General features: G+C 70.9%; 112 protein-coding genes (2 of these 112 running past the window's edge). 65 read left to right on the forward strand and 47 right to left on the reverse strand.

The window, feature by feature from the left end; genetic code table 11:
• On the reverse strand, window positions 1-1,989 hold the start of the coding sequence (locus tag H6G99_RS16625) for a translocation/assembly module TamB domain-containing protein (RefSeq protein WP_190611720.1). The gene continues 2,301 nt to the left of window position 1, outside the view; only the first 1,989 of its 4,290 coding nucleotides appear in the window; its start codon is at window positions 1,987-1,989; its stop codon lies off the left edge, out of view.
• A 113-nt stretch (window positions 1,990-2,102) separates the two neighbouring features.
• On the opposite strand from H6G99_RS16625, the gene H6G99_RS12070 reads away from it, so the two are divergent.
• From H6G99_RS12070 to H6G99_RS12110, 9 genes are all read left to right on the forward strand, one after another.
• Window positions 2,103-2,567, forward strand: a complete 465-nt coding sequence (locus tag H6G99_RS12070) for a DUF2518 family protein (RefSeq protein WP_094585084.1) — start codon at window positions 2,103-2,105, stop codon at window positions 2,565-2,567.
• Between the two features lie 6 nt (window positions 2,568-2,573).
• Window positions 2,574-2,975: a DUF4332 domain-containing protein gene (locus H6G99_RS12075; protein ID WP_094585083.1), complete on the forward strand. Its 402-nt coding sequence runs from the start codon at window positions 2,574-2,576 to the stop codon at window positions 2,973-2,975.
• Between the two features lie 63 nt (window positions 2,976-3,038).
• Window positions 3,039-3,401, forward strand: a complete 363-nt coding sequence (locus H6G99_RS12080; RefSeq protein ID WP_353615214.1) for a DUF8664 family protein — start codon at window positions 3,039-3,041, stop codon at window positions 3,399-3,401.
• A gap of 5 nt (window positions 3,402-3,406) precedes the next feature.
• Window positions 3,407-5,095, forward strand: coding sequence for a CocE/NonD family hydrolase (locus tag H6G99_RS12085; protein WP_190611722.1), 1,689 nt, complete (start codon window positions 3,407-3,409; stop codon window positions 5,093-5,095).
• Between the two features lie 22 nt (window positions 5,096-5,117).
• The gene (locus H6G99_RS12090) at window positions 5,118-5,888 is read left to right on the forward strand and encodes a DUF3887 domain-containing protein (RefSeq protein ID WP_094587146.1); all 771 of its coding nucleotides are present in this window, start codon (window positions 5,118-5,120) and stop codon (window positions 5,886-5,888) included.
• A 51-nt stretch (window positions 5,889-5,939) separates the two neighbouring features.
• Window positions 5,940-8,234, forward strand: a complete 2,295-nt coding sequence (gene glgB, locus H6G99_RS12095) for a 1,4-alpha-glucan branching protein GlgB (RefSeq protein WP_190611723.1) — start codon at window positions 5,940-5,942, stop codon at window positions 8,232-8,234.
• A 96-nt stretch (window positions 8,235-8,330) separates the two neighbouring features.
• A complete protein-coding gene (gene hemE, locus H6G99_RS12100) occupies window positions 8,331-9,389 on the forward strand; it encodes a uroporphyrinogen decarboxylase (protein WP_094587142.1) in 1,059 nt (352 codons plus the stop codon).
• Window positions 9,386-10,396 carry an NAD-dependent epimerase/dehydratase family protein gene (locus H6G99_RS12105; RefSeq protein WP_190611724.1) on the forward strand — a complete coding sequence of 337 codons (1,011 nt, stop codon included), beginning with the start codon at window positions 9,386-9,388 and terminating at the stop codon, window positions 10,394-10,396. The genes hemE and H6G99_RS12105 overlap by 4 nt, the downstream gene beginning before the upstream one ends.
• A gap of 98 nt (window positions 10,397-10,494) precedes the next feature.
• On the forward strand, window positions 10,495-10,836 hold the full coding sequence (locus H6G99_RS12110; RefSeq protein WP_015107789.1) for a c-type cytochrome: 342 nt from the start codon (window positions 10,495-10,497) through the stop codon (window positions 10,834-10,836).
• 94 nt (window positions 10,837-10,930) lie between these two features.
• Here H6G99_RS12110 and H6G99_RS12115 read toward each other — a convergent pair whose 3' ends face one another.
• Window positions 10,931-11,137, reverse strand: coding sequence for a DUF8662 family protein (locus tag H6G99_RS12115; protein ID WP_190611726.1), 207 nt, complete (start codon window positions 11,135-11,137; stop codon window positions 10,931-10,933).
• 52 nt (window positions 11,138-11,189) lie between these two features.
• Here H6G99_RS12115 and H6G99_RS12120 point away from each other — a divergent pair, with 52 nt between their 5' ends.
• On the forward strand, window positions 11,190-11,555 hold the full coding sequence (locus H6G99_RS12120) for a hypothetical protein (protein WP_190611728.1): 366 nt from the start codon (window positions 11,190-11,192) through the stop codon (window positions 11,553-11,555).
• A 159-nt stretch (window positions 11,556-11,714) separates the two neighbouring features.
• On the forward strand, window positions 11,715-14,345 hold the full coding sequence (clpB, locus tag H6G99_RS12125; RefSeq protein ID WP_190611729.1) for an ATP-dependent chaperone ClpB: 2,631 nt from the start codon (window positions 11,715-11,717) through the stop codon (window positions 14,343-14,345).
• A gap of 4 nt (window positions 14,346-14,349) precedes the next feature.
• Here the strand turns inward: clpB and H6G99_RS12130 are convergent, their stop codons facing one another.
• From H6G99_RS12130 to H6G99_RS12150, 5 genes are all read right to left on the reverse strand, one after another.
• Window positions 14,350-15,123: a Coq4 family protein gene (locus tag H6G99_RS12130; protein WP_190611731.1), complete on the reverse strand. Its 774-nt coding sequence runs from the start codon at window positions 15,121-15,123 to the stop codon at window positions 14,350-14,352.
• Window positions 15,124-15,220: 97 nt separating this feature from the next.
• On the reverse strand, window positions 15,221-16,951 hold the full coding sequence (locus H6G99_RS12135) for a hypothetical protein (RefSeq protein WP_190611732.1): 1,731 nt from the start codon (window positions 16,949-16,951) through the stop codon (window positions 15,221-15,223).
• A gap of 140 nt (window positions 16,952-17,091) precedes the next feature.
• Window positions 17,092-17,391 (reverse strand): 4a-hydroxytetrahydrobiopterin dehydratase, encoded by a 300-nt coding sequence (locus tag H6G99_RS12140; protein ID WP_094587128.1) that lies wholly within the window; start codon window positions 17,389-17,391, stop codon window positions 17,092-17,094.
• Window positions 17,392-17,410: 19 nt separating this feature from the next.
• Window positions 17,411-17,863: a secondary thiamine-phosphate synthase enzyme YjbQ gene (locus H6G99_RS12145; protein ID WP_190611733.1), complete on the reverse strand. Its 453-nt coding sequence runs from the start codon at window positions 17,861-17,863 to the stop codon at window positions 17,411-17,413.
• 19 nt (window positions 17,864-17,882) lie between these two features.
• Window positions 17,883-18,986 (reverse strand): fatty acid desaturase, encoded by a 1,104-nt coding sequence (locus H6G99_RS12150; RefSeq protein ID WP_190611734.1) that lies wholly within the window; start codon window positions 18,984-18,986, stop codon window positions 17,883-17,885.
• A gap of 194 nt (window positions 18,987-19,180) precedes the next feature.
• Between H6G99_RS12150 and H6G99_RS12155 the strand changes: the two genes are divergently transcribed.
• Entirely contained in the window at window positions 19,181-20,722 is a 1,542-nt protein-coding gene (locus H6G99_RS12155) for a phytoene desaturase family protein (protein WP_190611735.1), read from the forward strand.
• On the opposite strand, the gene H6G99_RS12160 is transcribed toward H6G99_RS12155, so the two are convergent.
• Window positions 20,719-21,168, reverse strand: a complete 450-nt coding sequence (locus tag H6G99_RS12160) for a DUF2721 domain-containing protein (RefSeq protein WP_286191130.1) — start codon at window positions 21,166-21,168, stop codon at window positions 20,719-20,721. The genes H6G99_RS12155 and H6G99_RS12160 overlap by 4 nt on opposite strands.
• A gap of 79 nt (window positions 21,169-21,247) precedes the next feature.
• On the opposite strand from H6G99_RS12160, the gene H6G99_RS12165 reads away from it, so the two are divergent.
• Entirely contained in the window at window positions 21,248-21,664 is a 417-nt protein-coding gene (locus tag H6G99_RS12165; protein WP_190611738.1) for an OsmC family protein, read from the forward strand.
• On the opposite strand, the gene H6G99_RS12170 is transcribed toward H6G99_RS12165, so the two are convergent.
• A complete protein-coding gene (locus tag H6G99_RS12170) occupies window positions 21,606-22,283 on the reverse strand; it encodes a hypothetical protein (protein WP_190611739.1) in 678 nt (225 codons plus the stop codon). The genes H6G99_RS12165 and H6G99_RS12170 overlap by 59 nt on opposite strands.
• 77 nt (window positions 22,284-22,360) lie before the next feature.
• On the opposite strand from H6G99_RS12170, the gene H6G99_RS12175 reads away from it, so the two are divergent.
• The 4 genes from H6G99_RS12175 (at window position 22,361) to H6G99_RS12190 (ending at window position 25,565) form a co-directional block, all read left to right on the forward strand.
• Window positions 22,361-23,887 (forward strand): carboxypeptidase M32, encoded by a 1,527-nt coding sequence (locus H6G99_RS12175; protein ID WP_190611741.1) that lies wholly within the window; start codon window positions 22,361-22,363, stop codon window positions 23,885-23,887.
• 81 nt (window positions 23,888-23,968) lie between these two features.
• Window positions 23,969-24,556 carry an inorganic diphosphatase gene (locus H6G99_RS12180; RefSeq protein ID WP_094587112.1) on the forward strand — a complete coding sequence of 196 codons (588 nt, stop codon included), beginning with the start codon at window positions 23,969-23,971 and terminating at the stop codon, window positions 24,554-24,556.
• A 46-nt stretch (window positions 24,557-24,602) separates the two neighbouring features.
• Entirely contained in the window at window positions 24,603-25,247 is a 645-nt protein-coding gene (locus tag H6G99_RS12185; protein WP_094587110.1) for a L,D-transpeptidase, read from the forward strand.
• A gap of 147 nt (window positions 25,248-25,394) precedes the next feature.
• Complete coding sequence (locus H6G99_RS12190; protein WP_190611742.1) at window positions 25,395-25,565, forward strand: DUF8633 family putative protein; 171 nt, start codon at window positions 25,395-25,397, stop codon at window positions 25,563-25,565.
• On the opposite strand, the gene H6G99_RS12195 is transcribed toward H6G99_RS12190, so the two are convergent.
• The 7 genes from H6G99_RS12195 to rpoD all read right to left on the reverse strand — a co-directional run bounded on the left by H6G99_RS12195 (window position 25,511) and on the right by rpoD (window position 34,041).
• Window positions 25,511-27,550: a chloride channel protein gene (locus tag H6G99_RS12195; protein ID WP_190611744.1), complete on the reverse strand. Its 2,040-nt coding sequence runs from the start codon at window positions 27,548-27,550 to the stop codon at window positions 25,511-25,513. The two genes, H6G99_RS12190 and H6G99_RS12195, sit on opposite strands and share 55 nt — an antisense overlap.
• Window positions 27,525-28,478 carry a hydroxymethylbilane synthase gene (hemC, locus tag H6G99_RS12200; RefSeq protein WP_190611745.1) on the reverse strand — a complete coding sequence of 318 codons (954 nt, stop codon included), beginning with the start codon at window positions 28,476-28,478 and terminating at the stop codon, window positions 27,525-27,527. Before hemC ends, H6G99_RS12195 begins: the two co-directional genes overlap by 26 nt.
• Window positions 28,479-28,585: 107 nt before the next feature.
• Window positions 28,586-28,987 carry a DUF1824 family protein gene (locus tag H6G99_RS12205; RefSeq protein ID WP_190611747.1) on the reverse strand — a complete coding sequence of 134 codons (402 nt, stop codon included), beginning with the start codon at window positions 28,985-28,987 and terminating at the stop codon, window positions 28,586-28,588.
• Window positions 28,984-29,646 carry a phosphatase PAP2 family protein gene (locus H6G99_RS12210; protein WP_094587102.1) on the reverse strand — a complete coding sequence of 221 codons (663 nt, stop codon included), beginning with the start codon at window positions 29,644-29,646 and terminating at the stop codon, window positions 28,984-28,986. The genes H6G99_RS12205 and H6G99_RS12210 overlap by 4 nt, the downstream gene beginning before the upstream one ends.
• Entirely contained in the window at window positions 29,646-31,460 is a 1,815-nt protein-coding gene (locus H6G99_RS12215) for an ArnT family glycosyltransferase (RefSeq protein ID WP_190611748.1), read from the reverse strand. The genes H6G99_RS12210 and H6G99_RS12215 overlap by 1 nt, the downstream gene beginning before the upstream one ends.
• 78 nt (window positions 31,461-31,538) lie before the next feature.
• Window positions 31,539-32,648: a glycosyltransferase gene (locus tag H6G99_RS12220; protein ID WP_190611750.1), complete on the reverse strand. Its 1,110-nt coding sequence runs from the start codon at window positions 32,646-32,648 to the stop codon at window positions 31,539-31,541.
• Window positions 32,649-32,727: 79 nt separating this feature from the next.
• Window positions 32,728-34,041, reverse strand: coding sequence for an RNA polymerase sigma factor RpoD (rpoD, locus tag H6G99_RS12225; protein WP_190611751.1), 1,314 nt, complete (start codon window positions 34,039-34,041; stop codon window positions 32,728-32,730).
• Window positions 34,042-34,503: 462 nt separating this feature from the next.
• Between rpoD and priA the strand changes: the two genes are divergently transcribed.
• Window positions 34,504-36,852 (forward strand): replication restart helicase PriA, encoded by a 2,349-nt coding sequence (gene priA, locus H6G99_RS12230; protein ID WP_190611753.1) that lies wholly within the window; start codon window positions 34,504-34,506, stop codon window positions 36,850-36,852.
• Between the two features lie 57 nt (window positions 36,853-36,909).
• Here priA and H6G99_RS12235 read toward each other — a convergent pair whose 3' ends face one another.
• From H6G99_RS12235 to H6G99_RS12245, 3 genes are read right to left on the reverse strand one after another with little or no spacing between them, the layout of a single operon-like run.
• The gene (locus tag H6G99_RS12235; protein WP_190611754.1) at window positions 36,910-38,040 is read right to left on the reverse strand and encodes a DUF3153 domain-containing protein; all 1,131 of its coding nucleotides are present in this window, start codon (window positions 38,038-38,040) and stop codon (window positions 36,910-36,912) included.
• The gene (gene argB / locus H6G99_RS12240) at window positions 38,033-38,929 is read right to left on the reverse strand and encodes an acetylglutamate kinase (RefSeq protein ID WP_094587090.1); all 897 of its coding nucleotides are present in this window, start codon (window positions 38,927-38,929) and stop codon (window positions 38,033-38,035) included. Before argB ends, H6G99_RS12235 begins: the two co-directional genes overlap by 8 nt.
• The gene (locus tag H6G99_RS12245; RefSeq protein WP_094587088.1) at window positions 38,926-39,513 is read right to left on the reverse strand and encodes a DUF2854 domain-containing protein; all 588 of its coding nucleotides are present in this window, start codon (window positions 39,511-39,513) and stop codon (window positions 38,926-38,928) included. Before H6G99_RS12245 ends, argB begins: the two co-directional genes overlap by 4 nt.
• Window positions 39,514-39,572: 59 nt before the next feature.
• On the opposite strand from H6G99_RS12245, the gene H6G99_RS12250 reads away from it, so the two are divergent.
• Window positions 39,573-39,824 (forward strand): DUF8666 family protein, encoded by a 252-nt coding sequence (locus H6G99_RS12250; protein WP_190611902.1) that lies wholly within the window; start codon window positions 39,573-39,575, stop codon window positions 39,822-39,824.
• On the opposite strand, the gene H6G99_RS12255 is transcribed toward H6G99_RS12250, so the two are convergent.
• Window positions 39,825-40,346, reverse strand: coding sequence for a single-stranded DNA-binding protein (locus H6G99_RS12255; protein ID WP_094587084.1), 522 nt, complete (start codon window positions 40,344-40,346; stop codon window positions 39,825-39,827).
• A 14-nt stretch (window positions 40,347-40,360) separates the two neighbouring features.
• Here H6G99_RS12255 and H6G99_RS12260 point away from each other — a divergent pair, with 14 nt between their 5' ends.
• A complete protein-coding gene (locus H6G99_RS12260; protein WP_286191131.1) occupies window positions 40,361-41,239 on the forward strand; it encodes a precorrin-6A/cobalt-precorrin-6A reductase in 879 nt (292 codons plus the stop codon).
• Between the two features lie 21 nt (window positions 41,240-41,260).
• Window positions 41,261-41,638 (forward strand): divalent-cation tolerance protein CutA, encoded by a 378-nt coding sequence (gene cutA, locus H6G99_RS12265; RefSeq protein WP_190611756.1) that lies wholly within the window; start codon window positions 41,261-41,263, stop codon window positions 41,636-41,638.
• Here the strand turns inward: cutA and H6G99_RS12270 are convergent.
• From H6G99_RS12270 to H6G99_RS12285, 4 genes are all read right to left on the reverse strand, one after another.
• A complete protein-coding gene (locus H6G99_RS12270; RefSeq protein WP_190611758.1) occupies window positions 41,574-42,572 on the reverse strand; it encodes an adenosine kinase in 999 nt (332 codons plus the stop codon). The two genes, cutA and H6G99_RS12270, sit on opposite strands and share 65 nt — an antisense overlap.
• Window positions 42,573-42,648: 76 nt before the next feature.
• Complete coding sequence (locus H6G99_RS12275; protein ID WP_094587394.1) at window positions 42,649-43,962, reverse strand: adenylosuccinate synthase; 1,314 nt, start codon at window positions 43,960-43,962, stop codon at window positions 42,649-42,651.
• Between the two features lie 74 nt (window positions 43,963-44,036).
• On the reverse strand, window positions 44,037-44,450 hold the full coding sequence (gene psb27, locus H6G99_RS12280; RefSeq protein ID WP_094587393.1) for a photosystem II protein Psb27: 414 nt from the start codon (window positions 44,448-44,450) through the stop codon (window positions 44,037-44,039).
• 25 nt (window positions 44,451-44,475) lie between these two features.
• A complete protein-coding gene (locus tag H6G99_RS12285) occupies window positions 44,476-46,275 on the reverse strand; it encodes a proline--tRNA ligase (RefSeq protein WP_190611759.1) in 1,800 nt (599 codons plus the stop codon).
• Between the two features lie 168 nt (window positions 46,276-46,443).
• Here H6G99_RS12285 and H6G99_RS12290 point away from each other — a divergent pair, with 168 nt between their 5' ends.
• Window positions 46,444-46,917: a DUF8631 domain-containing protein gene (locus tag H6G99_RS12290; RefSeq protein WP_254948825.1), complete on the forward strand. Its 474-nt coding sequence runs from the start codon at window positions 46,444-46,446 to the stop codon at window positions 46,915-46,917.
• Window positions 46,918-47,458: 541 nt separating this feature from the next.
• On the opposite strand, the gene H6G99_RS12295 is transcribed toward H6G99_RS12290, so the two are convergent.
• A complete protein-coding gene (locus H6G99_RS12295; RefSeq protein WP_094587391.1) occupies window positions 47,459-48,145 on the reverse strand; it encodes a class I SAM-dependent methyltransferase in 687 nt (228 codons plus the stop codon).
• A gap of 132 nt (window positions 48,146-48,277) precedes the next feature.
• On the opposite strand from H6G99_RS12295, the gene H6G99_RS12300 reads away from it, so the two are divergent.
• Complete coding sequence (locus tag H6G99_RS12300) at window positions 48,278-48,640, forward strand: 2Fe-2S iron-sulfur cluster-binding protein (RefSeq protein ID WP_094587390.1); 363 nt, start codon at window positions 48,278-48,280, stop codon at window positions 48,638-48,640.
• A 5-nt stretch (window positions 48,641-48,645) separates the two neighbouring features.
• Window positions 48,646-49,014, forward strand: coding sequence for a Spx/MgsR family RNA polymerase-binding regulatory protein (locus tag H6G99_RS12305; protein ID WP_190611760.1), 369 nt, complete (start codon window positions 48,646-48,648; stop codon window positions 49,012-49,014).
• Here the strand turns inward: H6G99_RS12305 and H6G99_RS12310 are convergent.
• The gene (locus H6G99_RS12310) at window positions 49,011-50,528 is read right to left on the reverse strand and encodes a hypothetical protein (RefSeq protein ID WP_190611762.1); all 1,518 of its coding nucleotides are present in this window, start codon (window positions 50,526-50,528) and stop codon (window positions 49,011-49,013) included. The two genes, H6G99_RS12305 and H6G99_RS12310, sit on opposite strands and share 4 nt — an antisense overlap.
• Window positions 50,529-50,595: 67 nt before the next feature.
• On the opposite strand from H6G99_RS12310, the gene lepB reads away from it, so the two are divergent.
• The gene (gene lepB / locus H6G99_RS12315; protein WP_190611764.1) at window positions 50,596-51,342 is read left to right on the forward strand and encodes a signal peptidase I; all 747 of its coding nucleotides are present in this window, start codon (window positions 50,596-50,598) and stop codon (window positions 51,340-51,342) included.
• On the opposite strand, the gene H6G99_RS12320 is transcribed toward lepB, so the two are convergent.
• On the reverse strand, window positions 51,296-52,567 hold the full coding sequence (locus H6G99_RS12320) for an amidohydrolase family protein (RefSeq protein ID WP_190611766.1): 1,272 nt from the start codon (window positions 52,565-52,567) through the stop codon (window positions 51,296-51,298). The two genes, lepB and H6G99_RS12320, sit on opposite strands and share 47 nt — an antisense overlap.
• Before the next feature lie 27 nt (window positions 52,568-52,594).
• Window positions 52,595-53,920, reverse strand: a complete 1,326-nt coding sequence (locus H6G99_RS12325; RefSeq protein WP_190611767.1) for a histidine phosphatase family protein — start codon at window positions 53,918-53,920, stop codon at window positions 52,595-52,597.
• Between the two features lie 83 nt (window positions 53,921-54,003).
• Between H6G99_RS12325 and H6G99_RS12330 the strand changes: the two genes are divergently transcribed.
• The 5 genes from H6G99_RS12330 to H6G99_RS12350 all read left to right on the forward strand — a co-directional run bounded on the left by H6G99_RS12330 (window position 54,004) and on the right by H6G99_RS12350 (window position 59,516).
• A complete protein-coding gene (locus H6G99_RS12330; protein WP_353617243.1) occupies window positions 54,004-55,422 on the forward strand; it encodes a CPBP family intramembrane glutamic endopeptidase in 1,419 nt (472 codons plus the stop codon).
• A gap of 57 nt (window positions 55,423-55,479) precedes the next feature.
• Window positions 55,480-55,932 (forward strand): hypothetical protein, encoded by a 453-nt coding sequence (locus H6G99_RS12335; protein ID WP_190611770.1) that lies wholly within the window; start codon window positions 55,480-55,482, stop codon window positions 55,930-55,932.
• Window positions 55,932-57,776, forward strand: a complete 1,845-nt coding sequence (locus tag H6G99_RS12340; RefSeq protein ID WP_199297164.1) for a peptidoglycan D,D-transpeptidase FtsI family protein — start codon at window positions 55,932-55,934, stop codon at window positions 57,774-57,776. Before H6G99_RS12335 ends, H6G99_RS12340 begins: the two co-directional genes overlap by 1 nt.
• Window positions 57,777-57,873: 97 nt before the next feature.
• Window positions 57,874-59,043 (forward strand): transaldolase, encoded by a 1,170-nt coding sequence (locus H6G99_RS12345; protein ID WP_190611772.1) that lies wholly within the window; start codon window positions 57,874-57,876, stop codon window positions 59,041-59,043.
• Window positions 59,044-59,126: 83 nt separating this feature from the next.
• Complete coding sequence (locus H6G99_RS12350) at window positions 59,127-59,516, forward strand: Crp/Fnr family transcriptional regulator (RefSeq protein ID WP_094587380.1); 390 nt, start codon at window positions 59,127-59,129, stop codon at window positions 59,514-59,516.
• 33 nt (window positions 59,517-59,549) lie between these two features.
• Here H6G99_RS12350 and H6G99_RS12355 read toward each other — a convergent pair whose 3' ends face one another.
• Genes H6G99_RS12355 through pyrH form a run of 3 tightly spaced genes read right to left on the reverse strand, consistent with a single transcriptional unit; the run spans window position 59,550 to window position 61,974 of the window.
• Window positions 59,550-60,689 carry an NAD(P)/FAD-dependent oxidoreductase gene (locus H6G99_RS12355; RefSeq protein ID WP_190611774.1) on the reverse strand — a complete coding sequence of 380 codons (1,140 nt, stop codon included), beginning with the start codon at window positions 60,687-60,689 and terminating at the stop codon, window positions 59,550-59,552.
• Window positions 60,686-61,225, reverse strand: coding sequence for a ribosome recycling factor (gene frr, locus H6G99_RS12360; protein WP_094587378.1), 540 nt, complete (start codon window positions 61,223-61,225; stop codon window positions 60,686-60,688). The genes H6G99_RS12355 and frr overlap by 4 nt, the downstream gene beginning before the upstream one ends.
• Window positions 61,226-61,254: 29 nt before the next feature.
• Window positions 61,255-61,974, reverse strand: a complete 720-nt coding sequence (gene pyrH, locus H6G99_RS12365) for a UMP kinase (protein ID WP_094587397.1) — start codon at window positions 61,972-61,974, stop codon at window positions 61,255-61,257.
• 100 nt (window positions 61,975-62,074) lie between these two features.
• Here pyrH and H6G99_RS12370 point away from each other — a divergent pair, with 100 nt between their 5' ends.
• Complete coding sequence (locus H6G99_RS12370) at window positions 62,075-62,278, forward strand: hypothetical protein (RefSeq protein WP_146134609.1); 204 nt, start codon at window positions 62,075-62,077, stop codon at window positions 62,276-62,278.
• Between the two features lie 24 nt (window positions 62,279-62,302).
• Here the strand turns inward: H6G99_RS12370 and cobO are convergent, their stop codons facing one another.
• Entirely contained in the window at window positions 62,303-63,007 is a 705-nt protein-coding gene (gene cobO / locus H6G99_RS12375) for a cob(I)yrinic acid a,c-diamide adenosyltransferase (RefSeq protein WP_190611775.1), read from the reverse strand.
• Window positions 63,004-64,245 carry a site-specific integrase gene (locus H6G99_RS12380; RefSeq protein ID WP_190611776.1) on the reverse strand — a complete coding sequence of 414 codons (1,242 nt, stop codon included), beginning with the start codon at window positions 64,243-64,245 and terminating at the stop codon, window positions 63,004-63,006. The genes cobO and H6G99_RS12380 overlap by 4 nt, the downstream gene beginning before the upstream one ends.
• Before the next feature lie 161 nt (window positions 64,246-64,406).
• Between H6G99_RS12380 and hemH the strand changes: the two genes are divergently transcribed.
• From hemH to ppsA, 6 genes are all read left to right on the forward strand, one after another.
• A complete protein-coding gene (gene hemH / locus H6G99_RS12385) occupies window positions 64,407-65,582 on the forward strand; it encodes a ferrochelatase (protein WP_094586840.1) in 1,176 nt (391 codons plus the stop codon).
• Window positions 65,583-65,619: 37 nt separating this feature from the next.
• Entirely contained in the window at window positions 65,620-66,177 is a 558-nt protein-coding gene (locus H6G99_RS12390) for a M23 family metallopeptidase (RefSeq protein WP_353617244.1), read from the forward strand.
• A gap of 191 nt (window positions 66,178-66,368) precedes the next feature.
• Complete coding sequence (gene ilvB, locus H6G99_RS12395; protein ID WP_190611893.1) at window positions 66,369-68,168, forward strand: biosynthetic-type acetolactate synthase large subunit; 1,800 nt, start codon at window positions 66,369-66,371, stop codon at window positions 68,166-68,168.
• The gene (locus H6G99_RS12400; protein WP_190611779.1) at window positions 68,150-68,506 is read left to right on the forward strand and encodes a hypothetical protein; all 357 of its coding nucleotides are present in this window, start codon (window positions 68,150-68,152) and stop codon (window positions 68,504-68,506) included. Before ilvB ends, H6G99_RS12400 begins: the two co-directional genes overlap by 19 nt.
• Entirely contained in the window at window positions 68,503-68,742 is a 240-nt protein-coding gene (locus tag H6G99_RS12405; RefSeq protein WP_190611780.1) for a GIVxVP protein, read from the forward strand. The genes H6G99_RS12400 and H6G99_RS12405 overlap by 4 nt, the downstream gene beginning before the upstream one ends.
• 75 nt (window positions 68,743-68,817) lie before the next feature.
• Entirely contained in the window at window positions 68,818-71,286 is a 2,469-nt protein-coding gene (gene ppsA / locus H6G99_RS12410; RefSeq protein WP_190611781.1) for a phosphoenolpyruvate synthase, read from the forward strand.
• A 42-nt stretch (window positions 71,287-71,328) separates the two neighbouring features.
• Here ppsA and H6G99_RS12415 read toward each other — a convergent pair whose 3' ends face one another.
• A complete protein-coding gene (locus tag H6G99_RS12415) occupies window positions 71,329-71,484 on the reverse strand; it encodes a hypothetical protein (RefSeq protein ID WP_158219578.1) in 156 nt (51 codons plus the stop codon).
• 152 nt (window positions 71,485-71,636) lie between these two features.
• On the opposite strand from H6G99_RS12415, the gene H6G99_RS12420 reads away from it, so the two are divergent.
• Window positions 71,637-73,325, forward strand: coding sequence for an NAD(P)/FAD-dependent oxidoreductase (locus H6G99_RS12420; protein WP_190611783.1), 1,689 nt, complete (start codon window positions 71,637-71,639; stop codon window positions 73,323-73,325).
• Here H6G99_RS12420 and H6G99_RS12425 read toward each other — a convergent pair.
• The 3 genes from H6G99_RS12425 to H6G99_RS12435 are packed head-to-tail and all read right to left on the reverse strand — an operon-like array spanning window position 73,285 to window position 76,294.
• Window positions 73,285-74,103, reverse strand: a complete 819-nt coding sequence (locus H6G99_RS12425; RefSeq protein WP_190611785.1) for a purine nucleoside phosphorylase YfiH/LACC1 family protein — start codon at window positions 74,101-74,103, stop codon at window positions 73,285-73,287. The genes H6G99_RS12420 and H6G99_RS12425 overlap by 41 nt on opposite strands.
• 5 nt (window positions 74,104-74,108) lie before the next feature.
• Window positions 74,109-74,993 carry a Tab2/Atab2 family RNA-binding protein gene (locus H6G99_RS12430; RefSeq protein ID WP_094586856.1) on the reverse strand — a complete coding sequence of 295 codons (885 nt, stop codon included), beginning with the start codon at window positions 74,991-74,993 and terminating at the stop codon, window positions 74,109-74,111.
• Window positions 74,990-76,294 (reverse strand): S1 RNA-binding domain-containing protein, encoded by a 1,305-nt coding sequence (locus H6G99_RS12435; RefSeq protein ID WP_190611786.1) that lies wholly within the window; start codon window positions 76,292-76,294, stop codon window positions 74,990-74,992. Before H6G99_RS12435 ends, H6G99_RS12430 begins: the two co-directional genes overlap by 4 nt.
• A gap of 72 nt (window positions 76,295-76,366) precedes the next feature.
• Between H6G99_RS12435 and H6G99_RS12440 the strand changes: the two genes are divergently transcribed.
• The 6 genes from H6G99_RS12440 to folE all read left to right on the forward strand — a co-directional run bounded on the left by H6G99_RS12440 (window position 76,367) and on the right by folE (window position 81,580).
• Entirely contained in the window at window positions 76,367-77,173 is an 807-nt protein-coding gene (locus H6G99_RS12440) for a creatininase family protein (RefSeq protein WP_190611788.1), read from the forward strand.
• 35 nt (window positions 77,174-77,208) lie between these two features.
• Window positions 77,209-77,949 (forward strand): aldehyde oxygenase (deformylating), encoded by a 741-nt coding sequence (locus tag H6G99_RS12445; protein WP_094586862.1) that lies wholly within the window; start codon window positions 77,209-77,211, stop codon window positions 77,947-77,949.
• 83 nt (window positions 77,950-78,032) lie between these two features.
• Window positions 78,033-79,082 (forward strand): long-chain acyl-[acyl-carrier-protein] reductase, encoded by a 1,050-nt coding sequence (locus H6G99_RS12450; protein WP_190611789.1) that lies wholly within the window; start codon window positions 78,033-78,035, stop codon window positions 79,080-79,082.
• A gap of 19 nt (window positions 79,083-79,101) precedes the next feature.
• Window positions 79,102-80,091: an acetyl-CoA carboxylase carboxyltransferase subunit alpha gene (locus H6G99_RS12455; protein WP_094586866.1), complete on the forward strand. Its 990-nt coding sequence runs from the start codon at window positions 79,102-79,104 to the stop codon at window positions 80,089-80,091.
• 26 nt (window positions 80,092-80,117) lie between these two features.
• Window positions 80,118-80,828, forward strand: a complete 711-nt coding sequence (locus H6G99_RS12460) for an SDR family oxidoreductase (RefSeq protein ID WP_190611791.1) — start codon at window positions 80,118-80,120, stop codon at window positions 80,826-80,828.
• An 8-nt stretch (window positions 80,829-80,836) separates the two neighbouring features.
• Window positions 80,837-81,580: a GTP cyclohydrolase I gene (gene folE / locus H6G99_RS12465; protein ID WP_094586870.1), complete on the forward strand. Its 744-nt coding sequence runs from the start codon at window positions 80,837-80,839 to the stop codon at window positions 81,578-81,580.
• A gap of 6 nt (window positions 81,581-81,586) precedes the next feature.
• Here the strand turns inward: folE and H6G99_RS12470 are convergent, their stop codons facing one another.
• Entirely contained in the window at window positions 81,587-82,120 is a 534-nt protein-coding gene (locus H6G99_RS12470) for a hypothetical protein (protein WP_190611793.1), read from the reverse strand.
• Window positions 82,121-82,176: 56 nt separating this feature from the next.
• Complete coding sequence (locus tag H6G99_RS12475; RefSeq protein WP_190611894.1) at window positions 82,177-82,836, reverse strand: phosphoribosylanthranilate isomerase; 660 nt, start codon at window positions 82,834-82,836, stop codon at window positions 82,177-82,179.
• Between the two features lie 76 nt (window positions 82,837-82,912).
• Here H6G99_RS12475 and H6G99_RS12480 point away from each other — a divergent pair, with 76 nt between their 5' ends.
• A complete protein-coding gene (locus H6G99_RS12480) occupies window positions 82,913-84,220 on the forward strand; it encodes a M50 family metallopeptidase (protein ID WP_190611895.1) in 1,308 nt (435 codons plus the stop codon).
• Here the strand turns inward: H6G99_RS12480 and H6G99_RS12485 are convergent.
• Together H6G99_RS12485 and H6G99_RS12490 are read right to left on the reverse strand one after the other, a co-directional pair.
• Entirely contained in the window at window positions 84,174-85,007 is an 834-nt protein-coding gene (locus H6G99_RS12485) for a lipoyl protein ligase domain-containing protein (RefSeq protein ID WP_190611794.1), read from the reverse strand. The genes H6G99_RS12480 and H6G99_RS12485 overlap by 47 nt on opposite strands.
• 73 nt (window positions 85,008-85,080) lie before the next feature.
• The gene (locus tag H6G99_RS12490; protein ID WP_094586880.1) at window positions 85,081-85,566 is read right to left on the reverse strand and encodes a CRR6 family NdhI maturation factor; all 486 of its coding nucleotides are present in this window, start codon (window positions 85,564-85,566) and stop codon (window positions 85,081-85,083) included.
• A 91-nt stretch (window positions 85,567-85,657) separates the two neighbouring features.
• On the opposite strand from H6G99_RS12490, the gene psaM reads away from it, so the two are divergent.
• The 5 genes from psaM (at window position 85,658) to H6G99_RS12515 (ending at window position 88,941) form a co-directional block, all read left to right on the forward strand.
• The gene (psaM, locus tag H6G99_RS12495; RefSeq protein ID WP_043325215.1) at window positions 85,658-85,762 is read left to right on the forward strand and encodes a photosystem I reaction center subunit XII; all 105 of its coding nucleotides are present in this window, start codon (window positions 85,658-85,660) and stop codon (window positions 85,760-85,762) included.
• Between the two features lie 162 nt (window positions 85,763-85,924).
• Complete coding sequence (locus tag H6G99_RS12500) at window positions 85,925-86,422, forward strand: hypothetical protein (protein ID WP_190611796.1); 498 nt, start codon at window positions 85,925-85,927, stop codon at window positions 86,420-86,422.
• A 35-nt stretch (window positions 86,423-86,457) separates the two neighbouring features.
• A complete protein-coding gene (locus H6G99_RS12505) occupies window positions 86,458-87,462 on the forward strand; it encodes a protochlorophyllide reductase (protein ID WP_094586882.1) in 1,005 nt (334 codons plus the stop codon).
• A gap of 100 nt (window positions 87,463-87,562) precedes the next feature.
• Window positions 87,563-88,060, forward strand: coding sequence for a hypothetical protein (locus tag H6G99_RS12510; RefSeq protein WP_094586884.1), 498 nt, complete (start codon window positions 87,563-87,565; stop codon window positions 88,058-88,060).
• A complete protein-coding gene (locus H6G99_RS12515; protein ID WP_190611797.1) occupies window positions 88,057-88,941 on the forward strand; it encodes a hypothetical protein in 885 nt (294 codons plus the stop codon). The genes H6G99_RS12510 and H6G99_RS12515 overlap by 4 nt, the downstream gene beginning before the upstream one ends.
• A 56-nt stretch (window positions 88,942-88,997) precedes the next feature.
• On the opposite strand, the gene H6G99_RS12520 is transcribed toward H6G99_RS12515, so the two are convergent.
• From H6G99_RS12520 to H6G99_RS12540, 5 genes are all read right to left on the reverse strand, one after another.
• Window positions 88,998-89,549 carry a manganese efflux pump MntP gene (locus H6G99_RS12520; protein ID WP_190611799.1) on the reverse strand — a complete coding sequence of 184 codons (552 nt, stop codon included), beginning with the start codon at window positions 89,547-89,549 and terminating at the stop codon, window positions 88,998-89,000.
• Between the two features lie 72 nt (window positions 89,550-89,621).
• A complete protein-coding gene (gene bchL / locus H6G99_RS12525) occupies window positions 89,622-90,527 on the reverse strand; it encodes a ferredoxin:protochlorophyllide reductase (ATP-dependent) iron-sulfur ATP-binding protein (protein WP_094586890.1) in 906 nt (301 codons plus the stop codon).
• A gap of 116 nt (window positions 90,528-90,643) precedes the next feature.
• A complete protein-coding gene (locus tag H6G99_RS12530; RefSeq protein WP_190611800.1) occupies window positions 90,644-92,329 on the reverse strand; it encodes a ferredoxin:protochlorophyllide reductase (ATP-dependent) subunit B in 1,686 nt (561 codons plus the stop codon).
• 7 nt (window positions 92,330-92,336) lie between these two features.
• Window positions 92,337-93,629: a ferredoxin:protochlorophyllide reductase (ATP-dependent) subunit N gene (locus tag H6G99_RS12535; protein WP_190611802.1), complete on the reverse strand. Its 1,293-nt coding sequence runs from the start codon at window positions 93,627-93,629 to the stop codon at window positions 92,337-92,339.
• Window positions 93,630-93,732: 103 nt separating this feature from the next.
• Window positions 93,733-94,242: a DUF8679 domain-containing protein gene (locus H6G99_RS12540; protein ID WP_190611804.1), complete on the reverse strand. Its 510-nt coding sequence runs from the start codon at window positions 94,240-94,242 to the stop codon at window positions 93,733-93,735.
• Between the two features lie 140 nt (window positions 94,243-94,382).
• On the opposite strand from H6G99_RS12540, the gene H6G99_RS12545 reads away from it, so the two are divergent.
• Entirely contained in the window at window positions 94,383-96,092 is a 1,710-nt protein-coding gene (locus H6G99_RS12545; protein WP_190611808.1) for an oxygen-binding di-iron domain-containing protein, read from the forward strand.
• Between the two features lie 142 nt (window positions 96,093-96,234).
• Window positions 96,235-97,035 carry a BMC domain-containing protein gene (locus H6G99_RS12550; protein WP_094586897.1) on the forward strand — a complete coding sequence of 267 codons (801 nt, stop codon included), beginning with the start codon at window positions 96,235-96,237 and terminating at the stop codon, window positions 97,033-97,035.
• Between the two features lie 27 nt (window positions 97,036-97,062).
• Here H6G99_RS12550 and H6G99_RS12555 read toward each other — a convergent pair whose 3' ends face one another.
• The gene (locus H6G99_RS12555) at window positions 97,063-97,671 is read right to left on the reverse strand and encodes a non-canonical purine NTP pyrophosphatase (RefSeq protein ID WP_190611811.1); all 609 of its coding nucleotides are present in this window, start codon (window positions 97,669-97,671) and stop codon (window positions 97,063-97,065) included.
• Between the two features lie 238 nt (window positions 97,672-97,909).
• Here H6G99_RS12555 and H6G99_RS12560 point away from each other — a divergent pair, with 238 nt between their 5' ends.
• The 13 genes from H6G99_RS12560 to H6G99_RS12620 all read left to right on the forward strand — a co-directional run.
• Window positions 97,910-98,926: a sodium-dependent bicarbonate transport family permease gene (locus H6G99_RS12560; RefSeq protein WP_190611812.1), complete on the forward strand. Its 1,017-nt coding sequence runs from the start codon at window positions 97,910-97,912 to the stop codon at window positions 98,924-98,926.
• Window positions 98,927-98,969: 43 nt separating this feature from the next.
• A complete protein-coding gene (locus tag H6G99_RS12565; RefSeq protein ID WP_094586903.1) occupies window positions 98,970-99,251 on the forward strand; it encodes a P-II family nitrogen regulator in 282 nt (93 codons plus the stop codon).
• A 211-nt stretch (window positions 99,252-99,462) separates the two neighbouring features.
• Complete coding sequence (csoS1, locus tag H6G99_RS12570) at window positions 99,463-99,774, forward strand: alpha-carboxysome major shell protein CsoS1 (protein WP_015107695.1); 312 nt, start codon at window positions 99,463-99,465, stop codon at window positions 99,772-99,774.
• Between the two features lie 51 nt (window positions 99,775-99,825).
• On the forward strand, window positions 99,826-101,238 hold the full coding sequence (locus H6G99_RS12575) for a form I ribulose bisphosphate carboxylase large subunit (protein ID WP_015107694.1): 1,413 nt from the start codon (window positions 99,826-99,828) through the stop codon (window positions 101,236-101,238).
• Window positions 101,239-101,339: 101 nt separating this feature from the next.
• Window positions 101,340-101,681: a ribulose bisphosphate carboxylase small subunit gene (locus H6G99_RS12580; protein ID WP_094586905.1), complete on the forward strand. Its 342-nt coding sequence runs from the start codon at window positions 101,340-101,342 to the stop codon at window positions 101,679-101,681.
• Window positions 101,682-101,753: 72 nt separating this feature from the next.
• Window positions 101,754-104,120, forward strand: a complete 2,367-nt coding sequence (gene csoS2 / locus H6G99_RS12585) for an alpha-carboxysome scaffolding protein CsoS2 (protein WP_190611814.1) — start codon at window positions 101,754-101,756, stop codon at window positions 104,118-104,120.
• A gap of 7 nt (window positions 104,121-104,127) precedes the next feature.
• Window positions 104,128-105,666, forward strand: coding sequence for a carboxysome shell carbonic anhydrase (locus H6G99_RS12590; RefSeq protein WP_190611815.1), 1,539 nt, complete (start codon window positions 104,128-104,130; stop codon window positions 105,664-105,666).
• A 2-nt stretch (window positions 105,667-105,668) separates the two neighbouring features.
• Entirely contained in the window at window positions 105,669-105,983 is a 315-nt protein-coding gene (gene csoS4 / locus H6G99_RS12595) for an alpha-carboxysome shell vertex protein CsoS4 (RefSeq protein ID WP_094586911.1), read from the forward strand.
• The gene (locus H6G99_RS12600) at window positions 105,983-106,234 is read left to right on the forward strand and encodes a carboxysome peptide B (RefSeq protein WP_094586913.1); all 252 of its coding nucleotides are present in this window, start codon (window positions 105,983-105,985) and stop codon (window positions 106,232-106,234) included. Before csoS4 ends, H6G99_RS12600 begins: the two co-directional genes overlap by 1 nt.
• 51 nt (window positions 106,235-106,285) lie before the next feature.
• Window positions 106,286-106,969, forward strand: coding sequence for an alpha-carboxysome major shell protein CsoS1 (csoS1, locus tag H6G99_RS16430; RefSeq protein ID WP_286191133.1), 684 nt, complete (start codon window positions 106,286-106,288; stop codon window positions 106,967-106,969).
• Window positions 106,970-106,974: 5 nt separating this feature from the next.
• A complete protein-coding gene (locus H6G99_RS12610) occupies window positions 106,975-107,442 on the forward strand; it encodes a ferritin-like domain-containing protein (RefSeq protein ID WP_094584741.1) in 468 nt (155 codons plus the stop codon).
• A 14-nt stretch (window positions 107,443-107,456) separates the two neighbouring features.
• A complete protein-coding gene (locus H6G99_RS12615) occupies window positions 107,457-109,301 on the forward strand; it encodes an NAD(P)H-quinone oxidoreductase subunit F (protein ID WP_190611816.1) in 1,845 nt (614 codons plus the stop codon).
• A gap of 7 nt (window positions 109,302-109,308) precedes the next feature.
• Window positions 109,309-110,387, forward strand: the 5' portion of a protein-coding gene (locus H6G99_RS12620) for an NADH-quinone oxidoreductase subunit M (RefSeq protein WP_094584743.1). Its footprint extends 454 nt past the window's final position; only the first 1,079 of its 1,533 coding nucleotides appear in the window; the start codon lies at window positions 109,309-109,311; its stop codon lies beyond the right edge, outside the window.

Genomic DNA, 110,387 nt, shown 5'->3' on the forward strand with positions numbered 1-110,387 from the left:
CAGGGGCTCGATCACGCCCTTGACCTGGTAGCGGCGGTCGTCGTACTGGACGTCGGCCTGGATGCGCCGGCCCCCCACCCCCAGGAACTCGGGCGAGAGCAGCTCCACCCGGCCGTCGAAACCCAGCGGCTGCAACCCCAGCCGGCCGCTGCCACTGAGGTCCCCCTGCAGGGAACGCAGGCGACGCTGGGGGCCGGTGGCCACCGCCAGACCCCGCAGGGGGAAGGCCCGGGCCAGCCAGCGGTAGTCCGCCGGCCGGCCCTCGAGGGTCAGCACACCGCCGTCCCGTTCGATGGCGGCCCGCACCGGCTGCCAGCGGCGGTCGAGCAGGGCCATGAGGCGTCCGTTCGGCGTCGGCGCCACCGTGGTCAGATCCAGGGACCGGTCCCGCAGGCGGCCGCGCCAGGTTTCCCGCAGCAGCAGGGGGCCGGCGCCGGGTTGCTGCAGACGCAGCTGCAGGTCGGGGCGCAGCTCCGCCAGGGGCCCGGCGATCGTCCCCTCCGCATCCAGCTGGCCCTGGAGGGTGGTGCCCAGCAGGGGGTCGAGGCGGGCCAGGGGGTAGTTGCGCACATCCACCCGGGCCAGCAGCGGACCGGCCACCAGTCCCTTGCCCGGCTGGAAGGACAGGGGCAGCTGGGCCGTGGCCGCGAGGCGGTCGGCCCGAAAGCGCTCCAGCCGCAGCAGCCGGTCGCTCCACACCAGCGCCGCCTGCCAGGGGCCCAGGAGCCGCTGGGAGGCCTGGCCCGTCTCCAGCCGCAGGCGCGGCGTCGCCAGCGGGCCGTCCACCCGCAGGCGACCGGCCAGGGGCTGGCGCGCCCATACCGGCAGGCGGGAGGCGGCGGCAACGTCGTCGGGATCGAGGAGCCAGCGGGCCTCCAGGGCCAGGGAGCGGCCGACGCTGCCGCTGGCCCGCGCGCTGGAGCTCCCCAGCCGGCCATCGAGCCGGGTGAGGCGCAGCAGACCCTGTCCCCAGCTCCCCTGCAGATCGGCCTTGATGGGCTGGCGACCGAGCGGATGGCGGGGCGGCGGCTGGGCTTCCAGCTGCACGGCCAGGCGGCGATCGGCGTCTGCCCTGGCCGTCAGGCGGCCGCCCCAGGAGCCGAACCGCCAGGCGCTGGCGGGCAGGATCAGGGCCCGGTCACGGCAGCTCAGGGGCAGCCGCTGGGCCGTCAGGGGCGTGGCGCCGGTCCCCAGCCGCCAGCGCACGTCCCGCAGCTCCAGGCCCCCCTCGCAGCGGGCCAGGCCCCTCTGGATCCGCAGCCCCACCCGTCCATCGGCCTCCCCGGCGAGGCTGCCCCCGGCCCGATCCCCCGCCGGCAGCAGCGGCCGCAGCAGGGCCAGCGGCAGGCGGCGGGCCGTCAGCCGGCCCTGCCACGTCTGCTTCTGCCACTGGCCCTCACCGTCCAGCCGCAGCGAGCCGCCGCCCTGGCCGGCGGGGGGCGCCAGGCGCAGTCCCAGATCGATTTCGCGGCGGTGCAGGCGCACGGCCACCTGGCCGGACAGCTTCAGGTCGAGGGGCAGGGCCGTCGCTCCGGCGCCCCGGACCCGCAGGTCGGCGGGCTGGAGCAGGCCCAGGCGCAGGTCGATCCGCGGCGGCTCACGCCCCGGGGGGACGGAGCCCAGCACCCAGAACTGGCCGGTGGCGTTGCGGCGCAGCTCGGCCCGGGCCCGTTCCAGCCCCACATCCAGCACCAGGCCGCGCAGCCCCAGGCTGGCCAGCGGGTCGAGACGCACCCGCACGCCCTCCACCCTGACGGTGGAGGCGTCCCGGGGACCGGGCAGGAAGCGGCTGGGACCGACCCAGAGACCGTCGGCCTTCAGGCCCCGGTAGGGACCAAGGACCATGGGACGGCCCATGGCCGTGCCGATCTGACGCTCCAGGGTGGGCCGGAAGCGGCCGTAGAGGCCGGCGACCATGCGATCGAACCAGAAGACCCCGACCCCCAGGCCCGCCCCCAGGAAACCGACGGCGAGAAGCCCCTTCCACACACGCCGGCGGGCAGGCCAGGGCCGACTGTCAGGCTTCCATCGCATCCACCGGGGTCGGTCGCCGTCCATGGGCGGCCGCAATATAGGGGGCTTGTCACGCCTTCCCCAGCCCCATGGCCGCTGATCCGATCCTGCTCGTGGCCGGTACCTGGCTGGGTGCCGCCAGCGGGGTGCTGGCGGTGCTCACCATCGCCGGATTCCTCGCCCGCTGGGGCATCCGCTTCCGCCTGGTGGGGATCACCAGCTTCACGGCCCTGCTGGCGCTCTCCTGCCTCGCCTTCTCGATCAGCTACAACCCGCGGGTGAGCGTGCCGGGGGCGATCCAGGTGCCGGTCGTGTTCGACAACGGCACCGATCTGGTCATCGCCGCCGCACCGACGAGCCTTGAGGCCGAGGCGGTGGCCCCCACCCTCGACCAGGTGGCCCGCAACCTGCGCGGCGGCGGCCGTGGCAGCGGTGGCGAGGTGCGGGTGCGGCTGCGCCGGGTCGAAGCCGTCGAGCCCGGGCTGGCACGGCCCGTGGTGCTGGCCGAAACCACCCGGGATCTGGCGGCCCGCAGCCCCGGCGACGCCGCCTGAACCCCGGTGGCCCACCCCTTCCGGCCAGCGGCCCACCTGAAACGGGAGCAGCAGCGCCTGCGCCGGGAGGGCATCGCGAGCTGGGAGGAGGTGGCCGGCCTGGATGACGCCCGCCTGCGTGACCTGGCCGCTTCGGGCGAGGCCAGCGAGGCCCGCCTGATCCGCCTGCGCGGCCAGGCCCGGCTGGTGAGCGCGGTGGGCCTCGCCCCGGAGGAGGCGGCCCTGCTGCTCCATGGGGGCATCGCCAGCCCCGCCGGGCTCGCCGCCGCCGATCCGCAGCAATTGCTGCTGCAGCTGGGCCGCCTGCAGCGGCGTCTCACCGGCTCGGCCGTCCCCCCGGTCGACCTGCCGCTCGTCCTGTCCTGGATCCGCCGGGCCCGGGCGGCCTCCGGTCGCTCCCCGAACTGACCCTCCGCTCCTGCGCTGCCCCGGCGGGGGTGACTGGAATAGGGGAAACGGACGGAGGCAGTGATGCCCCGAACAACCCGACTTTCTCCCCCCAGAGCCACGAACCACCCCCTTCGCGACGACCGCCGCCACCCCCTGAGCACCCGACTGCGCCCCTTCCTCACCGCCCTCGTCTGCGCCGCCTGCCTGGGCGCCGTGGCGGTGCCCACCGCACGGGCCCAGTCCGCGCTGCTGGAATCGGTGAAGCAGAACCCGGCCCTGGCCCAGAGCCTCTGCCAGCAGTTCCAGCAGCTGAACGCCCAGGGCGTCTCGGCCACCTCCAAGGCGTCGATCGCCAGCCTGGCCAGCAGCCGCGGCCTGAGCCCCATGGATGCGGAGGTGCTGGCCACCTACGTGATCGGCCTGCACTGCTCCACGGTGTTCTGATCCCCGTGGTCCGGGCCCGGGACGCCACCCTGCAGCTGGCGGATGGGGTCCGGCTGGTGAGCCGCGTCTGGCAACCCGACGGGGAGGGCCCCTGGCCGGTGCTGGTGATGCGCCAGCCCTACGGGCGGGCGATCGCCTCCACCGTGACCTTCGCCCATCCCAGCTGGTACGCCGGCCATGGGTTTCTGGTGGTGGTTCAGGACGTGCGGGGGCGCGGTGGATCGGAGGGCGACTTCGGCGGTTTCGCCCAGGAGGCGGCCGATGGGGCCGCCACGATCCTCTGGGCCCGGGCCCTGGCGGGCAGCAATGGCCGGGTGGGCACCTACGGCTTCTCCTACCAGGGCCTGACCCAGCTGCTCAGCACGGGGCACGAGGGCGGTGGCGGGGCCGACGGCGGGCTAAGCGACGACCCGGCCCTGCCGGACTGCCTCGCCCCGGCCATGTGCGGCCTCGATGAGCGGCTCCACTGGGCCAGTGAGGGGGGAGCCCACTGGTGGGCCCTGGGCCTGGGCTGGGCCCTGCAGCTGGCGGCGGAGGGCTGCCGGCGCCGGGGCGACGCGGCCGGCTGGCGCCAGATCCGCCGCAGCCTCCAGCACGGCGACTTCACCGAGGAGGGGCTGGCCCTGCTGGAACGCCACGATCCCGGCGGCATGAGCCTGGGCTGGCTGCGGCGCGACCCCGCCGGCCCGGAGGGCTGGACGGTGCACCCCGTGGCGGCGGCCCTGCTGCGGCGGCCCCTGCTGCTGATCGGCGGCTGGCACGATCCGCATCTGCGTGGGGTCCTCGACCTCTGGCAGCGGGCCCGCAGCGCCGGCGGCGACCCCCGGCTGGTCATCGGCGCCTGGAGCCATCTCGACTGGCGCGGAGGACTCGACCGCGAGCTGCTGGCCTTCTTCCGCCGCCATCTGCAGGAACCGCTGCCCCGCGGGGGCCTGGAGGAGCCCGCCGCTCCCGGGGCCGCCGCATCGGCCCCGATCCGCCTGCAGTGCGCCGCCACGGCCGCCTGGCACAGCCTCAGTCCCGCGGCGGCCGCCAGCCCCGCGGCGTCGGCCGCCGTCGGCTGGTCGCTCCACTCCACAGGCCTGGCCGCAATCCGCTGCGACGAGGGGGAACTGCGGCCCCTGGCGGCGGCGGGGCCGGCGGCTGGCGGCACGGCCTCGGGCGGCACGGTGGTGATCGTCCACGACCCCTGGCGGCCGGTGCCGGGCCGGGGCGGCCACCTGGGCACCGAACCGGGGCCGGTGGAGCGGGCCGATCTCGACCGGCGCGGCGACGTGGCCTGCTTCAGCACCGCCCCGCTGGAGCGGGCCCTCTGGCTGCTGGGAACCTTCCGCCTGCGGCTGCGGGTGAGCGCCGACCAGCCCAGCTTCGATCTCTGCGCCGCCCTCTCGGAGGTGTCTCCGGACGGGGGCTGCGTGCGCCAGCTGAGCACCGGCCTGGCCCGCTTCGGGACCACGGCGGCGGCCGGCGACACCCCCCGCACCCTGGCCCTGCAGCCCCTGGCCACGCTGGTGGCCGCCGGCCAGCGGCTGCGGCTGTCCCTGGCGGCGGCGGCCTGGCCCCAGATCGCCGTCAACCCCGGCGACGGCAGCCTGCCGGCGGGGGGCAGCGGCAGCGGGCACCGGGTGATCAGCCTGACGCTGGAGCTGGAGGGCGCCCACCTGGGCCTGGAGCCCCTGATTCGGGCAAACTGAGCCGACCCGAACCCCGCCGCCCATGCCGCGTCCCCAACCGCGCCGAGCCCTGATCGGCCTGCTGCTGCTGCTGGGCAGCCAGGCCCTGCTGGCACCGCGCGGGGCCTGGGCCCAGGCCGACCCGGCTCCGGCCACCAGCGGCCAGCCCAGCGCGGCCCTGAGCGAGGCCCAGGCACGGGCGGCGGCCGAGCGGATCCTGACCACGATCCGCAACGGCGACGCCCAGGCCCGCTTCAACCAGTTCTCCCCGGCCCTGCAGAGCGTCAGCAGCCCCAGCATGGTGGCCGCCACCATGAAGACCCAGCCGAAGCTGCTGCGCTGGGCCATCCGCAGCATCCAGCCCGGCTTCGACTCGAGCACGGTCGAGGCCACCCTGTTCACCAGCGCCGGTGAGCGCGACCTGCTGATGGTGATCGACGGCCAGGGCCGGATCGACGGCTACCACTTCAACGTCACCGACCAGCCGGCCGAGAAGGTGGTGCGTGACTTCATCACCGCCCTCGCCAGCGGCCACTTCATCTCCGCCAGCAGCTTCCTGTCGCCGCTGATGCAGGAGCAGATTCCCCAGGGCCAGCTGCAGCAGAAATGGCTCAATCTGCAGCGCATCACCGGCAATTTCGTCCGGGTGAAGCGCATCAACCGCGCCGAGAGTACGCCGGAGATGCGTCTGGTGATCGTCAACACCGAGTTCAACCGCCTCACCGACAACCTCTTCGTCACCCTGGATTCCGAGAACCGGATCATCGGCGTGGATTTCCCCACCGATCCCGCTCCTCCGTCGCCGCCGCGCTGAGCCGGCCCTCCCACCGACGTAAGCTCCCGGCGCATGCACGCCTCCTCTTCCATGGCCCTGCCCAGCCTCGAATGGATGGTTGAGGATGCCCGCCGGCTGGCGGAATGCCGCCACGACCATCCCTTCTCGGTGCTCGGGCCCCAGCCCCTCGATGACAGCGGCTGGGTGGTGCGGGTGTGGATGCCGGACGCCCACACGGTGGAACTGCTCCATGGCGGCGAGCGGCTGGCCATGGCCAACCCCCACCACCCCTGGATCTTCGAGGCCCGCGTCGACGCCGATCCCGGCTGCGGCTATCGCGTCCATGTGAGCCGCGGCGGCATCGAGCACGAGCAGCACGATCCCTGGGCGTTCCGCCACGAGTGGATGGGGGAACTGGACCGCCACCTGTTCGCCGAGGGGAATCACCACCACATCTGGCGGCGCATGGGCGCCCATGTGATCGAGCGCGAGGGCGTCACCGGGGTGAAGTTCTGTCTTTGGGCCCCCAATGCCCGCAGCGTCGCCCTGCTGGGTGATTTCAACGGCTGGGACGGCCGCCATCACCCCATGCAGCAGCGCCTCGGGGGGATCTGGGAGCTGTTCATCCCCGGCCTGGGCGCCGGCCAGATCTACAAGTACGAGGTGCGGGCCCAGAACGGCCACTGCTATCAGAAGGCCGACCCCTACGGCTTCCGCCACGAGATCCGGCCGAACACCGGTTCGGTGGTGGCCGAACTGGGCCGCTACCAGTGGAACGACGGCACCTGGATCGAGGAGCGGGATGGCCGCGATCCCCTGCCCCATCCCATCGCGGTGTACGAGATGCACCTGGGCAGCTGGATGCATGCCGCCGCCGACCAGCCCTTCATCGAAGCCGACGGCAGCCCCCGGCCCCCGGTGTCCGCCGCCGATCTGAAGCCGGGCGCCCGGCTGATGACCTATCCGGAACTGGCCGACAAGGTCATCCCCTACGTCAAGGCCCGCGGCTTCACCCACATCGAGCTGATGCCGGTCTCCGAGCATCCGTTCGACGGCTCCTGGGGCTACCAGGTCACCGGCTGGTACGCCCCCACCAGCCGCTTCGGCAGCCCGGACGAGTTCCGGGCCTTCGTCGACCGCTGCCACGCCGAAGGCATCGGCGTGATCCTCGACTGGGTGCCCGGCCACTTCCCCAAGGACGGCCACGGCCTGGCCTTCTTCGATGGCGCCCATCTCTACGAGCATGCCGATCCCCGCATCGGTGAGCACAAGGAGTGGGGCACGCTGATCTTCAACTACAGCCGCAACGAGGTGCGCAACTTCCTCGTCGCCAACCTCATCTACTGGTTCGAGGAGTTCCACATCGACGGCATCCGCGTCGATGCCGTGGCCTCGATGCTCTACCGCGACTACCTGCGTCCGGACGGGCAATGGCTGCCCAACGAGCAAGGCGGGCGGGAGAACCTGGAGGCGGTGCGCTTCCTGCAGCAGGCCAACCACGTGCTGTTCCAGCACTTCCCCGGCGCCCTCTCGATCGCCGAGGAGTCCACCACCTGGCCGATGGTGACCCAGCCCACCGACATGGGCGGCCTGGGGTTCAACCTCAAGTGGAACATGGGCTGGATGCACGACATGCTCGATTACTTCGAGCTGGATCCCTGGTTCCGCCAGTTCCACCAGAACCACGTCACCTTCTCGATCTGGTACGCCTTCACCGAGAACTTCATGCTGGCCCTGAGCCACGATGAAGTGGTGCACGGCAAGAGCAACCTGCTCCACAAGATGCCGGGCGACGACTGGCAGAAGTTCGCCAACGTGCGCGCCCTGCTGGCCTACATGTGGACCCACCCCGGCAAGAAGACGATCTTCATGGGGATGGAGTTCGGCCAGCGGGCCGAATGGAACGTCTGGGGTGACCTGCAGTGGGAGCTGCTCCAGTACGAGGCCCACAACGGCCTGCTCAACCTGGTGGACGACCTCAACGTCTTCTACAAATCGGAGCCGGCGCTGTGGGGCGACGACTTCGATCAGTACGGCTTCCAGTGGATCGACTGCAACGACAACCGCCATTCGGTGATCAGCTTCATGCGCCGCGACAGCGGCAGCGGCCGCTGGGTGGTGGTGGTGGCCAACTTCACCCCCCAGAGCCATTCCCACTACCGGGTCGGCGTCCCCCTGGAGGGCTTCTACGCCGAGGTCTTCAACACCGACAGCAGCCGCTACGGCGGCAGCAACCTCGGCAACCTGGGCGGCCGCTTCACCGACGCCTGGGCCATCCACGACTACGAGAACTCGCTGGAGCTCTGCCTGCCGCCCCTGAGCGTGGTGGTGTTCCGTCTCGACGAGTCCCGCAGCCTGCAGCGGCCGGCCATCGGCGAGGGCTGAGCGCTCCTGTGGCGCCCATGCCACGACTGGTGACAGGAGTGGCCGGAGGCCGGGGGTGCTCGGTTAGGTTTCGCCGTTGACCTTCCGACCGGCCCCATGACCGAATCCGCCCCCCTGCTGCTGCGCGCCGCCCGAGGTGAGCAGGTGGAGCGGCCGCCGGTCTGGATGATGCGCCAGGCGGGCCGCTACATGAAGGTGTACCGCGACCTGCGCGACCGCCATCCCGGATTCCGCGAGCGCTCCGAAAACCCCGATCTCTCCTACGAGATCTCGATGCAGCCCTTCCACGCCTTCCGTCCCGACGGCGTGATCCTCTTCTCCGACATCCTCACGCCCCTGCCGGGCATGGGCATCGACTTCGACATCATCGAGAGCCGGGGGCCGATCATCGAGCCCGCCATCCGCAGCCAGGCCCAGGTGGATGCGCTGCGCCCCCTCGATCCGGCCGAGGCCCTGCCCTTCGTGGGTGAGGTGCTGGGCCGGCTGCGGGCCGACGTGGGCAACGCCGCAGCGGTGCTCGGCTTCGTCGGCGCGCCCTGGACCCTGGCCGCCTATGCGGTGGAGGGCAAGAGCTCCAAGACCTATTCGGTGATCAAGGCGATGGCCTTCCAGGAGCCCGCCCTGCTGCACCAGCTGCTGGGTCACCTGGCCGATTCGATCGCCACCTACGTCCGCTATCAGATCGACAGCGGCGCCCAGGTGGTGCAGCTGTTCGACTCCTGGGCGGGGCAGCTCAGCCCGATCGACTACGACGTGTTCGCGGCCCCCTACCAGAAGCGGGTGATCGACCAGGTGAAGGCCACCCACCCCGACACCCCCCTGATCCTCTACATCTCCGGCAGCGCCGGCGTGCTGGAGCGCATGGCCGCCACCGGGGTGGACTTCATCTCCCTCGACTGGACCGTGGACATGGCCGATGGCTGCGCCCGCCTGCCCCAGCACCTGGGCGTGCAGGGCAACGTGGACCCCGGCCTGCTGTTCGGCACCCCCGAGGCGATCCGCGAGCGGATCCTCGACACGGTGCGCAAGGCCCGCGGCCGTCGCCACATCCTCAACCTGGGCCACGGCATCCTGCCCGGCACCCCTGAGGACAACGCCCGCGTCTTCTTCGAGACCGGCAAAGCCGTCAACGAGCTGCTGGGGGCCGCTGTTTGAGCGCCCCCACCTCCGGGCCCCAGCGGATCCTGATCACCGGCGCCAGCGGCTGCGTCGGCCAGTACATCGCTGAAAACCTGCTGGCCAACAGCGACGCCCACCTGCTGCTGCTGCTGCGGGATCCCGCCAAGCTCAGTGCCGTCCCCGCCGACCACCCCCGCATCACCCTGCTGGTGGGCGACCTGCGGGAGCTCGGTCCCCACGCCGCCGCCATCGCCAGCGCCGACCGGATCATCCACACCGCCACCGCCTGGGGGGATCCCGAGCGGGCCCAGGCGGTGAACGTGGTGGCCGTGAAGGAGCTGCTGCGGCTCACCGACCCGGATCGCCTGCAGCAGGTGATCTACTTCTCCACCGCGAGCATCCTCGACCGCCGGCTGCAGCTGCTGCCGGAGGCCATGGACTACGGCACCGAGTACATCCAGACCAAGGCCACCTGCCTGCAGGACCTGGAGCGCCACCCCCTGGCGCCGAGGATCGTGGCCGTGTTCCCCACCCTGGTGTTCGGCGGCGCGGTGGCCGGCGCCGATCCCCACCCCACCAGCTACCTCACGGCCGGGCTCAAGGAGGCCTTCGGCTGGCTGTGGCTGGCCCGCTGGCTGCGCACCGACGCCAGCTTCCACTTCATCCACGCCGCCGACATCGCCACCGTCTGCGCCCACCTGGCCACCACCCCCCACGGCCCCAATCCCGAGCCCGACCAGGGTCCGGTGCGGCGGCTGGTGCTGGGCCAGGCGCCGATCACGATCAACGGCGCCGTGGCTTCCCTGTGCCGCTGGCGGCGGGTGTGGGTGCCCCCGATCGGCATCGACCTGCGCGGCTGGCTGATCGAGGGGCTGATCAAGCTGCTGCGCATCGAGGTGAATGCCTGGGACCGTTTCTCGATCCGGCAGCGCCACTTCGTGCACCAGCCGGTGAGCCCGCCCGAGCGCTTCGGCCTGGTGAGCTTCGCCCCGACCCTCGAGGCGGTGCTGGAGACGGCGGGGGTGCCCCACCGGGGCCGCTGAATTGTTGCGAATGTGTCGGAGGCCCCCACCGGGGGGCGGCCATTGCCTAATTTGTGCCCGTTGCAAGTGCCTTCAGGCACCTTCCGTTGCACCCTCCCATGCGTCGTCTTCTTTCCCTCTTCGCTCTCTGCCTGGCGCTGGTGCTGGGTGCCGCCCCGAGCTTCGCCGCCGATGCGGCCCACGGCGGCCAGATCTTCTCCGCCAACTGCGCCGCCTGCCATATGGGCGGCGGCAACGTGGTCAACGCCGAGCGCACCCTCAAGGCCGATGCCCTGGCCTCCTACCTGGCCAACTACGACGCCGGCCACGAGGCCGCCATCGCCTACCAGGTGACCAACGGCAAGAACGCCATGCCCGCCTTCGGCGGCAAGCTCAGCGAGGGTGACATCGCTGACGTGGCGGCCTACGTTGAGGACATGGCCTCCAAGGGCTGGGCCTGATCCCAGGCTGGGCCTGGTCCCGCCGCACCCTCCTTTCCCTTGCCGGCGACTCCAGCCGTCCTGAGCCCCGGCACTGCCGGGGCTTTTTCATGGCTCAGCTGAGGGCACGACGGGCGGCCAGCACCGCCAGGTAGAGCTCCTCGGGCACCTCACGGATGTCGTACTCGCTCGGCAGCATCCCGTGGACATGGCGGTGCACCACCCGCCAGCAGTCCCGCTCCGGCTCGGCCGCACCGCCCAGCGTGAGGGACGCTTGGGCCAGGTCGGCCACCAGGGCCTGGTCGTCGGCGGGAGAGGGCATCGGAGACGGGATGGCTGCAGAGGCGAGAATGGGGCGCAGCCGAGCTCCCATCATGGCGATCCCCATTTCTGCCGGGCTGCTGCCGGGCCTGCTGGGGGGCCTGCTGTCGGCAGGGATGCCCCTGGCCGTGATGGCCGCCGCCGCGGCGCCCGCCCTGGCCCAGGGGCAGAGTCCCAACCAACCCCTGGCGATTGAGGCCAGACCCGGGCTGTCGCCTGCCCCCTGCCGACTGGTGGTGCCCAGAAGCGAAGCGGTGCTCCAGCCGCTGCGGATCCACCCGTCCCAGGTGGCCCAGAAGAACGGCATGGGCTGCCTGTCGGCGGCCGATGCTCTCTACGGCCCGGACGGCTGCCCCAGCCAGCTCTGCGGCCAGCAGCGCGGCTACCAGGTGCCCATGCCCGCGTTCGTGGGCCCCTAGCTCCTGGCCCCCCGCCGGGCGGTTGGCCACCCCTGTCGGTACGGCCTGCCCACCCCCGGGGAGGAGGGCCGAACGCCGCGGTTCGGTCCTCCCTCTCGGCCGATCCCGGCGGCATTCATACGTTGGCTTCAGCCACCGTCCGCAGGGAGAACTCCATCCATGCATCCCACCGCCGAACTGTTCACCGAAAAGGCCTGGGGCGCCGTGGTGGCCTCCCAGCAACTGGCCCAGCAGCGGCGCCAGCAGCAGATGGACAGCGAGCACCTCTTCGCCGCCCTGCTGGCCCAGCAGGACCTGGCCAGCCGGATCCTGGAGAAGGCCGGCGTGGACCTGGGCGTCCTGAGCCAGAAGCTGGAGGCCTTCATCGCCGCCCAGCCCAGCCTGGCCACCGCGCCAGACAACGTCTACCTGGGCAAGGGGCTCAACGCGGTGCTGGACCGGGCCGACGCCCTCAAGCAGGAATTCCAGGACAGCTACATCGCCGTGGAGCACCTGGTGCTGGCCCTGGCCGGCGATGACCGCTGCGGCCGCCAGCTGCTGTCCCAGTCGGGCGCCGACGAGCGCAAGCTGCGCGAGGCTGTGATGGCCGTGCGGGGCAGCCAACGCGTGACCGACCAGAACCCGGAGGGCACCTATGAATCCCTCGAAAAGTACGGCCGTGATCTCACCGCCGCCGCCCGGGAAGGCAAGCTCGATCCGGTGATCGGCCGCGACGAGGAGATCCGCCGCACCGTGCAGATCCTCTCGCGCCGCACCAAGAACAACCCGGTGCTGATCGGCGAACCCGGCGTCGGCAAGACGGCGATCGTCGAGGGGCTGGCCCAGCGGATCGTCAACGGCGACGTGCCCACGGCCCTGCAGAACCGCCAGCTGATCGCCCTCGACATGGGCGCCCTGATCGCCGGCGCCAAGTACCGCGGCGAGTTCGAGGAACGCCTCAAGGCCGTGCTCAAGGAGGTCACCTCCAGCGAAGGCCAGATCGTCCTGTTCATCGACGAGATCCACACCGTGGTGGGGGCCGGCGCCACCGGCGGTGCCATGGATGCCAGCAACCTGCTCAAACCGATGCTGGCCAGGGGCGAACTGCGCTGCATCGGCGCCACCACCCTCGATGAGCATCGCCAGCACATCGAGAAGGACCCGGCCCTGGAGCGCCGCTTCCAGCAGGTGTTCGTCGACCAGCCCACGGTGGAGGACACGATCTCGATCCTGCGGGGCCTCAAGGAGCGCTACGAGGTGCACCACGGCGTCCGCATCGCCGACAACGCCCTGGTGGCGGCGGCCGTGCTGAGCAGCCGCTACATCGCCGATCGCTTCCTGCCCGACAAGGCCATCGACCTGATGGACGAATCGGCGGCCCGCCTGAAGATGGAGATCACCTCCAAGCCGGAGGAGATCGACGAGCTCGATCGCCGCATCCTGCAGCTGGAGATGGAGAAGCTCTCGCTGGGGCGGGAATCAGACCCCGCCAGCCGCGACCGGCTCGAGAAGCTCGAGAAGGAGCTGGCCGACCTGGCCGAGCAGCAGAGCAGCCTCAACGCCCAGTGGCAGAAGGAGAAGGGCTCGATCGACGAACTCTCCGCCATCAAGGAGGAGATCGAGCAGGTGCAGCTGCAGGTGGAGCAGGCCAAGCGCCAGTACGACCTCAACAAGGCCGCCGAACTGGAGTACGGCACCCTGGCGGAGCTCAACAAGAAGCTGGCCGCCAAGGAAGCCGAGCTGAGCGCCCATGCCGGCGAGAAGAACCTGCTGCGCGAGGAGGTCACCGAGGACGACATCGCCGAGGTGATCGCCAAGTGGACCGGGATCCCGGTCAGCAAGCTGGTGCAGTCGGAGATGGAGAAACTGCTCCATCTCGAGGACGAACTGCACACCCGGGTGATCGGCCAGGAGCAGGCGGTGACGGCGGTGGCCGACGCCATCCAGCGCTCACGGGCCGGCCTGTCCGACCCCAACCGCCCGATCGCCAGCTTCCTGTTCCTCGGCCCCACCGGCGTGGGCAAGACCGAGCTCTCCAAGGCGCTGGCGTCCCAGCTGTTCGACAGCGAGGAGGCGATGGTGCGCATCGACATGAGCGAATACATGGAGAAGCACGCCGTGTCACGGCTGATCGGAGCCCCTCCGGGCTACGTGGGCTACGAGGAGGGCGGCCAGCTCACCGAAGCGGTGCGGCGGCGTCCCTACGCCGTGATCCTCTTCGACGAGGTGGAGAAGGCCCACCCCGATGTGTTCAACGTGATGCTGCAGATCCTCGATGACGGCCGCGTCACCGATGGTCAGGGCCGCACGGTGGACTTCACCAACACGGTGCTGATTCTCACCAGCAACATCGGCAGCGCCTCGATCCTCGATCTGGCCGGCGATCCGGCCCGCCACGGCGAGATGGAGAAGCGGGTGAACGAGGCCCTGCGGGGCCACTTCCGCCCCGAGTTCCTCAACCGGCTGGATGAATCGATCATCTTCCACAGCCTCAAGGCCGAGGAACTGCGCCAGATCGTGGAACTGCAGGTGCAGCGGCTGGCCCGGCGGCTCGAGGACAGGAAGCTGGGCCTGGAGCTTGACGCGGCCGCCCTCGACTGGCTGGCCGCCGTGGGCTACGACCCGGTGTACGGCGCCAGGCCCCTCAAGCGGGCCATCCAGCGCGAACTGGAGACGCCGATCGCCAAGGCGATCCTGGCCGGCACCTACCTGAGCGGCTCCACCATCGTGGTGGAGGTGGAAGCTGGGTCGGAACCGCCGCGGCTGCACTTCAGGGCGGCCGAGCCCTCCCGGCTGCCCGCCCTCGTCTGAAGCCTCAGGCGGCCAGCGCCGCCACCAGGGAGGGGTTGGCGTACCAGCTGAAGGTCCCCTCCTTCACCGCCGTGACGCCCAGCTCGGCCCGCAGCTCCTCCAGGTCCTGGCCCATCCGCTCCTCCCAGATCACCGGGAACAGCGGCTGGGCCTCGGCGCCGATGTGCAGACCTTTGCTGATCATGCCGAAGGCGTAGCTGGCGGTGCGGGCCTGCTCGGCAGGGGTGTCCAGTTCGTCGATGGGCGTGTCGTTGCGGAACCAGTTCAGCAGCAGGGCCATCAGATCGGTGAAGGCCAGGCCGGGATGGGAGAACTGGGCCACGCTCATGCTGATCACACCGAGTTCGCCGAAATTGTCGAGGCTGAAGCCGCTCACAATGTGATGGATGTCGTGGGTGGCGTAGACGCGGTAGTTGATGTAATCGGCGTCCGTTTCGAGGTTGGCGTAGAACTCAGGTTTGGGGAAGAAGTTGATGTCGTACCCCATCGTTTCCAGCACCGTCGCGTAGGTATGCCCCAGGGTCCCCTTCGGCAGCGCCCGCAGGGCGGCCGCGTCATAGGGACCGCTGAGCCGCCGCTGCTCGATCAGGGCCTTGGCGGCCGGGTCCCGCCCCAGCAACGCCCGGCAGACCTGCATCGGACGGGACTGGCGCAGTCGATGGGAGAGCAGGAAGACGTTGTTGGCGGAAGCACCGGCTCCGGCGGCCAGATCGGCGAGTTCGAGGAACGCCTGGATGTTCTCCTTGGTGGCGATCCGATCGAGGTAGCGAAATCCCATGGGGCGCAGCAGGGCGGGGGGAGCACCCAGGGAAGCTAGACACGCCGCCGGGGCCGGCCCGCAACGGCCCCAGGAAGACGCGGTGGAACGGGGCCCCTCAGGAACTCAGCCGAATCCGCCGGCGGATCCGGCGGGCGACGGCAAAGGCGCTTCCCACACCGAGAACGGGAAGGGGGCCAGGAACCGGCGAGACCGGTCCCTGGGGCTCACCAGCGACGTAGACCCCCGCCCAGCTGAGGCTGTCCTCCTCGGTTTCGCCCTCCAGCGCCATGCTGGCCGCGAACGCGATCCGGCCGTTGCGGAAACCGTCCCGCTCGATTCCCACGGCCACGATCGGGATGCCGGCGGCCTCCGGATCGATGAGCCCGCCATCCATCCCGGTCTCAACGATGGTGCGGATGTCAGGGGTTCCATCGGTCTCCGCGGCATAGAGACCGGACATCACCTCCTTGAAGACGTCGTCCATGCCATCCACCGTTCCGAGGTCGACACCCTTGAAGGCCAGGCTGTCCTCATCAAGGGCCAGAAATGAGGAGGACCGCCAGCGGGCCAGCTCCTGATCCCCTTCCTCATCGCCCCCTTCCCCGACGCCGGGCGGGCGACCGGAGAAGTTCCAGGACAGGAAGGACGAGAACTGCTCACCGGTGCTGGCGATCAGCCTGGTGAGCTTGGAGGCGATATCGGTGACGAAGATGCCCTGATGGAGTGGAATCTCGAACTGGAAGTTGCCGTTGCCCACCCCACCGGTTTCGGGTTTCTCGGATTGCTCCTGGCAGTACTGAAGCCTCGCCTCGTTCCCGGAGCCCGCACAGGAGACCTGCTGGGTGATGGTCTCGGAGCCCCAGGCGCCCCAGTAGGCCACGGAACGGCCATTGAAGGAGAGGACTTCGCCGATGTTGGTGAGCCCACCGGTATCCGTCAGATTGGTGAGGCCGCCGATGCTGGCCAGGGACGTCAGAGACGTCGGATTCCCCAGCAGCGACGATAGGTAGATCCCCCCAGCCGAGGGTGCCTCTTCGTTGTCCACGCCGAGGAACACCGCCTTGTTCAGCGCCGCGCTCGGTGGCGCGGTGGATCCGAAATTGCGGTTCTGGACATCACCGGGAATCGGGGTGTTGCTGTCGGCAATGAGACGGACAGGGGCCACACCGCCCTCGGCGACCAGATCGCGGAAGTACACCCCGGTTCTGCCCACGCCCTGGGCATCGGTCCAGTTGCCCTTGAAGACGACCGTGTTGTCGGTCACCGAGGGGGCACCGGGAAACTGATCGAACTTCAGGCCCGTCGGACCGGTGGATGACGGCACGCTGAAGTAGTTGAACGTGGCCAGTGCTCCGAGTTGACTGGCTCCGGTGATCAGGCTGCCCTGAGGGTTGCTGTAGATCCCCGAGGTCCCCAGCGAGCCATCGGGCGACTGCCAGACAGGGCTGGACTGACCACGGAAGGCGACGGTGGTCGAAGCGTTCAGATCGATGCGCGGGAACGAGGGGAACTCGGTGAAGGTGGCACCCGTGTTGTTCGGAGCCGGCACAAGACCTCCCCGCGACGCGATCGCAAAGATCGGACGGGGCGAGGCGCTATCGAGGAGATCACGGGTGAAGATGCCCGTGGGCGGCTGGCCACCACTGCCACCCCGGCCCCTGGCCCTGAACACCACAAGCCCGGAGCCATTGATGGACGGTGGGTTGTAGGCATTGAAGAGTCTGGAGGTGCCCGGAATCAGGTCGGCATTGTTGACCACCGTCTCGAACCGGAACGGGGCTGCCTCGGCGGAGGAAGCCGCCGAGAAGGTCACCAGGGTGCTGCCGAGAAGACAGGCCCTGCGCAATCGGCCTGCCCCGAGGCGGGTGGACGGGGATGCAAGGAAACGCCGCATGGGAAAGCCAGGCCAACACTCACCGGATCTTCACAGAGACGGATGCGTGTTCACTCAGCTGCTGCAGATGCGCCGCAGAAGTGGATGACGACTCAACAATTCGACGTCTTCAGCAACGCATCAATCCTGCGGGCCAGTTCCACATCCAGGTTCGACAGACCACCGGTGTCATGGGTGGTGAGGTTGATCGTCACCCGGTTCCAGACGTTGCACCATTCCGGGTGGTGGCCCATCGCTTCAGCGGCCAGGGCCACCCGGGCCATGAAGCCGAAGGCGGCGGAAAAATCGGCGAAGCGCAGTTCGCGGTGCAGCTTGCCCTCCCGCAGCGTCCATTGCGGCAGATCGGCGGGCAACGCGGCGATCTGGGCGGGGGTCAGGGGCTGGGCGGCCATGGGGGAAGAAAGCAGGAGGTCATTCGCCGAGCAGATGCAGGCTGAGGCGGCGGCGGTGGGGTCGGGCCCGGTGTTCCCACAGGTACACCGCCTGCCAGGTGCCGAGCAGCAGGCGACCCGACTGGAAGGGGAGCACCAGGCTGGTGCAGGTCAGGGCGGTGCGGATGTGGGCGGGCATGTCGTCGGGCCCTTCGTCATCGTGGACCCAGGGGCGCCGCTCCCCCTGGCCGCTCAGGGGCCGCACCCCTTCCGGGGGCACCAGGGCCCGCAGAAAGGCGGCGAGATCGACGAGCACCCTGGGGTCGGCGTTCTCGTTGATCGTCAGGCTGCAGGAGGTGTGCAGGCTGGCGATGGTGGCGGTGCCGAGCACCAGGCCGCTGGCGGCGATCAACCGGTTGAGGGCCCCGGTGATGTCATCGAATCCCTCCCCATGGGTGGACACCTCCAACTGGCTCAGGCTCTGGCGCAGCATCGGGTCCTCCTGGCGCCGTTCAGCTGGCGACGGGGACCGGAGCGGCGGAACGCAGCGCCTCGATCGTGGTCAGGCGGCAGGCCTGGGGGTCCCAGAGGATGTAGCTGAAGCACCCCGGGATGTCGGCCAGCGACAGCCGCCGCACCCCCGCCAGCAGGTGGGCATTGCGCTCGTGGCAGGCCCGCAGCCGGTAGTTGGGGATCTTGGACGACAGGTGATGGATGGCGTGGCAGCCGATGTCAGCCGAGAACCAGTTGAAGATCGGCGGCAGCTCCAGGTCGCTGGTGCCCTCCAGCACCCCGGTCATTTCGCTCCAGCCGGCGGTGGCGTGGGCGTAGGAGCCGGGGAAGTTGTGCTGGACGAAGAAGATGCAGATGAAGATCGCCGCCGCGCAGGCCATCACCGGGGCGTAGATCGACCAGAACACGCCGGCTCCGAGCCAGTGGGCCATCAACCACCAAGAGCCGATCACGGCGATGTTGTTGGCCAGCAGATGGCGGAATTCCCCCTGGGTGTACCAGTGCCTGGAGCGGTAGCTGGAAAGGATCTGGCCCAGGCCCATCGGCTGCGGGCTGCGCAGGCAGGCCAGAAGATGGCGGAAGAAGCCCGCCAGCCCCAGGATCAGGGCCACCCTGGGCTTGATCACCAGGTAGAAGAAGCCTCCGGGGAACAGCATCGCCGGATGGCGCAGCACGCCGTAGAACCGCTGCTGGCCGGGGCTGAGGGCGGCAAAGGCCCCCGTGGTGACCAGGGCCGACGGTCCCTGGTACTTCTCCCAGTCGCCGTTGTGGCGGTGGTGGTAGGCGTGGCCGCGGGACCAGGGGTACTGGGGAATGGCACTGATCACGCCGAGCAGGAAGCCGAACACCTGGTTGGCCCGCCGGCTGCGGAACAGGGAGTCGTGGCCGCAGTCGTGCATCAGCGAGAAGCAGCGGGCCAGCAGCAGCACCATGACGACCATGGTGGGGAGCAGCAGCAGGGGAGCGTGCTGGAGGCTCCAGTCGGCGACCCACCACAGGGCCGCATAGGGGATCACGGTGTTGGCGATCTGCCAGGAGCCCCGCAGATTCGAGCTGTCCATGAAGGACTTGAGCTCGAAATCGCCCCGCTTGGGCTGACGCATCGATGGCCTGGAGCCAGCGTCCGCATCAGGGGGAACGGGCGGCGTGCTATCGGACAGGGTGGCGGAAGGGAAGCCCTGCGACAATGCAAAACCTTTGCTATATCGAACGATCCTAGTCAGCAAGGGGGCAGTCCGTTTGCCTTCCGTGCGAAGGGAATCTGAATAGAATCTGCAGCGGATCTGCTGCGCCCAAGGTGAGCGACCTGATCGTGGTGGGCAGTGGCCTGGGCGGCCTGTGCGCCGGCGCCATCGCCGCCCGCCACGGGCTGGAAGTGCTGGTGCTTGAGGCCCACACCACCCCCGGCGGCGCGGCCCACGGATTCCGGCGCGGTCCCTTTCACTTCGAGTCCGGCCCTTCGCTCTGGAGCGGCCTGGGCCGGTGGCCCAGCACCAACCCCCTGGCCCAGGTGCTGCGGGCCGTGGGGGAAACCCTGCCCGTGGCCAGCTACCACGACTGGGGGCTGCTGCTGCCCGAGGGGTCCCTGCGGGTGGGGGTGGGCCAGGCCCCCTTCCTGGCTTTGGTGAGGGATCTGCGTGGCCCGGCGGTGGCAGCCGAATGGGACCGCTTCCTGACGGCCCTGAGGCCCAGCTGCGAGGCGGCCCGCTCCCTGCCGCTGCTGGCCCTCCGGCCCGGGGCGGGTCTGGCCACCACCCTCGGCGGCGGCAACGCCCTGCGCCTGCTGGGCCAGGCAGGCCGGCTGGCGGCCCTGGGGGGCGCCTTCGGGCCGATCGCCCGCCGGCACCTGAGCGATCCCTTCCTGCTCCACTGGGTCGACCTGCTCTGCTTCCTGATCTCCGGGTTGCCCATGGACCAGACCAGTGCCGCCGCCATGGCGACCCTGTTCGGCGAATGGTTCGAGCCCGACGCCTGCCTCGACTACCCCATCGGCGGCAGCGCGGCCGTGGCAGCGGCGCTGGTGCGCGGCATGGAGCGTCACGGCGGCCGGCTGCGCACGGGCGCGGCGGTGGCAGAGGTCCTGGTGGAGCAGGGCCGGGCGGTGGGCGTCCGCCTCGCGAACGGAGAGCGCCTCGAGGCCGGCCGCGGGGTGATCGCCAACACCAGCCCATGGGACCTGCTTGCCCTGCTGCCCGACGGGGCGGTGCCGTCCCGCTGGCGGCAGCGGCAGGCGGCCACCCCGGCCTGCGCCGGCTTCCTGCACTGGCACCTGGCCCTGCGGGGGGACGACCTCGATCACCTGCCCATCCACCACGTCTGGGTGGGCGACTGGCAGCGGGGCATCGGCGCCGAACGCAACATGGTGGTGCTCTCGATGCCCTCCCGGCTCGATCCGTCCTGCGCGCCGCCGGGCCACCAGGTGCTGCATGGCTACACCCCGGCCAACGAACCCTGGGAGCTGTGGCAGGGGCTGGAGCGGGGCAGCGCCGCCTACGACGCCCTCAAGCGGGAACGCTGCGCCGTCTTCGGCGAGGCGCTCGACCGGGTGCTGCCCGACTGGCGGGAGCGGGTGGTGCTGGAACTGCAGGGCACCCCCCTCACCCACCGCCACTACCTGCGGATGCACCAGGGCAGCTACGGCCCGGCCTGGCCCGCCAACGCCGGTCCCTTCCCCGGCGGGTCCACCCCGGTCGAGGGGCTGGTGCTCTGCGGGGCCGGCGTGTTCCCGGGCATCGGCGTGCCGCCGGTGGCGGTGAGCGGCGCCATGGCCGCCCACCGCTTCGTGGAGGCGCGCCAGCAGAGGCGGCTGCTGGAGGAGATCGGCCTGACAGCGGCCTAGAAACGTCGCAGGGCCAGGCTGCCCAGCTGCACCTCACGCAGCAGCAGCACCACCGCCGTCATCAGCGAGCCCATCGCCAGCACGAACAGCAGGGCGACCAGGGGCGTCACGTCCATCGTGGCCAGGGTGCTCACGAACAGCACCACCACCACGGTGGCCACCAGCAGGAAGCTGGTGGTGGCGCAGGCGAAGGCCCTTGAGGCCATGAGCATGCGCCGGCGGTGCAGCATCAGCTCCTCCTGCAGCTCCCGCTCCTGGGCCACCGTGGCGGCACCGGTCCGCTCCTTGAGCAGCCGGGCCCGATCGACGATGCGGGCCAGGCGGGTGGTGATCACCCCGAGCAGACCGCTGATGCCGGCCAGCAGAAACACCGGCGTCACCGCCAGGCGGATCGTCTCGGGGAGGGCCCCAGCCGGATGGGGGGCCACCAGCAGGATCAGGGCCAAGGCTGCGGACATCGCGGCAGCGAATCTAGGGCGGCGGCCCCTGCCAGCCTGGAGGGACGTTCGCCGCCCAGCGCCCGCCATGACCACGATGACCTGCCGCTACGAGGGAGCCCTGCGCTGCTCGGCGGACCACGCCCCGTCGGGGTCGCGGCTGATCACCGATGCACCCGTGGACAACCAGGGCAAGGGGGAGGCGTTCTCGCCCACCGACCTGGTGGCGACGGCCCTGGCCACCTGCCTGCTGACGGTGATGGGCATCGTGGCCGAACGGGAGGGAATCCCCCTGGAGGGCGCCCGGGTGCGGGTGGAGAAGGGCATGAGCCAGAGCGGCGAGCGCCGCATCGCCCTGCTGGAGGCCTGGATCGATCTGCCGGCCGGCCTCGATGACGGCCAGCGGGACCTGCTGATCCGCGCCGGCGAGCGTTGCCCTGTGAAGGTCAGCCTGGAGGGTTGCGTGCCGATGCGGCTGCACTGGAACCCGGCGACGGCGGGCTGAGGGTGACCCCCACCTCCAGCTGCTCGAGCGGAGCCGCCGGGTCCTCCGGCACCAGCAGCACCATCGTGCTGGCCGCAGGGCGGGTGCCGGGCTGCTCCTGGAGGATCTCCAGGGCCACCATGGTCTTGCGCCACTGCAGGATCTTGCCCTCCAGCAGGGCCACGAAGTCGTCGCAGTTCCAGCGGGCCGCCTCGCCACGGCAGGGGTAGCGCTCCAGCACATCGAGGATCTCCATCTCCCGCAGCGGTGGAGCCTCGGCCGGATCCCAGACCAGCAGATAGTTGCCGTCGAGGGCATTGGCCTCCAGCAGGCTGGCCTCGCTGGCCAGCAGGGTGTCGAGGGCCATCTCGTCGTCGTCCCGCTCAATGGCGGTGAGCAGGGCCTCGAGCACCAGCTGGGTGTCGTCGTCGAGCCGATCGCAGTGGACCGTGAGCAGGCCCGTGACCGCCAGTTCGATCTCCTCGAGCGGCAGCACCATGGTCAGGGCCCGCAGGATGGCGCTGAGGACATCGCCGGAGTCGCCGCCGGGTGGCTGGCCCTGCAGGGCGAGGTCGGGGTCGGCCATGAACCTTTCGATGGCCGCGAGCACCAGGGCCTGCTCCGGAGAAGGGGGATGCATCGATCCGACACCGGGAAGGTCCGCCTCCACCATGGCGCCGCCAGCGCCATGCTGGCGCCACCGGCTCCACCGATCCCATGCCTGCAGCGGCTCCGGCCCTCGACCAGCTCCAGCGGCACCTGCACACCACCCGCCTGCTGGGCTCGATCAGCAGCACCCTCTACTACGACCAGAACACGGTGATGCCCGCCGCCGGTGCCCCCTGGCGCGGCGAGCAGCTGGCCCTGCTGGCCGCCCAGCTGCACGAGCGCCAGAGCAGTGACGCCTACGCCGATCTGGTGGCCGCCGCCGAAGCCGAGCTGGATGGGGCCGCCCCTCCCCAGCGGCGCCGCAACCTGCAGCTGCTGCGCCTGGAGCTGAACCGCCAGCGCTGTCTCGATCCGGCCCTGGTCACCGCCCTGGCCCGGGCCCAGTCCCACGGCAACGCCGTCTGGCAGGAGGCCCGGGCGGCCAGCACCTTCGCCACCTTCGCCCCGGCGCTGCGGGAGCTGATCCGGCTGCGCCGCGAACAGGCCGGCCAGCTGGCGGACGCCGAACCCGTGGCCCGCAGCCCCTGGGAGATCCTGGCCCAGCCCTTCGAGCCCGACGTCAGCAAGGCCCGGCTGACGGAGCTGTTCGCCCCCCTGGCGGCGGAACTGCCGGGACTGCTGGAGACGGTGGCGGCCGCCCCGCCTGCGGGCCACCAGGAGCCCTTCGAGCTGGCGGAGGGTATACAGCAGCGGCTCTGCAGTGAGCTGCTCGACAGCTGGGGCTACGACGCGGCCCGCTGTCAGCGGTCCCGATCCGCCCACCCCTTCTCCTGCACCGTGGGCCCGCAGGACTTCCGCATCACCACCCGGGTGGTGGGGGGCCAGCCGTTCTCGGCCTTCCTGGCCACCGCCCATGAGTGGGGCCACTCCCTCTACGAGCAGGGCCTGCCCCGCAGTGACGACCACTACTTCCCCTGGCCCCTCGGGGAGGCCACCTCGATGGGGGTGCATGAGTCCCAGTCGCTGTTCTGGGAATGCCGCGTGGCCCGTAGCCGGGCCTTCGCCGAGCGCTGGCATCCCCGCTTCCAGGGGGGCCTGGGGTCCGACCCCTGGGGCGGCGCCTTCGGTTTCTGGCGGGCCCTCAATCCCCTGCGGCCGGGCCTGATCAGGGTGGAGGCCGATGAACTGAGCTACAGCCTCCACATCGTCATGCGCTTCGAGCTGGAGCTGGCCCTGCTGGAGCAGGAGATGCCGGTGGAGGAGCTGCCCGCCGCCTGGAACCGGCGCATGAAGGAGCTGCTGGGGCTGCAGCCCGCCACGGACGCCGAGGGCTGCCTCCAGGACATCCACTGGGCCGAGGGGCTTTTCGGCTACTTCCCCTCCTACGCCCTCGGCCACCTGATCAGCGCCCAGATCTCGGAGGCCCTCGAGCAGGAGATCGGCCCCATCGAGGCGCTGGTGGCTGCGGGGGAGACGGCCGCCCTGCAGAACTGGCTCGCCGGCAACATCTGGCCCCACGGCCGCTCGGTGAACGCCGAGGAACTCGTCGAGCGGGTCACGGGCCGGCCCCTGGGCGCCCAGCCCTTCCTCACCTACCTGCGCGCCAAGGTTGGCCAGCTGACCGGGGCCGCCTGAGCAGGGCGGGGTGACTGCGGCGGGCAGAACCGGGCTCACGGGGCCCGATGCCTAAGATGCCGCCGCCGAAAAGCCCCCACCATGGCGAACATCGACCACGCCCCCAGCCGCACCATGCTGAACCTGCTGCATGTGCTGCCGGCCTTCGCCGATGAGGCCGAGCTGCGGCTCAACGCCATCGTGGAGCTCAACTCCAACACGATCAACAAATACGAGCTGATCACCGAAACCGGCCATCTGAAGCTGGATCGGGTGGGCTATTCCTCCCTCGCTTACCCCTTCGCCTACGGCTGCATTCCCCGCACCTGGGACGAGGACGGCGATCCCCTCGACATCGAGATCGTCGGCGTCACCGAGCCCCTGGTGCCCGGCAGCCTGGTGGAGGCCCGCATCATCGGCATCATGTGCTTCGACGATGGCGGCGAGGTGGACGACAAGGTGATCGCCGTCCTGGCAGACGACAAGCGCATGGACCACATCACCAGCTATACCCAGCTGGGTGAGCACTGGCTCAAGGAAACCCAGTACTACTGGGAGCACTACAAGGATCTGAAGAAGCCCGGCACCTGCAAGGTCAACGGCTTCCATGACACCGGCGAGGCCGTGCGCATCATCAAGGAATGCGAAGATCGCTATCTTTCCGTCGTCGATCCCCGTCTGGTCGACTGACGTCCACCGGCACCGCCACCGCGGTCCCTCCGATCCCGCTCCGCCCATGTCGCGCTCCCTGGTCCTGTCCGTGCTCCTGACCACCGGCTGGGGGGCCGCCATGGCGGGGGCCGCCGGAGCCGTTGAGGTGCCGGTGTCGGCCCCAGCGCCGGCGGCCACGAGCGCTCCCACCGGCGTGGCTCCGACCGGGCCCGCCAGCCTGGCCCCGGTCGCCCCAGGGGTGGTTGCCCCCGCCGTGGCCGCGCCCGCCACCGCCGCGCCTGCACCGGCGAAGGCCACCGTGACCAGCACCCGTGAAATCGTGCTGGAGCTGGGCAAGCGCACGATCAGCCTGCGGGACAACGGCAAGGTGCTGGGCAGCTGGCCCGTGGCCATCGGCGATTCCCGCACCCCCACCCCCAAAGGACGCTTCCTGGTGGAGACCAAGGTGGTCAATCCCCAGTACCAGAGCACGGCGAGCGGCAAGATCAACCCCACCAAGGGCCCCAATGGCCCCCTCGGTGACCGCTGGATCGGCTTCAAGAAGAGCGGCCCCAACCAGTACGGCATCCACGGCACCCCCAGCGCCTGGGCCTGGACCGTCACCTCCCGCTCCGCCGTCACCAACGGCTGTGTCCGGATGCTCACCCCCCATGTCCGCGCCCTGTTCGACCAGGTGGAGGTGGGAACACCGGTGGTTGTCAAACCCTGAACACCGAAGGGCGATTGCGGCGAATTCGGGAGCGACCGAAGAGATTCTGGAGATTGCCCAGGAAGGGTTTGATGTCTGGGTGCAAACACCTAATGTCTTGAAACTCGATCAACAGCGGCGCCCTCCAGAACCGCCGATATCCCTCCCATGTTCGATTCCACTCACGAACCCACCACCGATCAGCTGAACAGCACGTCGCTGAAGTGGGGCAACGACGGTGAGCTCTCCGAACTGGACCTGCAGCGGATTCTGGGCCTGCTCTCTCAGGCGGATCCCGTCGCCGAGGCCCTGATGGAGGGCCGCTCCGAAGCGGCCTGAAAGCGTCGGGCCTGGGCCCTGGCCATGCCGTCGCGGCTGGCCATCCCCCGCAGCCTGTCCACCGCCAGTCCCCCGGTGGGCAGCCCATGGGGGAGATGGTCCCCCGATCCTCCCTCCAGCTCGAAGACCGGCAGCTGCCGCAGGCCATTTGGTCTCAGCTGATCTTCGAGGCGATCCAGGTGCACCCCGGTCGGCAACCAGACCAGGTCGGTGCGCAGGCAATCCTCGAGACGCAGCGGTTCCTGGCGACGGAGCTCGGAGCCGAGACCACGCTGCAGGTCACCGATCGTCACCAGCCCCAGGGCCAGCCCGGCCCGCTCCACCAGCAGGCAGTGGCCATGGCTCTCGATCAGCCGGGCCAGGGCCGCTGAGGCGGTCAGGGAGGCGGGCAGCACCAGGGGCGCCTCCGGTTCGAAGGCCTCCTCCACCGGGATGGCCGCCAGCTGGCTGCGGCGGCGTTCCTCCAGGGGATCCGGCCCCATCAGGCCGGGATCCTGGATGCCCTGCCAGCGCTCCACCAGGGCGGCGCTGAGGCCGGCCGCCGCCATCAGCGGCAGCACGATGCGGATGTCACGGGTGAGCTCGAACAGCAGCAGCAGGGCGGTGAGCGGAGCCCGGGCGCTGCCCGCCAGCACGGCCGCCATGCCCACCATGGCGTAGGCGGGGGGTTCGGCCACCGGCAGATTCAGGCCGCCGCTGCCCAGCGCCTGGCCGTAACAGCTCCCCAGCACCGCCCCCAGGAACAGGGAGGGGGCGAAGCCGCCGCCCACGAAGCCGGTGGCGTTGCTGACGGTGGTGGCCACCAGCTTGACGCCGATCAGGGCCACCAGGGTGAGCAGGGGGATGCCGCCATCCCGGCCCAGCAGGGCTTCAATCGTGTCGTAGCCGACGCCGAGCACCTGGGGGAACACCAGGGCCATGCCCCCGAGGGCCGCCCCTCCCAGGGCCGTGGGCAGGCCGGGCGGCAGCCGCCGCACCACGGCCTGGACCCGCTCGTCGCGGCCGGCGGCCAGCAGCCGGATCAGCAGCCAGGACATCAGGCTGGCCAGCAGGCCCAGCCCCAGATACAGGGGCAGCTCCAGCGGTGAGCGCACCTCGTAGGCGGGCAGGCGCAGGATCGGCGTGTCGCCCAGGCACAGCTGGGTGACGAGCGCCGAGGCCACCGCCGCCACCAGCACCGCCCGCAGGCTGGGACGTCCCGGGATGGCGCTGTAGCTGCCCTCGAAGGCGAAGAACACCCCGGCGATGGGGGCCTTGAATCCGGCCGCCAGGCCCGCCGCCACCCCGGCCCCCACCAGGGCCTTCTGGGCCTGGGGGGAGAGGCGACCCTTCAGGGCCACCCAGAGGCCGATGTTGCCGCCGCCCTCCACGCTGGGCCCCTCCGGCCCGAGGGAGGCGCCGCTGCCCAGGCTGAGGGACGCGGCCACCAGTCGCAGCAGGGGCAGGCGCGGCTCACCCCCCTGGCGCCCGTCGGCGATCGCCATCAGGCTCGACAGACCCGGGCCGATGCTGCCGGCGACATGGCGCAGCAGGCCCACCGCCAGACCGCCGAGGGTCGGCACCACCACCACGGGCCAGAGGGCCAGCCAGTCCGGCGGGGTGGGCAGGCTGATCGGTGGGGGTTCGGGGGGCGGGGGCGGTGCCGCCGCCAGCAGGCCGATGCCATCGAGCCCGAGCTGGAGCAGGGCCCGCAGGGGGGTGCCGCTGTCGGGCGCGAGCGGCGGCAGATCAATCGGCGGCAGGTCGGCGGGGGTGGTGGGCGAGGAGCGCCCGATCACCAGCAGGCCCTCGACGAAGGGGCCGAACAGGAAGTTGTTGATGAAGCCCAGCAGCTCGTGGAACGCCACCACCGCCAGGCCGGTCAGGGTGCCGACGAGGGCCGCCCAGGCCAGCAGGTTCCACTGGAAGGGGAGGCCGCGCAGGTCGGCCTCAGCCCCTGGGGCCCTGGGGCCGCTGGCCTCAGCTTCCGGGGCGGACGGTGGCAAAGATCTCCTCCAGGATCTCTCCGGCCCCCTGGGACCGGAGGGTGCCCGCCAGGGCCACCCCGATCGCCTCGGGATCGGTGGCGGGTCCGCGGCAGCTGTCGCGCAGCAGGCGCTGGCCGTCGATGCTGGCCACCATGCCGGTGAGCACGAGCTCGTCGGCCTCGAAGTGGGTGTTGACGCCGATGGGCACCTGGCAGCCGCCCTCCAGGCTGCGCAGGAAGGCCCGCTCGGCCAGGCAGCGGCGGGCGGTGGGCTGGTGCTCCAGCACGGCGATCGTCTCGAGCACGGCCGTGTCGCCGGCGCGGCATTCGATGCCCAGGGCCCCCTGGCCCACGGCATGGAGCGAAATCGAGGGATCGATCAGCTCGTGGATGCGCTCACCGAGGCCGAGGCGGGTGAGGCCCGCCGCCGCCAGGATCAGGCAGTCGTAGACGCCGGCGTCGAGCTTCTCCAGCCGGGTGATCACGTTGCCCCGCACGTCCTTGAACTCCAGGTGGGGGTAGTGGTGACGCAGCTGGGCCAGGCGGCGCAGGGAGCTGGTGCCCACCACGCTGCCCTCGGGCAGGGTGGCCAGGGTGCGGTCCCGGTGCCGCTCATGCACCACCAGGGCATCGGCCGGATCCTCCCGCTCGGTGATGCAGCCCAGGATCAGGCCCTCCGGCAGGTTGGTGGGCAGGTCCTTGAGGCTGTGCACGGCGATGTCGGCCCGGTCGACCAGCATCTGGGCCTCCAGTTCCTTGGTGAACAGGCCCTTGTCGCCGATCTTGGCCAGGGCCACATCCAGAATCTTGTCCCCCTGGGTGGCCATCGCCTCGATCGTGATCGCCAGCCCGGGGTGGGCGCTGGAGAGCTCATCACGCACCCAGTGGGTCTGGACCATGGCCAGCTGGCTGCGGCGGGAAGCGATGCGCAGGGTGGAGCTGGTCATCGGAAGCTTCGGGCGGCAGCAACCGCTGCCAGGCAACAGCCGCCCAGCCTAGGCATCGGTCCGTCCCGCCCCCGATCCAGCGGACGGAACGTGATCAGCTGATGGGATCAGGCGAACAGATCGAGCGGCAGGGGCCCCCAGGTGTCCTCGGCGTCCGGATCGGAAGCCGCGTGGCCGGTGATCAGGATCCCCTCGCCGAGGCCCTCCTCGCGGCGGAGATGGAACAGTCCCGTGCGCTGGTTGCCCTTCAGGAACACCGGGCCGGGCTCCCCTTCGCCGGGGTCCCCCGGCTGCAGGCTCGACCACCCCTGGGCCGCCTCCAGCTGGCGCAGGGCCGCCAGGGCCGCATCCCCCGAGGGGGCCATGATCCCGATCGTGAACCACTCGCAGGCCCCCAGCAGCGGGGCGAGCTCCCGGCGCAGCGTGGAGGCCGTCTCCCCATCGAGGCAAGGGGCGGTGCGCAGGCCCCGCAGACCGTTCAGGCCGGAGCTGGGCAGGTCGGTGGTCAAGGGGATCGCCGTGGTCGAACCGTCCCACTCTGGGGGTCGGCGGGGGGCGGATCGCGCCAGAAGGCCAGGCACACGGTCAGCCAGGCCAGCCCGACGGCGGCGCCCGCCAGCAGATCCGTGGGCCAGTGGGCCCGCACGTAGAGGGTGCTGAGCCAGACCAGGCCCACCAGTCCGCAGGCCACCACCGCCAGGGTGCGCCGCAGGCGAGGATGGTGGGACCCCAGGATCACCACCATGGCGAAGTAGAAAGCCACGGCCCCGGCGGCATGGCCGCTGGGGAAGCTGTGACCGTCCAGCGGCAGCAGGCTGCCCGGCGGGCGCTGGCGGCTGAACAGGGGCTTGAAAACCAGATCCACCAGGATCAGGATGCCGCCGGTGGCCATCACCAGCAGGCGCAGGTCCTTCCACCAGCGCCGCCGCAGCAGGTGGATCAGGGCCATCGCCACCAGGACGGCGGTGAAGCCGACGCCGGTCGCCCGGTACACCTGGGTCAGCACCCCGCCCACCAGGCCGTGGAAATGGTTGCCCAGCCAGTCCAGGACGGCGGCGTCCAGCAGGGCCAGGGGCCGGCCCGGGGCCACGGCCACGAACAGCCCCACCAGCACGACCAGACAGCCGGGCAGCAGGATCCTGTCCCGGGGCAGCAGATGGAACCCCATCACGGCACCAGATGGTGTCGGGGCACCCGCCAGAGGGCCAGCTCCCCGGTGCGGGCCAGCCGCTCGATCCCCTGCGGGGGCAGGGCCAGGGCCTCGAGATCGCGGCGATCACCCACCAGGCGCACGGAGCGAGTGCCCGGCGCCAGGGCGAGGGCGGCAGGGCCCTGCAGGGCAAGCTGGTTGATGTGGTGGCGATCGGAAACGAAGACGGCCTCCGGCTCGCCGTAGAACAGCAGGCTGTAGCGCAAGGTGCCGACGATCAGCAGCGGCTCATCGGGCCTGGCGGCGGCCTGGGCGGCGCGGGCCATCTGGCGCAGGGGCACCTGACGCTCCCGGTCCAGCAGGGGAGCGAGCGGGGCGATCACCAGGCCGAGCACCGCCAGGAACCCGGCCAGACTCGGCACCCACAGCCAGTCGGTGGCCTGCGGCCGCAGCAGCAGCGTCAGCAGGGCCAGGGCCGTCAGCCCCAGACACAGCGAGAGCGCCAGGGGCAGCCCTGAGCGCGACAGGGCGGCGCCGAACTCCGGATAGGCGGGATCCCCCGCCACCCAGCCCGGGGCCAGGGCGGCCGCCACCGCCATGGCGCCCAGCAGCAGCACTTCGAGGCCGGCGGCGATCCGCACCCCCGTCCGCCCCGGGGACGTCCCCGCTGGGGCGGTCGCCTCCGGCAGGGGGCGCCACAGCAGCGCCACCAGCAGGCTCGCCGCCGGCAGGGCCGGCAGGATGTAGCCGGGCAGTTTGGTGGCGGCGGCGGAGAAGAAGGCCACCACCAGCACCAGCCAGAGCAGCAGGAACAGCCCCAGTTCCGCCGGGGCGCCGCCGTCGCCGGAAGGATCGGCGGCCGCCGTTCGCCAGCGGGAGGGCCGCCAGAAGCCCTGGGCCGCGATCGCCAGGGGCAGGAACAGAGACCAGGGCAGCACCAGCAGCACCAGCCAGGGCAGATAGAACCAGGGGGGGCCGGGGTGGTCGTAGAGCACCGTCGTGAAGCGCTGCAGGTTGCTGAACCCCAGGAAGCCACCGATGAAGTCGCCGCCGTTGACGGCCGCCGCCGCCGCGTACCAGGGGGCGCTCACCCCGAGGAACAGGGCCACCATGGCCAGCAGGGGCCGCCAGCGCAGCCAGGCTCGCCAGTGGCCGGTGAGCAGCAGGAAGACCACCACCACCAGACCCGGCAGCAGCAGACCCACCGGGCCCTTGGCCAGCACGGCGATGCCCGCGAACAGCGCCATCGCCACCCGGCCGAGGGGCGCCCGCCAGGGGTCGGCCCGGTGGCGATGGGCCAGCAGGAAGCCGAACAGCGCCAGGCTGATGGCGCTGGAGAGGAACATGTCGGTGGTGGAGGTGCGTCCCCAGCCGATCCAGCCCGGGGTCGTGGCGATCACCCCGGCCGCCACCACGCCCCTGAGGAGCCTGGGCCGGCCCGCCTCTCCCGCCGGGGACCAGGCCAGCATCAGGCCGAAGGCCGCCACCACCACGGCACTGGCGGCGAGGGCCACCGGCAGTCGCGCGGCCCATTCGCTGACCCCGAACAGCCGGAAGCTCAGCCCCACCATCCAGTAGCCCCAGACGGGGTAATCGAAGAAGCGTTCGCCGTTCCACCAGGGAGTGACCCAGTCACCCCGCTCCATCATCTGGTGGCCGACCTCCACGAACAGGGCCTCGGTCTTGTCCATCAGGCCGAGGCTGCCCAGGCCCTGGAAGAAGGCCAGCCAGCAGATCAACAGCAACCAGAGGGCGCTCAGCACCCAGACCAGTTGCCTGTGGCTACGGGCGCGGACACCCTCCGGCTGGGCCCCCCGGGCAGCAGACACCATGCTGGGTCGACGACGAGATCAAGGGGAAGTTAAGGCCAGGGCCCGCCGACCTGTCCCGGGGCCCTGGGCTGGACGGCCCTAAGGCGTGTTCCAGACGAAGCGGGAGGACGCCGCGTACTTCCAGACGAAGTCGACGGCGATGCCGGCCAGCAAGGCCAGCAGCGGCTGGGGAGTGACCTGCCGGTAGAACGCCGAGGACACCCCCACATTGGCCGCCATGCCCAGGGAGGTGACCAGCAGGAAGCGGATCAGGCCGAACACCAGGGCAATGCCGCTGAGCTGCTGGGAGCGGAAGGTCAGCACATTGTTGATCAGGTAGTTGGAGCAGCCGGCGCTGACCACCGCCACCACCTGGGCCTGCTCGAAACTGAGGCCGAGAAGGTCCTGGCTGAGGGCGAACACCAGCAGGTGGATGCCGATGCCCGTGCCGCCCACCAGGGCAAAGCTGACGGCCCGCCGCGGCACCATGCGCAGCAGCAGGGTGTGCAGGATCGAGACACCCAGATCCCAGATCACGGCCAGGTTGAGCTTCGATTCCCCGGCGTTGCGGGGCTGGAAACTCAGGGGCACCTCAGCCACCGCCAGATGGCCGTGGCTGAGGGCCAGCAGTTCATAGAGAAACTTGAAGCCATTGACATCCACCTGCCTCACATAGGGAAGGCAACGCTCGGGGCGCAGGGCGAAGAAACCGCTCATGTAGTCGGTCAGATGGCGGTAGCGGGGCAGGCTGAACCGGGCCACCGAATTCGCCCAGGTGGAGTTCCGCTCCCTCCGCTCGCTCAGGCCCATGATCGTGGCCGCGGGATGGAAGCGGCTGCCGACCATGAGATCGCCGCCACTCTCCAGCAAGGCGGAGACCGCATGGGCCACCGAGGCGGGTTCATGCTGGCCATCGCTGTCCATGACCACCACCACATCGCCGGTGGCGTCCAGGATCCCCTCCTTGATGGCGCTGGAGAGGCCGAAGCGCCCGACACGGCGGATCAGCCGGACGCAACCATGGCGGTGGGCCAGCATCCGCACCTTGTCTGATGTTCCATCACTGGAATCATCATCAACGAACAGCAATTCGAGATCGAAGCTGTCTCTCAAGGGCAGGAGTTGCTCGACGATGGGCTCCACATTGGAGCACTCGTTGAAGGTGGGCAGCACAACCGTCAGACGCAGGAACTGATCCCGTTCCGTCATCGGAGTTCAGGCGAGCTGCTGAAGAAGACGACCATGCACTCGCCAAACAGTCTGTGGATTCTCCGGCAGTGGAAGGACGTTACTTGATGTACTCCTTCAGGACACCATTGCGGTTGGGGTGGCGCAGCTTGCGCAGGGCCTTGGCTTCGATCTGCCGAATGCGCTCGCGCGTGACGTCGAAGATCTGGCCGATCTCTTCAAGGGTCTTCATACGGCCGTCATCGAGGCCGTAGCGCAGGCGCAGCACGTCCCGCTCGCGGGGGCTGAGGGTGGCCAGCACACCTTCGAGATCCTCACGCAGCAGATTCTTGGCGACATCCTGCTCCGGATTCTCGATATCGGCCTCGATGAAGTCGCCGAGCCTGGAGTCTTCCTCCTTACCGATGGGAGTTTCGAGGGAGATCGGCAGCTGGGCGGATTTGGCGATGAAGCGCAGCTTCTCGATCGTCATCTCCATGCTCTCGGCGATCTCCTCCTCGGTGGGCTTGCGACCGAACTCCTGGGACAGGGTCTTGGTGGTCTTCTTGATCCGGGAGATCGTCTCGTAGAGGTGAACGGGAAGGCGGATGGTGCGGCTCTGATCGGCGATCGCACGGGTGATCGCCTGACGGATCCACCAGGTGGCATAGGTGGAGAACTTGTAGCCCTTCTCGTGGTCGAACTTCTCGGCGGCGCGGATCAGGCCGAGGCTGCCTTCCTGGATCAGGTCCTGGAAGGACAGACCCCGGTTCATGTACTTCTTGGCGATCGAGACGACCAGCCGCAGGTTCGACTGGACCATCTTCTCCTTGGCCCGCCGACCCAGCATCAGCCGACGGCGGAACTTGATCAGCGGCATGTCGAAGATCGCGGCCCATTCCTTGGTGTCAGGGAAATGGCCCTTGTCGGCCTCAAACTCGGCCGCCTTCTCCTCCAGCTCGAGCAGGTCAGCGATCTTGCGGGCCAGCTCGATCTCCTCATCGGGCCGCAGCAGGCGGATGCGGCCGATCTCCTGGAGATAGACGCGAATCGAATCCTCGGTGTAGACGCCCTTCGGGCCCACCTTGATGCTGGCGAGGGCCTTGGCGCCCTTGGCGTCCTTGCGGAGGTCGCCGCCGGTCTCGGGCAGATCCTCATCCCCGTCGAGGCCGTCGTCGAGGACCACCTCAGCGGGCTTCTCGGCGGCGACTTTGGCGGCCGCGGTTTTGGCCGCCGCGGGCTTGGCTGTCGTCCGGGAGCTGGCTTTGGCGGCAGGCTTGGCGGCCCCAGCCTTGGGGGCGGCCGTTCGGGCACGGGCCGCGGTCTTCCGAGCCGTCACCGCCGAGGGGTCGATGGGCAGCACCTCGCCGGTGGCGGAGACGGTGGCCAGGATCTCAGGAACGGCGGCTTTGGCCTTGGCGGCGACTGGGCTCATGGAAACGACGCGAAAGGGAGTGGGGTGGGGGGGAGTGAAGCGGGCGAGGGAAAGGCGGGCGGGGCTGAAGGCCCGGACATGGTCAGGAGCGGGATGCCATCAGCCGGTTCCGGTGCTCCGGGTCGCTGAATCAGGCCCCCATCCTCCACGGTGCCGGTACGGAGCCGGCCGGGAGGGCAAGGAGAGCATCAGGACGTCGCGGGATGGGATGACCCTCCTCACGGAGCCCCTGCCGATGGATGGTGGATGGATCGCTCCAGGAGCGTGATTGGGATGGTGGAAGTCGGCCAGAGCCGGTGCAGGGCTGTCACGGGTGGTCTCAGACCGGAGGAATGAACAGGGAGTGAATCCCTGGAACCTCAGCGGGTCTTCCCTGTGGACGGAACTCTGCGCGGTTCCGACGGCAGCCTTGCGGGCGGCCCAACCCCGTCATCCTAGGAATGGCATGAGATCTTTGCAAGATTGCCAGCCAGCTCCTCACCCTCCCCACCCGGCCCAGCGCCTCCAGGCTGGCTGGAGGTCTGGCTGGAGGCCGGCCGGGAAGGGCGGACCTTCACCTATGCCAACCCCTCAGGCCTGGCCATCGGGGTGGGGGACCTGGTGCGGGTCCGCCTGCAGGGGCGGCCCCACACAGGCCTGGTGGTGGCGACGGCCGCGGCCTGTCCGGCCGCCATGGAGGGACGGGCGGTCCTTCCGGTGGACGCGGTGCTGGAGAGCGCCGCGATCGATCCGCTCTGGCAGGCCCTGCTGGAGGGCGTGGCCCGGCAGTGCCACACCGGCCTTTTCCGCACCCTCAAGAGCGCGCTGCCGCCGGGCTGGCTGGGGCAGGCCCGCCGCCCCCCCGGCCAGGGGCGGGTCCTCTGGACGGTGCGGCCCAACCCGGCCGCGGTCGCCGACTCCGTCACCCCCCGCCAGCAGGCGCTCCTCGACCACCTGGCCAGCCATGGGGGAGCGCGGCTGCTGCGCGATCTGGTGCAGGAGGCCGGCTTCGGCCGCTCCCTGATCGGAACCATGGAGCGCCGGGGCCTGCTCCTCCGGGAGGCCGGCCGGGGCCCATCGGGGGCCGGCGGCGCCAGGGGCCTGGCCGGGGGGCGGGGCGCTGGGCCGGCCCCCCTGGAAAGCGCCCAGCCCCCCAGTCCGGCCCAGGCCGCGGCGCTGGCGGCCATCGCCGACGCGCCGCCGGGCCAGAGCCTGCTGCTCTGGGGGGTGACGGGTTCCGGCAAGACCGAGGTCTACCTGCAGGCCGCGGCCCGGGAGCTGGCGGCGGGGCGCAGCGTGCTGATCCTGGCCCCGGAGATCGGCCTCATCCCCCAGCTGCTGGACCGCTGCCGGCGCCGCTTCGGTCCCGCGGTGATCGAATACCACAGCGGCATGGGCGACGGGGAGCGGGTCCTGGCCTGGCGGCGCTGCCTCGAGGCGGCCCGGCAGCACGAGCCCTGCCTGGCCGTGGGCACCCGCTCCGCCGTCTTCCTGCCGCTGGGCCAGCTGGGCCTGATCGTGCTCGACGAGGAACACGATGCCTCCTACAAGCAGGAGAGCCCGATGCCCTGCTATCACGCCCGGGAGGTGGCCAGGCTGCGGGCCCGCCAGACGGGGGCCAGGCTGGTGCTCGGCAGTGCCACCCCCTCCCTGGAAACCTGGTGGCGCTGCCAGCCGCGCCCCCAGGGCCAGCCCGCCGACACCCGCCTCCTGCCGCTGCCGGAGCGGATCGGCCAGCGCCCGCTGCCACCGGTGCGGCTGGTGGACATGCGTCAGGAGCTGGTGGACGGCCACCGCCGCCTGATCAGCCGCCCCCTGATGGCCCGGCTGGAGACCCTGCAGGAGCGGGGCGAGCAGGCGGTTGTGCTGGTGCCGCGGCGCGGCTACCGCTCCTTCCTGAGCTGCCGCAGCTGCGGCGAGGTGGTGCTCTGCCCCCACTGCGACGTGGCCCTCACCGTCCACCGCGGCCCCCGGGCCGGCGGTCAGGAGGGGCGGGAGTGGCTGCGCTGCCACTGGTGCGACCACCGCCAGGAGATGGGGGATCGCTGCGGCCACTGCGGTTCCACCGCCTTCAAGCCCTTCGGCGCCGGCACCCAGCGGGTGATGGAGCAGCTGGCGACGGAACTGGAGGGCCTGCGGCTGATCCGCTTCGACCGGGACACCACCCGGGGCCGGGATGGCCATCGCCGCCTGCTGGAGCGCTTCGCGGCCGGCGAGGCGGACGTGCTGGTGGGGACCCAGATGCTCGCCAAGGGCATGGACCTGCCCCGGGTGACGCTGGCGGCGGTGCTGGCGGCCGACGGCCTGCTGCACCGGCCGGACCTGCGCGCCGCGGAGCAGTGCCTGCAGCTGCTGCTCCAGCTCGCCGGCCGCGCCGGGCGGGGCGAGCGCCCCGGCGAGGTGCTGGTGCAGACCTACAGCCCCGACCACCCCGTGATCCGTCACCTGGTGGACGGCCGCTACGCCGCCTTCCTGGCCGAGGAACTGGAGCTGCGGCGCCAGGGGTCCATGGTGCCCTTCGGTCGGGCCTGCCTGCTGCGGCTGGCCGGTCCCACCGCCAGCGGCACGGCCACGGCCGCCGCCGCCCTGGCCGAACGGATCCGCCCCGCCGTGGAGACGGCCGGCTGGGTGGTGATCGGACCGGCCCCCGCCCCCGTGGCCCGGGTGGCGGGCCGGAGCCGCTGGCAACTGCTGCTGCACGGCAGCCCCATGGCGCCGGATGGGGACACCGCTGGGGAAACGGCGCTGCCCCTTCCCCCCGAAGCCGACCTGCGCCGGGCCCTGCCCCCGGGGGTGAGCCTGACGATCGATCCCGACCCCCTGGAACTCTGAGCCGGCGGCCCGGCGACCGCGGCCGGGGGATCAGGCCGGGGAATCAGGCCGGAGGGCTCAGGCCGGCAGCTCCGGCAGGCCGAACCCCAGCCGCTGGCGGATCGCCTGCAGGCCGAGCACCAGCGGCAGGACCAGGCCCACCGCCGCCGCCCCCAGCCCCAGGCCGCTCCAGCGCCAGCAGCGCAGTTCCAGGACGTTGACCTGCCCGGGCTGGAGGGGCCAGAGCAGGCGGCGGCCGCCGCCGTCCCCGGCAGGGGCCGCGGCGATGGCGGCGGGGCTCGCCCGCAGGACCGCCGCCGGCCGCACCGGGGCGAGCACGACCGCCAGATCCAGCCCTGGGATCGCCTCGAGGGCCTGGAGATCAAGCTCCAGCCGCAGGTGCTGGCGGACGCCCAGCAGCCAGTTGCGTTCCTCCCAGACCACCACCGGCGCCGCCAGGGGGACGCCGCTGAGCCGGCCCGCCACCTCCAGGCTGCCCGCCAGGGCTCCGAGGGCCTCGAGGGCGGGCAGCACGGGGGTGGAGACCAGCTGGTCGCCGCTCCCCCCCGAGGGGCGGAACGGCCCGGGGGCTGGTATCCCCTCAGCGTGACCTTCGAGGGCCGCAACGAACCGCCGCTGCCAGGGTGTCCCGGTGCCGGTGTCGCTGCGGAGCTGGTGGCTGACCTGGAGCCTGCCGGGGCCCTCGAAGCGCAGCTCCGTGCGCACCTCCATGCAGCCCCCCAGCAGGGCAGCCAGCAGCACCAGCACCACCGCCACGACGACGGCGAACCCGACCGGCGCCCGGGTGGGCCCCACCGGCGGTGGCGGCGGCGGCTCGGGGCGGCGGCGGGAGCGGCGGCTGACCCCGGCGCCGACCCCTTCGAGGGGGGTGGTGCCGGAAAGATCCGGCAGGGTCAGCGACCAGTTGCTGGGACGGCGCAGCTCCGGGGCTTCCAGCACCAGCAGCAGGGCCTTGGCCTGGGCCCGCAGGGTCGCATCGCGGCAGCGCACCAGGCCGCGGCAGCAGGCGGCCGCCTGGTCGGTGCGCCCCTGGCCCATCAGGGCGGTGGCCATCAGCAGCCGCAGCTCGGCGCCGGCGGCGGTGAGGGGGGAGCGTTCCTCCTGGAGGGGCTCAAGCAGCCGCAGCACCTGGCCGTACTCACCGCGATCGAGGGCCCGGCGGGCTTCGGCCAGCGGATCCTCAGCCATCGAGCAGGCCGGGGCTGCCCACCACCATGGTGCCGATGCCGGCGTTGGTGAACACCTCCAGCAGCAGGGAATGGGACACCCGGCCATCAATGATGTGGGCCGCCTTCACCCCCTGGGCCAGGGCCCGGATGCAGCATTCGGTCTTGGGGGTCATCCCCCCCTCCACCACCCCGTCGGCGATCAGCCCGCGGGCCTCCGAGAGGCTGAGCTGGCGGATCAGGCTGGCGGGGGCATGGCGGTCGCGGAGGATGCCGGGGGTGTCGGTCAGCAGGATCAGCTTCTCGGCCTGCAGGGCCGCGGCCAGCTCACCGGCCACCGTGTCGGCATTGATGTTGTGGGCCAGGCCATCGGCATTGGGGGCCACGCTGGAGATCACCGGGATGTAACCGGCCGCGAGCAGGGGGGTGAGCACCGAGGGATCCACCCGGGCCACATCGCCCACCACCCCGAGGGTGCCGTCCCCCATCGTGCGGGCCTGCACCAGGCCGCCGTCGCTGCCGGAGAGGCCCACGGCCCGGCCGCCCACCCGGTTGAGGCCATTGACGATCTGCTTGTTGACGCGCCCGACCAGCACCATCTCCACCACGTCCATGGTGTCGGGACAGGTGACCCGCAGGCCGTCCTGGAAGCGGGGCTCGATCGCCAGCTTCTCCAGCCACTGGTTGATCTCCGGTCCGCCGCCGTGCACCACCACCGGCTGGACGCCGACGCAGGCCAGCAGGGCCAGGTCGCGGAAGACGGCATCGCGCAGGTCCTCGCGCACCATGGCCGCCCCGCCGTACTTGATCACGATGCGGCGGCCGGCGAAGCGCTGGATGTAGGGCAGGGCTTCACTGAGCACGGACACCCGCAGGGTGTCTTCCGCGCTGATGTGCCGATCGGGACTCAAGGGACGGGGGCGGCGAGGGACGGGTCGGAGGGGGCCGGGCCAGGGGAGGTGGCCGGCAGCAGGCTCAGCTGCAGGCGGCCGGGGCCGGCCTGCTGGAGGTCGGCCGTGAGGCCGGGACCGAAGAAACGGCCCAGACGCTCCAGCCGATCCTGCCAGCGCTCGTAGGCCACCCCGTGGCACTCGATCGTCAGCCGCAGCCCGTAGCCGCCGCCGGCCTCCAGCTCCTCGACGGCCACCAGCTGGGGTGGGGCGTCCTCGTCCCAGAGCTTGAGGGCCTCAAGGGAACTCTCCAGGTGGGCCTTCTGGCCGTAGCGCCAGCGGGTGACGTCGGCCAGCAGCTTGCGCAGGGGTTCGTTGCCGGGCTGCTGGCGCAGGTCCCGCAGCTTGGCGGCAGGCGTGAGCCGCTCGGCGGGGGGCAGCTCGGAGGATTTCAGGGCCAGGCCCCCCAGCAGGATCGGCACGCCGTAGAAGACACCGGCCAGGCTGATGTTGGGGCTGTCGGTGGCGTAGGCGATCGATCCGATCACGGTGAGGACGGCACCGGCCACGGTCACCAGGCTGCCGGGGGAGAGAAACGCTTGCATCCCCCCATTCTCCGTCAGCGGGGGCCAGGATGGCGTCCCAGGCTCCGCCCCGCCGCCCCATGGCCAGCCCCCAAGCCAGCGCGCAAGACGGCTTCACCGCCAGCCCCGTGGGGGCATCCGCCGACATCGACACCCCCTGGAGCGTGCCAGAGGCCGCCAGCACCGCCGAGCTGCTCAGCCAGCTGGGGGAGGACAGGCTCTGGCTGCTGCGCCAGCTGGACAGCGGACGCTGGAGCGAGTGGCGGCTGGATCTGGCGGCCCTGGAGCGGGAACTGGGTCAGCTGATCGACCAGGCCGCCGAACGGCTCTGATCAGAAGGGGATCTCGTCATCGTCTCCCAGGGGGACCAGCGGCGAGGTGTCCCAGACGGGGGCGGCCGGCTCGGCGGGAGCTGCCGTGGCCGACCGGGAGGGCGCCGGTGCGGGGGCCCGCCGTGGGGCGGGGGTGGCGGCCCCGGCGGGGCGCGGGGTCGGCAGGGGGGCCGGGCTGCGGGCCGGCTCCGCAGCCGATGACGGGGCGCCGCCGCTGCCGGGGCTGAGGGGATGGAGACGTGCCAGGGTGAACTCGGCGCGCTTCTCCTTGACCCCGTCCTGGCGGGTGACGGTGTTCATGCGCAGCCGGCCCTCGAGCACGAAGCGCTGGCCCACCTGCACCCTGTTCTGGAGATCCTGGGCCAGGTTGCCCCAGCCCACCACCTTCAGCTGGCCCGGGGGATCATCGGGGCGAAGGCCCTCGATCTGGACGGCCATTTCGGCCACCGGCGTCTGGTTGTCCTGGGTGTAACGCACCTGGGGCGCCTCCAGGACCTCCACCTCCAGCAAGCAGTGATTCACGCCCGGACCAACGGATGGGAGGACCCATCCTGATGCATCCGCCCCACGGGATCCAGGCCGATCCGCCCGGTCGTGCCGGCGGCTGCGACGGGAGCGGCGGTGCTGGCGGCCGGATCTGGCTGGTGGCCGGCACGGGGGAGGGGCCGCCCCTGGCCCGGGAGCTGCTGGCCAGGGGCTGGCGCCTGAAGGTCTCGCTGGTGAGCCGGGCCGCCGCCCTGGCCTATGGCGCCCACCCCCGCCTGGAGCTGGCCGTGGGGGCGATCGGGGGGCCGGACGGGCCCGAGGCCGGGGTCGCCGCCGAACTGGCCGACGCCGGACTCCGGGGCGCCCCCTACACCTGGGTGATCGATGCGACCCACCCCTTCGCCACCCGCATCAGCACCGCCCTGGCCGTGGGCTGCGCGGACCGCTCACAGCCCCTGCTGCGGCTGCTGCGACCCGACCTGAACGCCGCCGGTGCCCAGCCTCTGGCCGATCTGGCCGGCCTCGGTCGCCTGTGCCGGCCGGGGGAACGGCTGCTGCTGGCCATCGGCGCCCGCCGCCTGGCCGAGGCCGTGGCGGCCTCGCCGGGGGTGCTGCATCACGCCCGCCTGCTGCCCCAGGGCGGGGCCCTGGCGACGGCCCTGGCCGCCGGAATGGCGCCGCAGCGGCTGGCCCCCCTGCGGCCCGGCGGCGACGGCCGCATCGAGCGCGCCCTCTGCCGCCACTGGCAGATCGACACCGTGCTCTGCCGCCGCTCCGGGGGGGCCAACGAAGAGCGCTGGCACCGGACCTGCGCCGCCCTGGGTCTGCGCCTGCTGCTCCTGGAGCGGCCCGGGGAGCCCGACCGGGTGGAGGCCCTGCCCCTGGAAGAGCTGCTGCAGCGGCTGGGCGAAAGTGGAACTGGGGGCTGACCCCTGACCCCACCCACCTCCATGCCCACACCCCTCAGCCTGGTGCTCACCACCGAAGCCGACCGGGAGCGGGCCGAGGCCCTGGCCCGGGAGCTGCTGGAGCGGGGCCTGGTGGCGTGCGCCAGCCTGCACCCGGTGGTGTCGCTCTACCGCTGGCAGGGCCGGCTGGAGCGGAGCGAGGAGGTGCAGCTGCTGCTCAAGACGACCCCCGCTCAGCTGGAGGGTCTGCGCCGCGCCCTGGGGGAGCTGCACAGCTACGACACCCCCGAATGGATCGACTGGACGGCTGCCAGCGACGGTCCCTACGGCCGCTGGTTGCTGGAGCAGCTGCCGCTCAGCCCAGGTGGCGGGCCACCAGCTCCGGCAGGGAGGCCTGGGGACGGGGACCCAGCTGGGTGACCACCTGGCCGGCACAGAGCGAACCGAGCCGTCCGCAGCGCTCCAGGCTCTCGCCACGGGTGTGGCCGTAGAGGAAGCCGGCGGCGTAGAGGTCGCCGGCGCCGGTGGTGTCCACCAGGGGGCCGAGGTGGAAGGGCTCGATCGCCAGGGTCGTCTCGCCGCTGAGCAGCACCGAGCCCTGCTCGCTGCGGGTGAGGGCCGCCACCCTGCAGCGGCCACGGACCTGGTCGGCCGCCGCCTCGAAGCTGTCGGCGCCGTAGAGGGCGGTGATCTCCATCTCGTTGGCGAACAGCACGTCGACATGGCCGTCGACCAGCTCCAGGAAACTCTCCCGATGGCGCTCGACGCAGAAGGCATCCGAGAGGGAGAGGGCCACCTCGCCGCCGCTGGCGCGCATCACCTCGGCGGCGGCGATGAAGGCGCGCTTGGCCTCCTCGCTGTCCCAGAGGTAGCCCTCCAGATACAGCACCTTCGCCTGGCGCACCATCTCCAGGTCGAGGTCGGCGGGATCCAGCCCCACCGACGCCCCCAGGTAGGTGCACATGGTGCGCTGGGCATCGGGGGTGACCAGGATCAGGCAGCGGGCGGTGGAGGGACCACTGGCGGCCGCGGGGGTCTCGAAGCTGGCCCCCACGGCCCGGATGTCGTGGGCGAAGATCGCCCCGAGCTGGTCGTCCCGGACCCGGCCGATGAAGCCCGCCTGGCCGCCCAGCTGGGCGATGCCGGCCAGGGTGTTGGCGGCCGAGCCGCCGGAGGTCTCCAGGCCGGCGCCGACGCTGGCGTAGAGCCGTTCGGCCTGGGCCTCATCCACCAGGGCCATGGTGCCCTTGGTGAGGCCGTGGGCCTCGAGGAAGGCGTCGTCGGCCTGGACGAGGACGTCGACGATGGCATTGCCGATGCCGACCACGTCGAAGCGCTTGGCGGTGCTGGTCAAGGGGATCCGGGAGGGGGGTGAGGAGAGCCGGGGAAGCGAGGCGAAGGACTGAGGCGGTGGACGGGGGGTCGCCGGATCAGACGCTGAGCAGGGCGCGCTTGGGGCCGTGGATCGGATCCTCGACGACGATCGTCTGGTCGCGCTGGGCGCCGAGGGAGACGATGGCGATCGGCACCTCCATCAGCTCGGCCAGGAAGCGCAGGTAGGCCATGGCCGTGGGGGGCAGATCCTCCAGGCTGCGGCAGTCGGCGGTGGAGCACTGCCAGCCGGGCAGGCTGCGGAACACGGGCCGGCAGCGGGCGAATTCGTCGGAGCTGCTGGGGAAGTAGTCGATGCGGCGGCCGTCGAGCTCGTAGGCCACGCAGACCTGGATCTCGTCCAGCTCATCGAGGACATCGAGCTTGGTGATCGCCAGGCAGTCGAGGCCGTTCACCTGCACCGCATAGCGGCCGATCACCCCGTCGAACCAGCCGCAGCGGCGCCGCCGGCCGGTGGTGGTGCCGAACTCGCCGCCCCGGTCGCAGAGGTGGTCGTTGAGGCTGCCCTCCAGCTCGGTGGGGAACGGACCTTCGCCCACCCGGGTGGTGTAGGCCTTGGCCACGCCGATCACCCGGTCGATCAGGGTGGGCCCGACGCCGGCGCCGATGCAGGCACCGCCCGACACCGGGTTGGAGGAGGTGACGTAGGGGTAGGTGCCGTGGTCGAGGTCGAGCAGGGTGCCCTGGGCGCCCTCGAAGAGGATGTTCTTGCGGGCCCGGGCCGCCTCGTGGATGGTGCGGGTGCAGTCCACCACGTGGGGGGCCAGCCGGCGGCCGTAGGCGGCGTACTCCTCGATCACCGCCTCCGGATCGAGGGCGGGGATCCCATAGACCTTCTCGAGCAGGTCGTTCTTCTCGGCTAGGGGCCCCAGCAGGCGATCGCGCAGGCAGTCGGCATCGAGCAGGTCGATCACCCGGATGCCGTTGCGCTCGGACTTGTCGGCGTAGGTGGGCCCGATGCCGCGGCCGGTGGTGCCGATGCGGCGGTCGCCGCGACGCTGCTCCATCGCCAGGTCGAGCAGGCGGTGGTAGGGCATCGTCACGTGGGCCGTGGAGGCCAGCTTCAGCCCGGAGACATCGATCTCCAGCTCCAGCAGGGTGTCGATCTCGCCCAGCATGACCTTGGGGTCCACCACCGTGCCCGACCCGATCAGGCAGATGGTGTCCGGATAGAGGATCCCCGACGGGATCAGGTGCAGCTTGAGGACCCGGTCCTCGACGACGATGGTGTGCCCGGCGTTGACCCCGCCCTGATAGCGGACCACGACATCGGCGGAGCGACTCAGCAGATCGGTGATCTTGCCTTTCCCTTCGTCACCCCATTGCGCACCGATGACGACAACATTGGCCAAGGAAACAGCGGCCCGGAGCCGCTTCTAAGCACAAGGGGAGAGCTTCTCAGATCGAGGCCCCCTACGTCAAAGAATCAGGCGCCGCGCACCGCCGTGGCTTCAGCTTTCTTGAGCTCCTTCTCCAGGCGGCTGCGCAGGGGATCGGGCAGGGGGCGGTTGGCGTAACCGGCGTAGTGGGCCGCCAGCGCGTTGACGGCGGTCTGCATGGTGGTGAAGGAGGCCAGGCCGTGGATGTCCTGGCGGGGCCGGTAGAGGGCGGTGTAGCCGTTGATCAGCTGGCGGGCCTGCACCTCCGCCTCCTGGCGGGCGGGGTCGTCCTGGGGCAGGGCGATGGTGGTCAGCAGGGTCTGGGCCACGCTGACGGTGTCATCGACGTAGTTGCCGCTGAGACCGCCGGGGGCCTGGCTGCAGCCGCTCAGTCCGAGGCAGAGACACAGGCCGAGGGCCAGAAGGGGACGGAGCAGGCTGCGGCGCAGGAAGGCGACCAAGGGAGGAACGGCGTCTGGCGAAATCCTACGGGGATGCACCCTGGAGCCCGAGGAGCTGCACGAGCTCCTCGAGGGCGGCGTCCGCCGTCAGGTCCCGCTTGCCGGTGCCGCCGCTGCGGTCCACCAGTTCCACCGTCCGCTCACCGGCGCCCCGGCCCACCACCAGGCGCCAGGGGATGCCGATCAGATCGGCGTCCTTGAACTTCACCCCGGCCCGCTCGGGCCGGTCGTCCAGCAGCACATCGATCCCGGCGCCGAGCAGGCGGCCGTAGAGCTCCTCGGCCAGGGCCACCTGGACCGGGTCCTGGCTGCTGGCGATGACGATGATCACCGTGTAGGGGGCGATCGCCACGGGCCAGCGGATGCCGTCGGCATCGTGGTTCTGCTCCACGGCGGCCTGGGCCAGGCGCGAGACGCCGATGCCGTAGCAGCCCATCCACAGGGCTTCGTCCTCGCCGGCCTCATTGGTGAAGCGGGCCTCCAGGGCTTCGGAGTACTTCCGCCCCAGCTGGAAGATGTGGCCGACCTCGATGCCCCGGGCCGCCTCCAGCCGCTGGGAGGGGTCGTGCAGGCAGCGCTCGCCCGGCTGGGCCGCGCGCAGGTCCACCACCTCGGGGAGCGGGCAGAGCTCGCCCCAGCGGGCCCCCACCAGGTGCTCGTCGACGCGGTTGGCGCCGCAGACGAACGCCTCCAGCTCGGCGGCGGAGGGGTCGACAAGACGCAGCAGGGGGGCGGCCGCCGCCCGGGGATCCGCCTGGCGCAGCAGGGGGTCCGGCAGGTGGGGGCCAAGGAAGCCGAAGGGCACGGGCGCGTCGAGGTGATCGGCGAGCAGCGGCACGATTTCCAGCAGGGCGCCGGCGTCCGGGCAACGGGCCGTCAGCGCGTTGGCCAGCTTGACCTCGTTGAGCAGCTGGTCGCCCCGCAGGCACACCTGCACCCCGCGGGCGGGCGCTGCGGCGAAGCGGGCCAGCAGCAGCAGCACCTTCACCGTCTGGGTGGGATCGAAGCCATGGGCCGTGCAGAGGTCCTCGATGCTCGTCTGGTCCGGGGTGGCCAGGGTCCGGCAGGGGCCGGCCGGCAGGGGAACGGCGGGCGCCGGCAGGGAGACCGCCCGCTCCTGGTTGGCGGCGTAGCGGCCGTCGGGGCTGGCCAGGATCAGGTCCTCGCCGGCTTCGGCGGTGACCATGAACTCCTGGCTGGCGGAACCGCCGATGGCGCCGCTGTCGGCCTCGACCGCCACGGCCCGCAGGCCGCAGCGCTCGAAGATGCGCCGGTAGGCCCCGTCCATGGCGGCGTAGGTGCGCCGCAGGCAGGCCTCGTCGGCATGGAAGGAATAGGCGTCCTTCATGATGAATTCCCGCCCCCGCATCAGGCCGAAGCGGGGCCGGATCTCATCGCGGAACTTGGTCTGGATCTGGTACAGGCAGACCGGCAGCTGGCGGTAGGAGCGCAGCAGGTCGGCCGCCAGTTCGGTGACCACCTCCTCATGGGTGGGGCCGAGCCCCAGGGACCGCTCCTGGCGATCGATCAGGTGGAACATGATCCCCTCCCCGGCGGTGTAGCCGTCCCAGCGGCCACTGCGGCGCCAGAGATCGGCGGGCTGCAGCTGGGGCAGCAGGGTTTCGAGCGCGTCCACGGCGGCCATCTCCTCGCGGACGATGGCGGAGACCTTCTGGAGCACCCGCCAGAGCAGGGGCAGGTAGGCGAAGATCCCTGGCGCCAGGCGACGCATGTAGCCGGCGCGGAGCAGCAGCTTGTGGGAGGTGATCTCGGCTTCGGCCGGGTCGTCGCGAAGCGTCACCAGCATCAGGCGGGAGACGCGCATGGAGAAAGTCCGGTTCGGCGCTGGACGCTATCACCGCCGGCCCGGTCAAACGGATGGCTGGCCCCGGGAGCAAGTGGCCGCAACGACACTGCCCCTGACGGCGGCGGGCCCGCGACGGAAAACTCTGCTAAGGTCGGCCGTTAGTCCAGTGCGTCCAACGACAGTCTCATGCTTGCTCACCCTGCACAGGTCGGCTCACCAGCGGGCGGTTCCACCGCTTCGCCGGCCGCGCCGCTGGCCCTGCAGGGTGAATCCCGCACCGAGACCGAAACCCTCATCGGCATCGATGAGGTTCAGCGCTCCCTGAACCGCTCCCGCGCCTCGGTGTACCGCTACACCAACACCGATCCCCGCAATCTCAACCCCCCCTTCAATCCCCGCAAGCTCAATCCGGAATACCGCAGCGACCAGAAGGAGCCCCTGGTCTTCCACCCCCACGAAGTGGCCCGCTTCGCCCGGGACGTGCTGCGCATCAAGGAGGTGACCGTCGAGGTGCTCAACTCGCCCTCCACCGCCACCCAGCAGCTGCTGGCGTCGATCCTGGAGGAGCTGCGGGCGATCCGCGCCCGGCTGGACGGGGCCGAGGTCCCTCCGGCCGACCTGCACCTGCACAGGCACTCCCAGTCCCGGCCGGCCGCCTGAGAGCAGGCCGCCCGCGTCACGTCACCCTGTCGTTCTGTCGTCACCGGGGGCGGATCGAGCCGATCGGTGGCACAATCGTTCCAAATCACCTTTGTTCTCCGTCCAGTGCACCGGGCCACGCCGCTGCACGAACGCATGGATCACGCCCGACCCGACCGTTCCCCGTCCCGTTCCGGTTCCCATCACGGAACCAGCGCCGCCCTCGCCTCTCCGGCCAGCCTCCCGGGCCTCACCCCGCCAGGGGCCATCCCTGCCGGCCTCAGCCCCATCCTCGATGGCGGTGAGGCTGAGCCCAGTGGAGACCCCGACAGTCCGGGCCCCCGAACGCCCCTCCCCCGCTCCTCCGCTCCCGGAGGCCCCACCCGCAGCGGCAGAAGCCCCGGGTCCGGCCATGAAGATGCGGCGGCCCTGTTCTTCGATCAACCCTTCGGTGCCCTCGGCGGCATCCTGCTGGGTCTGCTGACCCTGCTGGTGCCCCTGGCCGGTGTGGTCATGGACCGGCCGCTGCTCCCCGGCCAGCAGGAGACCGGGGATCGTGGCTTCAGGCCCGTCGCTGTAGCAGAAAGCCCTGGAAGTCCAGGGCCTGGAAGAACGGCGCCGGATCGCTGAGGCCCGCGGCCTCCGCCAGGGCCGTGAGCCGGGCGATGCCGATGGGATGGAACCCCTGGATCTGGGCGGTGAGATCCACGGCTTCGCCATCCACCCCGCTGGCCCGCTGGAAGCAGCGCCAGGCCTCCGCCACCTGGGCCGAGAGGGGGGAGCGCTCCGGGCGCATCAGGTCGACCAGCACCAGCTGGCCCTGGGGCCGGAGGCTGCGGGCCAGGGCGGAGAGGAAGGCCAGTTTGGTGCCGTCGTCGGGCAGGGACTGCAGCACCAGCACCGACAGGGCGCCGTCGAAGCGGGCCTCGGCCCCCAGCTGCTCCACCGTGGCGTGATGCCACTCGATCCGGCCCCGGTTCTGCAGACGCTGCCGGGCCACCGCCAGCATCTCCGCCGACGGATCGATGGCCGTGAGCTGCCAGTCCGGCCGCTGGGCGTCGGCCTCCAGCAGCTCAGCCCCCGTGCCGCATCCCGCCACCAGCACGGCGGCGTCCTGGGGCGAGGCCAGGGGGGAAGAGGCGAGCAGGGCCACCGAGAGGCGGGCGAGGCTGGCGTAGCCGGGGATCAGCTGTTGCACCACCAGGTCGTAGGTGCCTTGCCGGGCCGGGGAGGGGTCGGAGGAGAGCAAGGTCTGCTGGCAACCCGGCCATCGTAGGCAGCCCCTCCCGACCCTCCCGATCCTTTCTCATGGCAACGAAACCGGGATCGAACGGACGCGGTGTGACCTAAGTTGGGCGGCGCCCCTCACCCCCGATCGACCGTGCCCACCATCCGTTTCGAAAAGGAAGGCCAGCAGGTTGGTTGCATTGAAGGGGCCAATCTCCGCAAGGCGGCCCTTGATGCCGGCGTGAATCCCTACACCGGCCTCAACAACCTCAACAACTGCGGTGGCCTCGGCCAGTGCGGCACCTGCGTCGTCGAGGTGGTGGAGGGGGCCCGCAACCTCTCCCCCCGCAGCGACGTGGAGGAGGTCTACCTGGCGGATCGGCCCGCGAGCTACCGCCTCAGCTGCCGCACCACCGTCAACGGCGACGTGACCATCCGCACCAAGCCGGACTCCGGGGTGGGCAAGGGCTCCAACAGCCTGGTCGGGGCCCTCAAGGCGCTGGTGGGCCGCAAGTAGGCACCATGGCCGACGACCAGGCCGGGCTCGTCCTCTATCAGTACGCCGGCTGCGGAACCTGCCGCAAGGCCCTGGCCTGGCTGAGGGAACGGCAGATTCCCTTCAACGCCATCGACATCACCAGCAGCCCCCCGTCCCTGGACCTGCTGGCCGCAGCCCACGAGCAGCTCGGCGGTTTCGGCCGGCTGTTCAACACCAGTGGCCAGAGCTACCGGGCCCTGGGGGCCGCCACCGTCAAGGCGATGGACCGGGAGACGGCCCTGGCCGCCCTTGCAGCCGACGGGCGCCTGATCAAGCGTCCCTTCCTGGTCACCACCTCCGGCCGCATCCTCACCGGGTTCCGTCCCGAGGAATGGCAGGAGCTGCTGGGCTAGGTCGCGTCGTTCTGCTCCTGGGACCCCTGGGTTCCCTTCACCATCAGCTGGTCGAGCTCCTCGATCAGCCCCTCGATCCCGGCCCGGCTGATCTGGCTCAGGTAGGTGCCCTTGAACTCCTCGAGGAAGGTGCAGAGCAACTGCTGGGAGCGTTCCAGGGCCGGTCCGCTCTCCAGGGCCTCGGCCAGTTCCTCCCAGAAGCGGTCGATGAAGCGCTGCAGCAGCTCCAGCTGCTGGTCATCGCGCCGGCTGAGGCGCTCACCGGTGCTGCGGGTGAGGTCGAGCAGGCTGTCCACCATCCCCCCGGCCAGCTGGCGGCTGAGCCCCTTCTCCACCTGCAGCAGGGGCTGGAGCTGGCGCAGGCCCGGCGGCACGATGGCGTTCTGGAGGCTCTGCTGCAGGGCATGGCCGAGCACCCCCTGCAGCTCGGGAGCCAGGCGCGGCGCCACCCGCACCAGCAGCAGGGGGCCCCAGATCCGCACCAGTTCCACCAGCTCCCGCTCGTCGTTGCTGACCACCGTCTGATGGCTGCGCAGGGCCCGGATCCGCATCGGCCAGCGGCGCGAGCGGATCAGCTGCTGAAGGCCATCGATCAGCTGCAGGGCCAGCACCTCGAACAGTTCCACCGCCAGCAGGGCCACCACCGCCCGGCTGATCACCGCCCGCAGCGGTTCGATGCTGATCAGGCCGCTGGTGTGGAGCCGCTCCAGCACCGGCACCACCCGCAGCCAGCGCCAGAAGGGCAGCAGCAGGGGCAGGTCGATCCAGCGCCGCAGCAGGGCCCGGTTCCAGCTCAGGCCCGGCAGGCGGCGGCGCAGGCGGTAGGCCCGCAGCAGGATGTCGAGGGCGAAGACGCTCTGGAACAGGATCAGGTCGTAGCGCCAGAAATGGTCGGTGGGGCGCCCGTTCTCATCGATCGAACGCCAGTAGGTGGTGGCCACCAGGGGCAGCACCTGCTGGCGCCAGAACAGCCGCTCCTGCGGCCAGGGATGGGCGTCGATCCAGGCGGGGCTCAGCAGCAGCGCCGCCGCCTGCTTGGCCGAGTCCCGGTCGGCCCGCTGGCGCAGACGGTTCTTGATCTTCTCCAGGGTGCCGGAGGTGCCCGAGGCCAGCATCGGGTTGGAATCGATCATCTCGACGGTGAGCCGCACCTGTTCCGCCAGCAGCTGGCGCTGGATCGGCGTGGTCGCCCCCGGGGGGCCCTGCCTCAGGGCCGCATCCATCCGGTCGAACTGGCGCAGGTAGGCCTGGGTCTCCCGGTGCGGCTCGATCCCCTTGATCGGATCCACCCAGGGGGTGATGTCGGGGATGAAGGTGAGCGGCACCGCCAGGGGCACCGACGGCAGCGGGTAGAGGTTGCGCTGCAGCCAGAAGGTGCGCAGGGGGATGTAGCTGATGTCGAAGGCCACCCAGAGCAGGTTCAGGGCGGCCCAGAGCGCCACAAAGCGATCCCAGCGCCGGCCCAGCCGGCTCGAGGGCGCGGCCAGGCTCTGGTGCCAGCGTGGGCGTGCCATCGGGGACGCGGCGGGCGGGTGCGTGCCTAATCTGCCTCCCGACCATGGAACCTGCCGCACGAACCCCTTGAGCCCCTCGGATCCACCGGCCGACCACGGCGCCCCCGACGAGCCGACGCCCCCCCCGGAGCCGCAGCGTCGCCAGGAGGAGCGGGAGGAGAGCCCCTGGGCCTTCTGGCGCAGCGTCCTGATCACCCTGGCGGTGGCCCTGGGCATCCGCCAGTTCCTGCTGGAGGCCCGCTACATCCCCTCCGGCTCCATGCTTCCGGGACTGCAGCTCCAGGACCGGCTGCTGGTGGAGAAGCTGTCCTTCCGCCAGCGCCCCCCGAGGCGCGGCGAGGTGGTGGTGTTCCGTTCGCCCTACCACTTCGATCCGATCCTCACCGGGCCGACCAAGCCGGGGGCGCTGCGCTGCCTGCTGGTCAACCTTCCCCTGATCGGTTCCCTGCCGGGGATCCAGCAGCCGGCCTGCGATGCCTACATCAAGCGGGTGATCGGCCTGCCCGGCGAGCGGGTGGTGGCCGACCCCCGCGGCCGGGTCAGCATCAACGGCCGTCCCCTCGACGAGCCCTACGTCAGGAACTACTGCCCGGTCGATCGCCAGGGGGTCGGCCCCTGCCGCACCATCGACGTGGTGGTGCCCCCCGGCCACCTGGTGGTGATGGGCGACAACCGGGCCAACAGCTGGGATGCCCGCTTCTGGCCGGGCGGGCCGCTGCTGCCGGAAAGCGAACTGATCGGCCGGGCCTTCTGGCGCTTCTTCCCGTTCAGCTCGGCCGGTCCGCTGCCAGAGCCCAACGCCCAGGATCGCTGAGCCCGCAGGCAAGCACCCGTCCCTGCAACGGCCGCCCCCGGCAGGGGCGGTTGGCCGCCAGGGAACCGTCGGTGGCGTCCTCCCAGCGCCAGGAGCGGCGGGGATCGAACAGCAGCCACTGGGCCGTGCCGGCGGCCAGGGCCGGCTCCGGCAGGCCCAGGAAGCGGGCGGGGCCCCAGCAGAGCGCCTGCCAGAGCTGCTCCGGCCGCCAGCCCCGGCGTCCCACCAGCTCCTCCCACAGCAGCGGCAGCACCAGGCCGTGACCCGCCACGCCGGGGCGGCGCTGGTCGAGGGGCAGCAGCTCCTCCTCCGCATCCAGGGCGATGTGGTGCACCGCGACGGCGCTGATGACCCCGTCGGCCAGGCCATCGATCAGGGCGCGCCGGTCGGCAGGTCCCCCCAGGGACGGCTCCACCAGCCACCCCTCGTCGGCGGGATCGAGGCCGCCGCTGTCGGCGACCAGATGCCACCAGCCCACCGAGGCCAGCGGCGGGCGGCCATGGCGCCGCAGCCGGGCCACCGCCTCGGCGGTGGAGACATTCATCAGCCGCAGGCCGGCGGCGGGCAGGTCGTCGGCCAGGGAGAGCAGGGTTTCGAGGGGGAGGGTTTCGCTGCCGGGGGGGTCGAGGGGCCAGCCCGCCCGCAGGGCCTCCACCCGCTCCCGCACGAACCCCCGCCGGGCCAGGGACCCGTCCCGTGGCGGCAGCAGCACCGGCCGGTCCCCCATTTCCCCGAGCCGCAGGCCGCGCTCCAGCAGATCGAGCGGCGGCAGGGTCGCCCCGGCCGCCAGGCCGCAGGCGCCGGCGGCCAGCTGGTCGCCGTGGGGAGCCAGGTCCCGGTCGAGGCCATCGACGCTGAAGCTGCCCCAGCGGAGCAGCCGCATCGGCTCCGGCCAGCTCCAGGCCAGCCGTTCCGGCCGGTCGCGCCAGCTGGAGGCCCAGGGCAGCAGGGCCACCGTGCCGTAGCCACCCGCGGCGGCGGCCTCCCCGAGGCTGGCCAGGGTTTCGGCCCGCCCCTGCAGGGGGTCCTCCAGCACGCTGTGGGGATCCACCAGCGCCGGTGCCAGCCAGCAGCCCTCGGCGTCGAACGTGGCGACGCCAGCCACGTCCGGCTCCGGATCGATCGCCCGCAGCACCCCGTCCTCCAGGAGCACGTCGGCCTGCCGGGGCGGCCGCCCCGGGGCCTCCAGCAGAGTCACCCCGTGGATCAGCAGCTGACGGACCATGGCAGGGGCTTCGAAGGGGTGGGCGGGCTAGAGGGCGCCGGCTGCCGTGCGGTCGATCACGCCCCCCAGATGGGCGGTGAGGTTCAGGGCGCTGACCACCGGCGGCGCCGTCGCCCCCCGGGGATAGTCGATCACGGTCACCCCACCGTTCCCCTGCTTGATGGCCCAGATGTCGGCGGGGGAGAGGCCGAGCAGGGCGCAGAGGATGGTCTTGTTGACCGCATCATGGGCGACCACCAAGGCCGTTTCCTGGGGATCCAGTCCGGCGACGATCCGGTTCCAGGCGGCCAGCGACCGGTCCCAGACCTCACCGATGGTCTCCCCTTCCGGCATCTGGACGGTCTCGGGGGTGCGCTTCCAGGCGGCGAGGAGGTCGGGCCAGCCGGCGGCGATCTCGCTTTCCAGCCGGCCCTCCCAGAGGCCGTGGCCGATCTCCCGCAGCCCCCGGGTGGTGGTGAGCGGCACGCCGGGATGGGAGCCCAGGATCACCTCGGCGGTGCGCAGGGGGCGCGCCATGTCGCTGCTATAGGCACGCTGCAGCGGGATCGGGGCCAGGAAGGCCCGCGCCGCCTCCGCCTGGGCCAGGCCGTGGCCATTGAGGGGGATGTCGATCTGGCCCTGGAACCGTCCCTCCCGGTTCCAGTCGGTCTCGCCATGGCGCACCAGCAGCAACCGACACCCCGGTCCGGCCGGCGGCAGGGCCGTGCCCAGATGGGCGGTGCCGTTGAGGGATTCCAGCTGCACCGAAGGCCGCCCGCCCTCGCCGCGGACCAGATTGAGCACCGAGATGGAGGCGTTGTCGAGCCTGAGGCGCAGGAAGCCGCTCGCCGGCAGGCCGAGCAGGTGCAGCACCAGGCAGCGCAGGATGGCGTTGTGGGCCACCACCAGCACGGTGTCGTCATCACCGTGGCGGGCCAGCAGCCGATCGGCGAAACGGCCCGCCTGCTCCAGCAGCTCCGGCACCGGCAGGAAACGGCTGCCATCGGCGCGCTGCAGCTCCATGGTCTCGGGGGCCTCGCGCCAGCGGCGCTCCTGCTCCGGATCCACGGCCCGCACCTCGCTGCGCAGCAGTCCGCTCCAGGGCGCCAGATCGATCTCCAGCAGATCGTCGTCGTAGACGGGGGCCAGCGGCGAGCCGTGGCTGGCCAGCAGGGCGGCCGTGGTGGCACTGGCCCGCTGCAGCGGCGAGCTGTAGACGGCGGTGAAGCCGAGCTCCGCCAGGGCCTCCCCCGTGCGACGGGCCTGGAGCTGCCCCTCCTCGGTGAGGTTGGAGAGGTCGTCACGGCCCTGGATGCGGTGCTCCAGGTTGAAGCTGCTCAGCCCATGGCGGACCAGCACGATGCGAAGGGGCAAGGTGCTTGTGGCGCAGGCGAGGCCATCGTATGGGACGGGCCGTGGCCGGGCGCAGGGGAGAATCAGCACCCATCGCCGCCGAGGTGGTCCGGTTGAACGGAACCCCTTCCCGATCCGGACCGCCCGCCTCCCCCCCGGGCTGGAAGAGCCTTCTCGCCCTGCTCAGCCTGGCCCTCTGCGCCCTGCTCTGGGTGGGCGGACTGATCGACAGCCTTGAGCGGCCGTCGGTGGTCGATTCCCTCAGCCTGCGGCAGCTGGAGCTGACGGCCCTGGCGGCCGAGGCGGTTCCGGAGGGGCTGCGGCCGCTGCTCAGCAGCGAGGACCCGCGCCGGGAGCTGGGCGATGAACTCCGGCGCCAGATGGAGGCCGCCGAGGAGCCGCCGCTGGCGGTGCGCCGCCTCGAACGGGCCCTGCTGGAGCGCGACGCCGGGACCGCGGCAGCCCTGGACGAAGACACCGAACTGAGGCAGCTGCTGACCCAGGTGGACGCCGTGCGCCGTCCCCTGATCCAGGCGCTGCTCGACGGACGGCCCGTGGCGGCGGAGCAGCGGCAGCAGCTCTTCGCCCCCTGGGCGGCTCCCCTGATGGTGCAGCAGCTGGTCTGTGAACAGCTGCCGGGGGACCCGGGCGCCTGTCCGGCCGAGGAGCGGTCCCTCCGGCTGCTGCTGATGCTCCTGGCGGTGACCACCCTGCCGGCCCTGTTCCTGCTGGTGGGGGCCGCCCTGCTGCTGCGTCAGGGCTGGCTGGCCTGGCGGCAGCGACTTCCGGCGGCGCCGCCGCTGGTGGGCCCGCCCCTGAGCCCCGTCGATGTGACCCTGCTGATCGCCGGCGGTTTCGTCGTGCTCGGCGAAGTCTTCGTGCCGATGGTGGTGCAGCCGCCGCTGCAGATCGCCCTGCAGCGCCTGGCCGCCCCGAGGGCCCTCAGCCAGGGCATCGAGGTGCTGGTGCTCTACGCCGCCCTGATGGCCGCCCCGCTGCTGCTGCTGGCCCTGATGCTGCCGCGTCGGGGGTCCCCTCCGGCGGGGGGCTGGCTGCAGTGGAGGTGGCGGCCGGCCGGGTCCGCCCTCGGCGGTGCGCTGGCCAGCCTGCTGATGGTGCTGCCGGTGGTGACGGCCTCCAGCTGGGCGATCGACAGGATCTGGGTTGACCCGGGCGGCAGCAATCCCCTGCTCGACCTCGTCCTGACCAGCGCCGACCCCCTGGCGCTGGCCTGTTTCGCCCTCACCGCCCTGGTGGTGGCCCCCCTGTTCGAGGAGGTCCTCTTCCGGGGGGTGCTGCTGCCGGTGGCGGGGCAGAGGCTCGGTGGAGCCGGCGCGGTGGTGCTGAGCGCGGCCGTGTTCGCGATCGCCCACCTGAGCCTGTCGGAACTGGCCCCGCTGTTCGTGCTCGGCCTGGGCCTCGGCTGGCTGCGCTGGCGCAGCGGCCGACTGGGCAGCGCCGTGCTGATGCACGCCCTCTGGAACGGGATGACCTTCATGAATCTCCTCTTCCTCGCCGACTGACAGCGCTTGCTGCGGTCCCTGATGGGTGGTTCACTTGCGCAGTGCCTTCCAGGTCCCTTGGCCGCCTCCCCCGCCCCACGCAGCCAGAATCCGCTGCCGAAACCGAGGCCCCTGCAGAGGCCCCTGCAGCTGATCGAGGGATCCCTCTCGGCGCGCAGGATTGAACGCCAGGCCCCCTGGCTGGCCGGACTGCATCGGATCAGCAGCGGAGCCCTGGTGGGCCTGGGATTTTCGATGCTCGGCCTGAGCGCCCTCACCCTGCACTGGCAGAACCAGTGGGCCTACAGCTTCGCCAAGCTGGAAGCCTCCAAGACCCTCGAGCACCGCATGCAGGAGTCCTCCGCCCTGCTCGAGCAGCATCACCTCAGCCTGGTGCGGCGCCCCGGCCTGCTGGAGCCCACCAGCAGCGCCAAGCTCATCCATCTGCCTGAGCCCCGCAGCAGCCGCCCCCGCGCCCCCCTGCCGCTGCTGGCCGGCTTCCAGCTGCGGGCCATGCCGGCCGGCTACTGATGCCCCCCGCCTCCCGTTCCGGGCCTGGCGAGGGCCGCCCTCCGGCGACCGCCTCCGGGGGCGGACGCCGCCCCAGAGGGGGCGCAACCCGTCGGGTGGTGGAGATCCAGCCGATCCCCGCCGGCCGGATGCTCACGGTCTATCTCCTACTCTGCGCGGCCCTGGTCGGGCTGGCGGGACGGCTGGCCTGGCTGCAGGTGGTCCAGGCCCCCGAGCTCCAGGCCCGGGCAAGGGCCATCCAGACCCATGCGGTCACCCCCATCGGCAAACGGCGCACCATCGTCGACCGGATGGGGCGGCTGGTGGCCCTCGACGAGGAGCGCTACACCCTCTGGGCACACCCGCGCTACTTCAACCTTCCCGGCGACGAGCCCCAGCAGATCCGTCCCCCCGCCGATGTGGTCAGGGAGCTGTCCAAGGTGCTGGCCAAGCCGCCCTCCGACCTGCTGCAGACCATCGGCAGCCGCCGCAGCGGCGTCAAGCTCGCCACCGGCCTGGATCCGGAAACGGCCCACCGGGTCAAGGAACTCGGCATCAGCGGCCTCGATCTGGAGGCCTACCCCCAGCGGGTCTACCCCCAGGGGTCCCTGTTCGCCAACGTGGTGGGTTTCCTCAACCTGGAGAGGGTCGCCCAGGCGGGTCTGGAGCAGAGCCGGGACCGGGACCTGCGCCGCCAGGAGGTGACCCTGAGCATGCGCCGCGGCGCCGACGGCACCCCTCTCCCCGACGGCCTCCAGGCCGGGGCGCTCTACGGCGACGACCTGCGGCTCCAGCTCACCCTCGATGCCCGTCTGCAGCAGGTGGCCCAGCAGGCGCTCACCAAGCAGGTGAAGCAGTGGCGGGCCAAGCAGGGCGCCGCCCTGGTGATGAACGCCCGCAACGGCGAAATCCTGGCCCTGGCCTCCACCCCCACCTACGACCCCAACCGGTTCTGGAGCTACAGCCCCGCCCTGTTCCGCGAGTGGTCGGTGCAGGATCTCTACGAACCCGGCTCCACCTTCAAGCCCATCAACCTGGCCCTGGCCCTGCAGGAGAAGGCGATCCGCCCCGACGACAAGGTGAACGACGTGGGCCAGCTGACGATCGGTGGCTGGCCGATCTTCAACCATGACCGCCGCGCCAACGGCGTGATCGATTTCCCCACGGTGCTGCAGGTGTCCAGCAACGTGGCGATGGTGAAGGCCATGGCCCAGGTGAAGCGCGATCGCTTCTGGCACTGGCTGCGGGCCTTCGGCATCGACGAGATGCCGGACACCGACCTGCCCGGGGCCGTGGCCGGCCAGCTCAAGAGCCGCAGCGAGTTCACCTCGGCGCCGATCGAGCCGGCGGTGGCCGCCTTCGGCCAGGGCTTCTCCCTGACCCCCCTCAAGCTGCTGCAGCTGCACGGGATGCTCGCCAACGGCGGCCGGCTGGTGAGCCCCCACATCACCCGCGGTCTGCGCTCCGGTGATGCCCTGGCCAGCGCCACCGCCCCCACGGGCGTCCAGCTGCTCGATCCCGCCGTCACCCGCACCGTCGTCAAGTGGATGGAATCGGTGGTGGAGAACGGCAAGGGCATGAAGATCCCCGGCTACCGCATCGCCGGCAAGACGGGCACGGCCCAGAAGGCCCGCAACGGGGTATACATCCCCGGGGCCCGGATCTGCAGCTTCGTGGCGATCCTGCCGGCCAATGATCCCAGCTATGTGGTGCTGGTGGTGGTCGACGAGCCCCAGGGGGGCAATGCCTACGGCTCCACCGTGGCCCTGCCGGTGGCCCGTCAGATCGCCGAGGCCCTGCTGGTGATCGAGAAGGTGCCCCCCAGCCAGCCCACCAGGGTCGCCGCCAAGGCCAGCCGCTCCTGAGCCAGCCTGTCCTCATTCCCACAACCGCGTTGCGTCCCTGAAGGAGGCCATGGCTAGCGTCGGAGCCAGCAGACATCGCGCCCGACACCGTTCCACGATGGCCAACCTTCTCGAACAACTGGCCGCCATGACCGTGGTCGTGGCCGACACCGGCGACATCGACGCGATCCGTCAGTTCACGCCGCGGGATGCCACCACCAACCCGTCCCTGATCCTGGCCGCCGCCCAGATCCCCACCTACCAGGACCTGATCGACCGCTCCCTGCGCGAGTCCCGGGAGGTGATCGGTGCCGAGGCCCCCGCCGAGGACGTGGTGCGCGAGGCCATCGATGAGATCAGCGTCACCTTCGGCAAGGAGATCCTCAGGATCGTCCCGGGGCGGGTCTCCACGGAAGTGGATGCGCGCCTCAGCTACGACACCGAGGCCACCATCACCAAGGCCCGCAAGCTGATCGGCCTCTACGCCCAGGCGGGCATCGGCACCGACCGGGTGCTGATCAAGATCGCCTCCACCTGGGAGGGCATCAAGGCAGCGGAGGTGCTTGAGCGCGAGGGGATCCACTGCAACCTCACCCTGCTGTTCGGCTTCGCCCAGGCCGTGGCCTGTGCCGAGGCGGGCATCACCCTGATCTCTCCGTTCGTGGGGCGCATCCTCGACTGGTACAAGAAATCCACCGGTCGCGACAGCTATCCCGGGGCGGAGGATCCCGGCGTGCTCTCGGTGACGCGGATCTTCAACTACTTCAAGACCTACGGCTACGGCACCGAGGTGATGGGGGCCAGCTTCCGCAACATCGACGAGATCGTCGAACTGGCGGGCTGCGACCTGCTGACCATCTCCCCGACCCTGATGGACCAGCTGCGCCAGAGCGACGGCACGCTGGAACGCCGCCTCGATGCCGCCCATCCGGGCGCCAGCGAAGCCAGAATCCACGTCGATGAGGCCACGTTCCGCACGATGATGGCGGCGGACGCCATGGCCAGCGAGAAGCTGGACGAGGGCATCCGCGGCTTCTCCAAGGCGATCGAGACCCTGGAAGGCCAGCTGGCCCATCGCCTGGCCGTGATCGAGGGCGGGGCCGCCTTCACCCATGCGGTGCACGAGATCTTCCTGCTCAACGATCTCGACGGGGACGGCTGCATCACCCGGGAGGAATGGCTTGGCAGCGATGCCGTCTTCGATGCCCTCGACACCGACAACGACGGCCGCCTTGCCCCCGAGGATGTGCGCGGCGGCCTGGGTGCTCCGCTGGCGATCAGCCGCTGACGGCCGGGCCGCCCGGCAGCGGCCCTTTCCTTGACCGGTTGTTCACCTTGATGGGCAAGGATGGATTCCCGTTCAGCTCACGCATGGCCCACACCGTCCACGCCCTCGACACCATGCGCGCCCTCGCCGACAAGGGTGAGGTGAGGGACGTGGAGGCCGGTTCTGTCATCTTCCGGGCAGGCGAGCCCGGCGACTGCATGTTCGGCCTGCTGGAGGGGACGGTGCGGCTCAGCTGGAACGCCGATGCCGGCCACGAGGACATCCAGGCCGGCGACGTTTTCGGGGCCGGGGCCCTGGTCACCCAGGACCACCGCCGCTACGGCCATGCCACGGCCCTCACCCCCTGCCGGCTGCTGGTGATGAACCGCGAGAAGTTCCTGTTCGCCGTCCAGGAGGCGCCCATGTTCGCCATCGAGCTGCTGGGCTCCATCGACCAGCGCCTGCGGGACCTCAAGGGGGTGACCCGCAACTGAGCCCGTTCAGGCCCTGGCGCCGACCCTGGGCGCTCAGCCCCGCTGGAACAGCAGCCGGCGGATGACCCGCTGGGCAATCTCGCCGTAGCCCATCTCCCCGGAAAGGATCTGGGCGATGCGCTGGGGCGCGGTGGGCCGCTTGATGCCGAGCTGGTAGCCCACCCGCGGCACCCGGTAGAAGACCTGGGCGATGCGTTTGCCCCAGGCCATCGAATCGCCCCAGGCCTCGCGCATCCGCAGGCTGTAGTGCTCCAGGGCAGGGGCGTCGCCATCCAGCCAGCGGTCGAGGGCCGCGGCCGCTTCGCAGCCGCTCAGCAGGGACGGGCGCAGGCCCTCGGCCAGGAAGGGATCGCAGAGCGAGGCGGCGTCACCGACCGCCACCAGGCCCGGGCCATGGAGGGGGTGGTGGCCGTTCCAGAGGCGCAGCTGGCCGTGGCGGCGCTCCCCCGCCGCCTCCGGCAGCCCCAGGCTGGGCAGCAGGGCGGAGAGCACCGCCCCGCTGTCGGCCTCCTGCTGGCCGACGAAGGTGCCCACCCCGATGCTGTAGCCGCCCCGGCGCGGAAACACCCAGCAGAAGCCGTGGTGCACCAGGCCGAACTCGAAGCGGGCCATGTCGGCGGGGTCGGGATCCGCCGCCACCTCCACCGACACGGTGGCGGCGAACCGGGGCCGGGACGGCCCCAGGCCCAGGGGCGCCGCGAAGCGGGAGCCGGAGCCATCGGCGATCACCACGGCCCTGGCCCGCAGCCGCAGATCCCCCGGACCGGAGACCTCCCAGAGGCCATCGTCACGGCGCTCGATCCGCTCGGCCCGGCAGCCATGGCGCAGGTCGCAGCCCGCCTGGACGGCCTGCTCCGCCAGGAAGGCGTCGAGGACGCTGCGGCGCACGATCCAGAACGGAGCCTCCCCGGGCAGCTCGGCCGTGACCGGATCCTCCAGGCACCAGGTGAACCGCACCCGGCGGATCACCTGGTCGACGGCGGGGGCCAGATCGAAGGGGAACCAGCGCTGCACCGAGGCGGCCATGCCGCCGCCGCAGGGCTTGGACCGTCCCGGTGCCTGGGCCTCCAGCAGGATCACCCGCCGGCCCCGGTTGGCCAGGTGGAACGCCGCCGCGCCGCCGGCGGGGCCAGCCCCGACGACGATCACGTCGGCATCGGCAGGGCTGCTCACACCTTGAGGATGTCGGCTTCCTTCTCCGCCAGGTGCTTCTCCAGCTCGGCGATGTAGCGATCGGTCAGCTTCTGGACCTTCTCCTGCTCGTCGTGGCTCTGGTCCTCGGAGAGCTCACCGTCCTTCTCCTGCTTCTTGATTCTGTCGACGCCCTCACGGCGGAGGTTGCGCAGACCCACCTTGCCCTCCTCGGCGTACCTGGCCGCGAGCTTGCAGAGCTCCTTGCGACGGTCCTCGGTGAGGGGCGGGATGTTGATGCGGATCACCCGGCCGTCGTTGTTGGGGGTCAGGCCCAGATCACTCATGGCGATCGCCTTCTCGATCAGCGCCATCGAGCCCTTGTCGAAGGGCTGGATCTGGATCGTCTGGGCGTCAGGGGTGGAGATCGTCGCCAGCGACTTGAGCGGCGTGTCAGAGCCGTAGTACTCGACGGTCAGCTTGTCGAGCAGGGAGGGGTTGGCCCGACCGGTGCGGATGGTGTTGAAGGTGCGCTGGGTGGCTTCCACCGACTTGCGCATGCTGGCTTCGAGATCCATGGCAGGGGAAGGGTGGTGGGGAGGGAACGTCAGCGGCGGGGCGCCGGCACGATGCTGGTGCCGATGGACTCACCGGCAACCGCCCGGCCGATGTTGCCCGAGCCGAACAGGTCGAAGACCACGATCGGAATCGCATTGTCCTTGCACAGCGCGATGGCGGTGCTGTCCATCACCTCCAGCTCGCCGCTCAGCACGTCGAGGAAGGTGAGGGTCTCGTAGCGGACCGCGTCGCTGTGCTTGGCGGGATCCTTGTCGTAGACCCCGTCCACCTTGGTGGCCTTGAAGATCACGTCGGCGTTGATCTCCGCCGCCCGCAGGGCCGCCGTGGTGTCGGTGGTGAAGAAGGGGTTGCCGCAGCCGGCGCCGAAGATCACCACCCTGCCCTTTTCCAGGTGGCGGATGGCCCGGCGGCGGATGTAGGGCTCCGCCACCTCCTGCATGGAGATGGCGCTCTGGACGCGGGTGGGCACCCCGGCCCGCTCGAGGCCGTCCTGCAGGGTGATGGCATTCATCACCGTGGCCAGCATGCCGACGTAGTCGGCGGTGGCCCGGTCCATGCCCGCCGCCGAGCCCTTCAGGCCCCGGAAGATGTTGCCGCCGCCGACGACGATCGCCAGCTGGGTGCCGCCGGAGACCACCTCGACCACATCCTTGGCGATCGATTGAACGATGGCGGGATCGATCCCATAGCCCTGGTCACCCATCAGCGCTTCACCGCTGAGTTTGAGGAGAACGCGCCTGTAGGCCATCGACTCGTGCGATCGGCCGAACAGTAGCAACCCCTCCCGCGACGCCACCAGGTTGCCGGCACCGGCGACTGCCGCTTCACTGCCCCAAAGGAGCACCGCCATGGCCGTCGACCCGCCCGGATGTCCCGTCCCCCGCGGCCCCCGCGGCAGTGACGTCATGGCCCGGCTGACGCTCTCGGCCCTGGACCGGGCCAGCGGCAGCCCGGGGTTCTGGGGCGAGCCGGAGGTGCACCGGGCCCTGCTGGTCAGCGGGCTGTCGGTGCTGGTCTGCAGCCTGGCCCGGCTGCGGGCCGACCTGGACTGACCCCGGCTCTCCAGGAGAACGCCCTCAGTACTCGATGCCCGCCTGGGCCTTGACCCCCTGCTCCCGGAAGGGGTGACGCACCACCTTCATCTCCGTGACCAGATCGGCCCGCTCCAGCAGGGCCGGCGGGGCGCCGCGGCCGGTGAGGGCCACATGGGTGAGGGGCGGTCGCAGGGCCAGACCCTCCAGCACCCGCTCGGGCTCGAGATAGCCCAGCTTGAGGGCCACGTTGATCTCGTCGAGCACCACCAGCTTGCGCTCGCCGTCGGCGAGGTAATCGCAGGAGCGCTCCCAGGCGCTCTGCACCAGCTGGCGGTCGCGCTCCCGGTCCTGGGTCTCCCAGGTGAAGCCCTCACCCAGGGCATGCCAGTGGAGGTCGTCGCCGAAACGCTCCAGGGCCCGGGCCTCCCCCGGCTGCCAGCCGCCCTTGATGAACTGCACCACCGCCACCTTGCCGCCGTGGCCCAGGGTGCGCAGCACCAGGCCCAGGGCCGCCGTGGTCTTGCCCTTGCCCTCGCCGGTGAACACGAGCACCAGCCCCTTCTCCAGGTTCCGCTCCCCCACCCGCTGCTGCTGCACCTCGCGGCGGCGCTGCATGCGGCGGCGGTAGGCCTCCTGGTCCACCTCGGGGGCCAGGTCGCCCCCCGGGCCCAGCTCCTCGGCCTGGCGATCCAGGGCCAGGGTGTCGTCCGCCACGGGGGCAGGGGTCGGGGAGGCGTTCGCCGTCATGGGGAGCGGTGTCCGTTTGCGGCACTCTGGCGGAGCCGTGCCAGGGCCGTGTCGACCGCCTGCTGCTGGTCCCGCCGGGTGATCCAGTGGTGGTAGGTGCGGGTGTGGATCGCCACCGAGTGGCCCATCATCCGGGCCGCCACCGTGTCCGGCAGGCCGATGTGGATCGTGCGCACGGCCCAGGCGTGGCGCAGGTCGTAGGGGGTGATCGGCAGCCCGTAGCGGCGGAACTGCTCCGCCACCCGCCGGCCCACCTGCTGCAGGGTGGTGCGGCGCAGGTCGGTGCACACCCGGGGCAGCTCGGCGCCGCCCTCCCCCAGGCCCTCCAGGCCGAAGTGCTCCACCCAGTCGGGCTGGAACGGCCACACCTGGTGCTCCCCGGTCTTGCTGGTGGGCAGCACCCGCAGCACCCGGTCGCCCCCCGGCGCCAGGGCGGAGAGGTCGCAGAAGAACACCTCGTGGTTGCGCAGGCCGTAGGTGGCCATCAGCCCGTAGGCCAGGCGCCAGCGGGGATTGGGGATGGCCGCCACCAGCTCCAGGATGCGGGCGTCGCTGGGCAGCCCCCGGAAGCGGGCCACATGCAGGCCGTAACCACCGCTGCGCTCGCTCCAGTCGGCCGGCAGGGGGAGTTCGAGGTGGCGGGCCAGGGCCCCGAGGGCGAGGCCGCACTGCTGGCGGCTGCGGCTGGCCAGGGGGTAGGTCTCCAGCACCTGCTCCAGCAGGGGCACGTCGACGGTCGCCGGCGTGGTGCCTGACGCGGCGGCCACCGCCGCCAGCCGCCGCAGGTAGGGCCGGTAGGCGCCGCTCCAGGTGCTGCGGCTGCCGGCGGGCCGGCGGCGGCGGCGGGGATCGGCGAAGAAGGCGGCCTCGAAGCCCTTCAGCAGCGGCGTGAAGCCCGCGGCCTCGGCGGGGGAGCCCGCCGCCGGGGGCGCCGGCGCGGGGAACGGCGCCCCAGCGGCCACGGCGGCTGGGGTGGTCTCTGGCGCGGACGGCCGCCGGCGCCAATGCTCCCAGGAGAAGCGGCCCCGCTCGACGGCCTCCCGCACCCGGGCCAGCTGGTCGAGGGCGGCGGCCACCCCCTCCGCCGTGGCCGGCAGCCCCAGGCTGATCCGCTGCACCGGCCGCGCCGCCGTGCCCTTCGGACAGGGCAGGGGGCCGCGCAGACCAAGCCGCTGCTGGCGGATCTCCAGCCGCAGGCCGGTGCCCGAGGCCGCCAGCTGGCGGTTCTGCCGCTGCACCAGTTCTGTCAGATCGGCGGCCGGGAAGATGGTGGGGCGATCGGGGAGCTGAGCCGGAAGCTACCCCTGCCGTCCCGGGGCCGCCAGGGCAGGGGGGGGTGACCCGCCGGGCAGCCGCCGGTGGGGAGGCGGGGTTACGCTCTGCCTTTCTGATCGAAGGCATGGCCAGGGTCGGCGTGCTGCTGCTGAACCTCGGCGGTCCGGAGCGGATCGAGGACGTCGGGCCATTCCTCTACAACCTGTTCTCCGATCCGGAGATCATCCGCCTGCCCACGCCGGCGCTGCAGAAACCCCTGGCCTGGCTGATCAGCACCCTGCGCAGCGGCAAGTCGAAGGAGGCCTACCGCTCCATCGGCGGCGGCTCTCCCCTGCGCCGCATCACCGAGCAGCAGGCCCGGGAGCTGCAGAGCCGCTTGCGTCAGGAGGGTGTCGACGCCACCAGCTACGTGGCGATGCGCTACTGGCACCCCTTCACCGAATCGGCGGTGGGCGACATCAAGGCCGACGGCGTGGAGGAAGTGGTGGTGCTGCCGCTCTATCCCCACTTCTCGATCAGCACCAGCGGCTCCAGCTTCCGGGAGCTGCAGCGTCTCCGCCAGGCCGACCCTGCCTTCCGCCGGCTGCCGATCCGCTGCATCCGCAGCTGGTACGACCATCCCGGCTACATCAATGCCATGGCCGGGCTGATCGCCCGGGAGATCGGCAACTGCGAGACACCGGCGTCGGCCCACATCTTCTTCAGTGCCCACGGGGTGCCCAAGAGCTACGTGGAGGAGGCCGGCGACCCCTATCAGAAGGAGATCGAGGCCTGCGCCGCGCTGGTGATGGAGCGCCTCGAACAGCTGCTGGGCCATCCCAACCCCTCCACCCTCGCCTACCAGAGCCGGGTGGGGCCGGTGGAATGGCTCAAGCCCTACACCGAGGATGCCCTGCGGGAACTCGGGGAGCAGGGCGTCCAGGAGCTGGTGGTGGTGCCGATCAGCTTCGTCAGCGAACACATCGAGACCCTCGAGGAGATCGACATCGAGTATCGGGAGATCGCCACCGAAGCCGGCATCAGCCACTTCCGCCGGGTGCCGGCCCTCGACACCGACCCCACCTTCATCCAGGGCCTCGCCGACCTGGTGCACGAAGCCATGGCGGGCCCGGAGGTGAACCTCGACATGGCGGCCCAGCTGCCCAAGAAGGTGAAGCTCTACCCCCAGGACAAATGGGCCTGGGGCTGGAACAACAGCTCCGAGGTCTGGAATGGTCGCCTGGCGATGGTCGGATTCTCCGCTTTTCTGCTGGAATTGCTCACCGGTCACGGCCCGCTGCATGCCCTTGGACTGCTCTGACCGCCCAAGGCGCACCGGCCTGCGGAGCCGTTCGCTGGTGATCGCCGCCACCCTGGGGCTGAGCAGCCAGACCCTGCCCGCCGAGGCCCGCAGCGCCAGCCTCTGGGTCAGGGGGGTGTTTCCGGTGGCGAGCTTCGCCGGCTACACGAGCGGTTTCGGCATGCGCTCCCATCCCCTCAGCGGCGACGTCCGTCCCCACTACGGCATCGACATCGCCGCGCCCCTGGGATCGCCGATCCGCAGCTGGTGGGCCGGAACGGTGAGCGAGGTGATCGTCGACGGTGGCTGCGGCAACGGACTGGTGATCCGCTCGGGCAGCTACGAACACATCTACTGCCACCTCGGAGGCCAGGCCGGCAACGGTGTCTACCGCAGCGGCGGCGTCCTGCTCCGGGAGGGGCAGCGGGTGGCCACCGGCCAGGTGATCGGCCATGTCGGCCTCACGGGCAGCACCACCGGCCCCCACCTCCACTGGGGCATGCGTTACCGGGGCGCCTGGATGGATCCGGCCCGAGTGTTGCGGGCCATGGCGGAGAGCCGCCGTCAGCGCAACCCAAACCCCCTCCAGCGACCTAACCTTGGTGTCTTCCGCTGATGGTTCCGAGACCCCTGCCCGGATGCCTGGCTCCCGGGCCGACCGCTCTCCCATCCTGACGATTTCCTCCCCTTCGCCCGACCCCAGCCGCCGCCGTGACGCTCACGCCCCTTCCCTCCGCCATCGCCGCCGCCGGGACCAGCAGCCCCAGTGCTCCCGCCCCTGAGGCGTCGCAGCCGTCGTCGGCGCCGATGCGGGTGAGCGGGGCCTACGCCCTGATGGATGCCCTGCACCGCCACGGCGTCCGCCACATCTTCGGCTATCCGGGCGGAGCGATCCTGCCCATCTACGACGAGCTCCACAAGGCGGAGGCCCGGGGCTGGCTGAAGCACATCCTGGTGCGCCACGAGCAGGGCGGCACCCACGCCGCCGATGCCTACGCCCGTGCCACCGGCCAGGTGGGCGTCTGCTTCGGCACCTCCGGCCCCGGTGCCACCAACCTGGTCACCGGCATCGCCACGGCCCAGATGGATTCGGTGCCGATGGTGGTCATCACCGGCCAGGTGCCCCGGGCCGCCATCGGCACCGACGCCTTCCAGGAAACCGACATCTTCGGCATCACCCTGCCGATCGTGAAGCACTCCTGGGTGGTGCGCGACCCGGCCGACATCGGCCGCATCGTGGCGGAGGCCTTCCTGATCGCCGCCAGCGGCCGCCCGGGCCCGGTGCTGATCGACGTGCCCAAGGATGTGGGTGCCGAGGAGTTCGACTACACCCCCGTGGCTCCGGGATCGGCGATCCCCTCGGGCTTCAAGCGTTCGCCGGCCCCCAGACCGGAGGCCATCGAGGACGCCCTGACCCTGATCCGCCAGGCCCGGCGCCCCCTGCTCTACGTCGGTGGCGGCGCCATCGCCTCCGACGCCCACGCCGAGGTGCACCAGCTGGCCGAACGCTTCCGGCTGCCGGTCACCACCACCCTGATGGGCAAGGGGGCCTTCGACGAGAACCATCCCCTGGCCGTCGGCATGCTCGGCATGCACGGCACCGCCTACGCCAACTTCGCCGTCACCGAGTGCGACCTGCTGATCGCCGTCGGGGCCCGCTTCGATGACCGGGTCACCGGCCGCCTCGACAGCTTCGCCCCCCGGGCGCAGGTGATCCACATCGACATCGATGCGGCCGAGGTGGGCAAGAACCGGGTTCCCGAGGTGCCGGTCGTCTCCGATGTCAAGCAGGCCCTGGAGGCCCTGCTGCAGGCCTCGGTCGGCGAAGGCTCCAACCGCCGCACCGACGCCTGGCTCGAGCGCATCGACACCTGGAAGCACCACTACCCCCTGGTGATCCCCCAGCCCACCGGCGAGATCGCGCCGCAGGAGGTGGTGATCGCCCTGCGGGAGCTGGCCTCCGAGGCCTTCTTCACCACCGACGTGGGCCAGCACCAGATGTGGGCGGCCCAGTTCTTGCGCAACGGACCCCGGCGCTGGATCAGCAGTGCCGGCCTGGGCACCATGGGCTTCGGCATGCCCGCCGCCATGGGCGTCCAGACGGCCTTCCCCGACGAGACGGTGATCTGTGTGGCCGGTGATGCCAGCATCCTGATGAACATCCAGGAGCTGGGCACCCTCAGCCAGTACCAGCTGCCGGTGAAGGTGGTGGTGCTCAACAACGGCTGGCAGGGGATGGTGCGTCAGTGGCAGGAGAGCTTCTACGAAGAGCGCTACTCCAGTTCCGAGATGACCGGCGGCATGCCCGATTTCCCCGCTCTCGCCGAAGCCTTCGGCGTCAAGGGCATCGGCATCACCGACCGGGACCAGCTGCGGTCCGGTCTGGCCGAGGCGCTGGCCCATCCGGGTCCGGTGTTCGTCGATGTGCGCGTGCGCCGCAACGAGAACTGCTACCCGATGGTGCCCCCCGGCGCCAGCAACGCCCAGATGGTGGGCCTGCCCAGCCATCCCGAGCTGGCCATCGACACCATCCGCCAGTGCAATGCCTGCGGCAGCACCACCGCCAGTGCCCACCTGTTCTGTCCCAGTTGCGGCGCCAAACTCTGAACCTCCTCGCGCTCCTGCTGGCCCTGGTGATCGCCTTTCCGGGTGCTGCGGCGGCTGCGGAGGTGTTCCAGGTGCGCAGCGGCACCCTGCTCCAGGTGGGTGATGGCAACCGCAGCTACCCCGTGGAACTGGCCTGCATGGAACTGGCGCCAGGCCAGGAAACCGAAGCGATCAGCTGGCTGCGGCAGGTCCTGCCCCGTCGCACCAGGGTGAACCTGCGCCCCATGGGCCAGCGGGACGGCACCCTGCTGGCCAGGGTGAGCCTGCTGGCCGGCGGCGACGACATCGCCGACGGCCTGATCGCTGCCGGCCTGGCCCGTCCGGAGGCCTGTCCATGAGCCTCAACCGCACCGCCAAGGGCATCGTGCTGGTGCCCACCCTGCTGCTGGGCGGGGCCTTCCTGGCCGCCGGCACCTGGGTCGACGGTCCCGCCGCCGCCAACCGGGGCCTGGCCCTCACCCTCGGCGGCATCCTCATGGGAGCCGGCCTGCTGGCCCAGCTGCTGCCCGAATCCGACCCGACCCCCACCGACCCCAACCCGGACCCCAACCCGGACGCCAACCCCGAACCCTGAGGGACGACCAAAGATCACAGCCCGGCGCCGGCACGGGTGGGCGGGCCCAGAGTTGGCTCAGTCAGGGCGAAGGGGATGCGGGACTCCGATCGGCTCGTCGTACCCCTGGCCAGGGTCGGCCTCGACGCCATCGCTGAGGTTGGCGGCAAGAACGCCTCACTGGGCGAGATGATCCAGCAGCTGGAACCCGCCGGCGTCCGGGTGCCGGGGGGCTTCGCCACCACGGCCGCCGCCTACCGGCTGTTCATCGCCGCCAACGGGCTCCGGCCGGTGCTGGCCGAGCTGCTCGACGGGCTGGATGCCGACGACCTGGCGGCCCTGCAGGCGGCCGGCCAGGGGGCCCGGGAGCGGCTGGGCCGGGCGGAACTGCCGCCGCCGCTGGCCCAGGCGATCCTGGCCGCCTACCGGGAGCTCAGCGATGAACTGGCCTCCGGCGGGGAGCTGGCCTCCGGCGGTGGCCCGGCCGTGGTGGCGGTGCGCTCCAGCGCCACGGCCGAGGATCTGCCTGAAGCCAGCTTCGCCGGGCAGCAGGAGACCTTTCTGCACGTCGAGGGGGAGGCGGCGCTGCTGGAGGCCTGCCGGCGCTGCTACGCGTCGCTGTTCACCGATCGGGCCATCGTCTACCGGCAGCAGCACGGCTTCGATCACCTGGAGGTGGCCCTCTCGATCGGGGTGCAGCGCATGGTGCGCTCCGATCTGGCCAGTTCCGGGGTGATGTTCAGCATCGACACCGAAACCGGCTTCCGCGACGCCGTGCTGCTGACCGCCGCCTGGGGGCTGGGGGAGAACGTCGTGCAGGGCGCCGTGAACCCCGATGAGTGGCTGATCTTCAAGCCCACGCTCGAGCAGGGGTTCGCCCCGATCCTGAGCCGGCGGCTGGGCAGCAAGGCCCTGCGCATGGTCTATGCCGACCCCACCGGCGGCGATGGCCGGGCCGTGCGCAACGAGGCCGTCACCCCGGAGGACAGCCGCCGCTTCGCCCTCAGCGACGCGGAGGCCCTGACCCTGGCGCGCTGGGCCTGCGTGATCGAGCGCCACTACGGCGAGCGCCGCGGCGTGCCCACGCCGATGGACATCGAATGGGCCAAGGACGGCCTCAGCGGCGAGCTGTTCATCCTCCAGGCCCGGCCGGAAACGGTGGAATCCCGCCGGGGCGCGGCGGTGCTGCGCAGCTGGCACCTGGAGCCGCACACGGCCGAAGAGATCACCAGCGGCCGGGCCATCGGCGCCTCGGTGAGCAGCGGCCGGGCCCGGGTGATCAGCGATCCGGGCGAGATCGCCCGGTTCATGGACGGCGACCTGCTGGTGACCCGCCGCACGGACCCCGACTGGGAGCCGATCCTGCGCAAGGCCAGCGGGGTGGTCACCGACCAGGGGGGCCGCACCTGCCACGCGGCGATCATCGCCCGGGAGATGGGCCTGACGGCGATCGTCGGCACGGGCGACGGCACCGCGCGGATCGCCGACGGTGACAGCATCACCCTGAGCTGCTGCGAAGGGGACGTGGGCCACGTCTACCGGGGGGCGGTGCCGTTCCGGGTGGAGGAGCAGGCCATCGGCGACCTGCCGGCCACCCGCACCCGGATCCTGATGAACGTGGGCAACCCCGAGGAGGCCTTCCACCTGGCCTCGATCCCCTGCGACGGCGTGGGCCTGGCCCGGCTGGAGTTCATCATCGCCAACCACATCCGGGTGCACCCGATGGCCCTGCTCGAGCCCGGACGGGTGACGGCGGCGGCCGACCGGGCCGCCATCGCTGAGCTGGTGGCGGGGTATGACGCGCCGGCCGACTACTACGTGGACCTGCTCAGCCAGGGCATGGCCCGGATCGCCGCCGCCTTCCATCCCCGGCCGGTGATCCTGCGCTTCTCCGACTTCAAGAGCAACGAGTACGCCCGCCTGCTGGGCGGAGCGGCGTTCGAGCCGGCGGAGGAGAACCCGATGATCGGCTGGCGCGGGGCGTCGCGCTACTACGCCCCCGCCTTCCGCCCCGCCTTCGCGCTGGAGTGCCGGGCCCTGCGCCGGGTGCGGGAGTCGATGGGGCTGGCCAACGTGATCCCGATGGTCCCCTTCTGCCGCACCCCCGAGGAGGGGGACCGGGTGCTGGAGGTCATGGCCGGCGAGGGGCTGGTGCGAGGGAAGGACGGCCTGGAGGTGTACGTGATGTGCGAACTGCCGAGCAACGTGATCGGCGCCGAGGCCTTCGCCGAGCGTTTCGACGGCTTCTCGATCGGCTCCAACGACCTCACCCAGCTCACCCTGGGGCTCGACCGGGACTCGGCCCTGGTGGCGGACCTGTTCGACGAGCGGCATCCCACCGTCAAGGACATGATCCGGCTGGCGATCCGCACGGCCCGGCGCTGCGGCCGCAAGATCGGCATCTGCGGCCAGGCCCCCAGCGACTACCCCGACTTCGCCCGTTTCCTGGTGGAGGAGGGGATCGACTCGATCAGCCTCAACCCCGATGCGGTGGTGCCCACCCGCATCGCCATCGCCGCCCTGGAGGCCGAGCTGGACGCCGCCGGCCCGGCGGGCAGGGCCTGACGGGGCCGGTCTCCGGTTCCCCTCAGCAAGCGGCCTGGCGGATCAGCAAGCGGCCTGGCGGAGCCGCACCGGCTCAGAGCTTGCCGGCGCACCGACCCCCTCGAACCAGAGACGCCAGAGCAGCAGGGCATGGGCACCGCAGCGCACCGCGCAGAGCGCCGCCAGACCCATGCAGAGGGGGCAATGAGCCAGACCCATCCGAAATCCGGCCCCAGGCGCGATCAGGTTCCACCTTCGCACCTTCTGCGGCGGATCGGCAGGGGACGCCACAAGCGTTGGCCCCCGTCCGGCGCGTTGGCGCCCGCCCCGCCGTGCCCTAGAACGCCAGCAGCCCTCCAACCGCCACGGCCGTGCTGCGCCTCAGCGAGCTGAAACTGCCGCTCGATCACAGCGCCGCCGACCTGGAGGCGGCCATCACCCAGCGGCTGCGGCTCGCCCCCGGTGAGCTGCGCGGCCATCACCTGGTGAAGCGCAGCGTCGATGCCCGGCGGCGCGGTGCCATCGCCCTGGTGTACTGCCTCGACCTGGAGCTGGAGGCCGGCGCCAGACGCCGCCTGCTGCGCCGCTTCGCCGGCGACCCCCACCTGCGGCCGACACCGGACAGCCGCTACCGCCCGGTGGCCCGGGCCGAGGGAGCCGGCGCGGAGCTGCGCCCGGTCGTGGTGGGCGCCGGACCCTGCGGCTACTTCGCCGCCCTGCTGCTGGCCCAGATGGGCTGGCGGCCGCTGCTGCTGGAGCGCGGCAAGGCGGTGAAGGAGCGCACCGCGGACACCTTCGGCTTCTGGCAGGGCCGCCGCCGCTTCGATCCCGGCTCCAATGCCCAGTTCGGCGAAGGGGGAGCCGGCACCTTCTCCGACGGCAAGCTCTACAGCCAGGTGAGCGAGAACCCCGCCTACATCCGCAAGGTGCTGGAGGAGCTGGTGGCGGCCGGGGCCGATCCGGAGATCCTCACCCTGCACCACCCCCACATCGGCACCTTCAAGCTGGCCACGGTGGTGCGCGGGCTGCGGGCCCGGATCGAGGCCCTGGGGGGCGAGGTCCGTTTCGGTCAGCACGTGGTCGAACTGCTGTTGGGGGACGGACCCGAGCGGCGCCTGGCGGGCGTGCGGCTGGCCGACGGCACGGCCATCGCCACCCAGCATCTGGTGCTGGCTCCAGGCCACAGCGCCCGGGACACCTTCGCGATGCTGCACCGCCTCGGCGTGGCCATGGAGCCGAAGCCCTTTGCGATCGGGGTGCGGATCGAGCATCCCCAGGCCCTGGTCGACCGGGCCCGCTGGGGGGAGGCCGCCGGCCATCCGCGGCTGGGGCCCGCCGAGTACAAGCTGGTGCACCACTGCAACGGCGAAGGGAAGGCCGGCGCCGGCCGCAGCGTCTACAGCTTCTGCATGTGCCCCGGAGGACTGGTGGTGGGGGCCACCTCGGAGGAGGGCTGCGTGGTCACCAACGGCATGAGCCAGCACTCGCGCCGGGAGCGCAATGCCAACAGCGGCCTGGTGGTGCCGATCACCCCGGAGGATCTGGCGCCCTACGCCCAGGACGGGGAGGAGGCCCTGGCAGGGATCGCCTTCCAGCGCCACTGGGAGCGGCAGGCCTTCGACGCCGGCGGCGGCGACTACCGGGCACCGGCCCAGTGGCTGGAGGATTTCCTCGAGCACAGACCCAGCCGGGAGTCCCCCCCGGAGGCGGTGGTGGGCTCCTACCAGCCCGGCCTGCGTTTCGGCAGCCTGGACGGCTGCCTGCCGGCCTACGTCCTCGACGCGATCCGGGAGGCCCTGCCGGTGTTCGCCCGCCGCATCCCCGGCTACGCCATGGCGGGGGCCCTGCTGACCGGCGTGGAGACCCGCACCTCCTCGCCCCTGCGGCTGCAGCGCCACCCCACCGGGCTCGAGAGCCTCAACACCCCGGGACTCTTCCCGGCCGGGGAGGGGGCCGGCCATGCCGGCGGCATCCTGTCGGCGGCGATCGACGGCATCAAGGTGGCCGAAGCGGTGGCCCTCAGCCTTGCGACACCACACCGCTCCACTGCACCGCCCTGACCCCGTCGCGGCGCCAGGAATGGAACAGGGCCGGTTCGGCCATGGTGCAGAGCGGGCAGAGGCCGATCCGCTCCGGGGCGATCCCCTGCCGCTCCAGCTGCAGCGCCGTGGCCCGTCGGATGTCCAGCCGGTCCCGGCCGGGGGCGGGATCCGGCAGCAGGGCGCCGCAGCGCTCCAGATCGGCCAGGGCCCGCTCCTCCGGTGGCGGCCCGCTGCCCTCGGCCGCCATGGCGGCGGCCACCTGCAGGGTCACGGAGCGTTCCACCTGGTAGCGGAAGCCGGCCACGGCCGGGCCGAGCGCCACCACAAGCCGGTCCCGGCTGGCGCCGTCCGCCACCAGCCCTTCGATCGCCGCCGGCACGATCCTGGCCGCGACCCCGCGCCAGCCCGCGTGGCAGGCCGCCACCAGGCCGCTGGCGGGGTCGGCGATCAGCACGGGGGTGCAGTCGGCCCCGCACACCCAGAGGCTCTGGCCGCCCCGGTCACTGCGCAGTCCGTCGGCCTCCGGCCAGGGCTCCCGGTCGGCGTCGGAGGCGGCCAGCACCGCACCGCCATGCACCTGGCGGGTGCGGTGCACGCTGACGCCGGCACTGATCGCACCGGCCAGCTCCTCGGGCGGCCGGCCCTGCCACTGGCGGGTGAAGAAGCCGTGCTCGAAAGCCGCCAGCAGGTCGCACTGGAGATAGTGGCCGCCATAGGTGCCCACCCAGGTCCAGCCGGGAAGGTCGTTGAAGCCGGCATCGGGCCGATCGAAGGGGGGCTCGAGCGCCTCAGCCATGCGCCTCAGCCTTCGGGCAGGTCGCGCAGCAGCCAGAAGCCCTCGAGGCTGGAGGCCTCCTCGCTGGCCTGGATGGCGATGAACTGCAGACCGCCGGCCCGCTCCCTGGCCTCCGCCAGGGCCTGCTGGGCCAGCCGTGCCTCCTCCTCCGGCAGTCGCGCCAGGATCCAGCGATCCTCGAGGCCGGCCTCCAGCACCAGCTGGCCGCCGCTGACCTCCAGCCGGGTCGGCTCCAGGCCGGACAGCCAGCCGGCGATGGCCAGGGCCCGCCGTCGGCTGAACAGCCGGATCCCGGGCACCGGGGTGGCGGGATCAATGTCGGAGGGAAGGGCCACCAGGCCGGGGAAGGCGATCTCCCAGCCGCCGGCCTCGGCCAGCGTGGCGGCCGGCAGGGTGGCCCAGCCCCAGCTGTCGCCCCGGGCCGCCTCGGGCAGGGGCAGGGCCACGGGGGGAATCGGCTGCGGTGGCGGGGCGAGGGGGCCGGCCATGTAGCCGGGCTCCAGGGGGTAGACGCTGGCCTGCCGCTCCCGCAGCCACTCGACCAGGCCGTAGCAACGCCGGCTCGGCACCAGCTCCAGGCCGAGCCCTTCGGCCGCCCGCTGCACCATGGCCCGCATCGAGCCGCGCCAGCAGCGCAGCCGCCGCGGCGGGCCGTAGCCCTGCTCGGCGGCCGCCGCCAGGGCCGCCTCGATCGCCCCGCGCAGCCACTGGGAGTTGACGCTGGCGGCCGGACAGGCCATCGACCAGCGGAAGGGGTCCGGCGCCGGCTGCAGACCCTGCGTCGAGCAGATCAGCAGCTCCCAGCGCTTCTTGCCATCGGCCTCCAGGATCGGCCTGGAGTAGTAGTCGAGCTCCCAGTCAGGGCTGGGTGCCTGCACGGCTGGGCTCATCCTGCGTCCTGTTCCTGCTGGCGCAGCAGCGACCGGGCCCGGTGGGCCCGGTCCTCGGCCTCGGCCATCACGGTGTCCTTGGCGATCAGCAGCTCGCCGGGGGGACCTTCGAGCAGGGCGGTGTTGAGGGCGATGCGGCCCCGGGCGGGGTCGACGGCGGTGATCAGGGCCTTGAGGTGCTCACCCTGCTGGAACGCCTCGCGCAGATCCCTCAGGGCACCGCCGGTGATCGAGGACTGGTGCAGCAGGCCGCTGACACCGCCCAGGTCGACGAAGAAGCCGTAGGGCTTGATCGACACCACCTGGCCTTCCACGAGCTGCCCCACCTCCAGGGTGGCGAAACGGGCGGCGGTGGCGGCCCGCTTCTCGGAGAGCACCAGCTTGCGGGTCTCGGCGTTGACCTCCAGGAAGGCGACGCCCAGGGTCTGGCCGATGAGGGCCTCATGGTTCTCACCCTCGTTGAGCTGGGAGCGGGGGATGAAGCCCCGCAGACCCTCCAGGTCGCAGGTGACACCGCCGCGGTTGAAGCCGTTCACCTTGACCTGCACCACCTTGCCCTCCTTCTCCAGCTGGCGGACCTTCTCCCAGCTCTGGCGCAGGGCCAGGGCGCGGGCGCTGATCGTCACCATGCCGTCGGCGTTCTGCTCGCGGGTGACGAGCACCTCGATCGGCAGCCCCTTCGGGAAGCGCTCCTTGAGGTTGGTGATCACCCCCAGGCCGCACTCGCTCTTGGGCATGAAACCGGGGGCCTTGCCGCCGATGTCCACATAGACGCCGTCGCTCTCCATGCCGATCACCACCCCCTGGACCACCTCGCCGGTGGTGCCCACCGGGGCGTTCTCATCGAGGGCGGCGAGGAAGGCCTCCTCGTCGAAGTCGAAATCGTCGACGGTGCGGGCCTGGCGGGAGGATTCGCCAGGGGCGGCCTCGGTGGCGGCGGGGGCCCGGCCGGCCGAGCGCGCCGAACCGCCGCGCCGATCCGTGGCCGGTCCGAGCAGATCGGCCATCGTCAGGCCCTCGATGCCCGCCAGATCAAAGCGGTCGTCATCGTCCGCGGCGGGCGAGGGGGGGCGCACCGGTGCGGCGACCGGAGCGGGGGCCACCGGTGTGGCGCTGGCCGGGCCGGAGGCGGTGGGGGCGAGGGGGGGGTCGGGCGCCGCCTCGTCCTCCTTCTTGATCATCAACACCTGGGGGGGCTTGCGCAGCGGCGCCGGGGCCGAACCGGCAGGCCTCGCCGGCGGCGTGGGGCGCTGGGCGGGGTTCCGGGGCTGACGCGGCGCGGGGTTGCCGGTTCCTGCCATGGAGGTCCTCAGCGAAGCACGGGGCTCCACACTGTACGAATCACCCTTCTGAGGCCGCTCCTCCCCCCGCCGATGCCCCCCAGCACCGAGCGACGCCTCGCCAGCCTCAGCTGGACCACCGTGCGTGAGCAGGCGGCCCGTCCGGGCAGCACGGTGCTCTGGCCCCTGGGCGCCGTCGAGCAGCACGGTCCGCTGCTGCCCCTCGGCACCGATGCCCTGTTCGCCGAACGGGTGGCCGCCGCAGTGCTGGACCGGCTCGATCCCGACCTGCCGATCTGGCGTCTGCCGCTGCAGAGCCTCGGCTTCTCCCCGGAGCACCTGGGCTTCCCGGGAACCCTGAGCCTGCCGGCCGAGCTGCTGATCGACCTGGTGCGGGCCGTCGGCCAGGGGGTCGCGGCGGCGGGCTTCCGGCGGCTGGTGCTCTTCAACGCCCATGGCGGCCAGATCGGCCTGCTGGAGGCGGCGGCCCGGGAGCTGCGGGTGCTGGAACCCGCCCTGGCGGTGCTGCCCTGCTTCCTGTGGCGCGGTGTCGATGGACTGGGGGCGCTGATTCCCGAACCGGAACGCAGCAACGGCCTCCACGCCGGTCTGGCCGAGACCAGCCTGATGCTGTTTCTCGAACCGGGCACCGCCGGGCCCCTCCCCGCCGCCGACGGCCCCGGCGAAGGCCAGGCCCCGCCTGAGGGCTGGAGCCTGGAAGGGGCCTGCCCCAGCGCCTGGCGCACGCAGGAGATCAGTGCCAGCGGCGTGATCGGGGATCCGTCCGGCGCCAGCGAAGCGCTGGGCCGCGAGCTGTTCGGCCGGCTGGTGGAGAGCTGGGAGCGACGGCTGGAGGCCCTGCTGCACAGCAACTGGCCGCCGACATCCGGCGGAGCGTGACTAAAGTCGTGGGATTGCTTATCCCCGTGGTTCCCATGCCCACCGTCGCAACCACCACGTCCGTCGATTCCTCCCTGGATCCGGTGGGCCCGATCGAGGGGAGCGACCTGCCCGACTTCACCACCGACGCCTACAAGGACGCCTACAGCCGCATCAACGCGATCGTCATCGAAGGTGAGCAGGAAGCTCACGACAACTACATGTCCCTCGGCACCCTGCTGCCCGACCAGGCCGAGGAACTGGCCCGCCTGGCCCGCATGGAGCTGAAGCACATGAAGGGCTTCACCGCCTGCGGCAACAACCTCGGCGTCACCGCCGACATGCCCTTCGCCCAGGAGTTCTTCTCCCCCCTGCGCAACAACTTCCAGGCGGCCCTCCAGGAGGGCAAGGTGGTCACCTGCCTGCTGATCCAGGCCCTGCTGATCGAAGCCTTCGCCATCTCGGCCTACCACATCTATATCCCTGTCGCCGATCCGTTCGCGCGCAAGATCACCGAAGGGGTCGTCAAGGACGAGTACACCCACCTCAACTACGGCCAGGAGTGGCTCAAGGCCCATCTCGAGGAGTCCCGGGCCGAACTGGAGCAGGCCAACCGCGACAACCTCCCCCACGTGCGCCGCATGCTCGAGCGGGTGGCCGCCGACGCCGCCGTGCTCCACATGGAGAAGGAAGACCTGATCGAGGATTTCCTGATCGCCTACCAGGACGCCCTCACCGACATCGGCTTCACCCCCAGGGAGATCGCCCGAATGGCCGCCGCGGCTCTGGTGGGCTGAGCCGCCCCCCTTCCCCACCCCTGGGGAGGATGTAGCGTCGGCGACATCCGGCCCCGCCCCTGCCGCCGCTTTCTCCTTCCTGCATGTTCGGCCTGATCGGTCATTCCACCAGCTTTGAGTCGGCCCGGAACCTGGCGCGAAGCCTCGGTTTCGAGGAGTACGCGGAGGGGGATCTGGACATGTGGTGCAGCGCTCCGCCCCAGCTGGTGGAGCGGATCAGTGTCACCAGCCCCACGGGCAAGCGCATCGAAGGCGCCTACATCGATTCGGTGTTCGTACCCGAGATGCTGAGCCGCTTCAAGACGGCCAAGCGCAAGGTGCTCAACGCCATGGAGCTGGCCCAGAAGACCGGCATCGACATCACCGCCCTGGGGGGCTTCACCTCGATCATCTTCGAGGACTTCAAGCTGCTGCGGGAGCAGCAGGTGCGGGCCACCACCCTCGACTGGACGCGCTTCACCACGGGCAACACCCACACCGCCTGGGTTCTCTGCCGTCAGGTGGAGGACAATGCCCCGAAGCTGGGCATCGACCTGCGCCGGGCGAAGGTGGCAGTGGTGGGCGCCACCGGTGACATCGGCAGCGCCGTCTGCCGCTGGCTCGCCCAGCGCACCGGCGTGCAGGAGCTGCTGCTGGTGGCCCGCCGGCCCCAGCCTCTCGCTGATCTCCAGCAGGAGCTCGGTGGTGGTCGCATCCTGCCCCTGGAGGACGCCCTGGCCGAAGCCGACGTGGTGGTCTGGGTCGCCAGCCTGGCCCAGGCCAGCAACATCGACCCCAGCCAGCTGCCCCGTCCCTGCCTGATGGTCGACGGCGGCTACCCCAAGAACCTGGACACCAGGGCCGCCGGCGACGGCATCCACGTGCTCAAGGGCGGCATCGTCGAATTCGGCTCCGACATCGGCTGGCAGATGATGGAAGCCGCCGAGATGGCCAAACCGCAGCGCCAGATGTTCGCCTGCTTCGCCGAAGCGATGCTGCTGGAGTTCGAAGGTCTGCACACCAACTTCAGCTGGGGCCGCAACAACATCACCCTCGAGAAGATGGACCTGATCGGCGCCGCCTCCCTTCGCCACGGTTTCCAGGCCCTCGGCCTGGAAGTCCCGGCAGCGATCCCCAGTCTCTCCATCACCTGATCCCCCCGCCTGAGAGCCCATGGCCCGCCGCGTTCTGCTGGACTTCGAGAAACCGCTGGTGGAGCTCGAGGAGCAGATCGAGCAGATCCGCCAGCTGGCCCGTGATTCCGAGGTGGACGTGAGCCAGCAGCTGCTGCAGCTGGAAACCCTCGCCACCCGGCGGCGGGAGGAGATCTTCAGCTCCCTCTCCCCGGCCCAGAAGATCCAGGTGGCCCGCCACCCCCAGCGGCCCAGCACCCTCGATTACATCCAGGTCATCACCGACGAGTGGATCGAGCTGCACGGCGACCGCCGCGGCAACGACGATCGCGCCCTGGTGGGCGGAGTGGGTCGCATCGGCGACCAGCCCGTGGTGCTGCTCGGCCACCAGAAGGGCCGCGACATGAAGGAGAACGTGGCGCGCAACTTCGGCATGGCCTCCCCGGGCGGCTACCGCAAGGCGCTGCGGCTGATGGAGCACGCCGATCGCTTCCGCCTGCCGATCCTCAGCTTCATCGACACCCCCGGGGCCTACGCCGGCGTCAAGGCCGAGGAGGAGGGCCAGGGGGAGGCGATCGCCGTGAACCTGCGCGAGATGTTCCGGCTGCGGGTGCCGATCATCGCGGTGGTGATCGGGGAAGGGGGCTCCGGCGGCGCCCTGGGTATCGGCGTGGCCGACCGCCTGCTGATGTTCGAGCACAGCGTCTACACGGTGGCCAGCCCCGAGGCCTGCGCCTCCATCCTCTGGCGCGATGCGGGCAAGGCCCCCGCCGCCGCCGAGGCCCTGCGCATCACCGGCGCCGATCTGCTGCAGCTCGGGCTGGTGGATGCCCTGCTCAAGGAACCCTCCGGGGGCAACCACTGGGCGCCGATGCAGGCCGCCGAAACGCTGCGCCAGGCCCTGCTCAGCCACCTCGCGGAGCTGCAGAGCTGCAGTGAATCCGCCCTGCTGGAGGCCCGCTACGCCAAGTTCCGGCGCATGGGCCAGGTCCTCGAGGGGGCGACGCCGGATCCCGCCCACGCACCGTAGGGTTTGGCTCCCTGCCGCACCGCCCTTTGCCCGTCGCCCTGATCACCGGTGCCTCCCGCGGCATCGGCGCTGCCACCGCGCGGCGTTTCGCCGCCGAGGGCTACGACCTGCTGCTGGTCGCCCGCACGCTGGCCGACCTTGACGGGCTCGCCTCCGAGCTGCGGGGCCTGGGCCGCCGCGTCGAGACCCTGGCCCTTGACCTGAGCCACCCGGAGGCGATTGCCCCCGCCCTGGCCCAACTGCTCGGGCGCGGTCTGGTGCCTTCGGTGGTGATCAACAACGCCGGTGCCGCCTGGACCGGCCCCCTGGCGGCGATGCCGGTCGAGCGCTGGCAGTGGCTGCTGCAGCTGAACCTCACCAGCGTCTTCCAGGTCTGCCAGGCGGTGCTGCCGGCCCTGCGCCAGGCGGGTGGCGGGCGGATCATCAACGTCAGCAGCCATGCCGCCCGCAACGCCTTTCCCGAGTGGGGGGCCTACTGCGTCAGCAAGGCGGCCCTGGCTTCCTTCAGCCGCTGCCTCGAGGCGGAGGAGCGCTCCGCCGGCATCGCCGTGAGCACCCTCACCCTGGGGGCGGTGAATACACCCCTCTGGGACAGTGAAACCGTCCACAGTTCCTTCGACCGACGTGCCATGCTTTCAGCCGAGCAGGTCGCCGAATCCCTGCTCTACCTTGCGCGGCAACCCCACAGCCAGACGGTTGAGGACCTCACCCTGATGCCGGCCGCCGGAGCCTTCTAACCCCCCTTATGACATCCACCCTCCCCACTGGCCTAAGCGCCCGTCAGGCCGCTCCCGTCACGACCCCCATCCCCGTCAGCCTGCGGATCCGCGAACGGCTGCAGAAGGAAGGGGTCCCGTTTCTGGCCAACGACAACATCTCCGAACACCTGCGCGAGGGTGAGCTCGACCAGCTGGAGATCGAGGTGGCCGGCAAGGTGCGCGACCTGCTGCGCAGCCTGGTGATCGATATCGAGAACGACCACAACACCGAGGAGACGGCCGAGCGGGTCGCCAAGATGTACCTCCACGAGGTGTTCAAGGGCCGCTACCACGAGCAGCCGAAGATCGCCAGCTTCCCCAACGTGAAGCAGCTCGATGAGATCTACACCGTCGGGCCCATCTCCATCCGTTCCGCCTGTTCCCACCACCTGGTGCCGATCCTCGGCAACTGCTGGATCGGCATCAAACCCGGTGAGCGGGTGATCGGCCTGTCGAAGTTCTCCCGCGTCGCCGACTGGGTCTTCTCCCGGCCCCACATCCAGGAGGAGGCGGTGATCATCCTCGCCAACGAGATCGAGCGACTCTGCGAGCCCCTCGGACTGGCGATCCTGGTCAAGGCCCAGCACTACTGCATGAAATGGCGCGGGGTGAAGGAGCCCCAGACCAGCATGGTCAATTCGGTCGTGCGCGGTGATTTCCGCCACGACCCGAGCCTCAAGCAGGAGTTCTTCGAGCTCGTGCGTCAGCAGGAGGCCCTGCTCAGCACCTGAGCCGGCTCAGTTCCCCGGACGAGGCGCCACCGGGCCCACCACCTGGGAGACGCTGCGCTGGCTGCCCCCCGGGGTTGGCACCGCCACCACCACCATCACCTGGGAGGCCACATCGGCAGGGGTGAGGGCATAGGTGGGGCCGCTGGCCCCCTGGATCAGCTGCCACTGGACCTGTCCGGGGGACAGCCGGTACCAGTGGAAGGCGCTCGGGGGCAGGGAGGCCAGCCCTTCGGCGGCCGCCGTGGCCTGGAGCAGGGCCCCCTGCATGGCCTGGCCCTGAAGCAGGAGCTGGTCGAGTCCGGTGATCCGCTGCTCCACCGCCCCCTCGAGCCGCTGATCGCCGGCGATCTGCTGGCGCAGCAGCTGGATCTGCTGCTGGGGGTCGGCCGTCACCCCAGGGACGCACTGGAGCGTGCCGTCCACCAGCTGGCAGCCCACCAGGTCCTGGGCCCGGAGCCCGGGAGCCCCCGGCAGTGCGGCCAGCAGCAGGGCCAGGGGCAGGGCGGCACGGGCTCGCGAAGGGAGGCGGAGGAAGGCCAAGTGGGGGTTTGGAATCGGGCTGCACCGATCCTGCACCCGGCGGGGCCAATCGCCAATCAACCGCTGCCGGATCCACGCACCGCCGCCACCAGGGCCGCGACCCGCCCCAGGTCCTTGAGGCCGGGGCGCTCCTCCAGGGCACTGGAGGCATCGAGGCCATCGGGCTGCAGCCGGGCCAGCAGCTCGGCCACCGTCCCGGGGCCCACGCCACCGGCCAGCCACCAGGGCATGGGCGGGCGGAAGTCCTCCAGCCATTCGATCGGGATCCGGTGCCCGGTCCCCCCCAGCTGGCCGGGGCACCAGGCGTCGAGCAGCAGGGCCTCCACCACGCCCGCATAGGCAGCCGCCCGCTCCAGGTCCTCGGGCGTCCGCACCCGCAGGGCCTTCCAGAGGCGCACCCCCAGCCTCCCGCCCAGCTCACGGCAGCGTTCGACGCTCTCCTCACCATGCAGCTGCAGCACCGCATGGCCCCGTCCCGCCGCCAGCTCCTCCAGCTGGTCGTCAGCGGGATCGGCCACCACCAGCACGCCGAAGCAGTCTGGGTGTCCGGCCGCCATGGCGGCGAACAATCCGGGTCGCTGCTCCGGCGGCACGTAGCGGGGCGAGCCGGGAACGGCGATGACGCCGATGGCATCGGCCCCCAGGGCCGCGATGGCGGTGGCCTGGGCCGGCTCCCGGAGCCCGCAGATCTTGAGCAGCGGAGTGGTGACCGGAATCGGGGCGGCTGGCCTGTCTTTCTAGGATGGGACGAACAACTCCGGCCACGGCCGGATCTCCGAGCGGACGGTGCCCGTGGGTGAAGGCTGGCAACTGCTGACGATCCGCGGCATTCCCCTGCGCATCCACCCGAGCTGGTTCGTCATCCTGCTGCTCGCCACCCTGTCCTTCCAGCAGCAGTACGCCCTCAGCCTGGGCAGCCAGCTCGCCCCGGCGGCGCTCTGGGCCGTGGCCCTGGTCACGGCCCTGGCCCTGTTCGTCTCCGTGCTGCTGCATGAGCTGGGCCATTCCCTGGTGGCCCTGCGCCAGGGGGTCAAGGTGAAGAGCATCACCCTGTTCCTGCTGGGCGGCGTGGCCAGCGTCGAGCGGGAATGCTCCACCGCCCGCGGCGCCCTGATGGTGGCGGCGGCGGGACCGGCGGTGAGCCTGGTGCTGGGTTTCGGCCTGCTGGCCTCCACCCATGCCGCCAGCCATGTCGCGCCGGTGCTGGGCCAGATGGTGGAACGGCTCGGTGCCCTCAACCTGATCCTGGGCCTGTTCAACCTGCTGCCCGGGCTGCCCCTGGATGGGGGACTGATCGTCAAGGCCCTGGTCTGGCAGTTCTCCGGCAGCCAGCGGCGCGGCGTGGAGGTGGCCAATGCCTGCGGCCGCTTCCTGTCCCTGTTCGCCGTCGGCATGGGGACGGTGCTGCTGCTGCGGGGGGGCGGCATCGCCGGCGCCTGGCTGATCCTGCTCGGCTGGTTCGGCCTCGGGGCGGCCCGCAACCAGAAGCAGATGCTGGTCGTCCAGCAGGCCCTCAAGGATCTCAAGGTCCGCGATGTGGCCCAGCGCCGCTTCCGGGTGCTGGAGGCCGACACCACCCTGCGGGAGCTGAGCCGGATGCGCCTCGGCACGGCGCCGCCGATCGCCGATGCCGGCGACGGCGCTGCCCCCCCCGCCGACCAGACGGCCAACGGCCCGGCGGAGTGGCTGCTGGTCTGCGACCGGGGTCGCTGGCAGGGGGTCATCGATGACGCGCCCCTCCAGTCCCTGCCGGTCCAGTGCTGGGACCGGGAGCGGGTGGGCGACCACCTCCAACCCCTCTCCAGCCTGCCCGCGATCCCCGAATCCGCCCCGCTCTGGCAGGCCGCCCTCCAGCTGGACGACGGCAACCACCAGCGGCTGCTGGTGCTCAGTCCGGCGGGACTGCCCTGCGGCACCGTGGAGCGCCCCGAACTGGGGGACGCGGTGCTCAAGAAACTCGGACTGCGGCTCCCCGCCAATCTGCTCACCGTCGCCCGCCGGGAGAACGGCTACCCCCTCGGCATGGCCCTCGGTCAGGTGGCCCGCGGCATGGTCAGCTCCGGGGACGTCTCGCCGCTGACGGACTCGGTGAGCCGATAGCGGGCTCGCTCAGCCGATAACGGGCGAGCAGCGACGCGATCGAGCCCAGCTCCTCCCCACCCAGGGGGGCCAGGGGCGGCAGGGGAGACGGCCGATGCTCGATGCCGGGATCGGGGCCGGCAGGCCACGGCAGCCAGCGCGCCGCCGAACGGAGCAGGTGCTCTTCCAGGGCGATCCCGGCGAGCGGCAGGGGATCGAGGTCCGGCGGATCGCCCCCGAAGACCTCCCGCCAGAGGGCAGGGCAGGGGTCCAGCTGGATCGAACCGTGCTGCAGCAGGTGGCCGCCGCGCCAGAGCTGGGCGCTGCCCACCCGCTTGGCTCCGCTGGCGTGGACCAGGTCGGCGACGGTGCTGGTGGCGAAGCAGCTGCTGCGCTGCAGGCTGGCCGCCTGGCGGCCGCCGTGCAGGGGCAGGTCCATGGCGGCGAAGGCCTCCACCAGCCAGGTGAGGGCCCGGCCGTAGACCTCGGCTCGGGGTCCCTGCGGCCGGGGCCACACCAGGGCATAGGTGAGGTCGGCGCCATGGAGCACGGCCCGGCCGCCGCTGGGGCGGCGCACCAGGTCGATGCGCCCCTGGCGCCGCAGGTCCCACCAGTGGGGCTCCAGCCGCTGCTGGTGCCAGCCCAGCGAAAGGGTGGGCCGCGACCAGCGGTAAAGCCGGAAGGCCGGCGCAGGGCCGTCCAGCAGCCAGGCGTCGATGGCCATCTGCCAGTCCCCTTCCAGGCACGTGGACCCGATCCAGCGCATCGGCGCCTCCGGCGGCAGGGGTGGGGCAGGCGGCGCTGTCATGCTGGATTCCCGGCGGAGGGCTGGTGCTGGCGGTGGACAGCGGCCGCCGCGCCCTGGGTCTCTGGTTCGAGGCTCAGGGGATCACGCTCCAGAAGCCGGGATCAAGCTCATAGCCGAGCACGGCGGCCATCTGGCCCAGGTTGGCGCGGCATTCGATCCCCCCGGTGGCGGCCCAGTGGTCGAGCAGGAACAGGCGCTGGGTGATCCAGAGCTCCAGGCTCTCGGGCGCGAAGCGGATCCCCTCGGTGGGGCTGAAGCCATGGGGAAGCAGCATGGCCACATGGCGGGTGAGCTGGCCGCCGCTGCGCTCGAGCACCAGGGGCAGCCAGGGATGGAGCGCATCGGCCCGCAGGCTCCACAGCCGCAGTTCCGGGATCTCCGAGAGTTCGCGCGGATCCTCCGCCTCCCGGGGCCAGTCGAAGTCGAGGGCCAGCCCGCTGGCTTCGGTCAGCAGCGCGGCCGGCGCCAGCGACGCCAGGCCCGCCAGGGGGGAGAGGTCGAGGCCGCGCACCTGGGCGGCGGACACCTTCAGGGGCTCGGGGCAGGGTTGGGACGCCATCAAGAGCTGTGACAGGGCAGGGCCGGAGGCTGGACCGTAGCCCGCGATGGCCGAAGAATGGGTCGGTCAAACTCCATTCACCGTCAAGGATATGGTCACTCCGATCAATCAGGCCGAAGTGCTGATCGCCCTCATCGTGGCGGCCCATGCCGGGGTGCTGGCTGTCCGTCTCTGCTTCAGCCTCTACAAAGCCTGAAGCTGCAGCGCCGCTCCCTTGGCAAGGCCCCGGCAGGCTGCTACAAGCGGAGGGCTCGCAGCCTTCCCTCAGGTGCGCCAGACCCAGCCCCAGCCTTCCCGGCGCCAGCCCACCGCTGCACGAAGCTCCGCGGGCCGTCCACGGCGTTCCCGGTCCCTGCAGGTGGCCGGGGATGGCGCGGTCGGCCCGTTTTCGCTGCACCCGATTCCCAGCCCCCAGGGCCCGCCGGCGGCGGCCGCCTCCGGCGTCGAGCCGATCCGTGCCGGCGGCGAAGCCGGTGGCTACAGCCGTGAAAGCCAGCTGCTGTCCCTGTCTGCCGAGCGGCAGGAGCTGGTCTGCAGCCTGATCGGCCTGGCCGTCAAGCTGGGGCTGGTCGCCCTCACCGGCGTCAGCCTGTTCCGCCTCGCCGGCGCCTACCAGCAGCGCATGGAGAGCCAGGGCGAGATCGCCGCCGTGCTGGAGCTGGAGAACGCCAAGCTGGTCAAGGCCAGGGAACGCTTCGACGCCCTGTTCATGGTGGAGGGGGAGCAGCGTCTGATCCGGGAGCAGAGCCAGTGGATCGCCCCGAATCGCCTGCGGGTGATCTGGCAGTCGAACCGTCCGTTTCCAACTGTTGAATCCGCCGTGTCCGGATCCGGAAACCAGGGCGCCCGTCCGTAGGTTGGGGCCCCCTACGCCCCCGGACCATCCCCGCCATGGTGACCTCCTCCGGTGACACCGCCCTCACCCCCGCCCGCAGCGGCGTTCCCGGAACGGCCCTGATCACCGGCGCCTCCTCCGGTGTCGGTCTGTTCGCCGCCAAGGCCCTGGTGGATCGGGGCTGGCATGTGGTGATGGCCTGCCGGGACACCGACAAGGCCCGGCGGGCCCAGGCGGCCCTGGGCATCCCCGATGCCGCGGTGACCCACCTGAAGGTGGATCTGGCGGATCTCGACAGCGTGCGCGCCCTGGTCGACGCCTTCCATGCCACCGGCCGCCCCCTCGATGCCCTCGTCTGCAACGCGGCGGTCTACCTGCCGCGGCTGAAGCACCCGGAGCGCTCGCCCCAGGGCTACGAGATCTCGATGGCCACCAACCACTTCGGCCATTTCCTGCTGATCCACCTGCTGCTCGACGACCTCAAGCGCTCCAGCCACCCCTCGCGGCGCCTTGTGATCCTGGGCACCGTCACCGCCAACTCCAAGGAGCTGGGGGGCAAGATCCCCATCCCGGCGCCCGCCGATCTCGGCGACCTGTCGGGCTTCGCCGCCGGCTTCAAGGCCCCGATCGCCATGGCCAGCGGCAAGAGCTTCAAGCCGGGCAAGGCCTACAAGGACAGCAAGCTCTGCAACATGATCACCACCCAGGAGCTGCACCGCCGGCTGCACGGCAGCACGGGCATCGTGTTCACCTCCCTCTATCCGGGCTGCGTGGCCGACACCCCCCTGTTCCGCCACACCCCGCGGGCCTTCCAGACGATCTTCCCCTGGTTCCAGAAGAACATCACCGGCGGCTATGTGAGCCAGGCCCTGGCGGGCGAGCGGGTGGCCCAGGTGGTGGCCGACCCGGACTTCGCCACCTCCGGTGTTCACTGGAGCTGGGGTAACCGGCAGACGAAGGGGGGCAAGCAGTTCAGCCAGGAGCTGTCGGAGAAGGCGAGCAACCCCGTCACCGCCCAGCGGATGTGGGACCTCTCCATGCAGATCCTGGGCCTCGCCTGAGGCGATCCACGGGCCGGCGCCATTGCATCGGAATCTGCCGATTCGGGCACGGGGCCGCAAGAAGCCGCTAGGAGTCATCCAGTACCACCCTCTGGAGTCCATGGCCCGCACGCTGCGCTGGGGAGTGGGACTGCTGCTGGTCGTCAGCCTGTCCATCGGTGCCTTCGTGCTCCTGCCCTTCCGCTCCTGGCTGCCGGGCGGAACGGTGGCCGATGTGCCGCTGAGTCAGGTGGTGAACGGTGCGGCCTTCAACCGGCTGTTTCCCGAGCCCCAGGACGGGGACCAGCTGGTGTTCACCCAGGAGAAGCGGGGCTTCAGCGAGGCCCGGCTCAAGCATGGCAGCGAGGTGAAGGCCCTGCTGGCCATCTCCGATGTCACCACCGCTCCGGAGGCCCGCAGCAAGTTTGAAGCCAGCGAGAGCCGCCTCCAGGGCTGGCCGCTGGTGGAGCAGGGTGCCCAGGCCAGCGCCCTGCTGGTGGCCGACCGCTTCCAGGTCAAGGTGATCGGCCAGGGGGATGGACTGGATCCGGAGCAGCGTCAGGACCTGCTCGGGCGGTTCAACCTCAAGGGTCTGGCGGCTCTGCAGGGGGCCGCATGAGCACCGTTCTCGAGCGGCTCGAGCGTCTGCCCCGCCGCAACCTGACGGTGCTGGCCATCAAGGGCCTCAGCACCCTGGTGCCCGGCGGCTGGCAGAACATCACCCGGGCTGACGCGCTGATCGCCGACGTGCTGGGCAGCAGCGATCCGGAGCTGATCCGCCAGGTGCGGGCCCGGGCCGACGTGCTGAGCCAGGCCCGCCACGAAGGCTATAGCCGTGCCCTGAGCCTGTATGACGCCGTCAACCGCTCCCAGAAGGCCGCCGGTGGACTGCGGCTGCTGGCCAACATCGGCGGCGCCCTGCCGCTGGTGAAACGGGTCGCCGATCTCACCCCCACCAGCGACTCCCTTCAGGCGGCGGATCTGAGCCTGAAGGTGGCCGCCGAGATGCTGGCCTTCACCCAGGTGAATGGCCTGCCCGGTGACAGCTTCGGCGACTTCGCCGCCGCCCTGGGCGACTACGCCGGCGAGGCCCGGGTGAGGATGGCCGCCCTGATCTGCTTCGATGCCCTGCTGCCCCTGGGCGACCAGGCCCTGCAGCGGCTGGATGGCCTGCTGGGAGGCCTCGACAAGCGGGATCTGCACCAGCTGCCCGCCTACGCCGGCATGGCCCGACTGCTGCCGGGTCGTGGGGATGGGGCCCATCTGACCTTCCTGCGCCGGGGCATCGCGCCGTGGCTGGGCTGGGCCGAAGGCTTCAGCAGCCAACTGGGTCTCACCGGCCAAAAGGCGGTTCAGGCCCTGGAGGGAACCCTGGGCCCCTGGCAGGGGAGCTTCAAGCAGATGGCCACCTTCCTCGACGCCTTCACGGACACCTACCAGCACACGGGCGTTCAGGCCGTGGCGCGCCGGCTCGTGGAGCGGGCCGCCGCGGAGATCTGAGGGTGGCTGATGTCGGGCAGTGCCTGACTCCCACACCCCCTAAACTCCCACGCCCCCTAGATCGACAGCATCTTGATGCCCAGCGCGATCAGCACCGCTCCGGCGAGCATCTCCACCTTGCTGCCCAGCGCCCCGGAGAGCCGGCGGGCCAGAAACAGCCCGAGGTAGGTGGAAACGAAGGCACCCGCACCGATGGCGGTGGAATAGAGCCCGATCGGCTTGTTCAGGATGCCGAGGGAGACGCCGACCCCCAGGGAATCGATGCTGGTGATGGCCGAAACGAACAGGATGCGGAGGGGTCCATGCACCCTCGACTCCTCCTCCGGCCCGTTGCCATCACGGTGCTCCAGGTAGGCCGACCAGCACATGTGGCCGCCCACCGCCACCAGCAGCGCGAAGGCCACCCAGTGGTCGTAGTCCATGATCAGCTTGCGGGCGATGCGGCCCAGCAGAAAGCCGATGGCCGTGGCCAGGCCTTCCGAGAGGCCCGAGCTGAGGGCGAAGAACAGGGCCCGGCGCCAGGAGAAATGGCGGAATCCCAGGGCGATCGCCGCCGAGAAGGAGTCCACACTCAGCACCGCCGTGAACAGCAGCAGCTCCAGGATCATGAAGCCGGTACCTCGCTCCTGACCCCAGGCCCCCCCAATCCGAAAGGGGCCCGAGGCGCCGGAGCGCCGACCTCAATCAAAGCCGAGCAGGTCGAAGATCTCCCGATCCTTGAGGGATTCGGCCTCCAGGGGTTCGACGTCGGTGAGCATCTTGCGGGCCAGGCTGAGGTACTCCTCCTGCACGGCCTCCACTTCAGGCGTGCTCTCCATCTCGAAGATGGTGCACTTCTTGAGCCGTGACTTGCGGATCGCATCGACGGTCTTGAAGTGGGCCATGGTGCGCAGGCCGGTGCGCTCGTTGAACTTGTCGATCTCGTCGGTCTGCTCGGAGCGATTGGCGATCACCCCGCCGAGGCGCACCTTGTAGTTCTTGGCCTTGGCATTGATCGCCTGCATGATCCGATTCATGGCGAAGATCGAATCGAAATCGTTGGCGGTGACGATCAGGCAGTAGTGGGCGTGCTGGAGGGGGGCCGCGAAGCCGCCGCAGACCACATCACCGAGCACATCGAAGATCACCACGTCGGTGTCCTCGAGCAGGTGGTGCTCCTTGAGCAGCTTGACCGTCTGGCCGGTCACGTAGCCGCCGCAGCCGGTGCCGGCCGGGGGGCCGCCCGATTCCACGCACATCACGCCGTTGTAGCCCTCGAAGACGAAGTCCTCGGGCCGCAGCTCCTCGGTGTGGAAGTCGACGGTCTCGAGGATGTCGATCACCGTCGGCACCATCTTCTTGGTGAGGGTGAACGTGGAGTCGTGCTTCGGATCACAACCGATCTGCAGCACCCGCTTGCCCAGCTTGGAGAAGGCGGCGGAAAGATTCGACGAGGTGGTGGATTTACCGATGCCGCCCTTGCCGTAGACGGCGATCACCAGGGCCCCCTCCTCGATGTTCATCGACGCATCCTGATGCACCTGCAGGCTGCCCTCGCCATCTTCACGGGGGTTGGTGCTCGGGGGAGACGTGAGTGTGGTGGTCATAGGAAAAACAAGGGAAAGCCGGAGAACCGGCGGATCACACGTAAGGAAACAGCCTGCTCAGAACAGATCCCGGCTGTCAGGGGATCACGCAAACCGAAACATCGCCAGAGAGGCCCTCACCGGCTGAAGTGGGCCTTGGCGTCGTAGAGGGCTTCGGCATCGATCCTCTCCAGGCCCCGTTCGCGGGCGAAGGCTTCGGTGTTCTTGCGCACCTTGCCCCGCACGAAGAAGGGGATCTTGGCGAGTTCGGCCTCACCATCGGCGGTCCAGAGGCTTTCGAGGGCCTCTCGGACGGCGGCGCCGGCGGTGGTGGTGCCGGGTGCCGGCCCTGTGGTGGCTGTGGTGGCCGGGGCTGGCGTCGGGACCGTGGCCGTGGCCGTGGAGCCCTCCTGGTCGGCGCCCGAAGCCGCCGCCGGTGCGCCGTCTCCGAGGTGGCTGCGGTGGCCGTCGACGAACTCGAAGTCGTGGCGGAACATCCCGATCAGGTGCTCCTCCAGGCCCATCATCAGCGGGTGCACCCAGGAGTCGAAGATCACGTTGGCCCCCTCCCAGCCCATCTGGGGGGAGTAGCGGGCCGGCACGTCCTGGACATGCAGGGGGGCGCTGATCACGGCACAGGGCAGCCCCAGCCGCTTGGCGCTGTGGCGCTCCATCTGGGTGCCGAGCACCAGCTCCGCGGCCGCCTCGGCCATGGCCTTCTCCACCACGAGGTAGTCGTCGGTGATCAGGGCCTCCAGGCCCAGCTCGGCAGCGGCGGCCCGCACCTCCCGGGCCTGCTCCCTGCTGTAGCTGCCCAGGCCCACCACCTGGAAGCCCAGTTCCCTGGAGGCGATCCGGGCGGCGGCGATGGCGTGGGTGGCATCGGCGAAGATGAACACCCGCTTGCCGGTGAGGTAGGTGGAATCCACCGACTTGGAATACCAGGGCAGCCGCGAACGGCGCTCCGCCTCGCTCGGCTGACCCTCCACCTCCTGCAGCTCGGCCGGAAGGGCCAGATCAAGCACCCCGTGCAGCTCCCGCAGGAAGGCGGCGGTGGCGCCGATGCCGATCGGCACCGTGCGCACCACCGGGGTGCCGAAGCTGCGCTCCAGCCAGCTGCACACAGGGCCGGCCACCTCGGGGTAGAGGCAGACATTGGCGTCCGCCGTGGGGATGCGCTCCAGGTCGGCGGGCCGGGCGCCCAGGGGGGCCACCACCGCCACATCGATGCCGTGCTCGGCCAGCAGCCGGGTGATCTCCAGCACGTCGTCCCGGCAGCGGAAGCCCAGCAGGCTGGGGCCCAGCAGGTTGACCCGGGGCCGGCGACCCTCGTCGCGCCAGCGGGACGGGGACGGCTTGGGGGTGCCCGGAGCCGGCAGCTGGGGCTTGAGCAGGGTGCGCACCAGCTGGTAGAAGGTCTCGGCGGCGCCCCAGTTCTCCTTCTTGGAGTAGGCCGGCAGCTCCAGGTTCACCATCGGCACCCCCAGGTTCATGCCGGCGGCCAGGGCGCCGGGCTGGTCCTGGATCAGCTCGGCGGTGCAGCTCTCGCCCACCAGCAGCGCCTCGGGCTGGAAGCGCTCGACGGCCTGGCGGATCGAGCGCTGCACCAGCTCGGCGGTGTCACCGCCCAGATCCCTGGCCTGGAACGTGGTGTAGGTGACGGGGGGACGCAGGCCCCGCCGCTCGATCATCGTGAACAGCAGGTCGGCGTAGGTGTCGCCCTGGGGGGCATGGAGCACGTAATGCACCCCCTCCATGGAGGTGGCGATGCGCATGGCACCCACGTGGGGGGGGCCTTCGTAGGTCCAGAGGGTCAGTTCCATGGGGGTGTCAGGAGAGCTGCAGCACGGCCCGGCGCCGCAGGGGACGGGCAAAGAGTTCGGCCAGTTCACCGGCCTGGTCGCAGCCGTGGATCGGGCTGAACACCAGCTCGATCGACCACTTGGTGGCGATGCCCTCGGCCTCGAGGGGATTGGCCAGCCCCAGGCCGCAGAGCACCAGGTCGGGGCGGGCGGCCCGCACCCGCTCCAGCTGCAGGTCCACGTCCTGGCCCTCGCTGAGCTGGGTGGCGGGGGGCAGCAGGGCCAGGTCGGCGGCCATCAGCTGGCGGTCGAGGTAGGGGGTGCCCACCTCCACCAGCTCCATGCCGCATTCCCGGGACAGAAAGCGGGCCAGGGGGATCTCCATCTGGGAGTCGGGCAGCAGGAACAGCCGCTTGCCGGCGAGCACCTCCCGGTGGGGCTCAAGGGCCCGGCGCCCCCGCTCCACCAGGGGGTCGAGCACGGCGTTGAAGCGGTCGTCGGGCACGCCGAAGGCATGGGCGGCGGCGGCCATCCAGTCGCGGCTGCCCTCCACGCCGAAGGGATAGGGGGCACTCAGCAGGGTGGCGCCCCGGTGCTGCAGCGCCCGGGCGGTGGCACTCAGGAAGGGCTGGGCGAGCAGCACCCGCGTCCCCTTGCCCACGGGGGGAAGATCGGTGGAGCGCCGCGGCGGCAGGCTGCGGACCGTGGTGATGCCCAGCCGCTCGAAGATCAGCCGGAAGCGATCCTCCACCGCATCGGCCAGGGTGCCCACGATCAGCAGCTGCTCCTCATCGGAGGAGGGCAGCAGGGGGAGCATGGCCAGCAGGGCGTTGTCCTCCCCCTGGGTGAAGGTGGTCTCGATGCCGCTGCCGGAGTAGTTCAGCACCCGCACCCGACCGACGAGCTGGGTGTTGAGGCGTTCGGCCGCCTTGGCCAGGTCGAGCTTGATCACCTCGCTGGGGCAGGAGCCCACCAGGAAGAGGGTGCGGATCTCGGGCCGGCGCTCCAGCAGATCCTTCACCAGCCGGTCCAGTTCCTCGTTGGCATCGGCCAGACCCGCCAGGTCCCGTTCGCCCAGGATCGCCGTGCCGAAGCGGGGTTCGGCGAAGATCATCACGCCGGCCGCCGACTGGATCAGGTGGGCGCAGGTGCGCGAGCCCACCACCAGGAAGAAGGCGTCGGGCATGCGGCGGTGCAGCCAGACGATGGAGGTGAGGCCGCAGAACACTTCCCGCTGGCCGCTCTCCTTGAGAATGTCGCCGGGGCCAGCCCCGGGGATGGCGCCGGTGGGAGGCTGAACCGGTGGAGCGGATACACCCATGGAGGGGATCGCCAGGTATGGAGCCTCCATGGGTTAGCGGGGACCGCGGGGTCCGCGCCCGACTGCGTTACATCTTTTCGGGATCGTGTGCGGATTCCCGCGCTCACAGGCGACGACGGAATCCCTCGCCGAAGCCGATGCTGCGCTCCTCCCGCTCGCCATCGGCGCTGCGGCTCAGTTTCCACACGTTGCGCCCCAGGCGGCGGGCCGTGAGTCCGCCCCGCTCCACCAGCGCGGCCCCCGGCCGGGCCCCCATCAGCTGGGCCACCTCAGCGGTGCTGAGGGGAGCGCCGGTGCGGATGGCCAGGTCGGTGATCTCGAGCCGCTGGCGCAGGGCCGCCAGGTCGACCGGGTGATCCGCCTCGGCGGCATCCTTCCAGTCAGCGAAACCGTCCCCGATGTCGCCGCCCATGCGCCGCATCAGGCCGAGGCCGATGAAGGCGAGGGCCTGCTCCGGCCGCACCCCCTCATCGAGCGCCCGGGTGATCCATTCGGACACCGTGTCCTGGTCGAGGGGATGGCGCAGGGGCTGGGTCTCGCTGGCCACCCCGGGGGCGGAGGAGCCGTCGGCAGTGACGCCAGGAGTGGCAGAAGCGGTGCGCCGGGTGGCCATGGTCGCGCCTGGAAAGGTTGAACTGGAAGGTATCGGTTGCCTTCGGAGTCGCAAGGGTCCGGACGTCATGAATCACGATGGAAAGAAGGCATCCATTCGTGTCTGCATGCGGGCGCGGCGCGGCGCTTCCTTCCGTCCCCATGGACCGCTCACTCCATCGGCCCTGCGACCAGGCACCCACCCACCGGGGCGACATGGCGGACCCACGGGAGGATCCCGTCGAGATCGCCCCCGGTGTGTGGTGGGTGGGGGTGCGGCTGGCCCACGACCACTTCCAGTGCCACACCTATTTCATTGCCAACGGTTCGGACGGGGTTCTGATCGATCCGGGTTCACCGCTCACCATCGAGGGAACCCTGGCCAAGCTGCGCGCCATCACCGATCTCGACGCGATCCGCTGGCTCGTCTGTCACCATTCCGACCCCGACATCTGCGCCGCCCTGCCCCGGCTTGGGGAGGTGCTGACGCGGCCTGACGTGCAGGTGGTCACGGAATGGCGCGCCAACGCCCTGATCCGCCATTACGGCCATGGGTTCTCCACCTATCTGGTGGAGCAGCACGGCTGGTGCCTGCCCCTGGCGGGGGATCGGCGGCTGGAGTTCCAGCTGACGCCCTACCTCCACTTCCCCGGGGCGATGGTGTCCCATGACAGCGCCACCGGCACCCTGTTCTCCTCCGACCTGTTCGGCGGCTTCGTCCCCGACAGCAACGTGCTGGAGTCGGACGATGCCGCCTACATCATCGAGAACGCCAGGCCCTTCCACCAGCACTACATGCCCAGCCGGGAGCTGCTCAGTGCCGGCCTGGCCCGCATCCGCACCCGCTGGAGCCGCATCGAGCGGATCGCCCCCCAGCATGGCCACATCGTTCCCGCCGCCATCGTCGATCAGGTCTTCAGCGCCCTCGGCTCCATGGAATGCGGCGTCTACTGCCTCGCCGACGCCGACCTCGACCTCAAGCGCCTGCTGCGCATCGCCGAGGCCCGGCGGCGTCTCCAGGAGGCCCTGGTCCACCAGGGCACGCCCCTGGGGATGGTCCGCGCCATCGGCCACATCCTCGAATCGGCCGGCCAGGCCAGCAGGTGCGAACTGGCCGTGCTGATGCCCGGTGACGGCTGGACCACCTGGTCCACCGAGGCGGACCAGCCCGAACGGCGCCAGCCGACCCCCGGCTGGCACCAGATCTGCCTGATCGGCGAGCCCGCCATGGTGCTGGCCATTCGCGGTCGTGGCGCAGCCCCGCCGTTCGACCCCGACATGGAGCGGATGGTCCGGGAATTCGCCGAGTCGATGCGCCCCTGGGTGGAGCACCTCCTGGAGGATCAGCGCCATGCCCACGAGGTGGCCATCCTCAACACCGCCGCCCTCTGTGATCCGCTCACGGGCCTGGCCAACCGCCGCGCCCTCGACGCATCGCCGCTTCCCGCCAGCTACGCCCTGATCGAGCTGGATCTGGACCATTTCAAGCAGGTCAACGACAGCTTCGGCCACGACGCCGGCGACCGGGTGCTGCGGCAGGTGGCGCGGGTGCTGCGGGAGTCGGTGCGGGAGCAGGACCAGACCTTCCGCCTCGGCGGCGAGGAATTCCTGGTGCTGCTGCCGGAGGCCGACCGGGCCACGGCCCTGCGGGTGGCCGAGCGGATCCGGCTCTCGATGCACCGGCTCGATCTCGCGGGGGACGCCCCGGGCGGACGCCTGACGGTCAGCCTGGGGGTGAGCACGACGGCGGCCGAGCCGGCGGCCGATTTCCCCCGCCTGATGGAGCTGGCCGACCGGGCCCTCTATGCCGCCAAGGCCGCCGGCCGCGACCGGGTCTGGGTCGCCGACGGTCTCGCCCTCAGCAGCCGCTAGGCCGGAACCGGCCGCCAGCGCCCCGCCCGGGAGTACCCTCCCCTTCTGGACTGCCCCTGGCGGCGGCCAGGGATCCCGGCGCTTCAACCACCCCGGGGATCGCAACGACCGTTTGTTCCGGGGGTTGGCGCCTCGCGCCGTGATGGATTCGCAGAGTGCCCGTTCCTTCCTTCGCGACGACCGGTCGGACGCCCGCAGGAAGGCGGCGAGTCTGCGGATCACCGGCACCGATGTGAGCGGCGAGGCCTCCGGGGCCAGCTGCGTGATCACCACCGACAGCGAAGGCCGGCGGCTGGCGCGCCAGTCGAGCCACGTGCAGTCGATCGAGCTGCGCACCTACGTCTTCCTGGATTCCCTCCAGCCCCAGCTGGCGTCGTACATGGGCACGGTGTCCCATGGCTTCCTGCCGATCCCCGGCGATGCCTGCCTCTGGCTGGAGGTGTCACCGGGGATGGCGGTGCACCGGGTCACCGACATCGCCCTCAAGGCCAGCACCGTGCGGCTCGGCCAGATGGTGGTGGAGCGGGCCTTTGGCTCCCTGGCCCTCTACCACCGGGACCAGAGCAACGTCCTCCACTCCGGCGACGTGGTCCTGGAGGCGATCGGCAGCCGGGTGGAGCTGCGCAGCCGCTGCGAGGTCACCTGGACCGAGATCATCCGGGCGATCACCCCCGACCACGCCGTGCTGATCAACCGCCAGAACCGCCGCGGCTCGATGATCCAGGCCGGGATGAGCATGTTCATCCTCGAGACCGAACCGGCGGGCTACGTGCTGATCGCCGCCAACGAAGCCGAGAAGAGCTCCAACATCACCGTGGTGGACGTCAAGGCGGTGGGGGCCTTCGGCCGCCTCACCCTGGCGGGCAAGGAGGGCGACGTGGAGGAGGCCGCCGCCGCCGCCATGCGCGCCGTGGCCCAGATCAATGCCGGCTCCCGCAGCTGAGCGTCAGCGGCCCGGCACCCGGCTGGCTCAGGCCAGCCCCAGCAGCCGCTTGAGGCCCGGGGCCATCGCCCGGGCCGCCTTGCCGCGGCTGCCGAGCTTGCTCCTGAGGTGCTCGCCCATCGCGGCATAGCTGCAGCCCGCCTCCCGCACATGGAAGATCGGGTCGTAGCCGCCGCCATGGCCGGAGGGCTCCCGCAGGATCAGCCCCCGGCAGACCCCCTCCGACTCCAGCACCACCGCACCGGTGGGATCGGCCAGGGCCATGGCGCTGACGAAGCTGCCGCCCCGGTAGAGGGAATCGCCCAGTTCGTGCAGCAGTCGGTGGATCTTCTCGTGATCCGTGGGGGCGTAGCGCGCCGAAAACAGGCCGGGGCGACCGTCGAGGGCATCCACCTCCAGGCCGGAATCGTCGGCCAGCGACCAGGTGCCCGTGAGCGAAGCCACCGTGGAGGCCTTGAGGCGGGCATTCTCCGCGTAGGTGAGGCCCGTCTCCTCGATCTCCAGATCCCTGGGCTGCTGCCGCACCTCCAGACCCACCTCCGGACCGACCCCCTCAAGCATGGCCGTGATCTCGGCCACCTTGTGGGGGTTGCCGCTGGCGATCACCAGGACCGGGGGGGAAGGGGAAAGGGACAAGCCGGGCCCACGGGGGGCCCCATTGTGGTGCAGAGGGGTGCTGGCTGGGGGGTGAAGGGGTGGGGCAGGACGGGTTGAACATTCCACCCCCGGAAAACTCCAGGGTTCCTGCCCCGGGCGGACGATAGGGAATTCGCTCGCGATCGGACGGACGGGCGGAGCAACATTGCGCGACCGGTGACGGTTGGCGGCCGGATTCGCCCTTAGGTTGCCTCCACCCTTTGGGCGCCGGAGGGCGATGCAGTCGAGCCTGGTCCTACAGAACCTTCTCTCCGCGCCGGTTCTCTTCTTCTTTCTGGGAATCCTGGGGGTGCTGGTGGGCTCCGACCTGGAGATCCCCTCGCCGCTGCCCAAGCTCTTTTCCCTCTATCTGCTGCTGGCGATCGGCTTCAAGGGGGGCATGGAGCTGGCCCACAGCGGCCTGGGCCCCCAGGTGCTGCTGACGGTGGGGGCGGCGGTGGCGATGTCGCTGCTGGTGCCGCTGACCAGCTTCCTGTTCCTGCGGCTGCGCCTCGACGGCTACAACGCCGCCGCCATCGCCGCCTCCTACGGCTCGATCAGCGCCGTCACCTTCATCACCGCCGAGAGCTTCCTCAACGTCGTCGAGGTGAATTTCGACGGCTTCATGGTGGCGGCCCTGGCCCTGATGGAATCGCCGGCGATCGTGGTGGGGGTGATCCTGGCCAGGCTCTCGGCCCCCGCGGAGGATGCGGAAATGGCCGGAGAGCAGCAGAACGGCGGCGGCAGTCTGCGCTGGCGGGAGATTCTCCAGGAGGCCTTTCTCAACGGCTCTGTCTACCTGCTGATCGGCAGCCTGGTGATCGGTTATGTGGTGGCGGCCTTCAGTCCGGCGGGTCTGGCGAAGATGGATCCCTTCACCGAGAAACTCTTCTACGGAGCCCTCTGTTTCTTCCTGCTCGACATGGGCATCGTGGCGGCCCAGCGGCTGCGGGACCTGAAGCAGGCGGGGGCCTTCCTGATCGGTTTCTCCCTGCTGGCCCCTCCCCTGCACGCCCTGCTGGGGCTGCTGGTGAGCGTCCTGCTGGGGCTGGGGCAGGGCAACAGCCTGCTGTTCATGGTGCTCTGCGCCAGCGCCTCCTACATCGCCGTGCCGGCGGCGATGCGCATGACCGTCCCGCAGGCGAACCCCAGCCTCTACATCTCCACCGCCCTGGGACTCACCTTCCCCTTCAATGTGGTGATCGGGATTCCCCTCTACATGGCGTTGACCCGCCACTTCATTCCTGTCGGCTGAACCCGGCCCCCGCCGACCCTTGCCGAACCATCGCCCCATCCCCATGAAGCGCATCGATCTCTTTCTCAGCGAACGGGAACTGAACCGTGTCTGCCGCACCATCACCACGGCCGGGGCGAAGGGCTATTCGGTGATGAAGCACGTGACGGGCATGGGCCCCTCGGGTGAGATCTCTGAAGCGATGGACTTCAGCGGGCTGGGGGCCAACGCCCACGTGATCGTGTTCGTGGAGGACGAGCTGCTCGGGGCCGTGGGCGCCGCCCTGCGGCCCCTGCTGAAGCGGTACGGGGGGGTCGGGTTCGTCTCCAGCGCCGAGCCGCTCTGAGCCTCCTGGAGGGGCCTGGGACCGGCAGGGGCGGCGCGCGGCGGGGCAGCGATCAACCAAGGCTTACTTTTTGTGTTGCACTGATCAGCTGCCCTTATCAGCCGATCCGGAAACCTTGATGGCCGCCAGGCTCCCAATCGCTTGACGGAGGGTTTGACGGAGGAGCAAGGTTGCACACGAACATTCCACCCCCCTCCTCCAGGAGCAGGTAATGGCAAACGAAACCATGGGCATCGCCCTCGGCATGATCGAGACACGCGGTCTGGTGCCCGCCATCGAAGCGGCTGACGCCATGACCAAAGCCGCCGAGGTGCGCCTCATCGGTCGCGAATTCGTCGGAGGCGGCTACGTGACCGTCCTGGTGCGGGGTGAAACCGGTGCCGTGAACGCCGCCGTCCGTGCCGGCGCCGATGCCTGCGAGCGGGTGGGCGACGGCCTGGTGGCCGCCCACATCATCGCCCGTCCCCACCGTGAAGTGGAGCCGGCGCTGAACAGCAGCTTCGGCCTGGGATCGAAGGACTGAGCGGTCAGCTGACCCTCTGAGTTTTCCATCCGAACCCATCCGAACAATCCCATGAGCAAGAAGTACGACGCCGGGGTCAAGGAGTACCGCGACACTTACTGGACTCCCGATTACGTCCCCCTCGACACCGACCTGCTGGCCTGCTTCAAGTGCACCGGCCAGGAAGGTGTGCCCAAGGAAGAGGTGGCTGCCGCCGTGGCCGCCGAGTCCTCCACCGGCACCTGGTCCACCGTGTGGTCCGAGCTCCTCACCGATCTCGACTTCTACAAGGGCCGCTGCTACCGCATCGAAGACGTCCCTGGTGACAAGGAGTCCTTCTACGCGTTCATCGCCTACCCCCTCGACCTGTTCGAGGAAGGCTCGGTGACCAACGTGCTCACCTCCCTGGTGGGCAACGTGTTCGGCTTCAAGGCCCTGCGTCACCTGCGTCTGGAAGACATCCGCTTCCCGATGGCCTTCATCAAGACCTGCCCCGGCCCGCCGAACGGCATCCACGTCGAACGCGACCGGATGAACAAGTACGGCCGTCCCCTGCTGGGTTGCACCATCAAGCCGAAGCTCGGCCTGTCGGGCAAGAACTACGGCCGTGTGGTCTACGAATGCCTCCGCGGCGGCCTCGACTTCACCAAGGACGACGAGAACATCAACTCCCAGCCCTTCCAGCGCTGGCAGAACCGTTTCGAGTTCGTGGCTGAAGCCGTCCAGCTCGCCCAGGAAGAGACCGGCGAGAAGAAGGGGCACTACCTCAACTGCACCGCCGCCACTCCCGAGGAGATGTACGAGCGGGCTGAGTTCGCCAAGGAACTCGGGCAGCCGATCATCATGCACGACTACATCACCGGTGGCTTCACCGCCAACACCGGTCTGTCGAAGTGGTGCCGCAAGAACGGCATGCTGCTCCACATCCACCGCGCCATGCACGCGGTGATCGACCGCCATCCCAAGCACGGCATCCACTTCCGGGTGCTGGCCAAGTGCCTGCGCCTCTCCGGTGGCGACCAGCTGCACACCGGCACCGTGGTGGGCAAGCTCGAGGGTGACCGTCAGACCACCCTGGGCTTCATCGACCAGCTGCGCGAATCCTTCATCCCCGAAGACCGCACCCGCGGCAACTTCTTCGATCAGGACTGGGGTTCGATGCCCGGCGTCTTCGCCGTGGCCTCCGGCGGCATCCACGTGTGGCACATGCCCGCCCTGGTCGCCATCTTCGGTGACGACTCCGTGCTCCAGTTCGGTGGTGGCACCCACGGTCACCCCTGGGGTTCGGCCGCCGGCGCCGCTGCCAACCGGGTGGCCCTCGAAGCCTGCGTCAAGGCCCGCAACGCCGGCCGCGAGATCGAGAAGGAAGGCCGCGACATCCTCACGGAAGCCGCCAAGCACAGCCCCGAGCTGGCCATCGCCCTCGAGACCTGGAAGGAAATCAAGTTCGAGTTCGACACCGTCGACAAGCTCGACGTCGGCTGATCCGACACCACGGCCCCATGCCCTGCCACCGCTGACCGAGGGTGCTCCCACCCAAGGTCGGCGGGGCCGGGTTCCCCAACCCATTTCCCACAAGGATCCCCATGCCCTTCAAGAGCACCGTGGGTGACTATCAAACAGTCGCCACCCTGGAGACCTTCGGCTTCCTCCCGCCGATGACCCAGGACGAGATCTACGACCAGATCGCCTACATCATTGCCCAGGGCTGGAGCCCCCTGGTCGAGCACGTCCACCCCAGCCGCTCCATGGCCACCTACTGGTCGTTCTGGAAGCTGCCCTTCTTCGGTGAGAAGGATCTCGGTGTGATCGTCAACGAACTGGAGTCCTGCCACCGGGCCTACCCCGACCATCACGTGCGCCTCGTCGGTTACGACGCCTACACCCAGAGCCAGGGCGCCTGCTTCGTCGTGTTCGAAGGCCGCTGATCCAGCGACCACAGCGGATCCCGGCCGGCGGTCGGGATCCATCACTTTTGATCATCCATTCACGGGGCGGACATGGCCAGAACCACCAGTCGGGAAGCAGCACTGGAGCGCCGCAAGGCCCTCACCAACGGCGGCAAGAAAGCCTCCGCCCAGTTCATGTCCTCCCCGGGACGGGTGCGCACGGCCGCTGATGCCCAGCGCACCCGCACCGAAACGGTGAGTGCCGCCCCGGCGGCAGCGGCTCCGGCCCCCGCGCCCCAGCGCCCCGCCCCCACGGCGCGGCGCGGTGGTGCCTCCTCCCTGACCTCCTCCTCGGCTTCCGGCCATCGCAGCAACGCCAAGCCGTTGGCGAACCCCAGCCGGAACCTGGTGCTGGAGCGCCGTGAGGCCCTCTCCCGCCGCGGCAAACGGGCCGACACCTCCAGTGACCGCACCCGCCAGGAGGTGATGCGCGCCACCAAGGCCAGCGCCCCCGCCACCACGGTCGCGGCCGCCACACCGGCCCCCGCCGCCGCCGCCACCCCTTCGTCCTCCGGTCTGGGCGCGTCCCTGGCCAACCGCCAATCGCGCAATGGCGAGCGCCGCAACGGCACCCCCAAGCGCACCGCCCAGCACAACCCCAGCCGGGCCATCGTCATGGCCCGCCGCGAAGCCCTCTCCAAACGGGGCAAGTCCGCCAGCGCCCCCACCAGCTCCGTCGCCGCCTCGGTGGCCCGCCAGTCCAACCCGGACATGAGCAGCCGCGAGCTGGCCCAGAAGGTGCGTGAGCTCAAGTGCAAGGTCGGCTCCGCCGGCAGCTCCCGCAGCGGCGGCTCCCGCCCCACCGGCCCCCGCCGCGGCCAGGCCAAGATCGAGGCCGCCGCCGATGCCCACTGGAAAGTCGGCGTGAGCGAGACCGTCCGGGGCCAGGTGGTCACCGGCACCCAGGCCAACCGCTCCCTCAAGACCACCGGCAACGAGGCCAGCACCTGCCGGCCCGTCACCGGCACCGAGTACCTGGGTGCCGAGATCTTCCGCACCTTCTGCCAGAGCGATCCCACCCCCCTGCAGCCCGCCAAGGTGCGGGTGAGCGCCACCACCCACGGCAACCGGGTGACGGGCAACGAGGTGGGCCGTTCCGAGAAGGTCACCGGCGACGAACCCGGCACCTGCAAGAACGTCACCGGCACCGAGTACATCTCCGCCAACCAGAGCGCCGCCTGGTGCGGCACCACCAGCCCCTCCCCCCGCAAGGTGGGCCTGACCCGCACCACCGCGGGCCGGCCGGTCTCCGGCGTGATCGTGGAACGCTCCGAGCGGGTCACCGGCAACGAGCCCGGCGCCAATCGCCAGCTCACCGGCACCCAGTACGTGGGTGACCAGTCGGAGGTGCCCGGACGCGCCCCGGCCAAGGTCAGCAGCCTGCACACCCTGCGGGGCACCGGCATCACCGGCACCCATGTGGGCCGCAGCGAGCACGTCACCGGCGACGAGCCGGGCTCCTGCCGCCTGGTCACCGGCGACGAATACATCGGCACCCAGCAGTACGAACAGTTCTGCGGCACCAAACCGGCTCCTGAAGCCGCCAAGGTGGGCTTCAGCGTCACCAACAAGGCGATGGTGGTGAGCGGCACCCGCACCGGCCGCTCCGAGAAGGTCACCGGCGATGAGCCCGGCACCTGCAAGGCCGTCACCGGCACCCCCTACGCCGGCATGGAGCAGGCCGGCACCTGGTGCTCCTCCAACAAGGTGGCCGAGATCCGCCAGCGCACTCCCGTTCGCATGGGCACCGTGATGACCGGGATTCAGCCCGGCATCGGCGGTGTCATGACCGGCGCCGAGCGCGGCGCCTGTGAGGACATCACCGGCACCCCCTACATCGGCGGTGACCAGCTGAACGAGGCCTGCGGCGCCGCCACCAGCCAGGACGCCGATTTCCCCCAGCCCCTCAGCGCCCAGCCCTGGCAGCAGTTCAGCGTCCAGTCCCCGGCCCGGGCCGCCCAGAGCTCGCGCCAGCGCCCCGGTGGCGTCACCGGCAACAGCTACGAGCAGGGCAACCGCATCACCGGCCCCTTTGACATGGCCGCCGACAAGGTGACCGGCACCGAGCAGTTCCGCTTCGATCGTCCTGGCCAGGAGCGCGTGCGGCTGCAGCAGCCCCAGGCGCCCGTGACCGTGGATGAGGACGCCCGTCCCACCTCCCGCGTCACCGGCGAAGGCATCTCCGCCGGCCTCAACATCACCGGCGACGACTGGGATCGGGGCAAGCACGTCACCGGCACCGAAGGGGCCTCGGCCCGCCGCCGCAACCCCAGCCGCGTCGGCCCGATGTCGGCGATGCCCGGCTTCCAGAACAAGCGCAACGAGGCGCTGCCCGAGCCCACCAACAAGATCACCGGATCCAGCGGCAGCACCAGCGCCGGCTCCCTGATCACGGTCTCCGGCGGAGCCCGCGGCTGAACCCCTGATGCCCCGCCGCCCGGCCCCCACGATCCGTCCCCTCGCTCCGAGAGCCCCCCGGCGCCGTCCCGATGCCCCCTCCGGCGCCGATCTCTCCCGGCGCCTGGCGGCGGTGCGGCTCGGCCAGGGAACCACCGCCAGCGCCCATCCGCTCACCGACCACGCGGCCAACGCCGCCCTGGAGAGCTACGACCGTGGCGTCAAGGACGCCTTCGACCGGATCGTGCCCGTGCTCAAGCGGCTCTCCGCCCTCCAGCACGAGGATGACTTCGTCGAGCGGGCCCAGGCCCTGGCCCAGGCGGAGCTGGGCTTCAGCCTGCCCCTGCCGATCCTGGAGAAGGCCTGGGTCAGCCAGCTCGACATGCGCAGCCTGTTCGCCTGGTGCGTCTTCGAGACCTACGAACAGACCAGCGACGGCTTCTTCCGCGACGATCCGCTGCATGGCCAGCCCGGCAGCGCCGCCGCCGAGGACTTCGACGCCTTCCTGCTCTCCTGCGGCTTCCACCTGCTGGATGTGACCCCCTGCGCCGATGGTCGCCTGGCCCATGCCATCGCCTTCGCCCTGCGGCTGCCCTTCAGCTCGGTGCGGCGCCGTCCCCATGCCGGGGCCCTGTTCGATGTGGAGAACACGGTCAACCGCTGGGTCAAGACCGAGCACCGCCGCTACCGGGAGGGCATCCCCAACCCCGCCCACGACGACACCCGTTACCTGAAGGTGGTGCTCTACCACTTCAGTTCCCTCGACCCGACCCATGAGGGCTGCGCCGCCCACGGCAGTGACGACGCCCTGGCGGCCAGCTGCGGACGCCAGCGGCTGATGGACTTCCAGCAGGCCGTGGAGAACAGCTTCTGCTGCGGCGCCTCCGTCGACCTGCTGCTGCTGGGCATCGACACCGACACCGACGCCATCCGGGTGCACGTGCCGGGCATGGACGGCAGCACCCGCCTCGATCAGTGGCTCGATGCCGCCACCGTGTACGAGGCCACCCGACACCTGCACCCCGAAGAGGCCCGTCGCCGGATCGCCGAGCTGGCGGAAGCCGCTGCGGCCAGCTCGCCGGATCCCGGCATGGTGCGCCTGATCGCCCGGCTGCTGGAGCACAACATCTCCCAGATCGACTACGTGCGCCAGTACCACGACGGCCACTACGCCGATGCGGGCCATGCCGAGCGGTTCATCGGTGTGGGCATCGGCTTCAAGGAGATCCACCTGCGCAACCTCACCTACTTCGCCTACATGGACACGGTCGAGGAGGGCGCCCCCGACATGGACGTGGGGGTGAAGATCTTCAAGGGCCTCAATGTCTCCCGGGGCCTGCCGGTGCCCGTGGTGGTGCGCTTCGACTACAACGGCAAGGTGCCCGGCGCCCGGGAGCGGGCCGTGCGCCATGCCCAGCGGGTGCAGGAGGCGATCGAGAACCGTTATCCCGACCTCTTCGCCCAGGGCCTCCTCCATGCCCTGCTGACCGTGCGTGACCAGGAGCGCCACACGCCCGCCGAAGCGGTAGGTTCCACCATCAGCCTCACCACCGCAGGAGGGCACTGACCATGTTGATCTGCAAGGTGGTCAAACCCCTGGTCTCCACCAACCGCATCCCCGATTTCGAGCACAAGCACCTGCAGGTGGTGCAGGACGGCAGCACCCAGAAGGTGGCCGTGGACGCAGTGGGCTGCATCCCGGGCGACTGGGTGATCTGCGTCGGCAGTTCCGCCGCCCGGGAGGCGGCGGGCAGCAAGTCCTATCCCAGCGACCTCACGATCGTGGGGATCATCGACCACTGGGATCCCGACGCCGGCAAGGCCACCCCGCCAGCGAGCGGCACCCCCACCGGCGGACCGGCACCCCAGGGAGGAAAGGCCTGATGGAGATCATGCAGGTCACCGGCTCCCTGGTCTGCACCCAGCGGGTGCCAGGCCTCGAGCACTGGAACCTGCGGGTGCTGCGCAGCCCCAAGGGCAAGCTCAGCGTCGCCGTCGATCCGGTCGGGGCCTCCCCCGGCAACTGGGTCTTCACCGCCAGCGGTTCGGCCGCCCGCTTCGCCTGCGGCAACCCCGAAACGCACACCGATCTCACCATCGGCGGCATCATCGACTTCTGGGAGCCGGACGGGTAGGCGCCCCTCCCATCGCCTCCACGACCGTTCCCCCTCCCCCCCGTCCGTCCCATGGCCAGCCGCACCCCCCGCTCCGGTCCCGACGCCACCCCCACGCCGGCCCCGGCCCCCCCACCGGCGGCACCGTCGGCCGCTCCAGCAGCGGCAGCCGGGGCGGCGGCCGCTGGCGGCAGCCCGCCGGCCCTGCCACCGGCGGCGGTGACCAAGCCAGCGGCCGTGGCCAAGCCGGCGGACCCCAAGCCGGTGGCCGCCACCCGGGCCCCACGGGCGGCCCGCTCCAGCCCGGCGACCCGGCAGCCGCGCCGGACCACCGCCAAGGCCGCCGCTCCGACCAGCCAGCGCTCCAGCGCCTCCAGCTCCAGCCGCCGCGGCAGCGGCGGCGCCGGCACCCCCCCCACCAAGACCCCCACTCCCCGTACCCCCTCCATGGCCCCCACCATCCACGGCATCGCCCTCGGTCTGATCGAAACCCGGGGCCTGGTGCCGGCGATCGAGGCGGCGGACGCCATGACCAAGGCCGCGGAAGTCACCCTGATCGCCCGCGAGTTCGTCGGCGGCGGCTACGTCACCGTGATGGTCCGCGGTGAGACCGGCGCCGTGAACGCCGCCGTGCGGGCCGGCGCCGATGCATGCGAGCGGGTCGGCGACGGCCTGGTGGCGGCCCACATCATCGCCCGTCCCCACAGCGAGGTGGAGCCGGCCCTGGCAGCCTCCGGCGTCGGCCGCAGGGGCTGATCCCCATGGACGCCGCCCATCCGCGCGTCCTCGGCTACCTGGGCCGCGCGTTGAGTCTGGAGCTGTCCGCCGTGCAGCAGTACATGACCCAGGCCTCCCTCGTGGAGCTCTGGGGCGACACCAGTGCCGCCGAACGGTTCCGCCAGGAAACCGTGGAGGAGATGCGGCACGCCGAACGGCTGGTGCAGCGCATGCTGCAGCTGGGGGTGGCCCCCGCCGCCTCCCAGCTGCGGCCGGTCGCCCACGCCGCCGACCTGGAGGGTCTGCTGCGGCTGAATGCGGTGCTCGAAGAGGACCTGATCCAGCACTACGGCGAAGCGATGCGCTTCTGCCTGCTGATCGGCGATGGCAACAATGCGTCCTTCTTCCGTGCCCTGCGGGACGAGGAACAGCAGCATGGGGAAGATCTGGCCGCCTGGATCGGCAGCCTTGCCACCGTCCCGTCCAGGGCCCTGCAACGGGCCACCTTCTGAGGTCCCTCCTCCCCTTGCCGGACACCCTTCCCCTGTCGATCCAGCTCAGCTGGCTCATTCCCCTTTACGGGTTCAGCGGCATGCTGCTGTCGCTGCCCTGGGCGGCGGGCTGGATCAAGCGCAACGGCCCCCGTCCGGCCGCCTACCTGAATCTCCTGGTCACCCTGCTGGCGGTGCTGCACGGCAGCCTGGTGCTGCGCGCCGTGCTGACCCTCGGTCCCCAGCACCTCGACATCGCCTGGTTCTCGGCGGCCGATCTGGATCTGCGCATCGGCTTCGATCTGTCCCTCACCAACCTGGCGGCCCTGGAGCTGGTGACCGGCCTGAGCCTGGTGGGGCAGGTGTTCGCCCTCGGCTACCTCGATAAGGAGTGGTCCCTGGCCCGCTTCTATGCCCTGGTGGGCTTCTTCGAAGGGGCCATGGCCGGGGTGGTGCTGAGCAGCAACCTGTTCATGAGCTATTTCCTGCTGGAGATGCTCACGCTCTCCACCTACCTGCTGGTGGGCTTCTGGTACGCCCAGCCCCTGGTGGTGACCGCCGCCCGCGATGCCTTCCTCACCAAGCGGGTGGGGGACGTGCTGCTGCTGATGGGGGTGGTGACCCTGTCGGCCTGGGCCGGATCACTGGAGTTCAACGACCTCTACGCCTGGTCCGCGAACGAGACCCTGCCGGCCCTGGGGGCCACCCTGCTGGGCCTGGCCCTGATCGCCGGCCCGATGGGCAAATGCGCCCAGTTCCCGATGCACCTCTGGCTGGATGAGGCGATGGAGGGTCCGAATCCGGCCTCGATCCTGCGCAATTCGGTGGTGGTGACCTGCGGCGCCGTGGTGCTGCTCAAGGTGATGCCGCTGCTGCTGATCTCCCCGGTGGCCATCGACGTGCTGCTGGCGGTGGGCACCATCAGTGCCCTCGGCGGCGCCCTGGTGGCCATCTCCCAGGTCGACCTCAAGCGGGCCTGCTCCTACTCCACCACCTCCTATCTGGGCCTGGTGTTCATCGCCATCGCCCTGCAGCAGCCCTTCATCGCCCTGCTGCTGCTCTTCTCCCACGCCCTGGCCAAGGCCGTGCTGTTCATGAGCGTCGGCAGCGTCATCGCCACCACCAACTGCCAGGACCTCACCGAACTGGGCGGCCTCGGCTCCCGCATGCCCGCCACCACCACCGGCTTCCTGGTGGGGGCCGCCGGCCTCACCGGCCTGCTTCCCCTCGGCTGCTTCTGGAGCTTCGGCCTGATGGTGGAGGGTCTGGGCTCCCGGGCCCCGTTCTTCGCCGCCGTGGTGCTGCTCACCAACGCCCTGACGGCCCTCAACCTCACCCGGGTCTACCGCCAGGTGTTCGTGGGTGCCCCCCACCCCAAGACCCGGCGGACGCCGGAGGTCAACTGGCTGATGGCCCTGCCCATGGTCACCGTCGCGGTGCTCGTGCTGGTGACGCCCTTCGTGATGGCCCGCATCGACCGGGTTCCCGGCATCGGCGCCTTCTCGAGCGGCACCGCCCTGGCCCTGGTGGGCAGCGGCCTGGCCGGGCTGCTGGTCGGCAGTCTGGTGCCCCTGGACACCTTCTGGTCCCGCTCCGTGCTGCGGCCCCTGCGGGTCCTGCAGGACCTGCTGGCCTTCGACTTCTACACCGACCGTATCTACCGGGCCACGATCGTGGCCTTCGTGGCCGGCCTGGCCCGGATCACCAACGGCTTCGACCAGCTGGTGGTCAACGGCATGGTCAACCGCATCGCCGCCGTCTCGATGGGCTCGGCCGAGAGTCTCAAGCTGGGGGTGAGCGGCCGGCTGCAGACCTACGTCTTCACGGTGGTGGCCGCGATCGTGCTGCTGGTCGGCAGCCTCTCCTGGCTCGGGGGCTGATCGGACGATGCTGAGCGCCCTGCTGCTGATTCCCTTCTTCGGCGCCCTCGGCCTGCTCTGCTGGCCGGGGGAACTGGCCACCGAGCGCATCCGCCGCGCCGCCCTGGCCCTGCTGGGCCTGCAGCTGCTCTGGAGCCTGCGGGTGCTGCTGGCCTTCGACCCCGGCCAGGCGGGCCTGCAGCTGCAGGAGTCCTTCGCCTGGGTCGACAGCATCGGCCTCGACTACCGCCTGGGCGTCGATGGCCTGGCCATGCCCCTGGTGCTCGTCAACGCCGCCCTCACCCTGGTGTCGGGGATCTGCACCCGCGACCTCAGCCAGCGCCCCCGGCTCTACTTCGCCCTGTTGCTGACGATCAGCGGGGCCGTCAACGGGGCGTTCCTTTCCGAGAACCTGCTGCTGTTCTTCCTCTTCTATGAGCTGGAGCTGATTCCCCTCTGGCTGCTGATCTCCATCTGGGGCGGCGCCAACCGGGGCTACGCCGCCACCAAGTTCCTGATCTTCACGGCCGTCTCCGGGGTGCTGATCCTGGGGGCCTTCCTCGGCCTCTCCCTGTTCACCGGCCAGGCTGATTTCGGCATCCACCCCGTCACCACCGCCCAGCTGGGCATGGGCACCCAGCTGGCGCTGCTGGGGGCGCTGCTGATCGGCTTCGCCATCAAGATCCCCCTGGTGCCGTTCCACACCTGGCTGCCCGACGCCCACACCGAGGCCTCCACGCCCGTGTCGGTGCTGCTGGCGGGCGTGCTGCTGAAACTGGGCACCTATGGCCTGCTCCGCTTCTGCCTGGGGATGTTCCCCGAGGCCTGGGCCCTGCTCGCCCCCTGGCTGGCGGGCTGGGCGGCGGTATCGGTGCTGTACGGCTCCCTGGCGGCCATCGCCCAGCGGGACATGAAGCGGATGGTGGCCTACAGCTCGGTGGGCCACATGGGCTACATCCTGCTGGCGGCCGCCGCCGCCACCCCGGTCAGCATGCTGGGGGCCGTCTTCCAGATGGTCAGCCACGGGCTGATCTCCGCCCTGCTGTTCCTGCTGGTGGGCATCGTCTACCGCAAGACCCGCACCCGGGACCTGGAGGTGCTGCGCGG

Origin of the sequence: Synechococcus sp. FACHB-909 (assembly GCF_014698945.1) — a bacterium.
Lineage (GTDB): Bacteria > Cyanobacteriota > Cyanobacteriia > PCC-6307 > Cyanobiaceae > Cyanobium.

Excerpts from the sequence above, each read along its gene's own strand:
- H6G99_RS12565 (WP_094586903.1), top strand. The coding sequence starts at position 98,970 with ATGAAGCGCATCGATCTCTTTCTCAGCGAACGGGAACTGAACCGTGTC.
- H6G99_RS12145 (WP_190611733.1), bottom strand. The coding sequence starts at position 17,863 with ATGCTGCGCCAGAGCCTGAGCCAGTTGGAGGTGTCCACCCATGGGGAG.
- H6G99_RS12220 (WP_190611750.1), bottom strand. The coding sequence starts at position 32,648 with ATGACGGAACGGGATCAGTTCCTGCGTCTGACGGTTGTGCTGCCCACC.
- H6G99_RS12185 (WP_094587110.1), top strand. The coding sequence starts at position 24,603 with ATGTCGCGCTCCCTGGTCCTGTCCGTGCTCCTGACCACCGGCTGGGGG.
- H6G99_RS12550 (WP_094586897.1), top strand. The coding sequence starts at position 96,235 with ATGGATTCGCAGAGTGCCCGTTCCTTCCTTCGCGACGACCGGTCGGAC.
- csoS1 (WP_286191133.1), top strand. The coding sequence starts at position 106,286 with ATGGCCAGCCGCACCCCCCGCTCCGGTCCCGACGCCACCCCCACGCCG.
- H6G99_RS12510 (WP_094586884.1), top strand. The coding sequence starts at position 87,563 with ATGGCCCGCACGCTGCGCTGGGGAGTGGGACTGCTGCTGGTCGTCAGC.
- H6G99_RS12140 (WP_094587128.1), bottom strand. The coding sequence starts at position 17,391 with ATGGCCGCCCAGCCCCTGACCCCCGCCCAGATCGCCGCGTTGCCCGCC.
- H6G99_RS12305 (WP_190611760.1), top strand. The coding sequence starts at position 48,646 with ATGGCCGACGACCAGGCCGGGCTCGTCCTCTATCAGTACGCCGGCTGC.
- H6G99_RS12080 (WP_353615214.1), top strand. The coding sequence starts at position 3,039 with ATGCCCCGAACAACCCGACTTTCTCCCCCCAGAGCCACGAACCACCCC.
- H6G99_RS12530 (WP_190611800.1), bottom strand. The coding sequence starts at position 92,329 with ATGGAACTGACCCTCTGGACCTACGAAGGCCCCCCCCACGTGGGTGCC.
- cutA (WP_190611756.1), top strand. The coding sequence starts at position 41,261 with ATGCCCACACCCCTCAGCCTGGTGCTCACCACCGAAGCCGACCGGGAG.
- cobO (WP_190611775.1), bottom strand. The coding sequence starts at position 63,007 with ATGACGGCGAACGCCTCCCCGACCCCTGCCCCCGTGGCGGACGACACC.
- clpB (WP_190611729.1), top strand. The coding sequence starts at position 11,715 with ATGCATCCCACCGCCGAACTGTTCACCGAAAAGGCCTGGGGCGCCGTG.
- H6G99_RS12210 (WP_094587102.1), bottom strand. The coding sequence starts at position 29,646 with ATGGGGTTCCATCTGCTGCCCCGGGACAGGATCCTGCTGCCCGGCTGT.
- H6G99_RS12575 (WP_015107694.1), top strand. The coding sequence starts at position 99,826 with ATGAGCAAGAAGTACGACGCCGGGGTCAAGGAGTACCGCGACACTTAC.
- H6G99_RS12070 (WP_094585084.1), top strand. The coding sequence starts at position 2,103 with ATGGCCGCTGATCCGATCCTGCTCGTGGCCGGTACCTGGCTGGGTGCC.
- H6G99_RS12235 (WP_190611754.1), bottom strand. The coding sequence starts at position 38,040 with ATGGCTGAGGATCCGCTGGCCGAAGCCCGCCGGGCCCTCGATCGCGGT.
- H6G99_RS12180 (WP_094587112.1), top strand. The coding sequence starts at position 23,969 with ATGGCGAACATCGACCACGCCCCCAGCCGCACCATGCTGAACCTGCTG.
- H6G99_RS12415 (WP_158219578.1), bottom strand. The coding sequence starts at position 71,484 with ATGGGTCTGGCTCATTGCCCCCTCTGCATGGGTCTGGCGGCGCTCTGC.
- H6G99_RS12120 (WP_190611728.1), top strand. The coding sequence starts at position 11,190 with ATGGCGATCCCCATTTCTGCCGGGCTGCTGCCGGGCCTGCTGGGGGGC.
- bchL (WP_094586890.1), bottom strand. The coding sequence starts at position 90,527 with ATGACCACCACACTCACGTCTCCCCCGAGCACCAACCCCCGTGAAGAT.
- H6G99_RS12485 (WP_190611794.1), bottom strand. The coding sequence starts at position 85,007 with ATGACAGCGCCGCCTGCCCCACCCCTGCCGCCGGAGGCGCCGATGCGC.
- H6G99_RS12430 (WP_094586856.1), bottom strand. The coding sequence starts at position 74,993 with ATGAGCCCAGCCGTGCAGGCACCCAGCCCTGACTGGGAGCTCGACTAC.
- H6G99_RS12535 (WP_190611802.1), bottom strand. The coding sequence starts at position 93,629 with ATGGGTGTATCCGCTCCACCGGTTCAGCCTCCCACCGGCGCCATCCCC.
- csoS2 (WP_190611814.1), top strand. The coding sequence starts at position 101,754 with ATGGCCAGAACCACCAGTCGGGAAGCAGCACTGGAGCGCCGCAAGGCC.
- H6G99_RS12190 (WP_190611742.1), top strand. The coding sequence starts at position 25,395 with ATGTTCGATTCCACTCACGAACCCACCACCGATCAGCTGAACAGCACG.
- H6G99_RS12290 (WP_254948825.1), top strand. The coding sequence starts at position 46,444 with ATGCTTGCTCACCCTGCACAGGTCGGCTCACCAGCGGGCGGTTCCACC.
- H6G99_RS12520 (WP_190611799.1), bottom strand. The coding sequence starts at position 89,549 with ATGATCCTGGAGCTGCTGCTGTTCACGGCGGTGCTGAGTGTGGACTCC.
- folE (WP_094586870.1), top strand. The coding sequence starts at position 80,837 with ATGACATCCACCCTCCCCACTGGCCTAAGCGCCCGTCAGGCCGCTCCC.
- H6G99_RS12170 (WP_190611739.1), bottom strand. The coding sequence starts at position 22,283 with ATGCATCCCCCTTCTCCGGAGCAGGCCCTGGTGCTCGCGGCCATCGAA.
- H6G99_RS12545 (WP_190611808.1), top strand. The coding sequence starts at position 94,383 with ATGGACCGCTCACTCCATCGGCCCTGCGACCAGGCACCCACCCACCGG.
- H6G99_RS12425 (WP_190611785.1), bottom strand. The coding sequence starts at position 74,103 with ATGGCTGAGGCGCTCGAGCCCCCCTTCGATCGGCCCGATGCCGGCTTC.
- ilvB (WP_190611893.1), top strand. The coding sequence starts at position 66,369 with ATGCGGGTGAGCGGGGCCTACGCCCTGATGGATGCCCTGCACCGCCAC.
- pyrH (WP_094587397.1), bottom strand. The coding sequence starts at position 61,974 with ATGGCCTACAGGCGCGTTCTCCTCAAACTCAGCGGTGAAGCGCTGATG.
- hemE (WP_094587142.1), top strand. The coding sequence starts at position 8,331 with ATGACCGAATCCGCCCCCCTGCTGCTGCGCGCCGCCCGAGGTGAGCAG.
- H6G99_RS12450 (WP_190611789.1), top strand. The coding sequence starts at position 78,033 with ATGTTCGGCCTGATCGGTCATTCCACCAGCTTTGAGTCGGCCCGGAAC.
- H6G99_RS12490 (WP_094586880.1), bottom strand. The coding sequence starts at position 85,566 with ATGGCGTCCCAACCCTGCCCCGAGCCCCTGAAGGTGTCCGCCGCCCAG.
- H6G99_RS12370 (WP_146134609.1), top strand. The coding sequence starts at position 62,075 with ATGGCCGTCGACCCGCCCGGATGTCCCGTCCCCCGCGGCCCCCGCGGC.
- H6G99_RS12130 (WP_190611731.1), bottom strand. The coding sequence starts at position 15,123 with ATGGGATTTCGCTACCTCGATCGGATCGCCACCAAGGAGAACATCCAG.
- hemC (WP_190611745.1), bottom strand. The coding sequence starts at position 28,478 with ATGACCAGCTCCACCCTGCGCATCGCTTCCCGCCGCAGCCAGCTGGCC.
- H6G99_RS12540 (WP_190611804.1), bottom strand. The coding sequence starts at position 94,242 with ATGGCCACCCGGCGCACCGCTTCTGCCACTCCTGGCGTCACTGCCGAC.
- H6G99_RS12440 (WP_190611788.1), top strand. The coding sequence starts at position 76,367 with ATGCCCCCCAGCACCGAGCGACGCCTCGCCAGCCTCAGCTGGACCACC.
- H6G99_RS12215 (WP_190611748.1), bottom strand. The coding sequence starts at position 31,460 with ATGGTGTCTGCTGCCCGGGGGGCCCAGCCGGAGGGTGTCCGCGCCCGT.
- H6G99_RS12245 (WP_094587088.1), bottom strand. The coding sequence starts at position 39,513 with ATGCAAGCGTTTCTCTCCCCCGGCAGCCTGGTGACCGTGGCCGGTGCC.
- H6G99_RS12310 (WP_190611762.1), bottom strand. The coding sequence starts at position 50,528 with ATGGCACGCCCACGCTGGCACCAGAGCCTGGCCGCGCCCTCGAGCCGG.
- csoS4 (WP_094586911.1), top strand. The coding sequence starts at position 105,669 with ATGTTGATCTGCAAGGTGGTCAAACCCCTGGTCTCCACCAACCGCATC.
- H6G99_RS12515 (WP_190611797.1), top strand. The coding sequence starts at position 88,057 with ATGAGCACCGTTCTCGAGCGGCTCGAGCGTCTGCCCCGCCGCAACCTG.
- H6G99_RS12150 (WP_190611734.1), bottom strand. The coding sequence starts at position 18,986 with ATGCGTCAGCCCAAGCGGGGCGATTTCGAGCTCAAGTCCTTCATGGAC.
- H6G99_RS12350 (WP_094587380.1), top strand. The coding sequence starts at position 59,127 with ATGGCCCACACCGTCCACGCCCTCGACACCATGCGCGCCCTCGCCGAC.
- H6G99_RS12435 (WP_190611786.1), bottom strand. The coding sequence starts at position 76,294 with ATGGCAGGAACCGGCAACCCCGCGCCGCGTCAGCCCCGGAACCCCGCC.
- H6G99_RS12505 (WP_094586882.1), top strand. The coding sequence starts at position 86,458 with ATGGTGACCTCCTCCGGTGACACCGCCCTCACCCCCGCCCGCAGCGGC.
- H6G99_RS12175 (WP_190611741.1), top strand. The coding sequence starts at position 22,361 with ATGCCTGCAGCGGCTCCGGCCCTCGACCAGCTCCAGCGGCACCTGCAC.
- H6G99_RS12340 (WP_199297164.1), top strand. The coding sequence starts at position 55,932 with ATGCCCCCCGCCTCCCGTTCCGGGCCTGGCGAGGGCCGCCCTCCGGCG.
- H6G99_RS12580 (WP_094586905.1), top strand. The coding sequence starts at position 101,340 with ATGCCCTTCAAGAGCACCGTGGGTGACTATCAAACAGTCGCCACCCTG.
- H6G99_RS12115 (WP_190611726.1), bottom strand. The coding sequence starts at position 11,137 with ATGCCCTCTCCCGCCGACGACCAGGCCCTGGTGGCCGACCTGGCCCAA.
- H6G99_RS12345 (WP_190611772.1), top strand. The coding sequence starts at position 57,874 with ATGGCCAACCTTCTCGAACAACTGGCCGCCATGACCGTGGTCGTGGCC.
- H6G99_RS12405 (WP_190611780.1), top strand. The coding sequence starts at position 68,503 with ATGAGCCTCAACCGCACCGCCAAGGGCATCGTGCTGGTGCCCACCCTG.
- H6G99_RS12560 (WP_190611812.1), top strand. The coding sequence starts at position 97,910 with ATGCAGTCGAGCCTGGTCCTACAGAACCTTCTCTCCGCGCCGGTTCTC.
- H6G99_RS12610 (WP_094584741.1), top strand. The coding sequence starts at position 106,975 with ATGGACGCCGCCCATCCGCGCGTCCTCGGCTACCTGGGCCGCGCGTTG.
- H6G99_RS12600 (WP_094586913.1), top strand. The coding sequence starts at position 105,983 with ATGGAGATCATGCAGGTCACCGGCTCCCTGGTCTGCACCCAGCGGGTG.
- rpoD (WP_190611751.1), bottom strand. The coding sequence starts at position 34,041 with ATGAGCCCAGTCGCCGCCAAGGCCAAAGCCGCCGTTCCTGAGATCCTG.
- frr (WP_094587378.1), bottom strand. The coding sequence starts at position 61,225 with ATGGATCTCGAAGCCAGCATGCGCAAGTCGGTGGAAGCCACCCAGCGC.
- H6G99_RS12590 (WP_190611815.1), top strand. The coding sequence starts at position 104,128 with ATGCCCCGCCGCCCGGCCCCCACGATCCGTCCCCTCGCTCCGAGAGCC.
- H6G99_RS12285 (WP_190611759.1), bottom strand. The coding sequence starts at position 46,275 with ATGCGCGTCTCCCGCCTGATGCTGGTGACGCTTCGCGACGACCCGGCC.
- H6G99_RS12250 (WP_190611902.1), top strand. The coding sequence starts at position 39,573 with ATGGCCAGCCCCCAAGCCAGCGCGCAAGACGGCTTCACCGCCAGCCCC.
- ppsA (WP_190611781.1), top strand. The coding sequence starts at position 68,818 with ATGCGGGACTCCGATCGGCTCGTCGTACCCCTGGCCAGGGTCGGCCTC.
- H6G99_RS12090 (WP_094587146.1), top strand. The coding sequence starts at position 5,118 with ATGCCGCGTCCCCAACCGCGCCGAGCCCTGATCGGCCTGCTGCTGCTG.
- glgB (WP_190611723.1), top strand. The coding sequence starts at position 5,940 with ATGGCCCTGCCCAGCCTCGAATGGATGGTTGAGGATGCCCGCCGGCTG.
- csoS1 (WP_015107695.1), top strand. The coding sequence starts at position 99,463 with ATGGCAAACGAAACCATGGGCATCGCCCTCGGCATGATCGAGACACGC.
- H6G99_RS12445 (WP_094586862.1), top strand. The coding sequence starts at position 77,209 with ATGCCCACCGTCGCAACCACCACGTCCGTCGATTCCTCCCTGGATCCG.
- psaM (WP_043325215.1), top strand. The coding sequence starts at position 85,658 with ATGGTCACTCCGATCAATCAGGCCGAAGTGCTGATCGCCCTCATCGTG.
- H6G99_RS12320 (WP_190611766.1), bottom strand. The coding sequence starts at position 52,567 with ATGGTCCGTCAGCTGCTGATCCACGGGGTGACTCTGCTGGAGGCCCCG.
- H6G99_RS12110 (WP_015107789.1), top strand. The coding sequence starts at position 10,495 with ATGCGTCGTCTTCTTTCCCTCTTCGCTCTCTGCCTGGCGCTGGTGCTG.
- hemH (WP_094586840.1), top strand. The coding sequence starts at position 64,407 with ATGGCCAGGGTCGGCGTGCTGCTGCTGAACCTCGGCGGTCCGGAGCGG.
- H6G99_RS12165 (WP_190611738.1), top strand. The coding sequence starts at position 21,248 with ATGACCACGATGACCTGCCGCTACGAGGGAGCCCTGCGCTGCTCGGCG.
- H6G99_RS12260 (WP_286191131.1), top strand. The coding sequence starts at position 40,361 with ATGGGAGGACCCATCCTGATGCATCCGCCCCACGGGATCCAGGCCGAT.
- H6G99_RS12455 (WP_094586866.1), top strand. The coding sequence starts at position 79,102 with ATGGCCCGCCGCGTTCTGCTGGACTTCGAGAAACCGCTGGTGGAGCTC.